The sequence below is a fragment of the Streptomyces sp. NPDC004111 genome (assembly GCF_042874215.1).
In the GTDB taxonomy this organism is placed as follows: domain Bacteria; phylum Actinomycetota; class Actinomycetes; order Streptomycetales; family Streptomycetaceae; genus Streptomyces.
Genome location: NZ_JBIAMU010000003.1, coordinates 56,968 through 172,310, shown reverse-complemented (window position 1 = coordinate 172,310; position 115,343 = coordinate 56,968). Strand labels below are relative to the sequence as shown.

The 115,343-nt window shown below is 71.0% G+C and carries 97 protein-coding genes, 1 pseudogene and 2 riboswitches (2 of these 100 only partly in view); of the genes and pseudogenes, 41 read left to right on the top strand and 57 right to left on the bottom strand.

Features of this window, described 5'->3' with window-relative positions:
• From ACFYVL_RS07790 to ACFYVL_RS07780, 3 genes are all read right to left on the bottom strand, one after another.
• Positions 1-722, bottom strand: partial view of an amino acid ABC transporter permease gene (locus ACFYVL_RS07790; protein WP_389241957.1) — the 5' portion only. The gene continues 64 nt to the left of window position 1, outside the view; the window shows 722 of its 786 coding nt (coding positions 1-722); it begins with the start codon at positions 720-722; its stop codon lies beyond the left edge, outside the window.
• 12 nt (positions 723-734) lie between these two features.
• Positions 735-1,541, bottom strand: coding sequence for an ABC transporter substrate-binding protein (locus ACFYVL_RS07785; RefSeq protein ID WP_389241956.1), 807 nt, complete (start codon positions 1,539-1,541; stop codon positions 735-737).
• 264 nt (positions 1,542-1,805) lie between these two features.
• Positions 1,806-2,663, bottom strand: a complete 858-nt coding sequence (locus ACFYVL_RS07780; protein WP_389241955.1) for a class I SAM-dependent methyltransferase — start codon at positions 2,661-2,663, stop codon at positions 1,806-1,808.
• Positions 2,664-2,779: 116 nt separating this feature from the next.
• Between ACFYVL_RS07780 and ACFYVL_RS07775 the strand changes: the two genes are divergently transcribed.
• Positions 2,780-3,367, top strand: a complete 588-nt coding sequence (locus ACFYVL_RS07775) for a TetR/AcrR family transcriptional regulator (protein ID WP_389241954.1) — start codon at positions 2,780-2,782, stop codon at positions 3,365-3,367.
• A gap of 53 nt (positions 3,368-3,420) precedes the next feature.
• Here the strand turns inward: ACFYVL_RS07775 and ACFYVL_RS07770 are convergent, their stop codons facing one another.
• From ACFYVL_RS07770 to ACFYVL_RS07750, 5 genes are all read right to left on the bottom strand, one after another.
• Positions 3,421-4,299, bottom strand: a complete 879-nt coding sequence (locus ACFYVL_RS07770) for an ECF transporter S component (RefSeq protein ID WP_389241953.1) — start codon at positions 4,297-4,299, stop codon at positions 3,421-3,423.
• Positions 4,296-5,987 carry an ABC transporter ATP-binding protein gene (locus tag ACFYVL_RS07765; RefSeq protein WP_389241952.1) on the bottom strand — a complete coding sequence of 564 codons (1,692 nt, stop codon included), beginning with the start codon at positions 5,985-5,987 and terminating at the stop codon, positions 4,296-4,298. The genes ACFYVL_RS07770 and ACFYVL_RS07765 overlap by 4 nt, the downstream gene beginning before the upstream one ends.
• Positions 5,984-7,249 carry an energy-coupling factor transporter transmembrane component T gene (locus ACFYVL_RS07760; protein WP_389241951.1) on the bottom strand — a complete coding sequence of 422 codons (1,266 nt, stop codon included), beginning with the start codon at positions 7,247-7,249 and terminating at the stop codon, positions 5,984-5,986. The genes ACFYVL_RS07765 and ACFYVL_RS07760 overlap by 4 nt, the downstream gene beginning before the upstream one ends.
• Positions 7,250-7,252: 3 nt before the next feature.
• On the bottom strand, positions 7,253-8,266 hold the full coding sequence (locus ACFYVL_RS07755) for a hypothetical protein (RefSeq protein ID WP_389241950.1): 1,014 nt from the start codon (positions 8,264-8,266) through the stop codon (positions 7,253-7,255).
• A gap of 62 nt (positions 8,267-8,328) precedes the next feature.
• The gene (locus ACFYVL_RS07750) at positions 8,329-11,334 is read right to left on the bottom strand and encodes a prenyltransferase/squalene oxidase repeat-containing protein (RefSeq protein ID WP_389241949.1); all 3,006 of its coding nucleotides are present in this window, start codon (positions 11,332-11,334) and stop codon (positions 8,329-8,331) included.
• A 186-nt stretch (positions 11,335-11,520) separates the two neighbouring features.
• Positions 11,521-11,667, bottom strand: a riboswitch (cobalamin riboswitch).
• Positions 11,668-11,730: 63 nt separating this feature from the next.
• Positions 11,731-11,805: riboswitch (cobalamin riboswitch) on the top strand.
• A 148-nt stretch (positions 11,806-11,953) separates the two neighbouring features.
• Between ACFYVL_RS07750 and ACFYVL_RS07745 the strand changes: the two genes are divergently transcribed.
• Entirely contained in the window at positions 11,954-13,408 is a 1,455-nt protein-coding gene (locus ACFYVL_RS07745; protein ID WP_389242548.1) for a hypothetical protein, read from the top strand.
• 67 nt (positions 13,409-13,475) lie between these two features.
• Here the strand turns inward: ACFYVL_RS07745 and ACFYVL_RS07740 are convergent, their stop codons facing one another.
• The 8 genes from ACFYVL_RS07740 to ACFYVL_RS07705 all read right to left on the bottom strand — a co-directional run bounded on the left by ACFYVL_RS07740 (position 13,476) and on the right by ACFYVL_RS07705 (position 23,036).
• Entirely contained in the window at positions 13,476-14,498 is a 1,023-nt protein-coding gene (locus ACFYVL_RS07740) for a dipeptidase (RefSeq protein ID WP_389241948.1), read from the bottom strand.
• A 23-nt stretch (positions 14,499-14,521) separates the two neighbouring features.
• Positions 14,522-15,214, bottom strand: a complete 693-nt coding sequence (locus ACFYVL_RS07735; RefSeq protein ID WP_389241947.1) for an ABC transporter ATP-binding protein — start codon at positions 15,212-15,214, stop codon at positions 14,522-14,524.
• A complete protein-coding gene (locus ACFYVL_RS07730) occupies positions 15,211-17,031 on the bottom strand; it encodes a dipeptide/oligopeptide/nickel ABC transporter permease/ATP-binding protein (protein ID WP_389241946.1) in 1,821 nt (606 codons plus the stop codon). The genes ACFYVL_RS07735 and ACFYVL_RS07730 overlap by 4 nt, the downstream gene beginning before the upstream one ends.
• Positions 17,031-18,035, bottom strand: a complete 1,005-nt coding sequence (locus ACFYVL_RS07725) for an ABC transporter permease (RefSeq protein WP_389241945.1) — start codon at positions 18,033-18,035, stop codon at positions 17,031-17,033. Before ACFYVL_RS07725 ends, ACFYVL_RS07730 begins: the two co-directional genes overlap by 1 nt.
• Positions 18,032-19,615, bottom strand: coding sequence for an ABC transporter substrate-binding protein (locus ACFYVL_RS07720; protein WP_389241944.1), 1,584 nt, complete (start codon positions 19,613-19,615; stop codon positions 18,032-18,034). Before ACFYVL_RS07720 ends, ACFYVL_RS07725 begins: the two co-directional genes overlap by 4 nt.
• A 245-nt stretch (positions 19,616-19,860) precedes the next feature.
• Entirely contained in the window at positions 19,861-20,754 is an 894-nt protein-coding gene (locus tag ACFYVL_RS07715) for a serine hydrolase (protein WP_389241943.1), read from the bottom strand.
• Positions 20,751-21,683 carry a serine hydrolase gene (locus tag ACFYVL_RS07710; protein WP_389241942.1) on the bottom strand — a complete coding sequence of 311 codons (933 nt, stop codon included), beginning with the start codon at positions 21,681-21,683 and terminating at the stop codon, positions 20,751-20,753. Before ACFYVL_RS07710 ends, ACFYVL_RS07715 begins: the two co-directional genes overlap by 4 nt.
• Positions 21,684-21,710: 27 nt before the next feature.
• Positions 21,711-23,036 (bottom strand): serine hydrolase domain-containing protein, encoded by a 1,326-nt coding sequence (locus ACFYVL_RS07705; protein WP_389241941.1) that lies wholly within the window; start codon positions 23,034-23,036, stop codon positions 21,711-21,713.
• Between the two features lie 172 nt (positions 23,037-23,208).
• Here ACFYVL_RS07705 and ACFYVL_RS07700 point away from each other — a divergent pair, with 172 nt between their 5' ends.
• A complete protein-coding gene (locus ACFYVL_RS07700) occupies positions 23,209-23,796 on the top strand; it encodes an isochorismatase family protein (protein ID WP_389241940.1) in 588 nt (195 codons plus the stop codon).
• A 14-nt stretch (positions 23,797-23,810) separates the two neighbouring features.
• Here the strand turns inward: ACFYVL_RS07700 and ACFYVL_RS07695 are convergent, their stop codons facing one another.
• From ACFYVL_RS07695 to ACFYVL_RS07645, 11 genes are all read right to left on the bottom strand, one after another.
• Positions 23,811-25,481: a PucR family transcriptional regulator gene (locus ACFYVL_RS07695; RefSeq protein WP_389241939.1), complete on the bottom strand. Its 1,671-nt coding sequence runs from the start codon at positions 25,479-25,481 to the stop codon at positions 23,811-23,813.
• Positions 25,482-25,538: 57 nt separating this feature from the next.
• Entirely contained in the window at positions 25,539-26,285 is a 747-nt protein-coding gene (locus tag ACFYVL_RS07690; RefSeq protein WP_389241938.1) for an aspartate/glutamate racemase family protein, read from the bottom strand.
• 255 nt (positions 26,286-26,540) lie between these two features.
• Positions 26,541-27,521 (bottom strand): alpha/beta fold hydrolase, encoded by a 981-nt coding sequence (locus ACFYVL_RS07685; protein ID WP_389241937.1) that lies wholly within the window; start codon positions 27,519-27,521, stop codon positions 26,541-26,543.
• A 157-nt stretch (positions 27,522-27,678) separates the two neighbouring features.
• Entirely contained in the window at positions 27,679-28,176 is a 498-nt protein-coding gene (locus ACFYVL_RS07680) for an FBP domain-containing protein (RefSeq protein ID WP_389241936.1), read from the bottom strand.
• Positions 28,177-28,227: 51 nt separating this feature from the next.
• Positions 28,228-29,787, bottom strand: a complete 1,560-nt coding sequence (locus tag ACFYVL_RS07675) for an MFS transporter (RefSeq protein WP_389241935.1) — start codon at positions 29,785-29,787, stop codon at positions 28,228-28,230.
• Between the two features lie 594 nt (positions 29,788-30,381).
• Positions 30,382-30,603, bottom strand: coding sequence for a helix-turn-helix domain-containing protein (locus ACFYVL_RS07670; protein WP_389241934.1), 222 nt, complete (start codon positions 30,601-30,603; stop codon positions 30,382-30,384).
• Positions 30,603-31,094 (bottom strand): DUF2975 domain-containing protein, encoded by a 492-nt coding sequence (locus ACFYVL_RS07665; RefSeq protein WP_389241933.1) that lies wholly within the window; start codon positions 31,092-31,094, stop codon positions 30,603-30,605. Before ACFYVL_RS07665 ends, ACFYVL_RS07670 begins: the two co-directional genes overlap by 1 nt.
• Before the next feature lie 94 nt (positions 31,095-31,188).
• Positions 31,189-31,599 carry an STAS domain-containing protein gene (locus ACFYVL_RS07660; RefSeq protein WP_389241932.1) on the bottom strand — a complete coding sequence of 137 codons (411 nt, stop codon included), beginning with the start codon at positions 31,597-31,599 and terminating at the stop codon, positions 31,189-31,191.
• A 419-nt stretch (positions 31,600-32,018) separates the two neighbouring features.
• Positions 32,019-32,192: a hypothetical protein gene (locus tag ACFYVL_RS07655; protein ID WP_389241931.1), complete on the bottom strand. Its 174-nt coding sequence runs from the start codon at positions 32,190-32,192 to the stop codon at positions 32,019-32,021.
• Between the two features lie 177 nt (positions 32,193-32,369).
• Entirely contained in the window at positions 32,370-32,690 is a 321-nt protein-coding gene (locus ACFYVL_RS07650) for a hypothetical protein (RefSeq protein WP_389241930.1), read from the bottom strand.
• Positions 32,691-32,808: 118 nt separating this feature from the next.
• Entirely contained in the window at positions 32,809-34,545 is a 1,737-nt protein-coding gene (locus ACFYVL_RS07645; RefSeq protein ID WP_389241929.1) for an amidase, read from the bottom strand.
• A gap of 173 nt (positions 34,546-34,718) precedes the next feature.
• On the opposite strand from ACFYVL_RS07645, the gene ACFYVL_RS07640 reads away from it, so the two are divergent.
• Positions 34,719-35,429 carry a TetR/AcrR family transcriptional regulator gene (locus tag ACFYVL_RS07640; RefSeq protein ID WP_389241928.1) on the top strand — a complete coding sequence of 237 codons (711 nt, stop codon included), beginning with the start codon at positions 34,719-34,721 and terminating at the stop codon, positions 35,427-35,429.
• 32 nt (positions 35,430-35,461) lie between these two features.
• Here the strand turns inward: ACFYVL_RS07640 and ACFYVL_RS07635 are convergent, their stop codons facing one another.
• Positions 35,462-35,833 carry a MerR family transcriptional regulator gene (locus ACFYVL_RS07635; protein WP_389241927.1) on the bottom strand — a complete coding sequence of 124 codons (372 nt, stop codon included), beginning with the start codon at positions 35,831-35,833 and terminating at the stop codon, positions 35,462-35,464.
• Positions 35,834-35,881: 48 nt separating this feature from the next.
• On the opposite strand from ACFYVL_RS07635, the gene ACFYVL_RS07630 reads away from it, so the two are divergent.
• Positions 35,882-36,763, top strand: coding sequence for an NAD(P)H-binding protein (locus ACFYVL_RS07630; RefSeq protein WP_389241926.1), 882 nt, complete (start codon positions 35,882-35,884; stop codon positions 36,761-36,763).
• 64 nt (positions 36,764-36,827) lie between these two features.
• Here the strand turns inward: ACFYVL_RS07630 and ACFYVL_RS07625 are convergent, their stop codons facing one another.
• A complete protein-coding gene (locus ACFYVL_RS07625; protein ID WP_389241925.1) occupies positions 36,828-37,235 on the bottom strand; it encodes a MerR family transcriptional regulator in 408 nt (135 codons plus the stop codon).
• Between the two features lie 49 nt (positions 37,236-37,284).
• Between ACFYVL_RS07625 and ACFYVL_RS07620 the strand changes: the two genes are divergently transcribed.
• From ACFYVL_RS07620 to htpG, 3 genes are all read left to right on the top strand, one after another.
• Positions 37,285-38,169: an NAD(P)-dependent oxidoreductase gene (locus ACFYVL_RS07620; protein WP_389241924.1), complete on the top strand. Its 885-nt coding sequence runs from the start codon at positions 37,285-37,287 to the stop codon at positions 38,167-38,169.
• Between the two features lie 266 nt (positions 38,170-38,435).
• Positions 38,436-39,089, top strand: coding sequence for a type III effector protein (locus ACFYVL_RS07615; protein ID WP_389241923.1), 654 nt, complete (start codon positions 38,436-38,438; stop codon positions 39,087-39,089).
• A 132-nt stretch (positions 39,090-39,221) separates the two neighbouring features.
• A complete protein-coding gene (htpG, locus tag ACFYVL_RS07610; protein ID WP_389241922.1) occupies positions 39,222-41,141 on the top strand; it encodes a molecular chaperone HtpG in 1,920 nt (639 codons plus the stop codon).
• A gap of 110 nt (positions 41,142-41,251) precedes the next feature.
• On the opposite strand, the gene ACFYVL_RS07605 is transcribed toward htpG, so the two are convergent.
• The gene (locus ACFYVL_RS07605) at positions 41,252-41,611 is read right to left on the bottom strand and encodes an ArsR/SmtB family transcription factor (protein WP_389241921.1); all 360 of its coding nucleotides are present in this window, start codon (positions 41,609-41,611) and stop codon (positions 41,252-41,254) included.
• 128 nt (positions 41,612-41,739) lie between these two features.
• Here ACFYVL_RS07605 and ACFYVL_RS07600 point away from each other — a divergent pair, with 128 nt between their 5' ends.
• Positions 41,740-43,083 carry an MFS transporter gene (locus tag ACFYVL_RS07600; protein ID WP_389241920.1) on the top strand — a complete coding sequence of 448 codons (1,344 nt, stop codon included), beginning with the start codon at positions 41,740-41,742 and terminating at the stop codon, positions 43,081-43,083.
• 132 nt (positions 43,084-43,215) lie between these two features.
• The gene (locus tag ACFYVL_RS07595) at positions 43,216-43,734 is read left to right on the top strand and encodes a 2'-5' RNA ligase family protein (protein ID WP_389241919.1); all 519 of its coding nucleotides are present in this window, start codon (positions 43,216-43,218) and stop codon (positions 43,732-43,734) included.
• Positions 43,735-43,797: 63 nt separating this feature from the next.
• Here ACFYVL_RS07595 and ACFYVL_RS07590 read toward each other — a convergent pair whose 3' ends face one another.
• Positions 43,798-45,387, bottom strand: coding sequence for a glycoside hydrolase family 31 protein (locus tag ACFYVL_RS07590; protein WP_389241918.1), 1,590 nt, complete (start codon positions 45,385-45,387; stop codon positions 43,798-43,800).
• A 62-nt stretch (positions 45,388-45,449) separates the two neighbouring features.
• Positions 45,450-47,567, bottom strand: coding sequence for an alpha-galactosidase (locus tag ACFYVL_RS07585; protein ID WP_389241917.1), 2,118 nt, complete (start codon positions 47,565-47,567; stop codon positions 45,450-45,452).
• A 174-nt stretch (positions 47,568-47,741) separates the two neighbouring features.
• Between ACFYVL_RS07585 and ACFYVL_RS07580 the strand changes: the two genes are divergently transcribed.
• From ACFYVL_RS07580 to ACFYVL_RS07530, 11 genes are all read left to right on the top strand, one after another.
• Positions 47,742-48,899 carry an ROK family protein gene (locus ACFYVL_RS07580; protein WP_389241916.1) on the top strand — a complete coding sequence of 386 codons (1,158 nt, stop codon included), beginning with the start codon at positions 47,742-47,744 and terminating at the stop codon, positions 48,897-48,899.
• Positions 48,900-49,079: 180 nt separating this feature from the next.
• Positions 49,080-50,354, top strand: coding sequence for an ABC transporter substrate-binding protein (locus ACFYVL_RS07575; protein ID WP_389241915.1), 1,275 nt, complete (start codon positions 49,080-49,082; stop codon positions 50,352-50,354).
• On the top strand, positions 50,351-51,337 hold the full coding sequence (locus tag ACFYVL_RS07570) for a carbohydrate ABC transporter permease (protein WP_389241914.1): 987 nt from the start codon (positions 50,351-50,353) through the stop codon (positions 51,335-51,337). Before ACFYVL_RS07575 ends, ACFYVL_RS07570 begins: the two co-directional genes overlap by 4 nt.
• A complete protein-coding gene (locus tag ACFYVL_RS07565) occupies positions 51,334-52,188 on the top strand; it encodes a carbohydrate ABC transporter permease (RefSeq protein ID WP_389241913.1) in 855 nt (284 codons plus the stop codon). The genes ACFYVL_RS07570 and ACFYVL_RS07565 overlap by 4 nt, the downstream gene beginning before the upstream one ends.
• A 113-nt stretch (positions 52,189-52,301) precedes the next feature.
• Positions 52,302-54,272: a glycoside hydrolase family 5 protein gene (locus ACFYVL_RS07560; RefSeq protein WP_389241912.1), complete on the top strand. Its 1,971-nt coding sequence runs from the start codon at positions 52,302-52,304 to the stop codon at positions 54,270-54,272.
• A gap of 42 nt (positions 54,273-54,314) precedes the next feature.
• Entirely contained in the window at positions 54,315-56,072 is a 1,758-nt protein-coding gene (locus ACFYVL_RS07555) for a beta-galactosidase family protein (RefSeq protein ID WP_389241911.1), read from the top strand.
• A 52-nt stretch (positions 56,073-56,124) separates the two neighbouring features.
• Positions 56,125-56,910 carry an alpha-amylase family glycosyl hydrolase gene (locus tag ACFYVL_RS07550; protein ID WP_389241910.1) on the top strand — a complete coding sequence of 262 codons (786 nt, stop codon included), beginning with the start codon at positions 56,125-56,127 and terminating at the stop codon, positions 56,908-56,910.
• 75 nt (positions 56,911-56,985) lie between these two features.
• A complete protein-coding gene (locus ACFYVL_RS07545) occupies positions 56,986-60,072 on the top strand; it encodes an alpha-mannosidase (RefSeq protein WP_389241909.1) in 3,087 nt (1,028 codons plus the stop codon).
• 31 nt (positions 60,073-60,103) lie between these two features.
• Positions 60,104-62,176, top strand: a complete 2,073-nt coding sequence (locus ACFYVL_RS07540) for a hypothetical protein (RefSeq protein ID WP_389241908.1) — start codon at positions 60,104-60,106, stop codon at positions 62,174-62,176.
• A gap of 422 nt (positions 62,177-62,598) precedes the next feature.
• A complete protein-coding gene (locus ACFYVL_RS07535; RefSeq protein ID WP_389241907.1) occupies positions 62,599-63,897 on the top strand; it encodes a tetratricopeptide repeat protein in 1,299 nt (432 codons plus the stop codon).
• Between the two features lie 653 nt (positions 63,898-64,550).
• Positions 64,551-65,366 (top strand): M64 family metallopeptidase, encoded by an 816-nt coding sequence (locus ACFYVL_RS07530; protein ID WP_389241906.1) that lies wholly within the window; start codon positions 64,551-64,553, stop codon positions 65,364-65,366.
• Positions 65,367-65,650: 284 nt separating this feature from the next.
• Here ACFYVL_RS07530 and ACFYVL_RS07525 read toward each other — a convergent pair whose 3' ends face one another.
• Entirely contained in the window at positions 65,651-66,070 is a 420-nt protein-coding gene (locus ACFYVL_RS07525; RefSeq protein WP_389241905.1) for a hypothetical protein, read from the bottom strand.
• Between the two features lie 338 nt (positions 66,071-66,408).
• The gene (locus tag ACFYVL_RS07520; protein WP_389241904.1) at positions 66,409-67,395 is read right to left on the bottom strand and encodes an alpha/beta fold hydrolase; all 987 of its coding nucleotides are present in this window, start codon (positions 67,393-67,395) and stop codon (positions 66,409-66,411) included.
• Positions 67,396-67,540: 145 nt separating this feature from the next.
• Between ACFYVL_RS07520 and ACFYVL_RS07515 the strand changes: the two genes are divergently transcribed.
• Complete coding sequence (locus tag ACFYVL_RS07515; protein ID WP_389241903.1) at positions 67,541-68,185, top strand: helix-turn-helix domain-containing protein; 645 nt, start codon at positions 67,541-67,543, stop codon at positions 68,183-68,185.
• Between the two features lie 5 nt (positions 68,186-68,190).
• Here the strand turns inward: ACFYVL_RS07515 and ACFYVL_RS07510 are convergent, their stop codons facing one another.
• From ACFYVL_RS07510 to ACFYVL_RS07495, 4 genes are all read right to left on the bottom strand, one after another.
• A complete protein-coding gene (locus ACFYVL_RS07510; protein ID WP_389241902.1) occupies positions 68,191-68,934 on the bottom strand; it encodes a sulfite exporter TauE/SafE family protein in 744 nt (247 codons plus the stop codon).
• Entirely contained in the window at positions 68,931-69,320 is a 390-nt protein-coding gene (locus ACFYVL_RS07505; RefSeq protein WP_389241901.1) for a rhodanese-like domain-containing protein, read from the bottom strand. The genes ACFYVL_RS07510 and ACFYVL_RS07505 overlap by 4 nt, the downstream gene beginning before the upstream one ends.
• Positions 69,321-69,466: 146 nt before the next feature.
• Entirely contained in the window at positions 69,467-70,051 is a 585-nt protein-coding gene (locus ACFYVL_RS07500; RefSeq protein ID WP_389241900.1) for a rhodanese-like domain-containing protein, read from the bottom strand.
• A 159-nt stretch (positions 70,052-70,210) separates the two neighbouring features.
• Complete coding sequence (locus ACFYVL_RS07495) at positions 70,211-71,596, bottom strand: rhodanese-like domain-containing protein (RefSeq protein ID WP_389241899.1); 1,386 nt, start codon at positions 71,594-71,596, stop codon at positions 70,211-70,213.
• 419 nt (positions 71,597-72,015) lie between these two features.
• On the opposite strand from ACFYVL_RS07495, the gene ACFYVL_RS07490 reads away from it, so the two are divergent.
• From ACFYVL_RS07490 to ACFYVL_RS07480, 3 genes are all read left to right on the top strand, one after another.
• On the top strand, positions 72,016-72,258 hold the full coding sequence (locus ACFYVL_RS07490; protein WP_389242546.1) for a metal-sensitive transcriptional regulator: 243 nt from the start codon (positions 72,016-72,018) through the stop codon (positions 72,256-72,258).
• 224 nt (positions 72,259-72,482) lie between these two features.
• A complete protein-coding gene (locus ACFYVL_RS07485; RefSeq protein WP_389241898.1) occupies positions 72,483-72,956 on the top strand; it encodes a hypothetical protein in 474 nt (157 codons plus the stop codon).
• A 317-nt stretch (positions 72,957-73,273) separates the two neighbouring features.
• On the top strand, positions 73,274-75,412 hold the full coding sequence (locus ACFYVL_RS07480) for a tetratricopeptide repeat protein (RefSeq protein WP_389241897.1): 2,139 nt from the start codon (positions 73,274-73,276) through the stop codon (positions 75,410-75,412).
• A 204-nt stretch (positions 75,413-75,616) separates the two neighbouring features.
• Here the strand turns inward: ACFYVL_RS07480 and ACFYVL_RS07475 are convergent, their stop codons facing one another.
• Complete coding sequence (locus tag ACFYVL_RS07475) at positions 75,617-75,988, bottom strand: hypothetical protein (protein WP_389241896.1); 372 nt, start codon at positions 75,986-75,988, stop codon at positions 75,617-75,619.
• Positions 75,989-77,070: 1,082 nt separating this feature from the next.
• Here ACFYVL_RS07475 and ACFYVL_RS07470 point away from each other — a divergent pair.
• Together ACFYVL_RS07470 and ACFYVL_RS07465 are read left to right on the top strand one after the other, a co-directional pair.
• A complete protein-coding gene (locus ACFYVL_RS07470; protein WP_389241895.1) occupies positions 77,071-78,408 on the top strand; it encodes an FG-GAP-like repeat-containing protein in 1,338 nt (445 codons plus the stop codon).
• Between the two features lie 239 nt (positions 78,409-78,647).
• Positions 78,648-79,382 (top strand): S1 family peptidase, encoded by a 735-nt coding sequence (locus tag ACFYVL_RS07465; protein WP_389241894.1) that lies wholly within the window; start codon positions 78,648-78,650, stop codon positions 79,380-79,382.
• Positions 79,383-79,607: 225 nt separating this feature from the next.
• Here the strand turns inward: ACFYVL_RS07465 and ACFYVL_RS07460 are convergent, their stop codons facing one another.
• Positions 79,608-80,375, bottom strand: coding sequence for a dienelactone hydrolase family protein (locus tag ACFYVL_RS07460; protein WP_389241893.1), 768 nt, complete (start codon positions 80,373-80,375; stop codon positions 79,608-79,610).
• A 294-nt stretch (positions 80,376-80,669) separates the two neighbouring features.
• On the opposite strand from ACFYVL_RS07460, the gene ACFYVL_RS07455 reads away from it, so the two are divergent.
• The 4 genes from ACFYVL_RS07455 to ACFYVL_RS07440 all read left to right on the top strand — a co-directional run bounded on the left by ACFYVL_RS07455 (position 80,670) and on the right by ACFYVL_RS07440 (position 83,513).
• Positions 80,670-81,032: a MarR family winged helix-turn-helix transcriptional regulator gene (locus ACFYVL_RS07455; RefSeq protein ID WP_389242544.1), complete on the top strand. Its 363-nt coding sequence runs from the start codon at positions 80,670-80,672 to the stop codon at positions 81,030-81,032.
• Complete coding sequence (locus ACFYVL_RS07450; protein ID WP_389241892.1) at positions 81,029-82,501, top strand: MFS transporter; 1,473 nt, start codon at positions 81,029-81,031, stop codon at positions 82,499-82,501. The genes ACFYVL_RS07455 and ACFYVL_RS07450 overlap by 4 nt, the downstream gene beginning before the upstream one ends.
• Before the next feature lie 33 nt (positions 82,502-82,534).
• A complete protein-coding gene (locus ACFYVL_RS07445; RefSeq protein ID WP_389241891.1) occupies positions 82,535-82,828 on the top strand; it encodes a DUF1330 domain-containing protein in 294 nt (97 codons plus the stop codon).
• A 424-nt stretch (positions 82,829-83,252) separates the two neighbouring features.
• Positions 83,253-83,513: a hypothetical protein gene (locus ACFYVL_RS07440; RefSeq protein WP_389241890.1), complete on the top strand. Its 261-nt coding sequence runs from the start codon at positions 83,253-83,255 to the stop codon at positions 83,511-83,513.
• Positions 83,514-83,687: 174 nt separating this feature from the next.
• Here ACFYVL_RS07440 and ACFYVL_RS07435 read toward each other — a convergent pair whose 3' ends face one another.
• On the bottom strand, positions 83,688-84,620 hold the full coding sequence (locus ACFYVL_RS07435; protein ID WP_389241889.1) for an aldo/keto reductase: 933 nt from the start codon (positions 84,618-84,620) through the stop codon (positions 83,688-83,690).
• A complete protein-coding gene (locus ACFYVL_RS07430) occupies positions 84,617-86,515 on the bottom strand; it encodes a hypothetical protein (RefSeq protein WP_389241888.1) in 1,899 nt (632 codons plus the stop codon). Before ACFYVL_RS07430 ends, ACFYVL_RS07435 begins: the two co-directional genes overlap by 4 nt.
• Before the next feature lie 190 nt (positions 86,516-86,705).
• Here ACFYVL_RS07430 and ACFYVL_RS07425 point away from each other — a divergent pair, with 190 nt between their 5' ends.
• The 3 genes from ACFYVL_RS07425 to ACFYVL_RS07415 all read left to right on the top strand — a co-directional run bounded on the left by ACFYVL_RS07425 (position 86,706) and on the right by ACFYVL_RS07415 (position 89,451).
• Positions 86,706-87,527 (top strand): amidohydrolase family protein, encoded by an 822-nt coding sequence (locus tag ACFYVL_RS07425; protein ID WP_389241887.1) that lies wholly within the window; start codon positions 86,706-86,708, stop codon positions 87,525-87,527.
• A gap of 96 nt (positions 87,528-87,623) precedes the next feature.
• Positions 87,624-88,610, top strand: coding sequence for an acetylxylan esterase (locus ACFYVL_RS07420; RefSeq protein ID WP_389241886.1), 987 nt, complete (start codon positions 87,624-87,626; stop codon positions 88,608-88,610).
• 106 nt (positions 88,611-88,716) lie between these two features.
• A complete protein-coding gene (locus ACFYVL_RS07415; RefSeq protein WP_389241885.1) occupies positions 88,717-89,451 on the top strand; it encodes a GntR family transcriptional regulator in 735 nt (244 codons plus the stop codon).
• An 84-nt stretch (positions 89,452-89,535) separates the two neighbouring features.
• On the opposite strand, the gene ACFYVL_RS07410 is transcribed toward ACFYVL_RS07415, so the two are convergent.
• From ACFYVL_RS07410 to ACFYVL_RS07390, 5 genes are all read right to left on the bottom strand, one after another.
• Entirely contained in the window at positions 89,536-91,455 is a 1,920-nt protein-coding gene (locus ACFYVL_RS07410) for a right-handed parallel beta-helix repeat-containing protein (protein WP_389241884.1), read from the bottom strand.
• Between the two features lie 128 nt (positions 91,456-91,583).
• Positions 91,584-92,495, bottom strand: a complete 912-nt coding sequence (locus tag ACFYVL_RS07405) for a carbohydrate ABC transporter permease (protein WP_389241883.1) — start codon at positions 92,493-92,495, stop codon at positions 91,584-91,586.
• Positions 92,496-92,504: 9 nt separating this feature from the next.
• A complete protein-coding gene (locus ACFYVL_RS07400; RefSeq protein ID WP_389241882.1) occupies positions 92,505-93,455 on the bottom strand; it encodes a carbohydrate ABC transporter permease in 951 nt (316 codons plus the stop codon).
• Complete coding sequence (locus tag ACFYVL_RS07395) at positions 93,434-94,681, bottom strand: ABC transporter substrate-binding protein (RefSeq protein ID WP_389241881.1); 1,248 nt, start codon at positions 94,679-94,681, stop codon at positions 93,434-93,436. The genes ACFYVL_RS07400 and ACFYVL_RS07395 overlap by 22 nt, the downstream gene beginning before the upstream one ends.
• A gap of 245 nt (positions 94,682-94,926) precedes the next feature.
• On the bottom strand, positions 94,927-96,186 hold the full coding sequence (locus tag ACFYVL_RS07390) for an alpha-L-fucosidase (protein ID WP_389241880.1): 1,260 nt from the start codon (positions 96,184-96,186) through the stop codon (positions 94,927-94,929).
• A 109-nt stretch (positions 96,187-96,295) separates the two neighbouring features.
• On the opposite strand from ACFYVL_RS07390, the gene ACFYVL_RS07385 reads away from it, so the two are divergent.
• Positions 96,296-97,105: a ribonuclease activity regulator RraA gene (locus ACFYVL_RS07385; RefSeq protein WP_389241879.1), complete on the top strand. Its 810-nt coding sequence runs from the start codon at positions 96,296-96,298 to the stop codon at positions 97,103-97,105.
• A 67-nt stretch (positions 97,106-97,172) separates the two neighbouring features.
• Here ACFYVL_RS07385 and ACFYVL_RS07380 read toward each other — a convergent pair whose 3' ends face one another.
• The 4 genes from ACFYVL_RS07380 to ACFYVL_RS07365 all read right to left on the bottom strand — a co-directional run bounded on the left by ACFYVL_RS07380 (position 97,173) and on the right by ACFYVL_RS07365 (position 101,962).
• Positions 97,173-98,489: a BNR-4 repeat-containing protein gene (locus ACFYVL_RS07380; RefSeq protein ID WP_389241878.1), complete on the bottom strand. Its 1,317-nt coding sequence runs from the start codon at positions 98,487-98,489 to the stop codon at positions 97,173-97,175.
• Positions 98,490-98,750: 261 nt separating this feature from the next.
• On the bottom strand, positions 98,751-100,052 hold the full coding sequence (locus tag ACFYVL_RS07375) for an ABC transporter substrate-binding protein (protein WP_389241877.1): 1,302 nt from the start codon (positions 100,050-100,052) through the stop codon (positions 98,751-98,753).
• A 63-nt stretch (positions 100,053-100,115) separates the two neighbouring features.
• Complete coding sequence (locus ACFYVL_RS07370; protein ID WP_389241876.1) at positions 100,116-101,036, bottom strand: carbohydrate ABC transporter permease; 921 nt, start codon at positions 101,034-101,036, stop codon at positions 100,116-100,118.
• Positions 101,033-101,962 carry a carbohydrate ABC transporter permease gene (locus ACFYVL_RS07365; RefSeq protein WP_389241875.1) on the bottom strand — a complete coding sequence of 310 codons (930 nt, stop codon included), beginning with the start codon at positions 101,960-101,962 and terminating at the stop codon, positions 101,033-101,035. Before ACFYVL_RS07365 ends, ACFYVL_RS07370 begins: the two co-directional genes overlap by 4 nt.
• Positions 101,963-102,305: 343 nt before the next feature.
• Here ACFYVL_RS07365 and ACFYVL_RS07360 point away from each other — a divergent pair, with 343 nt between their 5' ends.
• Positions 102,306-104,774: an FAD-dependent oxidoreductase gene (locus tag ACFYVL_RS07360; protein ID WP_389241874.1), complete on the top strand. Its 2,469-nt coding sequence runs from the start codon at positions 102,306-102,308 to the stop codon at positions 104,772-104,774.
• A gap of 162 nt (positions 104,775-104,936) precedes the next feature.
• Complete coding sequence (locus ACFYVL_RS07355) at positions 104,937-105,560, top strand: hypothetical protein (protein WP_389241873.1); 624 nt, start codon at positions 104,937-104,939, stop codon at positions 105,558-105,560.
• 26 nt (positions 105,561-105,586) lie between these two features.
• Here the strand turns inward: ACFYVL_RS07355 and ACFYVL_RS07350 are convergent, their stop codons facing one another.
• From ACFYVL_RS07350 to ACFYVL_RS07340, 3 genes are all read right to left on the bottom strand, one after another.
• Positions 105,587-106,375 (bottom strand): IclR family transcriptional regulator, encoded by a 789-nt coding sequence (locus ACFYVL_RS07350; protein WP_389241872.1) that lies wholly within the window; start codon positions 106,373-106,375, stop codon positions 105,587-105,589.
• A gap of 163 nt (positions 106,376-106,538) precedes the next feature.
• Positions 106,539-107,540, bottom strand: coding sequence for an acetylxylan esterase (locus ACFYVL_RS07345; protein ID WP_389241871.1), 1,002 nt, complete (start codon positions 107,538-107,540; stop codon positions 106,539-106,541).
• A 1,124-nt stretch (positions 107,541-108,664) separates the two neighbouring features.
• A complete protein-coding gene (locus ACFYVL_RS07340; protein WP_389241870.1) occupies positions 108,665-108,940 on the bottom strand; it encodes a hypothetical protein in 276 nt (91 codons plus the stop codon).
• Between the two features lie 521 nt (positions 108,941-109,461).
• Between ACFYVL_RS07340 and ACFYVL_RS07335 the strand changes: the two genes are divergently transcribed.
• Positions 109,462-110,130, top strand: coding sequence for a hypothetical protein (locus ACFYVL_RS07335; RefSeq protein WP_389241869.1), 669 nt, complete (start codon positions 109,462-109,464; stop codon positions 110,128-110,130).
• Positions 110,131-110,425: 295 nt separating this feature from the next.
• Positions 110,426-111,301: a radical SAM/SPASM domain-containing protein gene (locus ACFYVL_RS07330; RefSeq protein WP_389241868.1), complete on the top strand. Its 876-nt coding sequence runs from the start codon at positions 110,426-110,428 to the stop codon at positions 111,299-111,301.
• Positions 111,302-111,321: 20 nt separating this feature from the next.
• On the opposite strand, the gene ACFYVL_RS07325 is transcribed toward ACFYVL_RS07330, so the two are convergent.
• Entirely contained in the window at positions 111,322-112,938 is a 1,617-nt protein-coding gene (locus ACFYVL_RS07325) for a helix-turn-helix domain-containing protein (protein ID WP_389241867.1), read from the bottom strand.
• Between the two features lie 174 nt (positions 112,939-113,112).
• Between ACFYVL_RS07325 and ACFYVL_RS07320 the strand changes: the two genes are divergently transcribed.
• A complete protein-coding gene (locus ACFYVL_RS07320; RefSeq protein WP_389241866.1) occupies positions 113,113-113,250 on the top strand; it encodes a hypothetical protein in 138 nt (45 codons plus the stop codon).
• Positions 113,251-113,848: 598 nt separating this feature from the next.
• Here ACFYVL_RS07320 and ACFYVL_RS07315 read toward each other — a convergent pair.
• Positions 113,849-114,211, bottom strand: coding sequence for a nuclear transport factor 2 family protein (locus ACFYVL_RS07315; protein ID WP_389241865.1), 363 nt, complete (start codon positions 114,209-114,211; stop codon positions 113,849-113,851).
• 70 nt (positions 114,212-114,281) lie between these two features.
• On the opposite strand from ACFYVL_RS07315, the gene ACFYVL_RS07310 reads away from it, so the two are divergent.
• On the top strand, positions 114,282-115,157 hold the full coding sequence (locus ACFYVL_RS07310) for a LysR family transcriptional regulator (protein ID WP_389241864.1): 876 nt from the start codon (positions 114,282-114,284) through the stop codon (positions 115,155-115,157).
• Positions 115,158-115,312: 155 nt separating this feature from the next.
• Here the strand turns inward: ACFYVL_RS07310 and ACFYVL_RS07305 are convergent.
• A pseudogene (locus ACFYVL_RS07305) lies at positions 115,313-115,343 on the bottom strand (MBL fold metallo-hydrolase); its annotated part runs 116 nt beyond the window's last position; the annotation flags it as partial.

Below are 115,343 nucleotides of genomic sequence, written 5' to 3'. Positions count from 1 at the left end.
ACCAGGTAGCAGAGCCCGGCGATCAGGATCGGGGTCAGGCTGCGATTCTGGTTCAGCGCGTCCCTGCCGAACTTGGCCAGTTCGTACTGGGACAGCGACAGACCGAGGAGATAGACCAGGGAGGAGTCCTTGGTCAGCAGGATCAGCTCGTTGGTGAGCGGCGGCAGCACGATGCGCAGCGCCTGCGGGATGACGATGGAGACCATCGCCCGGTTCTGCGACATCCCCAGCGAACGCGCCGCCTCCGTCTGCCCCTTGGGCACCGCGAGGATGCCCGCCCTGATCGTCTCGGCCATGTACGCGGCGCCGACCAGGCCGAGCGCCAGCATGACGGTCACGTACTGGTTGAGCGACAGCTGGAAGGCCAGCGGGACGCCGAAGCCGAGCGCGATGAAGACCAGCAGCGCGGGCACCCCGCGGAAGAACTCGATGTACGCGACCGCCAGCCAGCGGTACGGCGGAACCTTCGACAGCCGCATCAGGGCGAGCAGCAGCCCGAGGGTCAGACCGAATCCGAAGCCCAGGAGGGTGTAGAGGACGGTGTTGACCAGTGCGGTGCTGATGATGTCGGGGAACTGGGCCCTGGCGACCTCCAGGTCGAAGAAGGCGCGCCGGATCTCGCCCCAGTCGGCGGCCAGCGCGACCACCAGTACCACGACGAGCAGGACGGCGTACTGCACGCCCCGCACCGCTCTGGTCCGTTGGCGTCGGGTCATGGACATCGGCAGGGTTCCTCACTTCTTGGGAGCGGCGGGGAACCATTTCTTGTACAGGGCGTCATAACGGCCGTCGGCCCGTGCGGCCTTGACCACCTTGTCGATCTCCTTGCGCAGAGCGGTGTTCCCGGTGCGGACGCCGATGCCGTACTTCTCGCCCGTGTCGAACTCGGCGGTGACCGCCAGGTCCGGGTTCTTGCGCACGTACTCGAAGAGGACGCCGTTGTCGTTGACGGCCGCGTCGACCTGCCCCGTCTTCACTGCGGCGAGCAGCAGTGCCACGTCCTCGAACTGGACCGTCTCGGTGCCCGCGCCGTTCTTCTTGGCGTAGGTCTCACCGGTCGTGCCCTGCTGGACCCCCAGCTTCTTCCCCTTCAGGCTCGCGAGGGAGGTGTAGGGGGAGCCCTTCTTGGCGATCAGCGCCTGCGTGGCGTCGAAATAGGGCCCGGAGAAGTCCAGGTTCTGCTCGCGCACGGGCGTGATGGTCATCCCCGCGGCTGCCAGGTCGCACTTGCCCGCGTTCAGGTCCTCGCCGGTCTGGATGCCCTCGAAGGGCGTGTCGACGATCTCCTGGGTGACCTTGAGGTCCTTGGCGACCAGATCGACGATGTCGACGTCGAAGCCCACCACCTCGCTGCCCTTGCGGAACTGGAAGGGTTCGTACGGCAGATGGGTGCAGGTCTTGAGTTTCCCCTCGGCCACCAGGGTGACCTCGGAGCCACCGGACGCGCCGGACCCGGCGGTCTTGGTGCTGGTGCAGCCGGTGGTCAGGATCGCGAGGGCGGTGACGGCCGTGACGAGGGGCAGCGCGGTGCGAGCGGACAAGACGCCTCCATACGAGAGGTTCGGCTCACGGCCCTGGGGGCGAGCCTCACGGAATCGTGGTGCGGTCGTGGTGCGCGTGCGTTGCGCCGATCTTGCCATCGCTGCTGCTGGATGTCTTCAGGAACGCGGTGACAACCGGGGGCGGAGCAGGCTCGCGCGGGCCGTTTCCGTACGTTCCGGGGCTTCGTGACGGGTATGCCACGGCGCTCCGCTGTCCGCACCGGAGCCGGACGTGCCCGCCGACCGCACCACGCGTGGGACCGCTCAGCCGTGCGCCGAACTGCCGCGCACGGCGGTGACGAGCCAGGCACTGCTCAACAGCCGCACGCCCGTGTCCGTCCGGTGGCGGTGCAGGGCGGCCGTGAGCGCCTGACGTGCGGCCTCCTGCTCGGGTGGGGTCACCTGGTCGAGGAGGTGGCGTCCGGGGCCCGAGTCCAGGAGGAACGCCGCCGCGTCGGCCGCGTCCGCGCCCCACTTTCCGGCCGTCTCGCAGCGCTTCACGTCCACGGCCCCGAATCCGCCCGCGGCGAGCAGGTGCCGGATGCGGTCGGGCTCGGTGAGGGAGAACATGCCGGGACCACCGGCCTTCCCGAACCCGCCCAGCGGCAGGATGTCCTTGAGCGAGGCCAGCGCGGCGAGCCACTCGTTGGCCTCGGCCTCGGCCGCACAGACGAAGGCGAGCCGTCGGCCGGGACGCAGGGCGCGGTGGAGGTTGGCGAACGCGGCCACCGGGTCGGTGAAGAAGGTCATGCCGTACCGGCTGATGACCGCGTCGAACGCCTCGGCGTCCAGGGGGTGGACCTGGGCGTCGCCCTGTACGAACGACACGTTCGCCACCCCTTCGCGTGCGGCGCTCTCCCGGGCCCTGCCCAGCATCGGCCCCCACAGGTCAAGGCCGAGTGCCCGGCCGCGCGCGGCACGCAGCGCGGCGAGGCGGGTGGTGCGGCCGGCCCCGCAGCCGACGTCCAGGACGGTGTCGGTCTCCGTGAGGGCCGCGGCGTCCAGGAGGGGCTGGTTGAAGCCGTCGTTGACGGCGTCCCAGCGCTCCTGGTTCCGGGCCCACTGGGCGCCCTCGTATCCGTTCCATGCCTCGGACTGCACGGTGTTGGCGAACTGCCGCATGTCCGTTCTCCTTCCCGCCGGGGCACGGCGGGGCGCCCCGGCCCTAGTATGGGCAAGTGCCCAAACAGTATGGGCGCTCGCCCAAACTTGCAACGGGCTTAGCGGAAGGGGCTGTTGTGTCACCTCGTGGAGTGGCGATTCCGGATCTGCGCGAGCGGTTGTTCGCGGCTGCGGAACGGGTGGTGGACCGCGACGGCGCCGCGGCCCTGACCAGCCGCGCCGTCACGGCGGAGGCGGACTGCGCCAAGGGCGTCCTGCACACGCACTTCTCCGGCCTGGACGAGTTCGTCGCCGAACTGGTCCTGGACCGCTTCGCCCGCGGCGCCCGCCACGCCGAGGCCCTGCGGGACCAGGTGGGGCGGGCCACGGTCGCGGAGAACCTCCAGGACGTCGTCGCGGCCCTCCTGGACTCCCTGCGTCCGGCGGTGGTCGGCCTGGCGATGACCCGCCCCGGCGCCGCGTCCCACACCCGTCAGGGCCTGCGCTCCGGAGCGCCCGCGTTCGACGCGATCCAGCACGCCGTCACCGCCTACCTCCGTGCGGAACAGCACGCCGGCCGGATCCCCGCCGACAGCGACGCCGAAGCCATCGCCCTCGCGCTCGTCGGCACGACCCACCACCTGCTGATGACCCGCACCCCGGGACAGGCCGCGGACACCGGGGCGACGACGCGGCGGCTGCTGGCCGTACTCCTCGCCGGCTGAGCCCTGCCGGCGCCGTCGCTGCCCGGTGCGGGCCTGCTCCGGGCAACGACGCCTCAGCTCCCGCCGCCGGACCCGGACCTTTCCGGCTTCCGGAAACGGACCGGGGCCTGGAAGCGGGCCTTGCGGGCGGCTCGGCGGAAGGTGGTCAGCACGGCGGGGCCCGCGAGGGTGAGGCAGACGAAGTTCGTGACGGCCCGGCCGGTGTCCCAGCCCAGCGAGGTCGCCAGGTCGAAGGCCAGGTAGCGCTGGAACTGTTCGGTGAACGGCAGCCCCGGCAGGTACGCGATCGAGCTGTTCGGGTCGAGGGAGAACGGCCAGAAGGAGAGGTTGAGGAGGAAGCCGAAGAGATAGCCGGAGAGCGATCCGTACACGGCCAGCATCAGTACCTCCCACCGGCCCCTCGCCCGCGGCAGCAGCCCCGCGAGCATCCCGACGAAGGCGCAGCCGAACATCTGGTACGGCATCCAGGGGCCCACCCCGCCGGTGATCAGCGCGGACGCGAACAGCGAGGTGCAGCCCAGGGTGAAGCCGAAGCCGGGGCCGTACACCCGGCCCGCCAGGACCAGCAGGAAGAACACCGTCTCGATGCCCGCCGTGCCCGCGCCCAGCGGGCGCAACGCGGCGTTGACCGCGGACAGGACACCCAGCATGGCCAGCGCCTTGGAGTTGATGCCTCCCTCGGCGATCTCGGAGAGCACCACGCACAGCACGATGACCAGCAGCACGCCGAAGATGAGCGGCGGCGCGTAGTTCGACCCGAACGTCCCCGGTGCGACCAGGAAGGGCCAGAAGAACGCCACCACGCCCAGGAAACCCGCCAACGCGATGACGGTCGCGGCGCGCGGGGTGATGCGGATGGCCGTGGTGCGCGGGACGACGGCCGCCGTGCTGCCGGAGAGTTCGCGGCCGGTGAAGGGAGGGAGGGCCGTCACGAGGCGGTGTCCCGTCCGCCGTCGGTATGGCCGTCGGTGGGGGCGGGCCGGGCGAGTGCGTGCCTCGCCTGTTCCACCGTGAGGAACTCCAGCGGTGCGAGGATTTTCGCCGTCTGGGGTGCGAAGACCGGAGAGGCGACGATGACCTCCGTCGTGGGGCCGTCCGCGACCACGTCGCCCTGGGCCATCACCACCACCCGGTCCGCCGCGCGTGCCACGAACTCCACGTCGTGCGTCGCGATCACCACCGTGCGGCCCTCCGACGCCAAGTCGTCGACGATGCGCACCAGTTGGCTCTTCGCCCGGTAGTCGAGGCCGCGGGTGGGTTCGTCGAGGAGGAGTACCCGAGGTGCCGCGGAGAGCTGGATGGCGAGGACCAGGGCGAGCTTCTGCCCCTCGGACAGGTCCCTGGGGTGCGTGTCGTCGGGAATGCCGGGGGCGAGGCGATCCAGGAGGGCGCGGGCGCAGGGGCCCGCGCCGTCCGCTCCCGCCCCGGACGTCTCCAGGTCGGCCTGGGCGAGTTCCTGCTCGACGGACTCCAGATAGAGGAGATCGGTCGGGGTCTGCGGCACCAGGCCGACGAGCCTGCGGGCCTCGGCCGCCTTCAGCTTCTTCGGGTCACGCGACCCGTCCGGGCCGGGGTGACGCACCTTGACCGAGCCGGCCCTGCGCGGACCCGAACCCTGAAGGGCCCACAACAGGGAGGACTTGCCGGAGCCGTTGCGGCCCATCAGCGCGGTGATCTCGCCCCCGCGCAGGGTCAGGTCGACCTCGCGGACCGCCGGTACGCCCTGGTACGTGACGGTCACCGAACGGGCGTCGAGGAGTTCGGGACGCCCCGCTGGAGGGGCCGGGCGCACCGGCTGCGGGACCGTACCCGCGAGCTGTCCGCGCAGCGGGGCCGCCGCGCGGCGGGCGTCCCGCACGGACAGGGGGAGCGGGGTCCAGCCTGCGGTCCGGCCGAGTTCCACGATCGGTGGCGCGATGGAGGAGGTGCGGAAGACGTCGGCGGGGGAGCCGGGGACGACGGTGCCGTCACCGGGCAGGTGCAGCACCCGGTCCGCGTACTGGACGACACGCTCCAGACGGTGCTCGGCGAGCAGAACGGTCACGCCCAGGTCGTGCACCAGACGCGTGACGGCTGCCAGTACCTCCTCCGCCGCCGTCGGGTCCAGGGCGGAGGTCGGCTCGTCCAGGACCAGCACGCGCGGCTGCGCGGTCAGGACGGAACCGATCGCCACCCGCTGCTGCTGGCCGCCGGAGAGTTCGTGCAGGGCACGGTGGCGGAGGTCCGCGAGGCCCAGGAGGTCGAGGGTCTCCTCCACGCGCTTGCGCATGGTGGCGGGTGGTACCGCCAACTGCTCCATGGCGTAGGCGAGTTCCTCCTCGACCGTGTCGGTGACGAAGCCGTCCAGCGGGTCCTGCCCCACGACCCCCACGACATCGGCGAGTTCGCGCGGCGGATGCTCGGCGGTGTCCCGGCCGTCGACGAGGACCCGGCCGAAGAGGGTGCCGCCGGTGAAGTGCGGGACGAGGCCGTTGACGGCGCCGAGGAGGGTGGACTTGCCGACACCGGTGTGGCCCACGACGAGGCAGAGTTCGCCCTCCTCGATGCGGAGGTCGACGTTGCGGAGTGTGGGGGCGGAGACGTCGTCGTACTGGACGCTCACGTCGTCGAAGTGGATCACAGAGCTGCCTCGGGGCGCGGGGAGTCGGTTGCGGAGGAGCGGACGGAGGGCGTGGGGACGGAGGAGGTGGCGACGGGTCGGGGTGCTGTCGGTGGTGGGGAGAGGAAGCCGGCCGTGCCGGCCAGCAGGATCGCCGCGGTGGGTACCAGCGGAAGGGGCGGCCAGCTCAACGGGTAGAGGGACGGGTTGAGTTCGGCCGCGTGGAAACCGGCGTTGCTGAAGAGCAGGAGAGCCGACACCACCCCGCAGCCCGCCACCGCCCACTCGGGAAAACGCCACGGGTCCGGCCGGTACGTCGTCCGGGTCACCCGGCGTCCGCCGAGACGCAGCCCCACGAAGCACAGCAGAGCGCCCGCACCCATCGCGGGCAGCCCCAGCAGCTTCGGCGCGGTCGCGTCCAGCAGTCCGTAGGCTCCCGCGCACAGCCCGCACATGCCCAGCAGCATCAGCGCGCCCGTCAGCCTGCGCGAGCGGCGGGTCGCCGTGCCCGCGCGACCGTAACCCCGCGAGTCCATCGCCGAGGCCAGACGCAGGGAGCGCTCCAGGGCGTCCTCCAGCACGGGCACGACGATGCCGCGCAGGGCACGCATCCCCTTCGTGCGGCCCGCGCGCAGCCGTCGCGCCCGGTGCACCCGCTGCACGCTCTGCACCAGTTGGGGCGCCACGCTCAGCGACACCGTCACGGCCGCCCCCAGCTCGTACAGCGCGCCCGGCAGGACGCGCAGCGCGCGCTTCGGGTTGGCGAGGGTGTTGGCCGCGCCGATGCAGCACAGCATGCAGGCCAGCCGGAGCCCGTCCGTGGCGGCCGAGAGCAGGGCCTCCAGCGATACCGGGCCGCCCAGCTCGATGCCCGCGTACCAGTCGGGGGTCGGGATGCGGGGCAGCGAGAACAGGAAGTGGTCGCGCGGGGTGATGCCGGTCGCGAAGACCGCCCGGAAGACGACCCGGATCGTCACGACCGTCAGCGCGAGCCAGAGGTAGTACTTGAAGCCGCGCGCCCAGGGGGCCTCGGTACGGCGCACGGTGACGACGTACCCGAGGACGGCGAGGACGAGGAGGAGCAGCAGCGGGTTGTTGGTGCGGCTCACCGCGGTGGCCAGCGCGAGTGCCCAGACCCACCAGGCGACGGGATGCAGGGTACGGGGCAGCCGTCGGCCGCCCGCACCGGCGGAGAGGTCCGGTGCGGGCGGCTTCGGCCGGGCAGCGGTGCCGGGCGTGCGGGACGTGTCGCCGTCCCGTGCGCCCCGTGCGGTACGCGGCACGCGCTACCCCGATTCGGAGGTACGGCGACGGCGCCTGGTGGTGAACACCGCGCCGCCCACGATCAGCAGCACCAGGGCCCCGGCCCCGACAGCGGGCAGGTAGGAGCCCGTGTCGTGCGGGGCGTCGGCGGCCGGGGGCGCGTCGGCCACCTTCGGCCCGGAGGCCGCCAGGAGACCCGCCTTCGAGTGATCCCCTGCGGGCGTGCCCGTGGGGGTCGGGGCGGGAGGGGAGGTGGTGGGTGCTGTTGCCGTCGGTGTGGCGTGCGCCGACGGGGTGGCCGGGTTCTCCGGTGCGGTTTCCGGTCCTGGCCCGCCCGCCCGCGGGGTCTCCCGGTGCGCCGGGGGAGCGGCCGGCGGCGGTGCGGGGGCGGCCGGTGGGTTCAACGGAGCCGGTCCGGTGTTCACGTTCGGGGGCAGCGGCTTCGCGGTCCTGGTGTCCTTCGGTGCCGGCTTGCTGCCGGTCGGCCGGGTGTTCCTGGCGCGGAGCTGGTCGGGGGTGACCTTGGGGCGGCCCCGGGTGCCCTCGATGTCGGTGCCGCCGAAGATCCACAGGTCGACGCTGCCGGGGCGCGGCCGGTAGAGCATGGCGCCGAGCTGGCTGTACTCCCAGGTGTTCTGGCCGGGGTTGGCGTGCCAGTACGACCAGTAGGCGGAGGCGGGCGGGGTCAGTACGCAGTCGTCCTGCTCCGGTGGCGGGAACTGCTTGCCGCCCCGGTACCCGCTGTACCCGATCCGGCAGATGAAAGCGGGCCCGTCATGGCCGGTGCCTGTGGTGGCCCAGCCGCCCTGGTTGAGCAGCTCGTAGCCCGTGGTGGGGGTGGTGCCGCAGGAACGGTAGATGGGGCCGCCCCAGCGGCTGAAGTCCACGGCCAGCACGGCTCCCGAGGAGGTCGTGCACTGGCTCATGGGCTGCGGGAGCGCGTGCGCGGGGCTCGCGGTGGCGGCGAACGCGGCCACCGTCAGACCCAGTGCCGTCGCCGTGCGGGAGAGGGCGCGGGCGAGTGGACGCAGGCTCATCGCTGGGTTGCTCCTGTGTGCGCGGAGGGTCGTCGCTGGGTTCCTCGTGTGTGTGCGGAGGGTCATCGCTCGGTTCCTCCCGTGCGTGCGGTGCGGCCTCTGCGGGTGGCGAGGGTGAGTGCCCAGCCGCCCGCCACCAGGAGGGCCGCGGCTGCCGACAGCGCGCCGATCCGCGCACCCGTGGACGCGAGGAGGCCACCGCCGGCGGCGCCGGTGCCGGAGGTGTCCCCGGCGCTGACGATGCCGCCCGTGGCGCCGTCGCCGGTCCCGCCCGCGGCGGTGGTGCCGCCACCGGTGGTGGTGTCGACGATGCCGCCCGTGCCGCCCGTGCCGCCCGTGCCGGACGTGTCGCCCGCGTCGCCGGAGGTCTCTCCTGAGCTCTCTCCGGGGGTGACGATGCCGGTGCCTCCGGAGTGGGCGCCGCCGTCCGTCGCCGTACCGGTGGAGGCACTGCCGGTGGTGCCGGTGCCCGTGGTGGCGCCACCGGCAGTCGGGCCACCGGCAGTCGCGCCGCCTGCCGTCGCGCCGCCCACGGAGTTCCCGCCCGCGCTCTCGCCCGGGGGCTGCGGGCCGGTGCCGGTCAGATCGCGGTTGAGCCTGGCGAAGGAGACACCCGTCGTGCCGCCCACGGCCTGCGTCGATGCCCGCAGGTCCGAGCCCTTCTGGCCTTCCTTCGCGACGTTGAAACCGCCGTCCGTGTTCTGCTGTCCGGCGAGGAACGCGCGGGCCTTGGCGATCCGGGTGCTGTACTTGGCCGCGTCCAGGGAGAGTCCCTGCACCGCGAGCGCGGCCGAGTTGACCGAGTTGCCCGCCGCGCCGGGGAAGCCGCCGTCGGGCAGCTGCTGCGCCGCGATCCAGGCAAGTGCCTTGTCGACAGCGGTCCTTGACGCTGTGCCGCCGACCAGATCCAGAGTCATCGCGGCCATCGCGGTGGAGTCCACGTCCGAGTCGCCCGTCGCCGGTACGAGGCTCGGCCACGCACCCGAGGGGTGCTGGAGGCTCGTGAGATAGGCGATCGGCGCCCGCGCCGCCGCACTCTCGCCCGCCCTGAGCTGCGCCATGATGCCCAGCGACTGGGCGAACACGGAAGGGGCGTAGGCGTAGGCGCCCTTGGCCGCGCAACTGCGGTCCGGCAGGGTGCTCGGTGCGGCGCAGACGGATCCGCCGAGTGCGGCGATCAGGTCCTTGCCGCCGAAGGCGCGCGGGTCGCGGCCGACGGACTGTGCCAGCAGTGCCGTCTTGCCGATCGAACCGCCGCCCGCGTACTTCGTGCCGATCGCGGTCCAGTCGTGGACCGTGCGGCCCGCCGCGTCCTTGCCGCCCTTGTCGAGGAAGTCGACGATGCCGCGCAGCTTCGCGTTGTCGAGGCCGGTCGCGGCGAGCGCGTACGCACCGTCGATGGTCAGCCCGAAGTCGGCCCGGCCGCTGACCGGGTCCGCGGCGTAGTACTGGCCGCGGCTGAGGCGGGCGGGGGCGGTGAGGTAGCCGACACCCTTCTTCAGGTCCGGTCCCTCACCCGCGGGCGGGTCGACCGGCGGGACCACCGGCGGTTCGGCCTTCTCCGGCAGGGTCGCCAGACTCGTGCTCCGCGCGGCGAACACGGCGTGCACCGTCGGGTGGATCTCGGAGGTCTCCCCGCCGTCGAAGCCGATGCCGCCGTCGGTGAGCTGCTGCCGCGACAACCAGGCCAGCGCGGCGTCCGCGTACGCCGTGTCGCCCAGCGCGCGCAGGGCCTGCGCCGCGACCGCGGTGGTGAAGGGACTGCCGTCCGTCAGGCCGGTGGCGGCCGGGAAGCCGCCCTCCTTGAGCTGGGTCCGCTTCAGGTACGAGCGGGCCTTCGCCACGGCGCCGTCCTGGCCGCCGACCGCCCGGAGCGCCGGCAGCACCTGGCCGGTGGTCCACGGCTCGGGTTCGCAGTTCTGGCCGGGGCGGATCAGGATGCTGGTGAACCCGCCGCTCTCGCACTGCATGTCCAGGATCCGCTTGACCGCGTCGGTGGGCGGGGCGATACCGGCCCGCTTCACGGCGAGAAGGCCGAGGGCCTGCCCGTCGGTGTACCCGGCGTTCGGGAAGTCGCCCTTGGCGGTGCAGCCGGGCGTGGGGGTACCGGAGTCGGGGCCCGCCGTGCACAGGTGCTTCACCAGGTCGCCGGCCAGGTCGTGGTCCGCGAAGGCGCGTGGGTCGCGCCCGGTGCTCACTGCCAGCAGGGCCAGCCGGGCGGCGGCGTTGGTGTCGGGAGCACGGCCGGTGCCCGCCGGGTAGGCGTAGGCGTCGGTGTTCCTCGCCAGGAACGCGACGACCTTGTCCAGGTCGGTGTCCTTGGGCTGTGCGGAGGCCAGCGCCAGGGCGACCTCCGTGGTGAACCCGGTGTTCGGCTCCTCGGCGCCCTCCTCCACGACGCGCTCGCCGTCGGTGAGCCTGCCCTTGAGCCACTTCACGGCCGGCTCCACGGCGACCCGGCCCGGCGGAACGGTGGGCGCGGGCGGGTCCGCGGGGTCCGGCGGCACCGTACCGCCGCCCTTGGCGCGGACCTCGTCCGGAGTGAACGAGGGCTGCCCCGTCGTCCCCCCGATGTCGGTGCCGCCGAACACCCACGCGTCGACGTCGCCAGGCCGAGGCGTGCGGGCCATGGCCCCGTACTGGCTGTACTTCCAGGTCTTCTCGCCCTGCGAGGCGTGCCAGTACGACCAGTACGCGGTGGCCTGCGGGGTGACCTCGCACGGCTCGTCCCGCGGGGTCGGGAACTGGGTGCCGGACTCGTTCTCCGCGTGACCGAGGCGGCAGATGAAGGCGGGGCCGTCCTTCTTGGTGCCGACGGTGCTGAACCCGGCAGCGTGCAACAGGTCGTACCCGGTGGCCGAGTCGACGCCGCAGCCGCGGACGACCTTCCCCTTCCAGGGGCGGAAGTCCACCACGACGATCGCGCCGGTGGTCGCCGTGCACTTCTCGACCGGGTCGGCGGAAGCGGCCGAGGACGTGCCGGTGACGTACACGGCGCCGCCGACCAGCACGAGGACGGCCGCCAGGAGCGTCGATGCGAAGGCGGACAGGAACGGGCCGCGCGGCACCGGCCCTGACCCGGGCGTGCGCGCCAACCGGCCACGGCGGTACGTGAATCGGCGTCCTGGCTCTGCTGCGGTCCCCACTGCGGCCCCTCGTGTCGGCCGAGCGGGCACATGCGTGGCGAAAGAGGTCCGGGAGGCGAGGAACGCCCAGGAAGGACCAGTCGAACCACGCCGTAGTCCGCGACGGCGTCTCGTTCATGACCCAGGGGCGGGCATTCCGGCTCACCCACGGCATGCCTGCGGCACGGTGGGTCCACGGTTGCGGGTCAGCGCCGGGATTCGACCGGCTTCCCCCGCTCTCCTGAGCGAATAGCAGCCGGAGTGAAGCACGGGCCGCGTGGGCACGTCAAGGTTCCCTGGAAGTTGCGGAGTTCGTGTAACGTCCTGCTCCGCCACGTGGGGGAACCCGGTGCGAATCCGGGGCTGACGCGCAGCGGTGTGGAACGGAAGCAGCCGTTCCGAGCCCGAATGCCCAGGTGGCAGGCCACATCACGTACAGCTGTACCTCGCGAACGGACGGCGGTCAGGACATTCCCGAGGGCCCCGACGGGTGCCGCGGCGGGGACGTGCATGCCCGGCGTCCTCCACCTCAGGAGCAGTCATGTCCCGTTCTCGTACCGCCATGTCCGCCAGCACGTCCGGCAGACCGAACACGCCCTCCTCGCCCGCGCGTCGATCCCGTAGGGCGGCCCTCGTCGTGCCCGTCGCCGCCCTCGGCGCGTTCGCCCTCACCGTGCTGCCGGCCGCCGCGACCGCGACACCCGCGCAGATCGCCACCTCCAAGGCCAACGGCGTCGGCTACCTCAAGTCGCTTCAGGGCGCGGACGGTTCGTACGCCGGCTCCGGGCTCTCCCACGAGTGGGCGTTCAGCGCCTTCGCGGCGGCGGGCACCGCCGCCGTCGACGTCACCCCCGGCGGCGACACCTCCAAGAACGCCCGCACCGTCTACCGCGACCTCCTGGCCACCCCGGGCTGGCCGTCCGCGACCCCCGTCGTCACGGACTACGAACGCGGCGCCCTCAACGCGTACGCGGCGGGCATCGACCCGGCCCGCGTGTCCGCCTCCCGCAACCTGATCGCCGACGTCTACGGCCACTGGCAGACCGCGTCCCCCGGCTACTTCGGCTCACCGAACCTCTACAACGGCACCGTCTTCGCCGCCCTGGCCCTCGGCGGTACCAGGACGCAGGCCGGCGGCCAGCGGACACCCAAGGCACTGCTGGACGCGCTCGTCACCCGTATCCGGGCCAACCAGCACAACGACGGCGGCTGGACCTTCAGCAAGGCCGAGGGAGACCCGGCCGCCCTGAACTCCCCGAGCGACATCGACATGACCGGTGCGTCCATGGCCGCCCTGTGCGTCTCGGGAGTGCCGAACACCGACCCCGACATCGGCCGGGCCAAGACCTTCCTCAAGAGCAAACTGGTCAACAACAGCGGCGCCCTGGACTCGATGTACGGCATCAACACCGACTCCAACGGCTGGGCCGTCTCCGGCCTGAACGCCTGCGGCATCAACGCCCAGACCGGCGACTTCCGCACCCCGCTGGGCAAGACCCCCCTCGACTTCCTGATATCCCAGCAGTTCAACCCGGGCGGCGGCTTCAAGTACCTGCCCACCGACACCGCCCCGCAGGCGTACGCGTCCATCGACGCGCTGCGCGCCGTCGCGGGCGGCGGCTTCACGGCGGCCCCGCCCGCCCCGGTCACGGCGGGCGCCCCCCGGTGGGTGGCCGCCCCGTCCTTCACCGCCGGTACGGCCACGAAACTGGCACTGACCGTCGACGACGGGACGGGCGGCCTGCGGGTCTGCTCCGTCGCCTTCACCCCGACCGGGGCGACGGCCACCCTCGGCGACCTCCTCACCGCGGCCGGCAGCGGCGCGACCCCCGCGGGCTGCGTCACCTCCGCACTCCCGGCCTCCGGCGCGTCCGGCCCGCTGACCAGCGTCAACGGAAAGGCCAACGACGGCTCCCGGACCTGGAAGGCGAGCATCGACGGCTCCGCCTTCACGACGGCCGACCGCGGAACGCAGATCAAGGTGGGCGACACCGTGGCACTGCGCTGGGGCGCCTGACCGGAACACCGGGCGGACCGGGCCGCCCGGCGCGGGCCGCCCGGTCCGCGCCGGGAACGTCGGGCGATCAGCCCATGTGCGCGCTCATCACGCGCCGCGTGTTGCCGCCCAGGATCTTGAGGATGTCCTCCTCCGCGAGACCCCGGCGCAGGAGCGCCTCGGTGACCAGCGGCATGCCCGACGGGCCCTCCAGACCGGGGAAGTCGAACAACGGGTCCTCGGCGTCCGTGTCCTCGCAGCAGGGCGGGGTGACGTCGTGCATGACCTCGCGGACGAAGTCCGAGCCGAGCCCGACGTGGTCGACGCCGGCGACGGCGACGACGTGCTCGATGTGGTCGACGATCCGGTCTGCGCTCACCTTGTCCTGCTGATCGGTGAGGAAGTCCGGTATGAAGTTCACGCACACCACCCCGCCCGTGGCGGCCACGCCGCGGATCTGGTCGTCGGTGAGGTTGCGGTGGTGGTCGCGCAGCGCACGGGCGTTGGAGTGGGTGGCGATCACCGGCCGGGTGGCGAGTTCCAGGACGTGGGCGACGCCGCTCGCCCCCAGGTGGGAGATGTCGAAGAGCATGCCGAGGCGTTCCATCTCGTGCAGGGCCTCGACGCCGGGGGAGGTCAGCCGGCTGCCGGTGGCGTCCTCGCGGCTGCCGTCGGCGAGCGGTGTGCGCCCCCAGTGGGCGAGGGAGGCGATGCGTACGCCGAGCCGGAACAGGGTGGAGAACAGCTCCACGGAGGCGTCGACACCGGGCGCGCTCTCCAGCGCGAGCACGAGGGCGATCCTCCCCTGGGCGAGGGCCGCGTCGATGTCGGCGCCGTTGCGGCACAGCGCGACGTCGGCCGCGTTCTCCTCCGCCAGGACGTGGGCGCATTCGATCATGCGGAGGGTCTGGCGCAGCGCCCCTTCGGGACGGAACTGGTCGTCGATGAACACCGGCAGCACCTGGATGTCGATGCCGCCTTCGCGGAGCTGGGGCAGCCAGCGATCGCGGAAGAAGCCGCCCCAGCGCTTCGGCGGGCGGGCGGTGACGGCCATCAGGAGGTCGTTGTGCGTGTCGGCCACGACGGCGCGGCGGTGCAGGTCCAAGGACATGGGGTGATCCCTTCGGGAACGGGTCAGGAGTGGGTCAGGCGGGGAACGGCGTCGAGCAGCGCCCGGGTGTACGCGTGCTGCGGGGCGGTGGTCACCTCGTCGACCGGCCCGTGTTCGAGGAGGTGGCCGTGGCGCATGACGGCCACGGCGTCGCACACGTACCGCACGACGGCGAGGTTGTGCGAGATGAACAGCATGGTCAGGCCGAGTTCGGCGCGCAGGTCGCGCAGCAGGTTGAGGACCGAGCCCTGGACGGAGACGTCCAGGGCGGAGGTGATCTCGTCGGCGATGAGGACCTCCGGGCGGGCCGCCAACGCCCGCGCGATGGCCACGCGTTGGCGCTGCCCGCCGGACAGCTCGCGCGGGTACCTGCCCGCGCAGGAGGCGGGCAGGGAGACGAGTTCGAGCAGCCGCGCGATCTCCCGCGCCCGCTCGGCGCGCGGGACACGGACGCCCTCCGCGACGGCGTCGCCGATGCTCATGCGCGGGTTGAGGGAGGAGGAGGGGTCCTGGAAGACCATCTGGACCCGGCCGCGGGGGACGCCCGAGATCGTGCCCCGGTACGGGGTGAGACCGGCGGCGGCACGGGCGAGCGTCGACTTGCCCGAACCGGACTCGCCGACCAGGCCGGTGGCCCTTCCGCCCGCCACCTCCAGGCTGACGTCGTTCACGGCGGTGAAGGAGCCGAACCGCACGGTCAGGTTGCTGATCTTCACGGTGCCTCCCAGCAGGCCACCGCGAACCCGTCGGCGGCGGTGCGGAGTTCGGGGCGCTCCGTCGCGCACCGGCCGGTGGCGAGGGCGCAGCGGCCGGCGAAGGCGCAGCCTTCGGGGGCGTCGCCGGGGGCGGGCTGGCGGCCCGGAATGGTGGCCAGCGGGCGGGACCGGTCGGTGCCCATGTCGGGGAGGGAGCCGACCAGTGCCCGTGTGTAGGGATGCCGGGCCCGGTGGAGGGCGTCGGCGGGGAGTTCCTCGACGATGCGGCCCGCGTACATCACGGCGATCCGGTCGCACAGTTCGCTGACGACGGCGATGTCGTGGGAGATGAACAGGGCGCCGGCCCGGGTGTCGTCGACGACTTCGCGCAGCACCTTGATCACCTCGCGCTGGACCGTCACGTCGAGCGCGGTGGTGGGCTCGTCGGCGATGATCAGGCGGGGGGTGCCCATCAGCCCCATGGCGATGACGGCGCGCTGGCGCATGCCGCCGGACAGCTCGTGCGGGTACTGGCGGACGACCTGGGCGGGCCGCTTGATGTGCACCCGGGCGAGGCGTTCGACGGCGCGGTCCCGTGCCTCGGTGCGGGTGGCGCCGTCGTGCAGGACGGCGACCTCGGCGAGCTGGCCGCCCACGCGCAGGGCCGGGTTGAGGGCGGACGTCGGGTCCTGGAAGACCATGGCGAGCGAGGAGCCCAGCAGGCTGCGCCGTTCGGCGTCCCGCAACGTGTCGAGGTCCACCCCGCACAGCCGGGTGCGGGCACTGCCGGCCAGACCGGGGTGGGGCACGATCCGCCCGATGGCGGCGGCGGTCATGCTCTTGCCGCTGCCGGACTCGCCGACCAGGCCCACGATCTCCTGTTCGCGCACGGTCAGCGACACCTGGCGCACCGGAGTGAGGCCGCCGGGGAACGCCACGGTCAGGTCGCGCACTTCCAGGACCGCGTGGGGTACGGGGTCGTCCTCGGCCGGGGGTACGGCCGGGAGCACGGGCTTTCCGGCGGGGGGCCGGGAGTGTGACGCGGCCTGGGCGAAGGTGTCGCCGAGGAGCAGGAAGCCGAGGCCCGCGAGGGCGACCGCGGTGGCGGGCGCGACGACGACGGAGGGGGTGACGTAGACGTGGCCGAAGGCCTCGTTCAGCAGCCGGCCCCAGTCGTAGGACGGTGCCTGGACACCCATGCCGAGGAAGGACATCGCGGACAGGCCGAGCAGCGCGGAACCCATCGCCTGCGCGGCGTTGAGGATGAGCGGTTCCGCGATGTTGGGCAGGATGTGCCGGGTCAGGATGCGGCGGCGCGGCACCCGCAGCATGCGGGCGGCGGCCAGGTAGTCGGCGCCCGCGAGCGACGCGGTCAGGGTGTGGGTGAGCCGGGCGAAGGCCGGCGCGAGTGCGACGCCGATGCCCAGGACGGCGCCGCGCGCCCCCAGACCGGTGACGACAGCGGTGAACATCGCGAGGAGCAGGGCGGGGAAGGCGACCAGGATGTCGACCCCGGCCACGATCACGCGCCCGGCCCGGTGCGGGAGAAGGGCGGGCAGCGCGCCCAGCAGGACGCCGCAGCCGGTGCCGATCAGCGTGGCGAGGAGGGCGAGGCCCAGGGTGAGCCGGGTGGCGGTGAGGGTGCGGGCGAGCAGGTCGCGGCCGAGCGCGTCGGTGCCCAGCAGGTGCGCGGCCGAGGCCCCTTGGTTGATCCGGGCGGGGTCGATGCGGGTCGCGGCCGGTTCCCACAGCGGCGGGCCGACGAGGGCGAGCAGCACCATGACGGCGACCAGGGCGGCGCCGAGCAGGCTCGCGGGGTTTCTCAGCAGGCGGCGCATCAGCCCTCCTGACGGATGGCGGCGGACGAGGGGGCCGGTGCGGACTTCGGGTCGAGGAGGCCCAGCGCCACGTCGACGAGGAAGTTGACGGCCAGGACGAGGGCGCCGTAGACGAGGATCATGGCCTGGGCGACGGGGTAGTCCTTCTGCGTGATCGCTTCGACGGTGCGCTGTCCGAGGCCGGGCCAGGCGAAGACGTTCTCGACCAGGACACTGCCGGTGATCAGCCCGCCGAGGAGCAGGCCGCCCATCGTCAGGGTCGCGGTGAGGGTGTTGGGCAGCAGGTGCACCGCGTACAGCCGCAGGGCGGGCAGCCGTTTCGCGTGCGCCAAACGCATGTAGTCGGTGTCCAGTTCGCGCTGGGTCTCCACCCGGGCGAGGCGGGCGATCATCGCCGCGGGGGCGATCGACAGGGCGGTGACGGGCAGCAGGTAGGAGGCGGGTCCGGTCAGCCCGGCCGGTGGCAGCAGTCCCAGGCCCAGGGCGAACAGGAGCAGCAGCGCCAGGCCGTAGAGGTATTCGGGGATGGCGACGGCGGCGCCGGTGAGCGTGCTGAACGCGGTCTCCGTGCCGCGTCGGCGCCCCTTGTGGGTGCGCACCCCGGCCCACATGCCCAGGGGGATCGCCACGAGGAGGGCGACCAGCGTGGCGAGGACCGCCAGGGCCAGGGTGGGCGGCAGGCCCTGGGCGATGATGTCGCCGACCGGCTGCGAGGAGAAGAACGAGGTTCCCAGGTCGCCGCCCGCCACGTGCTGGACGTAGTGCAGGAACTGGGTGGGCAGTGCCTCGTCGAGGCCGAGTTCCGCGCGGCGGGCGTCCACGAGCTGCTTGGGGGCGGTGGGGCCGAGCATCTGCCGCAGCGGATCGCCCGGGACGAGGTGGATCATCGCGAACGAGGCCACGAGGAGCACCGCCAGCGAGACGGCGAGGCGCAGCAGGTGGCGGGCGAGGAAGCGCGGCGTCAGCCGCCGGGCGCGGCGCGGCAGGGCGGGAGGGGCGCTCACTTCGCCGCTCCCGTCATCCGGATCGACGTCGGGTCGAACAGCCCCGCGGTCATGCGGAACGTCGCCCGGTGGGTCGCGGTGGTGAGGGTCTTGTCGACGACGGGCACCAGGTCGCCGGAGGCGAACAGCGCGCTCTCCGCCTCCGCCCACTGCGCGCACCCCGCCGTGCCGGGAAGCCTGCTCGCCCGTGCGGTGAGGTCCTCGTACTTCTTGTTGCTGAGGTGGGCGAAGTTGCCGCCGTCGGGGGTGAAGGGGCCCGACAGCGTGCCGAGCAGCTGGGTGGGCAGCGTGACGCCGAGCGGCACCCAGTCCACGTCCCAGTCCTGGGTGACCGTCTCGACCTCGCCGTACGCGGCGTCCGAGAGGGCCCGCAGCCGTACGTCCGCGCCGACCTTCTGCCAGGCGTCGGCCAGGTACTCGGCGGCTGCCGCCATCGTCTCGCCGCCCGACGTGGCGTAGATCATGCGGAGGGTGAGGCTCTTGCCGCCCTTGCGGCGGATCCCGTCGCCGGAGCGGTGCCAGCCCGCCGCCTCCAGGGCCCGCTCGGCGGCCTGTGGCGCGTAGGCGGGGAGGTGGCCGTCGACCGTGTCGCCGGGGCAGGGCCGCGGCTGCATCACCAGCCCGGTGGGAGGCTGCCCGGTGCCGCCGGTGGCGATCGCGCCGAGCCCCTTCAGGTCGACCGCCCGGAGCAGGGCGGTGCGGACGGCGGGATCGTGGCCGGGGTGTCCGCTGCCCTGGTGGAAGAAGAACTCCTGGGTGCCGTTGGGCCGGTCCGTGGTGGTGATGCCGGGGACGTTGGTCACCCGGGCACGGTCGGGACCGGCGAACTGCGCGGCGTTCAACTGGTGGGAGAGCAGCAGGTTCGCGGCGGTGGACTCGCTGCTGACGACCTTGAGCACGACGGAGCCCGGCATGGCGGGATCCGCCGTGGTGGCGCCGCCGGGGCCCCACGTGTAGTCCGTGCGCCGGGTGAAGGTGTACTGCTGGTTCGGGCGGGCCGACGTGAGCCGGAAGGGACCCGATCCGGAGGTGCCGCTTTGGAGGAGCGAGCGGTCCTTGAGGCCCTTGCCGCACACCACGAACAGGTAGCGGGTGCTCTGCAGGATGAACGCGAACGGCTTCGGGGTGGACAGGGTCACCGTGCCCGCGGTGTCGTCGGCCTTCGCCCTCAGTCCCTCGGGGACCACGACGCCGGAGGCGGGCGACTTGGTGGCCGGGTCGGTGACGTGGTCGACGTTCGCGGCGATCGTGCCGGCCGTGACCGGGCTGCCGTCGCCGCAGGTGACCCCGCGGCGCAGGGTGAAGGTGACCGAGGACGGCTCGACCTGCCACTTCTCGGCCAGCCCCGGCACGACACGGCCGTCGGGCCCGATGTTCACCAGGGTGTCGTACGCCAGCGACAGCGCGGTGTACGTGGTGGTGTTCTGCACCTGTGCCGGATCGAGCAGACCGGGGTCGCTCTTGATCGCGAAGCTGAAGGCGTCACCACCGGCCGACCCGGCCTGGCCGCTGCCACTGCCGCAGCCGGCCACCAGCAGCGACGCCGCGAGACACGCGGCCGTCGCTCGGGCTCTGTTCATTCGGGCTCCCTTGAGGCGAAAGGTTGCCTCACATTCGCGGCTGCTGGCCGGAATTGATTCGGACCGGACGACAAAGAAGAAGTGCCGTCTTCGGAGCCCGGTCCCAAACGGGCCGCGCCCGGGTGTGCCGCTCCCGGAGCCCGGACACACGAGTGCCCGGACATACCAGTGCCCGGACACACGAGCGCCCCGGACCGCTGGCGAGGTCCGGGGCAGGCTGGGAGGCGGGAGGGCTGCGGGTGCGGTCAGGACCGGACGTGGTCGACGACCGTCCGGGCGGCCCGGCCGATCGCACGGTCCGTGCGCGGCTGCCGGTCGGCCGGGGAGGAGGAGCGCAGGAACACACCGACGGCATAGCGTTTTCCGTCCGGGTACCGCACCACACCGGCCTCGTTGCGGACGGCGAAGTCCGTGCCCGTCTTCCCCGCGATGCGCACCCCGCTCTCGGGAAACCCCGAGACCAGCCGGTGCTGCCACACCTGTTGGCCCATGATGCTCCGGACCTCCGCGCACGCCTGCGCCGGGCCCGCCGCGTCCTGCCAGATCGCTGCCAGCAGCGCCGTCACCTCGCGCGGGGTGCTCGACGGGCTGCGCGCCGGATCGTTCACGCCGAGGGCCAGCAGCCGCGCGTCGGGGAGGCCGGTGAGGTGGTCGTCGATACGGGAGCCCGGGGCGAGGCCCAGTTCGCGGCGGATGCCGTCGTCCAGCGCGCGGCAGGAGGACACCCCGAAGCCCGTGAACCCGAGCCCGTCCAGGAGCGCACGGACCCGGTCGATGCCCACGAGGTCCAGCAGCAGGTCGGTCGCGGCGTTGTCGCTGATCGTCATCATCATGAACGCCAGGTCGCGGGCGCTCATCTCGACGTCGTACCGGCATCCGTCGGTGGCGCTGCCACCGGCCCGGTACGCGGCGGACACGGTGTGCCGCGCCGCGGGATCCAGTACCCCCGCGGCGGCCTGCCGGGCGTACTCCAGGGCGATGGGGATCTTGAAGACCGAGGCGAGCACGACCCGTTCACCGGCCCGGTGACCGAACTCGGCGCCGGAGTCGAGGTCACGTGCATGGACGAATCCTTCCACTCCCGCTTCCTCGAAGATGTCCGCGAGCGCGGCGTCGACGCGGTCCGTGGTGCGGGTCATGTCATCTCCGTGACGGGTGCGGGGTGCAGAGGCGGGGTGGGCGGTGTGCGGCGCAGTGCGTCGACGGCGGTCCTGGCCGCGCGGGCGACGGCTGCGTCAGCGGCGGGGTCGCGCCCGCCGAGCCGGGAGGTGCGCAGGAACACGGCGACGGCGTAGCGTCCGCCGTCGGGGTACTCGACGACTCCGGCCTCGTTCAGGACGCCCCACAGCGAGCCGTTCTTCGCGGCGACCTTCACCTCGTTGCCGAAGCCGGCGATCAGGCGGTGCGTGGACAGCTGGCGGCCCATGAGGTCGCGCACCTCGGCGCAGGCCTCGGCCGGCGCGGCCTCGTCGCGCCAGATCGCCGCCAGCAGGGAGGTGATCTCGCGCGGCGTGCTGGAGGCGGAGCGGCGCGGGTCGAGCATCGCCAGGCCCCGGATCCGTTCCTCGCCGACCCGCGCGAGCTGGGCGTCGATGTCGCCGTACGGGTCGACGCCGAGCTCTTCCCAGACCGGGTCCCACAGGTCGCGGTAGCGGCCGACCGGGATCCGTGGGCAGCCCAGCTCGGCGGCCACCGCGCGGACGTACGCGGTGCCGAGGATCTCCATGAGCTTGTCGGTGGCCGCGTTGTCGCTCATCGAGAGCATGAAGAACGCCAGGTCGCGGGTGCTCATCGTGACGTCGTGCAGGCAGCTGTCGGTGCCGATGCCGTCGCCCTCACGGTTGTCGGCGGTGATGGTGTGCCGTGCGGCCCGGTCCAGCTGGCCGGCCGCTGCCCGGCGGGCGTAGGCGACGGCGACGGGGATCTTGCGCAAGGAGGCTACGACGACCGGTTCGTCGGCCCGCAGCGCGACCTCGTGACCGAGGTCGATGTCGCGGGCGTGGACGAAGCCGGTCACACCGGCCTCCGCGAAGACCGACTCCAGGGCGGCGGCGGGGGGAGAAGTCATGTGCGGGCTCCGATCGATGGCGCGGCGTCAGCCGGTCTTGGGGGTCGCGCGGCCGCTGTGGTGCAGATAGGACGTGCCGCCGGGGCGGTTCTCGAACACCACCGCGTCCCACACCGGGTCGCCGTCGGCGCGGCCAACGAAGGTGGTGGCGTCGACCGCGGTGAGTTCCAGCGTCCGCGGCTGCGCGAGAGAGGCCAGGTGTCCGGTCGGTTCGGTACGCAGACGCAGACCGCCCGCCTGGGCGGTCACCCGGATCCTGCTGCCCGCACGTTCGTAGGTGCCGGTGAACGCTTCCACGTCGACGTGCACCGGCTCGGGCGGCGGACCCAACGGCTCCGGAACCGGCAGCTCGTGCAGGTCCAGCAGGACTTCACTGATGATCCGGTGCTGGAACTCCGCGCTGCGACCCCCGTTGACCAGCACGGCGACGACGGTGTCCAGTCCGGGCAGCACCCACAGCGCGGCGTGCTGGCCGAGGGTGTCCCCGGTGTGGGCCACCACCTCGTGGCCTTCCCACTCCTCCAGGCTCCAGCCGATGCCCCACTGCCGCCCACCGCAGTGCGGATTGGGCACGTCGACCTGCGGTACGCGCAGGGCGGCCGGGTCGGCGAGCAGGGCCCCGGGGGTGAGGTGGGCACGGCCGAACGCGACCACGTCCGCGGCGGTGGCGCAGACGAGCCCGGCCGGGCCGATCGACCGCGGCAGCCCCCACGCGGGCACGACGCTCCCGTCGTCGCCGTGGCCCACGGCGGCGCTGAACCGCAGGACGTCCTCGGGCAGCGTCCAGGTGTGCGTCAGGCCCAGCGGCGCACAGATCTGCTCGCGCAGCGCCCGGTCCCAGACCTGGCCGGTGAGCTGTTCGACGACCCGGCCGGCGATGACGAAGCCCGCGTTGCAGTACGAGTGCGAGTCCCCGACCGGGAACGTCTGCTCCAGGCCGGCGCACGCCTCGACGTAGCGCGCCAGGCAGTCGTCGCCGCGGCCGGTGTCCACGAAGAGGTCACCGTCGATCCCGGAGGTGTGGGTGAGCAGATGCCGCAGGGTGATCATCCCGGTCGCCCGCCGGTCGCCGACCCGGAAGCCGGGCAGCACCTCGGCCACGGCCGTGTCCAGGGTGACGCGGCCCTGTTCGACCAGGAGCATCAGCTGGGTCGCCGTCCAGACCTTGGTGATCGAGCCGATCTGGAACAGCGAGTCGGTGCGCACGGCGGCGCCCGTGGCGGTGTTGAGCACACCGGTGGCGCACTCGTACAGCTTCCCGCCCGACCGGAACGCCAGGCTCGCGCCCGGCACTTCGGACGCGGCTGCCAGCGCCGCCAGACGGTTCGCCCAGTGCTCCGTGTCGCCCTTCACGCACACCCTCCGCAGGTTGGTGGAACTCGGTCCCGCAGCCTAGGCAGGCCCGGACCGGCCACGGTTGGTCCGCCGCTACGAACTCGTGGGGCACGGCTTGGACGCACGGACCACTTGGGGACGCGGCCCGGTTCCTACGGTGGGGTCACCCTGGAACCCCCGAGGAGACAAGATGCCGCTGATCGACCGTGACGACTCCGCACTGGTGATCATCGATGTGCAGAGCAACTTCTACCCGCCCACGCGGCTCGACGTGGACCGGCAGCGGTTCCACGACGTGGTGCGGCGCATCGCCTGGATCGCCCAGGTGGCCGACCGGCTGAACATTCCCGTCGTGGTGACCGAGGAGGACCCCGCCGCCGGCGGACACACGGTTCCGGAGATCCGCGAGGCGCTCCCCGCGAAGGCGGTCACGCTGCCGAAGAACGCCTTCGCCGTGTGGGACAACCCCGACATCGCCGCCGCGCTCGAAGCCACCGGCCGGACCACCACGGTCCTGGTCGGCATCGAGACCGACATCTGCGTCGCCCACTCCGCGATCCAACTGCACGACGCGGGCAAGCGCGTGGTGGTCGTGGACGACGCCGCCTACTCGCCGGGACCGGCACACGAACGCGGCCTGCGACGCCTGACCGGCCAGGGCATCGAGATGCTGTCCGCCAAGGAACTGTTCTACGACTGGACGCGCACCATCGCGTACGCGGACACCTTCCACGACACCCACGCCGAACTGCCCGTACCTCCCGGCGTCCGCCTCTGAGAGCAGCGGACCCCTCATCCGCCCGGCCCCACCCTCTCGGGGCGGGCCGCGCGGTCGCTGTCCATCAGACGCAGCTGAAGCATCGCGGCGAACCGGGCCGAGGCATCCCGCAGATCGATCCCGCCCACCTCCGTCACCCGGCGGATGCGGTACCGGAAGGTGTTGGGATGGACGAACATGCCGGCCGAGGCGGCGACGACATCCCCGAACGCGTCCAGCCAGGCGCGCAGCGTCTCCACCAAGCGGGCGTTGTGCGCGGCGTCGTAGGCGACGAGCCGGGCGAGCGGCCCGGACAGCTCGTCGCGGTTGCCGAGGGCCAGATCCCGCATCTCCAGCAGGAGGGCATCGACGTACACGTCGGAGATCGCCGCGACGCGCTCGCCGCCCCGCCGGCCGGCCAGCACCCGTAGCGCCCGGTCGGCATTGGCCCGGGAGCGGGCGAGCACGGCCGGCTCGGCGGCCACCGAACCGATCCCGACCACGGCCCCCGCCCGGCCGCCGGTGCGCCGGAGGAAGTCCGAGGCGACCTGCACGGCCCGCTCCCGTGCACGGCCCGCGTCGGCAGGCACCGGGAACAACGCGTACGCCACCTCGCCCAGCAGGGCGACGGCGGACCGCGGCTGCACCGCACTGAGATGCACGGCCAGGGCCGTCGCCAGCCGTTGGTGCTCGGCGGTGACATGGGCGTGGTCCGCACCGTCCCCGGTGGGCAGGCCCATGGCCATGACGAGGGTGGGCTCGTCGGTCAGACCCAGGCGGCCGAGCGCGGCGATGGCCCCGGCGCCGCCTTCCAGCGCGGTCGCCACGAGGTCGGCACGCAGCCGGTACTCGGCGTCGGTGCCGGCCCTGAAGCGCAGCATGTGCAGGGCGACCAGCTGGGCCGCCTCCACGAACGCCGCTTCGCGCTCCGCGGTCAGCGGGGTGCGCACCGCCGCCCACACCGAGCCGAGGAACTCGTCCCCGGCGCGCACCGCCACCGCGACCCGCGGCAGCGCCACCTCCTTCCCCAGGGTCGGCGCCGGCACCCGTACGAGTCCCTTGCCGCGGTACAGCTCCTTGAAGACGCCGTGCTCCTCGTGGAGGCGCAGATAGCGGTCGGGCACCTGCCGGGCGAGGATGCTCGCCACCCGGGGCGCGTCGGCCGTGTCCTGCCCGCCGGAGAAGGCCAGAATCCGGGAGCGGCGGTCCTCGATGGTGACGGGCGCGTCCAGCAACGTGGCGACGGCGTTGGCCAGCGCGAACAGGTCCCCGGACGGCACACCGCCCAAGGTGTTCTCCCCGGCTTCGCCGACGTCCCCCTCGGACAGCAACGTGCGCAGCATCGCCGCCAGCTGGGCCCACGAGGCCCCGGGCGTCAGCGCCAGCAGAGCCACACCGGACTCCTCCACCGCCCGCTCCAGACCGGCCGGGTCCGGAACCGGTCCCCTGACGACCAGCGCCGCCGCCGCGTGGGCCCGAAGGCCGTACAGCAGCTCGGCGATGTGCCCGGCCCCCTGGACCCCGTTGCCGAGCACGATCGCGTGCGGCGGGTAGTGCTGCTCGTCGTACGGGTCGTGGATGCCCACGCCGCCGATCTCGACGGCCCCCTCGGCATCGCCGTACAACAGGTCCAGGAGGGTGGGGCCGAGTTCCCCGAGCACACGGCCGAGGCTCCGCGCGGGGTGCGTCGTGAGGTGCCTGATCATCTCCGCAGACTAGGACCGGCAAGGGCCCGCGAAGTCGTACGGGACGACGAGGACACCTCAGGCGATCCGTCGGCCGGTACGAACCTCCCTCGCCGGGGGCGGCTGCCACAGCCGGGACAGCGCGGCGTCGACCAGGGCGTCGGTGGAGTCCACCACCGGGACGATGCGTGCCGCCGCCCCACTGATCAGTGGGATCTCCGTACACGCGGCGATGACGACCTGCGCGCCGTGCTCCTTCAGGGCGGCGGCGGCCGTGGCGATCCGCTGCTGCGCCACGGCAGGATCGGCCCCGCCCTTGACCGCACGGATCGCCGGATCGACACAAGAGCTCTGAAGGCGGGCGGAGACCTGGAGCACGTCGATACCGAGACGGGCACCGGCGCGCTCGTAGAGGGCTGCCGCGCGGGTCCCCGGCGTGGCGAGGACTCCCACCCGGTGCACGCCCGGCGCGGTGTCCGCGGCGGCCCGCAGCGCCGCCCGGATCATGTCCAGCACCTCGACCCCGGCGGCCTTCGACACCTGCTCGACGTAGGCGTGCGCGGTGTTGCACGGGACCACCACGCAGCGGGCGCCCGCCCGCTTCAGCCAGCGCGCGCCCTCCACGAGAGCCGGTACCGGGGAAGGCCCCCGGCCCAGCAGCGCGGCGCTCCGGTCGGGCACGGCCGGGTCGGCCCACATCAGCACCGGCAGGTGCCCCTGGTCGCAGTCGGCCGGTGTACGTGTGACGAGCCTGCGGTAGAAGTCGGCCGTGGCCAACGGGCCCATCCCCCCGAGGATGCCCAGCGCGGGCCGGCTCCGTCTCACAGCCCCTCCCTGCCGCATCGGACGGTAGCCGCACGGCGGAGGACGGGCACGCGGAGAAGTGGCAGCCAGAAGTGGGGATCGCTCAAGGGAAACACCCTTCCAGGGCTCGGCGGAGATCACCTGAATCGTGCTCCGCCGCCGAACCCGAGAGCTCGTCGCACGGGCCAAAACCGGGCGTCGGAATTGGGGTGGTCCACCAGGGAATGGAGCCGGCGCCGGCCGGGCCCCGCCGTGGCCCGGCACTTTCGGCCCTCGCTACGTGGACGCTTCGGGATTCCCCGGCCGGAAGTCCTGCCCCTGGTAGAGACCCTTCTCCGGGCAGGAGCCCTTTTCCGCCTCGACGCCCTTGGCCGGGGCGTCCACCTCCTCGGCGAGGAAATCGGTGATGGCGGCGGCGAGGACCGGGTAGTCGTCGCCGATCCAGATCATGTGGCTGGGCGCGTTGCCCGCGAGCAGGTGGGCGTTGGGGATGGTGTGGGCCAGCGATTCGGCGTGGGCGTAGCTGACCGACCCGTCGTGCGGGGTGGCGATCACCAGGGTGGGCTGGGGGACCCGGGCGGCCAGGGCGGCCAGGTGCACGCTGCGGCCGGGTGCGGCCAGCACGCGCAGGTCGTTGCGGAATCCCGGGCCGGACCGCATGTGCCCGAACAGGTCCAGGAGCCAGGCGCGTTGGGTGGCGCTGAGGCTGCCGAGCAGCTCGGCGACGGGGCGGGACGTCAGTTCCGGCAGGAGCAACCGCAGCGCGAGGCGGGGTGTGCGCCGGGTCATGGCGTGGACCAGTGCCCAGGTCACCGCCTCGGTGCGGGGGGCGAAGAGCAGGCTGCCGCCCAGGCGGGTGCGGCGGTCGGGCCAGGGCACCGGACCGACGGCGCTCTGCAGGACGAGGCGCCGCACCACGCCGGGATGACGTACGGCCATGGCCACCGCGGTCGGCCCTCCCGCCGACTGGCCGACGACGGCGGCGACGGTGGGCAGGCCGAGGGCGGCGCACAGTTCGGCGAGTACGTCGGCGAACCCGTCGGGGGATGTGCCGGTATTCAGCGGAGTGCGGCCGTAGCCGGGGCGCGAGGCTGCCAGGACCGTGCAGTCGGCGCGGGCGAACACGTCCTCGCCCAGGGGCATCCCGGCACGCATGTGCCCGCCGTGCAGCATCAGCACGGCGCGCGGACCGCGTCTGTCCAGCCGGTACTCCACCGGCCCGGCCGCGAGCCGGATCATGCGTGTGGCGCGCTCCACCTCAAGGCCCCCTCCGAGCAGCCCGTACTGATGCCACTCATGGTCCGTGACGGCACCGCGGCGGTTCAAGGAGGGGGCGGGGGCCCGGCGGCGACGGCCGTCGAGCCCCCATGGCTCAGTGGAAGACAGCTCAGGAGAAGACAGCTCAGCGGACAGCTCAGTGGAAGATCCGCTCCACGAACGCGTCGAGGTTGCCGCGCAGGCGCTCGATCTGCTGCTCGACCGTGAGGGACTCCTCCATGCGCGCGCCCGGTGCCGCCTTCTTCCTGCCCCGCACGTACAACGAGCAGTCCAGGTCCGAACAGATGTAGAGGCCCACCGAGTTGCCTTCGCGGCCGGCCCGGCCGGCCTTGGGGGCGGTCATGAGGGAGACGCCGCTGCCGGGATGCGTGGTCAGGCACAGCGTGCACAGACTCCGGCGCAGGAAGCCGCGGTTGCCGGAGACGGAGCGCATGGACAGGCCGACGGTTTCCCCGGCGCGTTCGACGACGAGGTACCTGCGGTCGGGCGCGGACAGGTCGAACCAGCCCAGGAAGTCCAGGTCGTCCCAGTGGTCGAGGTCCGCCAGGTCCTTGGGCAGGGGGAGGCGTTTGGCCTCGCCCTTCGAGCAGTTGACGAACGAGGTGCGGATGTCGTGCTCGGTCAGGGGCTTCATGAAGAGTCCTTCTGGAAGTGAGGTGTACGAGGGTGGGACACGGCTCCGGCTCTAGGCCGCTGCGTCGTGCCCGGTCTGCTTCGGCGTCCCGCGCCGTACGGTGAGGCCCGCCACCAGGGCGGCGAGCAGCAGAACGCCCGCCGAGCACCAGTAGGCGACGGAGAAGCCGTGCACCATGCCTTCGTCGAGGACCGCGCCGCCGTGGGCCGGATCGTGCGGATGCGAGTCGACGTAACGGCTGGTGGCACCGGTGGCGACGGTGTTGAGCAGTACGGTGCCCAGCGAAGCGCCCATCTGCTGAACGGTGTTGACGACCGCCGAGGCCACACCGGCGTCCTGCGCGGGCACGCCCGCGGTGGCCGTCGCGTAGACCGGCATGAAGGTCAATCCCATGCCCAGACCGAGCAGCAGCAGGGCGGGCAGCACGTGCGGGAGGTACTGCGCGTGCACGGTCAGCCTGCTGAGCAGCACCATGCCGACGGCGGCCAGCACCATTCCGGACGACATCAAGGCGCGCGGCCCCGTGCGGGGCAGCAGGCGGGCCGCGATCTGGGTCGAGGCGATGGCGATTCCGGCCGAGATCGGCACGAAGGCCAGTCCCGTCCGCACCGGCGGGTAGCCGAGGACGACCTGCAGGTAGTAGGTGAGGAACAGGAAGACACCGAACATGCCGATGGTGGCCAGGCCCATCGTCGCGAGCGATCCGGCCCGCACGCGGTCCTGGAGGATGCGCAGCGGCAGCAGCGGGCTCTTCGCGCGGCTCTGCCACCACACGAAGCCGGCGAGCAGGACCACACCGGCGCCCAGCAGTGCGAGCACCGACGGGCTGGTCCAGCCGCGCGGTCCGGCCTCGCTGAAGCCGTACACGAGCGCGACGAGCCCGGCGCAGCCCAGCAGGGCGCCCGGCACGTCCAGGCGCCCGCCCGGACGGCCGGAGCGGTCGCGCAGGAAGGCAGGTGCGCCGAGCAGGGCGGCCAGCGCGATGGGCACGTTGACGTACAGGGCCCAGCGCCAGTTCAGGTACTCGGTCAGCAGACCGCCCACGATCAGCCCGACCGCGCTGCCGCCGCCGGCCAGCGCACCGTAGACCCCGAACGCCCTGGCCCGCTCCTTGGGATCGGTGAACGTCGTCGTCAGCAGCGACAGGGCCGAGGGCGCCAGGACCGCCGCGAACGCACCCTGCAGGGCGCGCGCCGCGAACAGCATTCCGGGACCGCCCGCCGCGCCGCCCAGCGCGGAGGCCGCGGCGAACCCGGCCAGGCCGATGACGAAGGTGCGCTTGCGGCCCACCAGATCGGCGATCCGGCCGCCGAGCAGCAGCAGCCCGCCGAAGGCCAGCGTGTAGGCGGTGATCACCCACTGCCGGTCGGCGTCCGACATGCCGAGTGCGCGCTGTGCGGAGGGCAGCGCGATGTTCACGATGGTGCCGTCGAGGATCACCATCAGCTGGGCGAGGGCGATGACGGCCAGCGCCCACCAGCGCTTCGGGTCCGGTGCCGACGCCGGTGCCGGAGTCGGAATCGCGGCGGGATTCGCGTGGACCGGGGAACGACCGGTGGCAGTGGAGGGGTCGGACGGGAGGGATTGTCCTCGGGGACGTTTCTTGCTCATGGCGATCACGCATGTTTCGTGTCGAAGTGCTGCCGGGGCAGCCGGCCAGGGACGGTCGCAGTGGTGACGACGGGCCGGTGTACGCAGCACGGGGACACGGCATGGCGAGAGGGCAGCGGGAACCGCGGACAGCACCCGGGGCCTGCCTCACCAGCCGCGTGACACTCACGCCGGTGCTCCTGCCGACCGTGGGCCGGAGCGTGCCGGGATCACGGTGCACAGCAGGAGAAGGGCCCGTCTTCGGGCGCGCGCCCCCGCGGCCGGCGCGGCGATGAACCGCGCGGGCCAGGACGTCTCGTGACGCGGCAGCTCAGAAAGATGCCGAAGACAAGAAACAGGAAGGGGGAAGAGTTACCGCGCGCCGCAGAGGAGGGAGGGCACACGGCCGGAGGCAACTATGGCCGCAACGCATTTGGCACGGTCCATGTCTCTCGCCTCCTTCCGGGCAGGGCACGCGGTGCGTGTCGACGCCGAGCGCGCCGAGTGGGGCGGCAGAGGACCTGCCGCGTGAAATCCCGGACAGGCTACCCCATCGGCGCCGCCGCGCGACCGGAATTATTTGCGGCTGCCGGTGCGGTCGTCGGCCGGCGCGCTTCATTCGCCCGCGATGTCCTCGGGCTCCCAGCGGAGCAGGTCGCCCGGCTGGCACTTGAGCACCTCGCAGAGCGCGGCGAGCGTGGAGAAGCGCACGGCCTTGGCGCGGCCGTTCTTGAGGACCGCCAGATTGGCGGGTGTGATGCCCACGCGGTCGGCGAGTTCGCCCACGGACATCTTCCGCCTGGCCAGCATGACGTCGATGTCGACGACGATCGGCATCAGATGACCTCGTTCAACTCGGCCCGCATCCGCGACGCTTCGACGTCGCGGGCGACGGCCTGGGCGAGCAGCATCCGCAGCACGAGCACGATGAGCGCGACCCCCAGGACGGCCACACCGATGCCGCCCATGATGAGGGTGACGCCCGGATCCTCCCGCTGGCCGGGTGCGTTCACGGCCGTGACGGCGAACCACACGAGAGCGGCGGCGACGACGGCGCCGATGATGACGTCCACGTACCGGAAGGCGGCATGGGAGAACACGGTCCCGCGCCGCACCATCGTCGCCAGCCGCCACACACAGACCAGGGCCGTCTGGACCGTCCCTATCCCCACGATGGTGATCAGGCGCAGAGGGGTCAGTGGGAGCGACCCGTCCTCCGGATCGTTCCCGCTGACCAGTGCCCACACCATCAGTGCCTGTACGAACACGGTGCCGGTCAGCACCAGCGCGAGCACCGCGTGCAGTGCGCGTACCGTCGCCTTTCCCATGACACGTCCCTCCATCGAACTGCGATAGGAATCTATCGAATTTCGATAAGCGTAGCAGCGTTCGGCCGGAGGGTCGGCGGTGTCGGCGACCGCCTCAGTTCGTTCTCTCGCCGGTACGGACATCCTGGTGCGCTCCCGGCACGGGGCCGGGCCGGCGGAGGGCGGCGTGGAGGGTGGGCGCGGGGCGGAAGTGTTCGGTGAGGTCGAGGATGCCCATGATTTTCAGGATGAGCGGGTGGGGGCAGACCACCAGGAGCTGGCCGCCGCGCTCGTGGACGCGGCGGTGGGTGCGGCAGAGCAGGGCGAGGCCCGAGCAGTCGAAGAAGGTGACCGGGGTGAGATCGACGACGAGCAGCGTCTCGGGGGGTGCGCTCACCACGTCGAGGTGGGGCAGGACGAACTGGGCGGCTGCGATGTCGATGTCGCCGCGGAGTTCGACCACGGTGTGACCGTGGGCCCGGTAGGTGTGCAGGTGCCCGGTGGCGGGCGGAGCGCCGTAGGTCATGGCGGCATCCTTCGTGCGGCGGCCCTCTCCTGGGGCCGGGTCGGGACGGGGCAGGAACCACCGGGGTCTGGGGCGATGACGTAACACGCGCGAGAAGAAGCAGGACCGCGGGCCGGGAGCGAGGGGGGACGCGGTCGTTACGGAACTTGATACCCCAGCCGGGGCCAAGAGCAACACCGGTCGGACGCAAAATACGCTCCAACCAGGCGCGTTCTCACGGCAGTCGGGTGGTGAGGGGGCGCGTTCCGGCTCAGGTGGCCGGCGGGGACGGTCACGGGAGGGAGCAGGGCCGCGGTCCCTTTGCCGCGTAGGCCGCTGCCACCGAGGACCGCGAGTCCGGGGCGGTGCAGCGCGACGATCCCAAGCGCCGCAAGCGCAGCCTCCGCGGCCCCGTCGCCCGCGGCGGACGGGCGGGCGGCTCAAGCTCCGCGTGCCGGCTGAGCCCCGCTCTCGGGTTGCCGTGTCCGTTCGGCCAGCAGCCGAAGCGCTTCTTCCGAGCGGGAGCCCGCCTCGGCGGTGTAGACGCTCAGGCGCTGGTCCGGGTCGGCGGGCAGGGTGAGCGACTCGTAGTGGAGGGTGAGCGGGCCGACCACCGGGTGGCGGAGCGGACATGGTCCGAGCTGTCGGCCTCCACCGACTTCGACGAGGCAGGCCGGACCGTCTGACGACGAGCGAGCGTGCGGCCACCAGAGGACACGAGAGGACCGGTGCGAACAACTCCCAGCAGCCGTCCCTCAGATCACCCCGCACCGCACCGAACGCCCACCTGCCTAGCCGTTCTCCCGCCCCGGCAACGGTGAGCCGTCCAGGAAGGCGTGGTAGTCATCGGCGGCGTCCGGCTCGATCGTGGGGGCCGAGGGGCCGTAGCGGGTGTCGGTACGGTCCCGCTTCGGCCCCGAGACCCAGAACTCCTCGTTGGTCTCCAGGTCGTAGAAGTTCGCATCGGACAACCAGCCCGCACGGCGCAGCGTCCGCCCGTGGAAGTACGCGGTCCCCCAGGTCTTGGAGAAGTCCACCCACCCGATCCAGGAGGGACCACGGTCGGTGTCGTAACCCGTCTTCAGCTGTACGAACATGATCCGTCGAGGCATGCCCCCAGCGTCGCACCGGGACCCCGCCCGCCACCAGCCATTTCACGGGCTGCCCCGCGTCGCGCCTCGTAACCGATGCTTGCGCCGGCCCCCGGTACGGCCCTTCAGTTCACCGGGCTCACTCGGCCGGCAGGCGCGGGGTGCGCGGCGGTTCCGTGCGGCGGTCGCCGGTGTGCTCGAAGGCCGCGGCGAGCGCCAGGAGGGCGTTGTCGTCATAGGCGCGGCCCGCGAAGGTCAGGCCGACGGGCATGCCGGTGTCCGTCATGGTGCCCATGGGGACGGTCACCGTGGGGATGCCGAGGTGGCGGGGGACCAGATTGCCGTTGGCCACCCAGACGCCGTTGCGCCAGCCGAGGTCGGCAGAGGCGGCCCGGACGTCCATGTCGGCGGGGCCGACGTCGGCGACCGCGGGGAAGACCACCGCGTCCAGGCCCAGTCCGTCCATCCACTGCTCCAGGTCGACGCGGCGCGTCTCCTCAAGCCCGCGCAGGCCCTGTGCGAGGTGCGGCATGTCGGTGAGGGAGGCGTACGGGCGCTCGCGCACGATGCGCGGGTAGTCGTCGATGGTGTCGTCGAATCCGTCGTAGCGGTCGGGTAGTTCGCCCTCCCGCTTGGGCCAGATGCGGGCGCCGTCGACGTCGGCCAGGGTGGGCAGGGCCGGGTCGCCGTTCGCACGCAGGAAGTCGTCCCAGGCCCAGGCGGACAGGTCCTCGATCTCGAAGGTGAGGTACTCGCGGGTGACCAGTCCGCGGGTGAACAGCGAGGGCGCTCCGGGGCGGTCGGACTCGTAATTGCTCACCACGGGGAAGTCGACCTCGACCACCTCGGCGCCCGCGGCCTCAAGATCGCGGCGGGCGGCCTCCCACAGGGTGATCACCGAGGGGCGCGTGTCGATGCGCCGGCCGGTCTGGCCGCCGATGCCACCGTCGGGGTTCGTTCCGGCGTCGGGGTCGGCGTTGATGTACATGCGGGGCACGCCGACGCGCCTGCCGGCGAGCGCCGCGGATGCCGCGCCGGGGCCGGCGGGGGCGAGGGCCGGGTAGGAGGCGGGACGTACCTGCGAGGGGGAGGGCAGCGGCAGCCACGGCTGTGCGCGCCACAGGTCCCCGCGCGCCTCCGGGTCGTCGGCGACGATGACGTCGAGGAGTTCCAGCAGGTCGGACATGGTGCGGGTGTGCGGGACGACGACGTCCATGGTCGGTACGAGCGGCCAGTTGCCGCGGACCGAGATCACGCCGCGGCTGGGCGTGTAGGCGCACAGGGCGTTGTTCGAGGCGGGGGCCCGGCCCGAGGACCAGGTCTCCTCGCCGAGGCCGAACGCGCCGAAGGACGCCGCGGTCGCCGTACCGGAGCCGTTGGAGGAGCCGGAGCCGTAGGCGCTGGTGAGCCAGTCGGCGCTGTACGGGCTCTCCGCACGGCCGTACACACCGCGCTGCATGCCGCCGTTCGCCATCGGCGGCATGTTGGTCAGGCCGATGAGGACGGCGCCGACGGCACGCAGCCGCTCGATGGCGAAGGCGTCGCGCTGCGCGACGAGGTGCTCGAACGCGGGGGAGCCGGCCGCGGCCGTCAGGCCCTTCGCGAGGAAGCTGTCCTTGGCGGTGTACGGGATGCCGTCCAGCGGGCCGAGGGTCTCGCCGCGGGCGCGACGGGCGTCGGAGGCCTCCGCCTCCGCGTGGGCGTGGGGGTTCGTCACGACCATGGCGTTGAGGGCGGTGGGCGTGCCGGGCCGGTCGTAGGCCTCGATGCGGGCGAGGTAGGCGTTCAGCAGGCCGACCGCGGTGACCTCGCCCTTCTCCAGCGCGGCGCGCAGGTCGGCGATACAGGTCTCCACGACATCGAATCCGCGCGTCATGTGGGTGTCTCCTGGGTGGTGGGCCGTGCGGACGGGCCGCCGGCCGTCGGGGCGGCGCGCGCACACGGCAGTCACGCCCCCATCGTCCTGACTAGATTTTCAGTCTAGACTAGGGGTCTAGGTTCGCGGAACCTAGACTTGGGGTCTGGATTTCCGGAACCGAAAGTGAGCCCATGCCGACGTCAGAGACCGGACCCGCGCGCCCCGACCGCCCCCTCCCGTCGGGCGGCGTGCTCGGACCGGTGGACGCCGGGACCGCCCCGGCCGCCCGGGTGCCGGTCGACCGGAAGCGCCAGCCCAGCGGGGACGAGGCGCGCGGGCGGGCGATGCGGGCGGCCATCGGCCTCATCGCTGAGAAGGGCACCGCGGGCGTGCGGATGTCGGACATCGCGGCGCGGGCCGGGATGAGTACCGGGCACATCCTGTACCACTTCGGCAAGAAGGACCGGCTCCTGCTGGAGGTCCTGGCCTGGAGCCAGGCGGACCTCTGGAACCGCCTCCAGCAGGCCTGCGAGGGGGCCGCGTCCCCGGCCGAGAAGCTGGACCTGTTCGTCCGCTCCTACCTGCCCCGCCACCAGGGCGACGAACGCTACGCACTGTGGACGCAGGTCCTGGCCCAGCGCCACGACGAAGCGGGCCGACACGTACTCACCGAGCTGCTGGACGGCTGGGACGAGCGCCTGGACGCGATCCTGCGCGAGGGCATGGACCTGGGGCACTTCGCGGACGTGGACCTGCCCGAGTTCACCGTCCGGTCCGTGGCGCTGCTGAGCGGCCTCTCCGAGGACGTGATGTTCGGACGGTCCCGCTGGCAGCACACCTCCGCGCACGCGTTCGCGCTGGCCGCTCTGGAACGTGAACTGATTCCCCCGGCCCGGGGCTGACGCCACGGGGCGGAACCGCAGCCGGCGGAGGTTCAGTTCTCCCGGACGAAGCTCGCGCAGTCCGGACAGTCGTCGAGATAGCGATGGCGGCACTCGGCGGTGTGCCGCAGAAAGGTGATCGCCTGTTGGCTCCGGGCGATCTCCTCCTCAAGCGCCGCGATCTTCGCCCGCACCACCGTCTGCGCCGCGGCCTTCTTCGGTGCCATGGCGGCGACCACCTCGGGAAGCGAGAGCCCCACGCGCCGCAGTTTGAGCACGGTGCGGGCCTGCTCGACCGCGGTGTCGTCGTAGCTGCGGTAGCCGTTGCCGTCACGGCCGACCGCGAGGGCTCCCACCTGTTCCCAGTGACGCAGCACATGGGCTTCGACCCCGAGTTCCGCGGCCACTTCGCCGATCGTCCGCATCACACGCCCCTTGCCTTCATGCCGACATGAACCCCTAGCGTCCCGATCATGCCTGACACCGTCGCCCCCACGGGCCCCCTGAACCGTCCCTCGATCCTTCTCACCGGCGCGACCGGCAACCTCGGCCGTGCGGTCGTCGACCGCCTGGTGGAGCGCGACGTGCACGTGCGCTGCCTCGTGCGCGGACGGCCCGCACCGCGTCCGGGAGTGGACTGGGTGGCCGGTGACCTCACGGATCCCGCCGATGTGCGCGGGGCGCTGCCCGGCGTGGACGCCGTGTTCCTGATCTGGCCCCTCCTCGACTCCGCGCCGGCCCATGAGGTCGTCAAGGAACTCGGTGCTGCGGCGCCCCGGGTGGTTTACCTGTCGTCGACCGCGATCGACGACAGTGCCCCGCGGCAGAGCGACCCCATCGTCCAGGTGCACGCGGACATGGAAGTCCTGCTGCGCGACGCCGGTCTGCGTCCCGTGGTGCTGCGCAGCGACACCCTCGCGTCCAACGCGCGCGGCTGGGCGGCACAACTGCGCGCGGGCGACGAGGTGTCCGGCCCCTACGTCGCGCGGACGGCGGTGGTCGACGAACGGGACGTCGCCGACGCGGTCGTGGCCGCGCTGCTGGCACCGAACGGGCACCTCAACCCCGGGCCGCACCTGCTCACGGGCCCCACCGCCCTCACCCGCGCCGACCAGGTGGCCCAGCTCGGCGCGGCCCTCCGGCGCCCCCTGCGCTACCGCACGCTCCCGGCCGCGTCCGCGCGCGCACGCATGCTGGCGGACGGACGCCCCGCGGCACTCGTGGAAGCACTGGTAACGGCGTCGGAGCGGCGGCCGGAGTCGCACCGGGTCACCGATCACCTGGAGCGCCTCACCGGCCGTCCGGCCGGCCCCTTCAGCCGGTGGGCCGCCGACCACGCGCCGGAGTTCGACTGACCCGACGCGCGGCAGGTCGTACCGGACGACCGTTCCGCACTCCTTACGGCGGAGCGCACGCCGCTCAGGAGGGGACGGGCTCCAGGTCGGCACCGTCAAAGGGCGGATAGTTGTCGCTGCCCGTCCGCTCGGCCGCATCGATGTAGGCGGTGAGCGCGTCGCGGGACTGGGCGAGATCGGAGATCTGATCGTTCAGCCGTTGCAGCCGTGCCCGCATCGCGGTGAGCAACTCGGGACACCCGGGCAGTTCCGGGGCCTCTCCGAGCGCGCACGGCAGCACGTACGCGATGTCCTCGGAGGACAGCCCCGCACCGAGCAGGTGCCGGATCTGCTTCACCCGCAGTACGGCCTTCTCGTCGTACTCGCGATAGCCGTTGGCGCCACGGTCCGCCTCCAGCAGTCCCTGGGCTCCGTAGTAGCGCAATTGATGAGTGCGGACTCCCGTCCGACGGCTCAACTCCCCGATCCGCATCGCAACCTCGCTTGACCTTCACACCGGTATCAACGTTGACGATGCTGCCATGAACAACAACACCGAAACACCCGTGACCGTCATCGGACTCGGCCTGATGGGCCGGGCACTCGCCAGCGCGTTCCTGAAGGCAGGGCATCCCACCACCGTGTGGAACCGTACGGCCTCGAAGTCCGACCAACTGGTGGCCGAGGGGGCTCTGTTGGCGCCGACCGTGGGCGACGCCCTCAAGGCGGGTTCGCTGACGGTCATCTGCGTCTCCGACTACCCGGCCCTGTACGACCTGCTCGGCGCGGACGATGCCGAGCTGGACGGCACGACTCTGATCAATCTGACCTCCGGGAGCTCCGCCCAGGCCAGGGAAGCCGGCCGATGGGCCGAACAGCGCGGTGCCCGCTACCTGGACGGCGCCATCATGGCCATTCCGTCGGCCATCGGCACCACCGACGCGGTCGTTCTGCACAGCGGGCCGCAGGCCGACTTCCAGACGCACGAGTCGACGCTCGGCGCGCTCGGCACCGTCTCCTACCTGGGCGCGGACCATGGGCTGGCATCGCTGTACGACGTGGCCGGACTGGCCATGATGTGGAGCGTGCTGAACGCGTGGCTCCAGGGCACCGCCATGCTCAGGACGGCCGGCGTCGACGCCGCGACGTACGCGCCGTTCGCGCGGCAGATCGCCGCCGGTGTGGCCGAATGGCTGCCGGGATACGCGGAGCAGATCGACAAGGGCGCCTTCCCGGCCGAGGTCTCGGCCCTGGAGACCGATGCGCGGGCGATGGAGCACCTGATCGAGGAGAGCGAGGCAGTGGGGGTGAACGCCGAACTGCCGAAGTTGCTCAAGGCGATGGCCGACCGGGCGATCGCGGCCGGACACGGTGGAGAGCAATATCCGGTGCTGATAGAGGAGTTCGGCAAGCAGCACAACGACTGACCGGTCCCCGGCACCGGTACCCGAGTGACCGCCCGGGGGAGTGGCGGACTCTGCTGCGTGGTTCGGCCCCGCACCGTAGTGGTGCGGGGCCGAACCACGTCGGCGACTACGAAGGTCCCGCGCAGGCGGTGTCTCCGTGGTACGCGTCCATCGGCGTCACCGACGGCTTCGGCCGCATGACACCCTTGTCACCCGTCATCCAGAGGATGACAATGGTGATGTCATCGACCTGATGACAGGGGGAGCCGACAGGGGGAGAGGTGCTCGTGGCCGCAGCCGACCCTTCGTCCACGACCGGTGCCGACGCCCACAGCCCGGCGTCCTTCCTCGCCGCTGCGGCGGCCCTCGCCGCCATCGACGACGCGCTGCGCGACGCCCAGCACGAGATCCCCGACGCCGTCCGTCCCGGACCCGAGCAGGCGCTGGCCTCCCTGATACTGCTGCGGCAGGTGCGCGAGCAACTCGCCGGCTGGGAGGCCGGCCTGATCGAAACCGCCCGTGCCGCGGGCGCCAGCTGGGCCGACCTCGCCGGTCCTCTTGGAGTCGCCAGCCGGCAGGCCGCCGAGCGCCGGTACCTGCGCGGGCGCCCCGGTGCCGCCGGCAGCACCGGCGAGCAGCGCGTGACGGCCACCCGCCAGGCCAGGGCCGCCGAACGCGCCACTGCCACCTGGGCCCGCGCCCACGCCGCCGACCTCCGCCGCGTCGCCGGACAGATCACCGCACTCCGTCACCTCGCGCCCGACGCGCACTCCGCACAGGCCGCCCTGCACGACGCGCTCGGCGCCGCTGACGCCGCCGAACTCATCGCACCTCTGGCGAGCATCCGCCCCTACCTCGACGCCCGCCACACCGACCTCATCGGATGCCTGGACGCGCTCGAAGACCGACGCACGACGACGGAGGCCGCTGATGACGGCTGACCCTCGCCGTGCGGAGTCACACCACGCGGGTGCCGCACGGCCCGAACCGAACCACGCCGACGACGGGCCGCTGCCCGTCCCGGCCCTCCGAGTCCAACTCCGTACATGACGTTCCCACAGAAAGAGACCCTCATGGGCAGCAGCGTCGAGACGCTGGAATTCCAGGCCGAAACCCGCCAGTTGCTCCGGCTGGTGATCCACTCGATCTACTCGAACAAGGACATCTTCCTGCGCGAGCTGATCTCGAACGCCTCCGACGCCCTGGACAAGCTGCGGCTGGCCTCGCTGACCGATGCCGACCTCGCCGAGGTCGATACCGCTGACCTGCACATCTCCCTGGAGGTCGACAAGGAGGCCCGTACCCTGACGGTCCGTGACAACGGGATCGGCATGGACCGGGACGACCTGGTGGAGCTGATCGGCACGATCGCCAAGTCGGGCACCGCCGGCCTGCTGGAGAAACTCAAGGAGTCCCAGGACGCCGCCACCGCCGAGTCCTTGATCGGACAGTTCGGCGTCGGCTTCTACTCGGCGTTCATGGTCGCCGACAAGGTGACCCTGCGCACCCGTCGGGCCGGCACCGACTCCGGCACGCAGTGGGAATCGGACGGCGAGGGCACCTACGAGCTCCAGGCCGTCGACGGCCTGCCCGTGGGCACCTCGGTCATCCTGCACCTCAAGCCCGCCGACAGCGAGGACGGCCTCGCCGACTACCTGGCCGAGTCGAAGATCCGTCAGATCGTCAAGCAGTACTCCGACTTCATCCGCTGGCCCATCCGGATGGAGGGCGATCGCACCGATGCCGACGGCACGACCACCCGCGAGACCGACACGCTCAACTCGATGAAGGCACTGTGGGCCCGGCAGCGCAGCGAGGTGACCGAGGCCGAGTACCACGAGTTCTACCAGCAGATCAGCCACGACTGGCTGCCCCCGGCCGAGACGATCCACATGCGCGCCGAAGGCACCTTCGAGTACGAGGCGCTGTTGTTCATCCCCTCCCAGGCGCCCTTCGACCTGTTCTCCCGCGAGACCAAGCGAGGCGTGCAGCTGTACGTCAAGCGGGTGTTCATCATGGACGACTGCGAAGCGCTCATGCCCAACTACCTGCGCTTCGTCAAGGGTGTCGTGGACGCCCACGACCTGTCGCTGAACGTCTCGCGCGAACTCCTCCAGCACGACCGCCAGATCCGCGGCGTGCGGCGGCGCCTGGTCAAGAAGGTCCTCGGCGCCGTCAAGGACATGCAGTCCAAGGACGCCGACCGCTACACGAAGGTGTGGGAGCAGTTCGGCCGGGCGCTCAAGGAAGGTCTGGTCGAGGACACGGACAACGCCGAGGCCCTGCTGGGGCTGGTGTCGGCGGCCTCCACGCACGACCCGGAGAAGACCACCACGCTGCGCGAGTACGTCGAGCGCATGAAGGACGGTCAGGACACCATCTACTACCTGACCGGCGAGAGCCGCGCCATGGTGGAGAACTCCCCGCACATGGAGGCCTTCGCCGCCAAGGGGTACGAGGTTCTGATCCTCACCGACCCCATCGACGAGGTGTGGGTGGACCAGGTCCCGGCCTTCGACGGCCACCGTCTGCAGTCCATCGCCAAGGGGCAGGTCGACCTCGACGAGTCCGCCGACGACGACAAGGAGGGCGACGCCGCCAAGGCCCAGCGCGAGGAGGACTTCGCGGCCCTGCTGCCGTGGCTGACCACCGCCCTGTCCGAGCAGGTCAAGCAGGTCCGCCTGTCCTCCCGCTTGACGACGTCGGCGGCATGCATCGTCGGTGACGCCCACGACGTGACGCCGACCCTGGAGAAGATGTACCGGGCGATGGGCCAGCAGATTCCCACCGTCAAGCGGATCCTGGAACTCAACCCCACGCACCCGCTGATCACCGCCCTGCGCACGGCGCACGACGCGGGCGCCGACGACCCGGCACTGGTGGAGATCGCCGAGCTGATCTACGGCAGCGCGCTGCTCGCCGAAGGGGGCGAGCTGCCCGACCCGGCCCGCTTCACCCGGCTGCTCACCGACCGTCTGACCCGCGCCCTGTAACCACGGGCACGGCTCGGCACGGATGAACCCGCCTGCCTCGGCTCCCTGTTCGGGACGCCGAGGCAGGCGTTTCGCTCGGGCGGTCTCTCGTGCCTGACCCCAGGGCTCCGTCAGGCGTGCGGGGCCTGTCCGCCGACCCGGTGGTCGGCGTGGCTGAGCGCCTCCATGACCAGGCGCCGCAGGTGGCCGTCGCTGAGGCTGTAGTACACGTGCCGTCCCTGCCGGCGGGTGTTCACCAGGCCCGCCAGGCGCAGCTTGGCGAGGTGCTGGCTCACGGCGGTGCGGGAGGCGGCGACCCGTTCGGTCAGGGAGCCCACGTCCGCCTCCTCCTGCGCGAGCAGCCACAGCAGGTGCAGCCGGGTGGTGTCGGAGAGCAGCGCGAACACCTCGGTGGCCTCGCGAAGACGCGCACTGTCGGGGGGCCGCAGATGCGCACTCGTCGCAGCAGGTGCGGGTTCGCTCTTGGCCATGCCGACAGCTTACGGCCGGTGCGGAACAGCCAGTCCCGGGCATTTGTGTTAGATAGGTGCGCAGCTGTGCACATGATGACTACGGTGGAGGCGTCGCCCCGTTCGCACCGGTCAGGGAGTGCTCCCGCGTGCTCGTCGTGCTGCGCAACCGCGTCTACCGCCGTCTCTTCACCGCTCAGGTCGTCGCTCTGGTGGGCACAGGTCTGGCCACGGTGGCGCTCGGTCTGCTCGCGTACGACATCGCGGGCGACGGCGCCGGTGCGGTGCTCGGCAGCGCACTGGCGATCAAGATGGTGGCCTACGTCGCCATCGCCCCGGCCGTCGGCGCACTCGCCGACCGGCTGCCGCGCCGGACCCTGCTGGTCGGTGCGGACGTCACCCGGGCCGCGGTCGCGCTGCTGCTGCCGTTCGTGACCCAGGTCTGGCAGGTGTACGTCCTGATCTTCCTGCTGCAGGCCGCCTCGGCGGCGTTCACACCGACGTTCCAGGCGGTGATCCCCGATGTGCTGCCTGCCGAGCGTGACTACACCCGGGCGCTGTCCCTGTCCCGTCTGGCCTACGACCTGGAGAGCCTGTTCAGCCCGGCCCTGGCCGCCGCTCTGCTCTCCGTGATCACCTACAACTGGCTTTTCCTGGGCACGGTGTTCGGCTTCGCCGCCTCGGCGGCACTGGTGATCGGCGCCGCACTCCCCAAACCGGCCGCGCCCGCCACCGCGCACCCTGGCAGCGTCCGCACCAGGGCCACCGCGGGCACGCGCCTCTTCCTCGCCACCCCGCAGCTGCGCGCCCTGCTCGCCCTCGACCTGGCGGTCGCCGCGGCGGGTGCCGTGGTCACCGTCAACACCGTCGTCTACGTACGCGACCACCTCGGCCGTGGCGCAGCCGACGTGTCCTGGGCTTTGGGCGCCTACGGAGCGGGCTCGATGGCCGTGGCACTCCTGCTGCCAGGCGTCCTGGACCGGCTGTCCGACCGAGCGGTGATGCTGCGCGGAGCCCTGCTCCTTCCGCTCCTCTTCGCCGGCCTGGGCCTCATCACCGCGGCCGGCGCCGGGAGTTGGCGCTGGCCCGGTCTCCTGACGGCCTGGGCACTGTGCGGCGGGGCCTGCTCGATGGTGCTCACTCCGGCGGGACGGCTGCTGCGCCGGGAAGCCGCACCTGCCGAGCGGACGGCCGTGTTCGCCGCACAGTTCTCCCTCTCGCACAGCTGCTGGCTGCTGACGTATCCGCTGGCAGGCTGGCTCGGCGCGGCGGCCGGGCTGCAGTCGGCGGTGCTGGCGCTGGGCGCCGTCGCGCTGGGCGCATCGCTGCTTGCGGCTCGGCTGTGGCCGTCGCAGCAGCGCACGGGCGTCGAGCACGAACACACCGACCTCCCGGACGGCCACCCCCACCTGGCGGGCGCGACCCGCGTCGCCTCGGGCTGGCGCCACCGCCACACCCCCTTCGCCGACGCTCTGCACACCCGACCTGTATGACGCCGATGGACGCCCCTGACCAGCCGGGTGTCGCCGAGGCCGCGAGGCAGCGGATCACGCGAGGCCGCGAGGCCTCCGCGTGCGGGTTGTTACGGTGGGCCGCGACGTCGAAAGCGGGTGATGACAATACCCATGCCGGGTACCACTGCCGTCCTGGTGATGCTGCCGGACGCCGATCCGTTGCTGGAGATCGCCGGCCGGCTGGACGCACGGACGGTACGACCGGGTGTGCCCGCACACGCGGCGCTGCTCTACCCATGGCTGCCCGCCGATCGAATCGGTGCGGCGGAACTGGACCGGCTGCGGGCCGCGCTGGTGGAAGCCGCAGCGGGAGCCGGGCGGATTCCTCTGCTGCTGGACGAGGTTGAGCTGACCGGTTCGTTCGTCGGCGTCCCGGTGCCCGAACTCCACGCCGCGGCTTCCTCCGTACGCACCGCCTTCCCCGAACAGGTGCCGTACGGCGGACGGTTCGGACCGGACCCACGGGTGCACGTCACCGTGGCAATGGACGCGGACGCCCGTACCGCTGCCGACATCGCGCGACGCGTAACCGGCCGCCTGCCGATCCGTACAGAAGTCTCCGCCGTGCACGTGGTCGCCCTCACGCCCGAGGGCTGGCAGATCGTCGCGGAGCTGCCGCTCACCGCTTGAGCCGCCCTGGCCCCTGCCCCCCCGGGAAGCCTGCCGCCCCCGACGGATTCGGGCCGCCGGAGCTCAGGCGTCGGCGAGGCGCGTGAAGCGTGGGATGCGGGTGAGGCTGCTGCGCACCTTGATGACCGAGGGGCCGGTGACGACCGTGCCGTCGTCGCTGTGCCAGCGTCCCCCGGGTACGGCGACGGTCCGCTCGACGGCGGACTTCTCCGTGACGGGCGCGACGAAGAGGTCAGGTCCCAGGTAGAACTGGTCGGTGACGCGGTCGAGTTCGGGGGAGTGGTAGGCCATCGGGCGCAGGACCGGCTCTCCGGTGACGGCGGCCTCGTCGACGAGGCGGAGGATCAGCGGGAGCAGCGAGGCGCGCACGTCCAGGGCGGCTCGTACCGCGGCGAGATGGACCTCGTCCAGGACCCGCGAGGGTGCGACGGAGAACTGCATCATCGGGCTCAGCGCGGCGATCTGGGCGTAGCGGACGAAGAACTCCTGGTCGACGGTGTCCTGGGCGTTCATGGAGTTGATCTCGCCGCCGCCGATCATGTCGGGGCAGCTGAAGGAGTGGCCGATCATGCTCTGGGCGAGCAACTCGGGTACGAGGGAGGCGATGCCGGCCTCACCCCACAGCGGTGGCTTGTCCCGCAGGCGCTGGGCGAGGGGCTGGCCGCCCATGCGCCAGCAGGCCCGGTACTCGTTGAAGGGGTAGCGCAGACCGAGCGCGGCCCATGCCTCGCAGTGGTCGGCGGGTTCGGCCGGCTCGGCGGTCAGGTCGTCTGCACGGTGGTTCACCGCGTCGCCGCCGTCGAACTTGAAGCCGTCGACTCCGGTCTCGTCGCGCAGGGCGTCGAGTTGGCCGGTGATCCAGTCCACGGCGGCCGGGTTGGTCAGGTCGGGCAGAGCGCTGAATCCGTTCCACCAGCGTCGGACGGCGGTGTCGCCGGTCCGGTCGCGGATCAGCAGGCCCTTCGCCTCCATTTCCCGGAACGTGGCGGAGTCCGGGCTGATGAACGGGACGACCCACAACATCACCGAGAAGCCCTGGTCGTGCAGCTGCCGGACCATGGCCGCCGGGTCGGGGAAGCGGCTCGGGTCGAACCGCCAGGTGCCGTAGTCGGGCGACCAGGCATCGTCGATCATCAGCACGCCGGGCGGCATCCCCGTACGGAGGATGTTGGCGGCGAACCGCAGCACCGACTCCTGCGTGGGCGTGTAGGGCATCTCGATCCAGGTGTTGTACTGCGGGCCGGTGAACAGTTCCCGCGCCGGTGTCCGGCCGGACGGGGGGAAGTAGCGCCGTGATGCCGACAGGTACGCCTCCCGCAGGTTCCCGCCGTCGCGGCGGACCACGACGTCCTGTCCGGACACCCGCAGTGTCCCGTCCCGGAACGAGAAGGAGAACGGCCGCTCCGACCAGACCACGCGCCCCCGGGTCGACACCAGCAGCGGGCTGCTCTGGTTCGCACCGGCCTCCTCCTGCGCGTCGGTGGGTCCGCCGAGGTTCCGGGCGAAGGGGGCGTTGCCGTACGGCATCCGTATGCCGTCGCCCACGGCGCCGCCCCACCAGCGTTCGCCCGCTTCGAGGGTCAGTTCCACCTCGTTCCCCGATGCCTCGACGGGGGACTGGTGAGGTGCACCGGACACGGACTGGGAGAGCATCGGCGGTTCCTTCGGGGACGCGGCGGGTCGCGAGGTGACGCGACGGGGAGGCGGAGCTGTGTTCAGGCGGTGCGGCGCAGCCGGATCAGCCGGCTCGCGTAGTCGCCCGCGGGCAGGGACAGGCCGATGCCGCGTCGGACCAGGACCGTGCCGCTGTGGTCAGTGCCGTCCGCCAGGTCCAGGTAACGGGCTGCGGGGTCCAGGGCCGGCAGGGGGAGCGGTGCGGGCGGGTGGCCGAAGCGGGTCGTGGGACGCCAGACGAGAACGGCGTGCTCGGTGCCGTCGTCGGAGGCGTAGTGCGTGCCCGTCACGCCGTCGGTGCCGGTCAGACGGTACTGCCGGCCGTGCTGGACGAGGGGGCGGATCTCCTTGTAGGCGGCGATCAGCGCCGCCGCCTCGTCGAGTTCCTCCTCCGGCCAGCACGCGAGGTCTCCGCCGATGCCCAGTGCCCCGGCCATCGCCACGTGGAAGCGGAAGCGCAGGGGAACGCTCCGGCCGGTGGTGACGTTGGGGTTGTCGGTCACCCAGGCGGCCATGGTCTGCGCCGGGAAGAGCTGGCTGAAGCCGCGGTGGACGGCGATCCGGTCGACGGGGTCGGTGTTGTCGGAGACCCAGGCCTGGTCGGTACGGGCGAGGATGCCCAGGTCCACCCGGCCGCCCCCGCCCGCGCAGGCCTCGATCCGCAGCCTGGGATGGTCGGCGCGCAGGCGGTCCATGACCCGGTACAGGGCGCGGACGTGGTCGATCCACAGCCGGTCGGGGTCGGGGTGGCCGGGCCACCCCGCTTCGGTGACGACCCGGTTGGCGTCCCACTTGAGCCAGTCCACGGTCGTCTCGCGCACCAGCCGGTCCAGGGTGCGCAGCGCCCATGCCTCGACCTCGGGGCGGGCGAAGTTCAGCATCAGCTGGTGGCGGAGTTCCGTGGCGTCGCGGGTCGGTGTGTGGACGACCCAGTCGGGATGGGCCCGGTAGAGGTCGCTGTCGCGGTTGACCATCTCCGGTTCGACCCACAGCCCGAAGTCCATGCCCAGACGGTGCACCTCGTCCGCGAGCGGCCGCATCCCGCCGGGGAAGGCCGCGGCCCGCGGCGTCCAGTCGCCGAGTCCCGCACGGTCGTCGACGCGTCCGCCGAACCATCCGTCGTCCACGACGAACAGCTCCGTTCCCAGGCGTGCGGCGATCCGGGCCAGCCGCAGCTGCCCGGGGTGGTCGACGTCGAAGCCGGTGGCTTCCCAGGAGTTGTAGAGGACGGGCCGGTCACGTTCGGGGGAGGGCAGCAGACCGGAGCGGATGTACGTGTGCCAGGAACGGCTCGCGGCGCCGAAGCCGGCGGCGGAGTACAGGCCGGCGAAGACCGGGGTGCACAGGGTTTCGCCGGGGCCCAGCGTCCAGCCCACCCCCTCGTGGCCGAAACCGCCCGTCCAGGTGGTGCGGCCGACCGGGTCGCGGTGCACGGTGACGCGCCAGCTTCCGCTCCAGACCAGGGCGGTGCTCCAGACCTCGCCGTCGTCCTCGGTGGCACTGCCGTTGTCGAGGGCAAGCCAGGGGGCGGCGTGGTGGCTGGTGAGGCCGCGGCGGCTGGTGAGGACCGTCTCGGCGACCGGCAGCCGGTCGCGGTGCAGCTGGAACTCGCTGTTCCAGCCGCCCACGAGATGGCTGAGCCGGTAGTCGGGCAGCAGGGGCGCGGTCCACGACGCCGAGTCCAGCCGGTCGACCGCGATCGGCCCCGACTCCTCGCCCCCGGTGTGCGTGAGCTCCGTCCAGCGTTCGACGACGTCGCTGTCGGGCCGCACCCGGTAGCACAGCTCGGCGGTCAGCGGGTAGCGGCGGTCGGCCAGCCGCAGCCGCAGCTCGCCGCCTTCCGCGCGGTGCCCGGCGAAGTGCCACTGGGCGCCCCGCGTGCCGTCGGCGAACCGCACCTGGAGCCCCGCGGGCCCGAAGCGTGCTCCGGTCTGCGGAGCTAGTTCGTCCGGTACGGCGTCGCCCTCGAAGCTGCTCGCCGCGGGCGAGGCCGGCTCGGGAAGCGCCGCGAGGTCCGCGACGTCGAGGGCCGCCCCCCAGTGCAGGTGCCGGGGGCTGCCGTCCGCACCGATGCGTATGGCGTACACGCTGTGCGGGGTCCGCAGGACCGCGAGCCCGAGGGCGCGGTCGAAGGAGACGGTCGAGGACGTTCGAGGCACGAGTGGTCCCAGGTCCAGAAGGGGTCGGGCGAAGGTACGGATCGGCGCGCGGAGGGCGGCGGGCGACCGTGGGCAGAGCCTCCGGAGAGGCACGGAAGTGACCCGAGAGTAGGGGCGGCGGTTTGTGAAAATCAATACTGGACGAACTTATTTATTTGCCGGTACGTTGCCGCCGTGTTTCCAAAGCAATCAGGGCCGTTGGTCTCCGCACCGGCCGAAATAGCCATCCTGGGCCTGCTGTTGGCCGAGAGTCCGCTCAGCCGGGTCGAACTGGCCCGCCGCACCGGGCTGTCGTCGACCGCGGTGACCAAGGCCGCCAGACCGCTGATCGACGACGGCTACCTGCACGAACTCCCGCCGGAGCGCACCGCCCCCGGAGCCGGACGGCCGGTGAACCCGCTGTCCGTCACCCCCGACCGGGAGTTCTTCGTCGGAGTGAAGATCAGCGCCGACACCCTCTACGGCACTGTCTGCGACCTGAAGGCCCGGCCCCGCGTCCACGCGAGCCGCCCGCTGGCGGACCGCAGCCCCCCGGCGGTGTGCGCCCTGATCGCCGACCTGGTCGACGAACTCCTCGACGCGCAACCGGAGTTCAAGGCCCGCACCCGGCACCTGGGCATCGCGGTCTCCGGCGACGTCGACCGGCACCGCGGCACCGTGCGCTACTCGGTGCTGCCCGGCTGGCGCGACGTACCCCTGGCCGGCACCGTGGCCGCGGCGACCGGGCTGAACGTCGTCATCAACAACGACGTCAAGGCACTAACCGTCGCCGAGCACTGGTTCGGCGAGGGCATCGGAACCGAGTACTTCGCCCTGGTCACGATCGGGGCGGGCATCGGCTCCGGCATCGTCGTCAACGGCCAACTGGTCGACGGCGCCTACGGTGTCGCCGGCGAGATGGGCCACATCAGCGTCGACCCGGAAGGACCCCGCTGCCACTGCGGCTCGATCGGCTGCGTCGAGGCGATCGCCTCCAGCGACGCCATCCTCGCCACCGTACGCAGGGCCACCGGCCGCACCGACCTCGACTTCGACGGAACGATCCGCCTCGCCCGCGACCACGACGCCGCAGCACAACACGCGTTCGCACGGGCGGGCCAGGCCATCGGTGTCGGCATCGCCAGCCTCGTGAGCCTCCTGGGCCCCGAACGCGTCGTCGTCACCGGAGAAGGACTCGACACCTACGACCTGTTCGGCGTGCACATCCAGGAGGCGTACGCCGCGCGCTGCTTCAAGGCGGCGGCGAAGTGCCCGCTGACCCTGCGCCCCCTGCCCTGGGAGGAATGGGCCCGCGCGGCCGCCGTCGTCAGCATTCAGGCGCTCTTCCCGTAAGGGCGCCACGGCCCCCACGAAGGGCCGCCCCCCTCGACGCCGGGTGACCGCACCTCAGCCCACCGGCCCGCGTCACCGACGCGACCGATGTCCGTCACCGCCTGCCAGCCGTGAACGTCGGACACCGGTCCCGTCGGGCAACACCACCCGCACACCCGCCTCACCACGTAAGGAAGCGACATGAGCGGACAGAGAACTCAGCTTAGCCGCAGGGGATTCCTCGGCGGATCCCTTCTCCTCGTCGCCGGAACGGCGATCGGCTGCACCACCAGCCCCGTCGGCGGCTCCTCGTCCGGCGCCAAAACCACCCTGAACGTCTGGTCCCACGCCTACGGCGAGGCCGGCACCCAGCAGGCACTGACCCGCTACGCCACCGCGTTCACCAAGGCGCACCCGGACATCGCCGTCAAAATAACCTGGGTGCCCGGCGACTACACCGCCAAGCTCAACGCCTCACTGCTCACCGGCGCCGCGCCCGACGTCTTCGAACACGGCGACTTCACCCAGGGGCTCGCCCGGCGCGGCCAGGTCGCCGCCCTCGACGACGTGTACGGCAGCACCAAGGACGACTTCAACCAGGGCGACCGCGACCTGGTGACCGTCGACGGCAAGCTCTACGGGATCAAGACGCTCGACGACCCCCAGATGCTCTACTACCGCAAGAGCGTCCTGACCAAGGCCGGGATCACCCCGCCCACCACCTTCGACGCACTCGTCGCCGCCGCCAGGGCACTCACCACGAAGAAGAACAAGGGCCTGTTCATCGGCAACGACGGGGTCGGCGAGGCAGCCGCCCTCGCGGTGTTCTCCCGCCACGGCAAGCTGGTCGCCGACGGCAAGGTCGACTTCGCCCTGCCCAGGGCCGTCGAGGCCGTCTCGGCCCTCAAACGCCCCCACGACGACAAGTCCCTCCTGCTCGGCTTCACCACCGACTGGTGGGATCCCTCGGCCTTCACCCAGGACGTCGTACCGATGCAGTGGTGCGGCCTGTGGGCCATGCCCGCCATCCAGGACGCCCTCGGCGACGACTTCGGCATACTGCCCTGGCCCGCCTTCGACACCGCGGGCACCCCGGTCGTACGGGTCGGCGGCTGGACCAACTGCGTCAACGCCAAGGGCAGGAACGTCGACGCGGCCAAGAAGTTCGTCCAGTGGCTCTGGATCGAACAGACCGCACTCCAGCGGGACTGGAACGAGAGCTACGGCTTCCACGTCCCGCCGCGCAAGTCCGTCGCCGCCACGGCGGGCAAGCTTCGCAAGGGCACCGCCAAGGAAGCCGTCGACCTGGCCGCGAAGTACGCCACGAGCAACCCGAACACCTGGGACTCCGCCTCCGGCACCCCGTTCGTCGCCGCCGCCGCGAAGATCGTCACCGGCCAGGGGGACCCCGCCGCACTGCTCGCCGCCGCGGCCGAGCAGGCGCAGGCCGCCGTGGACAAGCAGCTGTCCCGATGACCACCACCACGCACTCCGTGCCACGCGCCGAAACAGCGGGCGGTCCCGCGGACACCCCGCAGGGCCCCGCCCCCGGCCGCCGCCGTACCAACCTGCGCAACTGGGGCGCGTTCGCCCTGCTCACGGCCCCGATGCTGATCGGCCTCGGAGTGTTCAAGTACATCGCCATCGGCTGGAGCTTCCTCCTCAGCCTCAGCGACGCCCAGGGCACCATCGCACTCGGCGACTGGGTGGGACTCGACAACTACCGGCAGCTGTTCGGCGACCCCGCCTTCCGCGGCTCACTGGTCAAGATCCTGCTGTTCACCCTGTTCATCGTGCCGGTCACCTTCGCCGCGTCCCTGGGCCTCGCACTCCTCGTGCACCGCGTCCGGCGGGGTCGGGCCGTCCTGCGGACCGCGTTCCTCCTACCGGCCGCCGTCAGCTACGTCGCCGCCGCCCTGCTGTGGAAGATGTCCCTTTTCAGCGGCATGCCCGCGGGCATCGCCAACACGATCGGCGGCTGGTTCGGGATGGACGCGATCCCCTGGCTCCAGACCGGCTCGCCCCCGCTGTACTGGATCGCCCTGGTGACCCTGCGCCTGTGGCTCCAGGTCGGCTTCTACATGGTGCTCTTCCTCGCGGGCCTCCAGGCGATCCCCGGGGAGCTCTACGAGGCCGCGGCCCTGGACGGAGCCACCGGGCTGCGGCTGCTGCGCCGCATCACCCTGCCGATGCTGCGCAACACCTCCGTCGCCGTACTCATGCTGATGTTCATCGCGGCGTTCCAGGCGTTCGACGAGTTCTACAACCTGTTCGGCGGCGGCATGTCCGGAACGGGCGCCGCGCCCGTGAAGACCCCGCTGATGTACCTCTACGACACCGCGATGAGCACTCAGAACTACGGCCTCGGATCGGCCGGTTCCTTCGTGCTCACGGCCCTGATCGTGGGCGTGACGCTGCTCCAGGGACGGTTCACCGGCTTCGGGAAGAGTGGGGAGTGAGCACGGTGACAACCCTGCGAGAAGGGGCGCGCACCCTGCGGCGTCCCGCCCGCGGCCTGCTGGCCGGAGTCCTGATGGTGGCGTTCCTCGCCCCCTTCTACCTGATGCTGCGCAACGCGCTGATGGACACCCGGACCCTGACGGCCCCGGAGTGGACCTGGTGGCCCTCGACGATGCACTGGGAGAACTTCACCGCGCTGTTCAGCGACCCGACCCTGGACATGGGCAGTGCCCTGGCCAACTCCCTGCTGATCGCCGCGATCACCGCCCCGGCCTCGACGCTGCTGGCCTCGGCCGCCGGATACGCGCTGGCCCGCATCCCGGTGCCCGGCCGCGGAGTCGTACTCGCTCTCGTCCTGGCCACGCTGATGATCCCCGGCTCGGCCACCTTCGTCCCCACGTTCGTCGTCGTGGGCTCGCTCGGCGGCGTCAACACCCTCTGGGGCATTATCGCCCCCGGCCTCTTCAACCCCTTCGCGGTCCTGCTGTTCCGCAACTTCTACCTGCAGTTCCCCCGCGAGATCGAGGAGGCCGGCCGACTGGACGGACTCGGCTGGCTCGGCCTCTACCGCCGGATCGCCCTGCCGTCGTCCGGGGCCATGCTCGCCTCGCTCGGCGCACTCGCCTTCATCGACAGCTGGAACGCCTTCCTGTGGCCCCTGGTCATCGGCCAGGACCCGTCCGCCTGGACGGCCCAGATCGCCCTGTCCACCTTCCTCACCGCGCAGACCATCAACCTGCCCGGCCTGTTCGCCGGCGCCGTCGTGACCATCACCCCGCTGGTGGTCATGTTCCTTCTCGCCCAGCGCCACATCGTCGAAGGTATCGCCCACACCGGCCTCAAGGGCTGACGGCCCCCTTCGGCCCCCGACTCCGGACCACCGGTCCGGTGGCTCACCGACTCCGGACCGCCGGTCCGGCAGGCAGCACCTCCTTCACACCCCACACCTCGGAGGACAGCACCATGAGAGCACTCATGCCCGACGGCCCCCTCACGGCGAGCGCCATACGGGCCCTCACCGCCACCCTCGCCGCAGGAGCCCTGCTCGGCGGCGTACTCCCCGGCACGGCGGTCGCCGTGGAACCCGCCGCCGCGTCCGGCGCCCCCGCCGCCCCGAGCGGCAGGCAACCGGCCGAGTCCTGGACCGGCCCGTTGAGCACCCGGGGACGGTACATCGTCGACGCCGAAGGCAAGCGCTTCAAGCTGAAGGCCAGCAACTGGGCCGGTGCACAGGGCACGTGGGAGGGCAGCGGCAGCGAGAACGACACGAGCAACCACCAGGCGGACCAGAAGTCCCACAACATCCCGCTCGGCCTGGACCGCACCCCCCTCGCCACGATCCTCGCGGACTTCCACGCACTGGGTCTCAACACGATCCGGCTGCCGTACTCCGACGCGATGATCAAGGACACCACCCCGGTGCCGAACCAGGCTGTCGAGGCCAACCCGCAACTGGCGGACAAGACCCCGCTGGAGGTGTTCGACGCGGTGGTCAAGGCCCTCACCGACGACGGCTTCGCGGTCGTCCTCAACAACCACACCACCACCTACCGCTGGTGCTGCGGCCTGGACGGCAACGAGCGCTGGAACACCAGCCAGACCACCGACCAGTGGGTCGACAACTGGCTGTTCCTGGTGAACCGCTACAAGTCGAACAAACGCGTCGTCGGAGCGGACCTGCGCAACGAGGTCCGCCGTGACTTGAACAACGACCCGAACTGGGGCTGGGGCAACGACCACGACCTGTACAACGCGTTCCAGATCGCCGGAAACAAGATCCTCGAAGCCAACCCGGACATGCTCGTCATCATGGAGGGCATCAACTGGCAGGGCATCCCGTCCGGCATGTTCCCCCACGGCCGTCCGACGCTGACCCCGGTCCGCAACCTGTCCAACACCCTGATCAACTCCGGAAAGCTCGTCTACTCGGCCCACTTCTACGGCTTCACCGGCCCCAACCACACCGGAGCCACGGGTGGTTGGCAGAACGGCGAGACCAACGACCCGCGCTACCGCGACCTCAGCCCGGAGGACCTGGTCAAGGTCGTGAACGACCAGGCCCTGTTCGTCACCCAGGAGGGGCAGCACTTCACCGCCCCGGTGTGGGTGAGCGAGTTCGGCACCGGCGGACGCGGCGAGACGAACGAGAAGGAGAAGGACTGGTTCAACCGCTTCACCGACATCCTGGCGAAGAACGACACCGACTTCGCCCAGTGGCCCCTGGTCGGCTGGACCACGAACGGCAGGATCAACGACAACTGGGCGCTTATCTCGTACGACGACGACGGCAAGCGGCAGTCGGTCAACGACCCCGGCGACTGGCGCGCCACCGCCTGGAACAAGCTCGTCAACGCCCCCGGCAAGACCGGCCAGGTCGCCGAGACCGACCACTGGAACATGGTCAACCTCGACTTCGCCGACCAGAACCTCTCCGCCACCATGCGCCGGCAGACGGACTGGAGCGTCGGCAACCGCAAGGGCAACTGCCCCGACAGCCAACGGCTCGTCGCCCTCGCCCGCAGCAACAACCGCGGCCTGTGCACCGACGCGGGCGGGGAACCCGCCAAGGCCGACCGCATGTGGACCACCGTCGTCGACGAGCGCTACGTCAAGAACGGCGACTGGGCGAGCGGCTACAACAAGCTCGAATGCCCCAAGGACACCTTCGCCGTCGGCCACAGCGTCAACGGCAACGCGATGGCCGCCCTGCTCTGCGCACCCTCCGCCAAGTCCCTGCCCACCACCAACCGGCTGCTCTGGTTCGACAAGGGCGACAACCGGCCCACCACCGGAGGCTCCGTGAAGAGCGACTGGGCACCCGGCGCCTACAAGGGCCAGTGCCGGGACGACGAATACCTCGCCGGTGTCGCCTACACCTGGAAGTGGCAGCACGGCGGCGCCCCCGACGCACTCCTGTGCCGCCCGCTGAACTGACCGACACCCCTCACAGCACCGAAAGCTAGGAGCCCCACAGCCATGCCACGACTGGAGATCGCCGCAGACGGCTTCCGTCTCGACGACCGACCGTTCCGCATCATCTCCGGCGGACTGCACTACTTCCGCGTCCACCCGGAGCAGTGGGCCGACCGGCTCCACAAGGCACGGCTGCTGGGACTCAACACGGTCGAGACCTACGTCCCGTGGAACCTGCACGCGCCCCGGCGCGGCGAGTTCCGTACGGACGGAGGTCTCGACCTACCCCGCTTCCTCGACCTCGCCGCCGCCGAAGGACTGCACGTCCTGCTCCGGCCGGGACCGTACATCTGCGCCGAATGGGACGGCGGCGGCCTGCCCGCGTGGCTGCTCGCCGACGCGGACATCGAACTGCGCAGCCGCGACCCCCGCTACCTGGAGGCGGTGGACGACTACCTCGCGTCCCTCCTGGCCGCCGTGGGCCCCCACCTCTCGACACGCGGCGGACCCGTCATCGCCGTACAACTGGAGAACGAGTACGGAGCCTACGGAGACGACTCCGACCACCTCGCAGAACTCGCCGCACTGCTGTACCGGCACGGCGTCGACGTCCCGCTCTTCACCTGCGACCAGCCCTTTGACCTGAAGCGCGGCGGCCTCGACGGCGTTCTGCGCACCGTCAACCTCGGCAGCCGCGTGACGGCCGGACTCGCCGAACTGCGCACCCAACAGCCCGAGGGCCCGCTGATGTGCTCAGAGTTCTGGATCGGCTGGTTCGACCGCTGGGGCGGCACCCACGTCACCCGCGACGCACAGGACGCGGCGGCCGACCTCGACCGGCTGCTCGCCGCCGGCGCCTCGGTCAACCTCTACATGTTCCACGGCGGCACCAACTTCGGCTTCACCAACGGCGCCAACGACAAGGGCACCTACCGGCCCACCGCCACCTCCTACGACTACGACGCCCCGCTCGACGAAGCCGGCGACCCCGGCCCCAAGTACACGGCGTTCCGCGAGGTCATCGCCCGGTACGCGCCCGTACCCGACGAACCGGTCCCCGCGCCCGCACCCAAGCTCTCGGGGGCCGTCGCCGAACTCACCGCCTGCGCCGGCCTCCTGGACCAGGCCGAACTGCTCGGCGGCCCCCCAGTGCACGCCGACCACCCGCTCACCATGGAACAGCTCGGACAGTCCTTCGGGTTCGTCCTGTACGAGACGGCCCTCCCGGAACCCGGCCCGACCGTGCTCCGGGTCGACGAGGTGCACGACCGGGCCCAGGTCTTCGTCGACGGGCAGCCGGTCGGCGTCCTGGAGCGGGAGAACCACGAGCACACCCTCTCCTTCCTCGCCCCCCGGCCCGGCGCCCGCCTGGCCGTGCTCGTGGAGAACCAGGGCCGCGTCAACTACGGCCGGGCCATGCACGACCGCAAGGGGCTGCTCGGTGCCGTCACCGCCAACGGCCGGCCCCTCGTGGACTGGTACAGCCGCCCGTTGCCGATGGACGACCCGGGCGCAGCGTCCCGCACGCCGCTGGACCCCACCGGACCTCCGGTCGGTCCGGCCCTCCACCGCGGACATGTGGACCTCGCCCAAGCGGCCGACGGCTTCCTCGCCCTGGACGGCTGGACCAAGGGCCACGCCTGGATCAACGGCTTCGCCCTCGGCCGCTACTGGTCCAGAGGCCCCCAGACCACGCTCTACGTCCCCGCCCCGGTCCTGCGCCCGGGACGGAACGAGATCACCGTCCTCGAACTGCACGGCTCCACCACCCGCACCGTGGAACTGCGCGGAACACCCGACCTGGGCCCCGTCGAGGACTGAGCCCGCCGCCGACCCTCACCGCACCCCCACCGCCCGCCGAGAGAGACCGACGATGCCTCCGCACCCCTCCGACGCCCCCGCCACCGCGCCTGCGTCCCCGCCGCGATGGTGGCGGGAAGCCGTCGTCTACCAGGTGTACCCGCGCAGCTTCGCCGACGGGAACGGCGACGGCACGGGCGACCTCCCCGGCATCCGCAGCCGACTGCCGTACCTCAAGGAGCTGGGTGTCGACGCCCTGTGGCTGAACCCCTCCTACGCCTCCCCCCAGGCGGACGCGGGCCACGACGTCGCCGACCACCGGGCCGTCGACCCCGTGCTCGGCACCCTCGCGGACGCCGAGGAGCTGATCCGGGACGCCCACGGGCTCGGGATGAGGGTGATACGTGGGCCTCGTCCCCAACCACGGAGCGGGAAGACGGACGGATTCCGCGACGGCTGCCGGGTGCCCCTCCCGTGGACCGTCGCGGGTGCCTCGTACGGCTTCGGAACGGGCGGCAGCCGGCTGCCGCAGCCCGAGGGCTGGGGAACGCTCAGCGTCGAGGCCCAGACGGGCGACCCGGACCCGACGCTGGAGCTCTACCGGGCGGCGCTGGCGCTGCGTCGGCGGCATCCGGGCCTCGGCGCCGGCGACACGGTCGGGTGGGACGACGCGCCCGACGGCGTCCTCGCCCTCCGGCGGCCGGGCTGCGTCTGCACGGCCAACACGACGGTCCGGGCGCTGAGCATCCCCCGGCCCGGGAGCCACCTGCTCTCCAGCTCCCCGGTGGAGGCCGAAACGGACCCACCCGGCCCGACCTTCACCCTGCCCGCCCACACCACCGCGTGGTGGACCCCCTGACACACCGTGGCCCTGCCACTGCACGACCCTGCCACGGTACGGCGCACCCCCGCCCCCATGACCACGGAGACCCCCATGCACAGCAGACAACGCCTCACCGAGCAGCGGCTCGCCCGCGTCCTCTCCGAGCGCATCCGGCCGGCCGTGCACGCCCGTACGGTTCCGCTCGACCTCGCGATCTGGAACGCCCCGGGCGAACCCGTACCCGTCGCCGTGGGCCTGGCCGCGCCGTATGAACCGGTGACGCTCGGCCACCGCTGGGGGCCCGCGTGGACCACGAGCTGGTTCCGGATCAGCGGCAGGGTGCCGAGGGAGTGGGCCGGCTGCCGGGTCGAGGCCGTCGTCGACATCGGCTTCAACCTCACCGGTGCGGGCTTCTCCAGCGAGGGACTGGTACACCGGGCCGACGGCACCGTCGTGAAGGCCCTCAACCCCCGCAACGCCTACATCCCGGTGGCCGCCCCGGCTTCCGGCGGAGAGGAGTTCACGTACTACGTCGAGGCCGCCGCCAACCCGAACCTCAACGACGACCACCTGCCCAGCCGCACCGGCGACCGGCCGCCCTGGCTGACCGGCAACGACGACACCGCCAACGCCACCCCGCTCTACCAGGTGCTCCGCCTGGACCTGGCTGTCTTCGACAGCGAGGTGTGGGAACTCGCCCAGGACCTGGACGTCCTCGGCGAGCTCATGCGCGAGCTTCCCGAGGCCGAACCGCGCCGCTGGCACCTCCTGCAGAGCGTCGAACGGGCCCTGGACACCATCGACCTGCAGGACGTGTCCGCGAGCGCCACCGCCGCCCGTGCCCAGCTCCGTCCCGCGCTCGCGGCTCCCGCGGCCCCCAGCGCCCACCGCATGTCGGCCGTCGGCCACGCCCACATCGACACCGCCTGGCTCTGGCCGCTGCGCGAAACCGTACGCAAGGTCGCCCGGACGCTCTCCAATGTCACCCACCTCATGGACGACCACCCCGGCTTCCGCTTCGCCATGTCCCAGGCACAGCAGCTCGCCTGGCTCAAGGAGCACCGCCCCGAGATCTACGGCCGCGTCCAGGAGAAGGCGAGGACCGGACAGTTCCTGCCCGTCGGCAGCCTCTGGGTGGAACCCGACACCAACCTCATCGGCGGCGAGTCCCTCGCCCGGCAACTGATCCACGGCAAACGCTTCTACCTCGACGAGTTCGGCGTCGAGACGACGGAGATGTGGCTGCCGGACACCTTCGGCTACAACGCGGCCATGCCGCAGCTGATGAAACTCGCCGGCGTGCGCTGGTTCCTCACCCAGAAGATCTCCTGGAACACCACCAACAAGTTCCCGCACCACACCTTCTGGTGGGAAGGCATCGACGGCACCCGCGTCTTCAGCCACTTCCCGCCCGTCGACACCTACAACGCCGAGATCACCGGAGCCGAACTCGCCCACGCCGTGCGCAACTTCCAGGACAAGGAGGCGGCGAACTGCTCACTGCTGCCCTTCGGCTACGGCGACGGCGGTGGCGGACCCACCCGCGAGATGCTGGCCCGCGCGGCCCGGGTCGAGGACCTGGAGGGCTCGCCGCGCGTCGCCGTCGAGAGCCCGGCCGACTTCTTCGAGCGGGCACACGCGGAGTACCCCGACGCCCCGGTGTGGCTCGGCGAGCTCTACCTGGAGTTCCACCGCGGCACGCTCACCAGCCAACTGCGCACCAAGCAGGGCAACCGGCGCGGCGAGCACCTGCTCCGGGAGGCCGAGCTGTGGTCGGCGACCGCGGCCGTCCGCACCGGGTTCAGGTACCCGTACGAGGCCCTCGACCGGCTCTGGAAGACGGTCCTGTTGCACCAGTTCCACGACATCCTGCCTGGCTCCTCGATCGGCTGGGTGCACCGGGAGGCCGAGACGGCCCATACGGCGGCGACCGCCGAACTGGAGACGATCGTCGCCGCCGCGCAGCACGCTCTGGCGGGGGAGGGCGCGGACGAGGTGGTCTTCAACGCTTCCCCGTTCACCCGCGACGGCATCCCCGCCCTCGGCGCGTCGCCCCGCACGGACCCGCCGACCCGACCCATCGTGCCCGTACCGTCCGAGGACGGTCACCTCCTCGACAACGGGCTCGTCCGCGTCCGCGTCGACGACCGGGGCCTGGTGACCTCTGCGTACGACATCGCGGCAGCCCGCGAGGCTCTGGCCCCCGGTACGGCGGCCAACCTGCTCCAGCTCCACCAGGACTTCCCCAACGAGTACGACGCCTGGGACATCGACCCCTTCTACCGCAACACCGTGCACGACCTGCGCGACGCGGATGCGGTGCGCGCGGAGGCGGACGGTGTGCGGGTCGTACGGACCTTCGGCGACTCCCGCATCGAACAGTTCATCTCCCTGCGGGAAGGGAGCCGGCGCCTGGACATCGACACCAGGATCGACTGGAACGAGCAGGAAAAGCTCCTCAAGGCCGCCTTCCCGCTCGACGTACGGGCCGCCCACTCCAGCGCGGAGATCCCCTTCGGACACGTCCAGCGCCCCACACACACGAACACCAGCTGGGACGCCGCCAAGTTCGAGTTCTGCGCCCACCGCTTCCTCCACGTCGGCGAACGGGGCTGGGGCGCGGCTGTGGTCAACGACTCGACGTACGGGCACGAGGTCACCCGCGACGTGCGCGCCGACGGCGGCACGACCACGACCGTCCGCCTGACGCTGCTCCGCGCCCCGCGCTACCCCGACCCGGACGCCGACCGGGGCGGCCACCATCTGCGGTACGGATTCGTGATCGGCGCCGATATCGCGGACGCGGTGCGCGAGGGGTACGGCTTCAACATGCCCGAACGCGCCGTGACCGGCTCCCCGACAGTGCTCGAACCGCTGGTGGCCACGGACGACGACGCGGTCGTCATCGACACGGTCAAGCTCGCCGACGACCGCTCCGGCGACGTCGTCGTACGCCTCTACGAGGCCCACGGCGGACGGTCCGCGACCCTGCTGACCACGGATTTCCCCGTGGAGTCGGCCACCGTGACCGACCTCCTGGAACGCCCGCTCACCCCCGACGCGGACTCCGGTGCCGCCCGGCAAAACGCTGCCGGACAGCTGTTTCTGACGCTCCGTCCGTTCCAAATTCTCACCCTCAGGCTGCGCTGCGCCCACGGCGCAGCCGCACCGCCGGTGACGCGGGCCGGCACCGGGTGACGTTTCGGGGCAGTGCGGCGCTGAGTTGTACATGGAAAAGAAATTCGAACACATGTCCGGTGCGGCGCGTCGCCTGGCACTCGTTCTCGCCGTCGCCTCCCTGCCCGTCCTCGCCGGTATCCCGTCCGCCCACGCCGACGACACCGGGGACGCGGGGATCGTACTGGCCGCCCCCGATCGGTACGCGCCCGTGCAGGACACCCTGTTCGCCGCCGGAGACACCGGCTATCTGCACAGACGGGAGACGAGCGACGGCTCTGCCGCTCCGTACCAGTGGCGTGGTTACGACGGCACCGAGCGGACGGTCGACGGCTTCGCCAGCCCGCTGCCGGGCCAGCAGGGTTACTACGCGGCCGGTACGGACATCCTGCCCGTGCCCCTCGGCGCGAGCGGAGTCGTCCAGCTGCGCGACCCGGCGACCGGGGAGTCGACACAGCTCACCGTCCCCGAAGGGCAGTACACCGTCGGCTCGTTCGGGAGGACCGTGCTGACGGTCTCGTTCGACGAGGCATGGCAGGTGGACAAGGTGCACATCCTCCGCCTCCAGGACGGCGCGACCACGGATACGCCCGTCGACCGTCCTTCGGGGGCGCTGTTCCACCGCTACCCGGTCGCGGCCGGGGACGGGCGAATTGCCGTACTGCGAACCAACAAGGCCCACACGCTCGGTGTCCTCGACCTGAGCACCGGCTCCCTCACCGCCGTCTCCACCAGTCCCGCCGAGTACGAACCCACGAGCATGCAGGTCGCCGTCTCGCCCACGCACATCGCCTGGTACCAGCCGGGCATGAGCCAGGCCCGGGTGGTCCGCCGCGACGACCCCGCAGGACCGCAGACCACCGTCCCGGTGCCCTCGTCCGCCGACGGCACCCCCGTCATCGGGCTCGCGGGCGACTGGCTGCTCACCGCGCACCGGCCGGCGGTGCCCACCGAGCAGAACCCGCCGCTGCGCCGCGGCGGCCCCCTCAGGGCCACCCCCCTCGGGGGCGGTCCGGCGGTCACCCTGCTGGCCGCCGCCCAGAGCGACCTGGCCCAGATACCGGGCGGCGGGGCCACCGTGGTCGGCGGCGCGGGCGCGGGCGACTGGGCGGTGCGCCGGGTGGAGGCCGGGGCGGACGGCGCCCCGACGCTCCGTACCCTCGCCCAGGTTCCCGCCAGAGCTGCCGCGGTCCGGGGGATCTCGCTCGCCGGAGGGCATCTGGTCACCAAGGAGGAGGACAGCGCCCCGCGTCCCGCCTACCAGACGCGGAAGGTGACACTCGGCACGACGCCGACGGCGGGGGAGCGCGCCGAGGTCACCACCGCCCCCCTCGACCCCGACTACGGTCAGCCGACGGGCGCGGGGGACGGCTCTGTCGTGCACGTCCGGCACGACGACACCACCCAGAGGGACCTCCTCGTACGCGCCGCCGCGTCCGGAGAGCGCACCGAGGTCGTGATGTACGACCGCGCCACCCCGCCGTCGTCCGGCCGCAGCCTGCGCGACGCCTCCGGGCGGTACGCCGTGTTCGGGGGCGGTGACGAACGCAGCGTCGTCGACTTCGAGGCGCCCGGCGGCGGGGCGGTCGTCCAGCAGCTGAACACCCCGGCCGCAGCGCTGTCCGGCTCCACACTGTGGACCACGGACCGCACGTGGGGGCAGATCGAGGCGCGGGACCTGGTGTCCGGCAAGGTCACCCCGTACGCGATCGGCGCCTCCTGCCAGATCCGGGACATCCAGACCGTCGGCCGTTGGGTGTACTGGGACTGCCTGGGCCAGGACGTGTCCGGCGACCAGTCCACACCGTTCGGGGTGTACGACCTGCGGACCGGCGCGAACATCGGTCTGCCCAAGCGCGGGAAGCTCGGTGACGGCTTCGTCGTCAACCACGACACGACCGCGGGCGAGCTGCGGCTCACCGACTTCCACACCGGCACCGCAGCCGCGCCGCGCGTGCTCACAAGGCTCTCCACCGTGCCCGGCTGGAAGAACTACGACGTGGACAAGTTCGGCGGCGGCATCGGCTGGGTGGACGCCGCCGGGGCCGCACACGTCGTGCCCAGCGGTGTGCCCACCCAGGCGGCGGCCGTGACCGGGGCTCTGACCGTCACCGACGGCGTCTGACGGGGGTGCCCCAACTCGGTGTTTTCTGCGACGGGTTGGGGCGCCACCACAGCCGTGGCCCTTGCCGCGCCGCTGGCGACCGGGGCATGGGGCTGCGCACCTGGACTCCCTGATTAATTGGTGCAATAAATCCACTAAGGATGACGATTGACGTAGGGTGCGGCTGCTGGCGCAAGCCCTCGTGCCCGGCCGTACGATGGCGGCTCATTGCCGGGCGGCCGGGTGGAAGCGGAACCATGGATCGTCGGAGCGGGGAGCAGCGAGTGCCGAAGAGGCAGGGCGCGAAGGCGGCACCGGCCGCTCGCGCCAGGGCGGGCGTACCGGCCGACAACGCGAGCACTCCTCCGGCCGCCGCGGGGGGTTCTGGTCCTGCCGCCGATTCGTCCGGTCGGGCCGAGGCGCTAGGCCGGCGGATTCACCGGATGCGGACCGAGCGCGGACTCACCCAGCGTGCGCTCGCCGAGCCCCTCTACACGGCGGCGTACATCTCCACGGTGGAGGCGTGCAAGGTCCAGCCTTCGGAGAAGGCGCTGCGGCACATCGCGGAACAGCTCGGTTGCAGCTACGAGGAGTTGGTCAGCGGCCGTCCCGCGCACCTCGTCACGGAGCTGCGCATGCGGCTCGGCGAGGCGCAGCGGCTCCTCGTCGGCGAGGAGCCTGCCGAAGCCGCCGTTCGCTACGCGGACCTCGTACGGGTAGCCGAGGGGTACGGGTTCGGCCTCGAACTCGCGGCGGCCCTCACCGGCCGGGGACAGTGCGCGCTGGAGAACGGCGAACTGGAAAGGGCGCGGGCGGACTTCGAACGGGCCGAAGCTGTCCTGGCCAAGGAGGAAGCGCCCTTCACCCAGCGCGTCCCCGCGATCCGTGGCCGTGCCCTGACCCATCTCCTCGCGGGGGAACTGCGCTACTCCTGCTACCTGCTGGAGTCCGCGCTCGACGAGCTCAACTCCACGGGGATGCGCGATCCCGAAGCGCTGGTCCTCCTCTATACGGCGATCATCGCGCCGTACATGGACATGGGGGCCCACGCGCGCGCGGCCCGAGCCGCCGAGGTCGCGCTCTCCCTCGCGCCGGAAGTCTCCGACCCCGCCCTCGTCGCCCGGCTGCACCGGGGCGTCGCGCGGACACTGATCGCCGAAGGGCGTGCCGCCGAGGCGGACGCCGCCCTCACCAAGGCCGCCGAGTACTACCAGCAACTCCAGATCCGCACCGAACTCGCCCACTGCCACTGGATGCGCGGCTACGTCTTCGCCCAGGCAGGGGACCTGGCAGCCGCGGAATCGGCGCTGCGCACCGCCCGCGAGATGCTCTCCTCCCGACGGGCGGGGCTCTACGCGCACCAGGTGGGAGTGGAACTGGCGGCAGTGCTGCAACGGCAGGGCAGGAGTGCGGAGGCGGAGGCGCTGCTGCAGAGCCTTCTCTCCGGACTGAGCGCGGCGCGCGGCACCGTGCACGAAGGCGGTGCCCATCGGCTCCTCGGTCTGATCGCCGAACGGCGGGGCGACAATGACGAGGCCGAAGAGCGCTACACCACGGCCATGAGCCTCCTTGAGCACGCGGGTGCGGCCGGGGACTTCGCCGATGTGTGCCGCCTCCTCGGCGACCTGCTCTACAGAACGGGCAAGACGGAGGCAGCCGTTGCCGCCTACCGTGCGGGCCTCGGCCGCCAGGGGACACCGGGAGCGACAACCCTCGGACCGGCACCGGGCATGCCCTTCTGAACGGGGTTCCCTCTCTGTGGCCCCGGAGGTCATGGGCCCCGTCGCGGCCGTGCTGAAGTCATTCACGCCTTCTGGCGCTGCCCGTGGCGACGGCTCCCGAAAACGCCGCTGACCGTACAAGTCCACGCCTTCTTCCGACTCTTGTTCGGCCGCGAGTCTTGTCAGGAACCTTTCAGCTCGCTAGCTTAAGTCCCCAAGTGAATCGAGTTAACACCTGATTTACATAGGGGGTTGACTCCGTCTGACGGCAGTGGAGCGACGGTACGTGCTCCGCTCCGTCGGGCCGGCCTGCCCAAGGGTGCTCCGGTTTCACCAACCTCCCCGTGCGGGGCGGCAGTTCAGGTCTCCGTGTGGTGCCCGTGGCTGTTCCGCCCACATATCCACCCCGCGAGCCGGCCGGCGATCCGCGTGCGAATCACCGCCGCGCGAACCGCCTTCCGGCCAACGGTCGCGGTCGGCCGTCGTGGTCGGCCGCCCCCACCGATCGAGACGCAAGGAGGGCGCTGATGCGCCGAAGAAGTTCGATCTTGCTGACCGCAGCGATGCTCTGTGCCACGGGACTTACCGCCCTGGCCGGGGGACCTGCGACCGCGGGCACCCCGGAGCCGACCACGTCCCGGGAAGTGTTCTCGCCCAACGGCACCATCACCCGAGTGGATATACCCCAGCAGGCCGAGGCCCCGGCAGCCCTGGCAGACAGACGGGCAGCCGCGACCGCTACCGTGACCACCCTCCAGAACACCGGCCCGTCCGCCTCACGGTTCGACATGGTGATCGTGGGCGACGGCTACACGGCCTCGCAGATGGGGCTGCTCCGCGAGCACGCCCAGGCGAAGTGGAACGAGATCGCCGCCACGGCGCCGTGGAACAAGTACCGCGGTTCCGTAAACGTGTGGCTGGTCAACGTCGTGTCCAACCAGTCCGGTGTCGACAACGACCCCTACCAGGGCGTCAACCGCGACACCGCCCTCGACATGGGCTTCTTCTGCGGTGGCACCGCACGCCTGCTGTGCTTGAGCGAGTCCAAGGCCCAGGCGTACGCCGCCCAGGCCCCGGGAGTCGACGCGATCGTCGCCGTGGGCAACAGCACCACGTACGGCGGCGCCGGCTACCCGAGCCTGGCCACCGTGGCGGGCGGCAACGCACAGTCGGGCCGCATCGCCATCCACGAACTCGGCCACTCCGTGGGCGGACTCGCCGACGAGTACTTCACAGCGGGCACCACCCACCCCGGAGGAGAGCCTGGCGAGCCCAACGTCACCACGGATCCGCGTGGTTCCAAATGGGCGTCCTACCTCGGACGGAGCACTCCTGACGGCGGCGTCATGGGCGCCTACCAGGGTGGGCGGTACTACGAGCGCGGCATCTACCGGCCTTCGCAGGACTCGTTGATGCGCAACATCAACAAGCCGTTCAACCTGCTGGGCCTCACCGTGATGGACCAGGCCATCAGCTCCCGCATCCACTGAGCGACCGCCCTCACCCACGGACGTGCCCGGCCTTCGGCCGCACTTGCGCCAGAGGTCGGCGCACGCCCGTCCCGGGTTCGGGGGGGCGCGAGCTGCTGTAGTGACCGGTGGGCCGGCCTGGAGGGGGCTGCGTTGCCGGGGGCGTCACGAGCAGTGAGCATCCATTGCGCGGCAGCGATACTGCCGAACACCTCTGGTCGCCCGCGCCACAGCAGTAGTCCGCCGCGTGCCGCCGCGCTGGTAAACCCGCATTCCTGTTGCCGTGAGTTCCGGCAGGCGGCAGGTCAACGGGGCTTGCCGGACGCGGCTTCCTTGATGGCGCGCAGGATGAGCTGCAGTTCCGTCTCGTCGACGGCCCGGATGACCTCTCCCAGGTGTACGGCGCAGCGGGTCACCAGGGAGGCCGCGCATTCCAGTACCGCCAGCTCGTTGCGCGAGCCACCCAGTGCCGGAGGGCGGGCGAGGAGCAGGAACCCGACCGCTTCCCAGTCCAGAGACGGCCCGTCCTCGCCCCGGTCGATGACAGGGTGCCCGGCCTCCTGGGCGAGGGCCCCGCCCTCCTCCCGGAGGAAGCGCCGCAGCCAGTACCCGTTGTGGTGCGCGCCGAGCAGCCGGGTCGCCGCCCGCATGTTCTCGCTGCCGACGTTCTGCAGCAGACTCTCCGCGAGCTGCTCGCCCGTCGTGCCGTCCGTGGTTGTCGTCACCGTCGCCTCCGCTCTCGGGGCGGCCGCCACCGTGCCGGCCGGCCTGGCTTCGCTCTGTGCGGTGCGGGGGAGGGGGCTGCGAGCCGCCCGCCGCGCGGGAAGCCGGACGAGCGGCTTCGCGCGGCGGACGTCCCGCAGGCCCCGCCCACCGCAGGGTGCCGGTGCGGTGTCCTCGTCACACCCCACCGGCGGCCCGTCCGCCCGGAACGCTACGGACTCGCCAGGGGATGCGCCTTTTGGGTGGAGCGCACGGGTGAGTCCCGCCACCGACCGGTGCCCCTTCGGCGGCGCGCCAAGCCTCATGCTCGATCACTTGCGGAAGCAGGATCTCGGGTGGTTCAGCCCGTCAGGGTGTTCAGCCAGCCGGTCAGCAGATGGTTGACCTCCTCGGGCCGCTCCTGCTGGATCCAGTGGCCGCAGCCCTCGATGAGGTGGGAGGCGGTCAGGCCGGGCAGGGTGTCGGGGAAGGAGTCGATGGCGTCGGACATCCAGGTGGTGGAGGCGTCCAGGGCGCCGCCGATGAACAGGGACGGCTGCTTGAGCGGTTCGCCGCGGTGCGGGGCGAGATCTTCCCAGTCGCGGTCCATGTTGCGGTAGCGGTTGAGGGCACCGGTCAGACCCGTGCGCTCGAACTCCCCCACGTAGAAGTCGAGATCGTCCTCGGCCAGCCAGACCGGGAGGGCGCCTGCCGGGAAGCGGTCACGGAGCAGGCCGCCGTGGGCGACGAAGTGCGGGTCGGGTTCGTCCTGGGCTGGCATGGTGTCGGCGGACAGAGCGGCGTAGAAACCCGCCAGCCAGCTCCGCACGTCGGGCTCGATCTCCGCCTCGGCGCGGCCGGGTTCCTGGAAGTAGGAGACGTAGAACTCCTGCTCGGGGCCGCCGATGCGGCCGAAGACGTCGGTGGGGCGGGGGCCGCCGGGCGGCGCGTACGGGACGCTCAGCAGGGCGACGGCCCGGAAGACCCCGGGGTGGAGCAGGGCAGAGGCGGCGGCGATGTTGGAGCCCCAGTCATGGCCGACGACCACCGCGTTGTCCTCCCCGAGGGCACGTACGAGAGCGACGTTGTCCTCCACCAGGTCCAGCATCCGGTAGGCGTCGATCGCCGCAGGACGGGAGGAGCGGCCGTAGCCGCGCACGTCGATCGCCACCGCCCGGTAGCCGGCCGCGGCGAGGGCCGGGAGCTGGTGGCGCCAGGAGTACCAGGACTCGGGGAAGCCGTGCACGAGCAGGACCAGCGGGCCGGTGCCCTGTTCGACCAGGTGCAGGCGCCCGGCGGGGGCCTCGACGGTGCGGTGGCGGAGTGCGGCGGACGGCTCGTGCGGCATGGGGGCTTCTCCTCGGTTCGCGGGTGGAGGCAGGTACGCGACGATCATGCGGCGCAGCGACCGCTCACCGCGATTGACTTTGCCGATCTGGCAAACTCGCAGCACAGGACTGTGCAGCGGCACACCCGGACGGAGGCAGAGGCGAGTGACAGGCGATGACGTGGCCGACATGCTGGCGGCGATGGGCCCCCGGCTGCGGGCCGCGCGCGAACGCCGCGGCTCCACACTCACCGGCGTCGGCCGCGCGACTGGCATCTCCCCGAGCACGCTGTCGCGGATCGAGACCGGTCGGCGCAAGCCCACCCTGGAAGTGGTGCTGCAGTTGGCGACGGAGTACGGCGTCTCCCTGGACGAACTGGCGGGCACCGCACCCGCCGCCGAGACCCGCACCCCCGCGACGCTCCGGCGTTTCGGCCACGACAAAGAGGTGCTGCCGCTGACCCGGTACGTCGGGGGCCTGCACGCCCACAAACACGTCCTGCCCGCCGTCCAGGAGCCGCCCGCGCGGCCCCGGCAGGTCTCCCACGACGGCTGGGAATGGCTGTGCGTGCTGTACGGGCGGCTGTGGCTCGCCCTCGGCGACCAGGACCTCGTCCTGAGCGCCGGGGACGTCGCCGAGTTCGACACCCGCACTCCCCACGGGGTCGCGAACGCCGGACCCGGCGGCCCGGTCGAGTACCTGATCATGTTCGGGCCGCAGGGAGAGCGGCTGCGTCCGCGCACCTCGCCGGCTCCCGACCCCAGGGCCGATTGGCCGGCGGGAAACCGGCACGGTGGAGGGACTGGCTGAACGCGTCAGATGAACGCGTCAGCGAGCATGAATGCCGCGACCGCGAGCAGGGCGTAGGCGAAGAGGCGCTGCAGCGTGTTGCCGCTGAGCCGTTGCGCGTAGCGCTTGCCGTCCCAGGCACCGAGGATCGCGGCGCCGGTGAAGGGCGCGATGACGGCCCAGTCCAGATGCGTTCCGGCACCGGCCCGTGCGCCGAGCGCGGCGATCGCGTTGATGGTGATGACGAGCAGGCTGGTGCCGATGGCCCGGCGCATGGGGAGGTTCAGCACCCGTGCCAGGGCCGGGACGGCGAGGAAGCCGCCGCCCACACCCAGCAGTCCGGTCACGGCGCCGAGACCGGCACCCGCGGCGCCCGCCTTGACGGGGCGCACCGCACCTGCTGCCGGGGCGGGTGCGGGGCGCAGCATGCGCAGTGCGGCGAGCCCCGCTATGACGGCGAAGGCGATGGTCAGTCCCGCCTGGGGCAGATGGCCGGCGGCCGTGCCGGCGAGCATGGCGGGGACGATGCCCGCCGCCGCGAAGAGCAGCCCGGTCCGCCAGACCACGTTGCCGTCCCGGGCGTGCCCGGTGAGCGCTGTGAGGGACGTCAGGGTGACGATGATCAGACTGGTGGTGATCGCCTCCGCCGGTGGCATGCCGATCAGGTAGGTCAGGGCAGGCACGGCCAGGACGCTGCCGCCACCGCCGAGGCCGCCGAGCGCCAGGCCGACGACGGCACCGGCTATGAGCGCGATGATCAGGGCGGTCATGCCACCGGGCCCTCGTCGCTGCTGCGGCCGAGGACCGGGTACCCGGCGGCAGCCCACTTCCGCATGCCGCCCTTGACGTCCACCGCGTCCGCGCCGCGCGCCCGGAGCAGCGCGACGGCCTGCTGCGAACGGTTTCCGCTGCGGCATATCACCACCAGCGACCGCTTCCGGGCGGCCTTCGACAGTGCCGCCCCGGAGGCCAGGGCGGACAGCGGTGCGTGCAGCGCGCCGGGCACCCGCCCGGCGTCCCACTCGCCCCGCTCACGTACGTCCAGCAGGACGGCCGGGGTGTCGGCGTCCTGGGTGCGCCGACGGGCCTCCTCGACGGTGACGCGCTTCTTGTCTCGGGGCTTGTCTCGCGTCTTGTCTCGGGAGAACAGGGACATCAGGACCTCTTGAATGCAGTCGTGCGGGAAGTTCGTGGGGGAGTCGGGGTTCGGCCACCGGTTGCCCGGGTGTGTCCAGGAGGACGACGTCGTCCGCGGACCGTGTCACCAGGGGGCCGTTCAGCTCTCGGGCGAGTACGCGACGGTCACGACCGGTTCCGGAGGGAGGCGATGACGGTCCGTATGTCGGTGCGCGGTCCCCGGTTGTAGGGCAGCTTGGCGAGCATCATGCCCATCGCGCAGGTGTTGCTGAGCGCGGCAAAGGTCAGCCCGGCACCGACCGCGGTGCCGATCAGGTGCACGCCGGGGACGAAGAAGCCCACGACGCCGCTGACGAGCACGATCGAGCCGGCGACGAGACGGACCTGCCGTTCCAGTTCCCAGCGCTGCTCACCACGGTTGACCGGTGCGCCGGAAGCCTCCCAGGCCATCATGCCGCCGTCGAGGACGCGCAGGTTGGGCATCCCCGCCTCGGCGAGCGCCTCCTCGGCCTGCGTGGCGCGGGCCCCGGAGCGGCAGATCAGCACCACGTCCTGGTCCAGGTGCCGCCCCAGCTCCACGCGGTGCTCGCGCAGGGTGTCCAGGGGCACGTTGTAGGCGCCGGGGATGTGACCGGTCCGGAACTCGCCGGGAGTGCGCACATCGAGCAGGCGGGGGCCGTCGCCGGTCTTGAGGAGGTGCTGAAGAGCGGCAGGCGTGAAGGCGGACGCGCGGGAAGCGTCGGTGGTCATGAGAACTGCTCCGTGGAGGGGGAGAGGGACAGAGAACAGGGACGGGACGGGGAAGTCGACTTGTTTGCGCAGGGGACGCCGGGACGCCGGGACGCCTGAGGGCCCCTGGGTGAAGTCGGCGGCCGACGGACGAGGTGAAGTCGCGTCAGGAGTCAGGCGTCAGGCGTCAGACGTGCCGAGCAGGTTCAAGGCGGCCCACCCGCCGAGTACGTCGGAGACGTCCTCGAAGCCCCGCTGGCGCAGCAGGCTTGCGGCGATCGAAGAGCGGTGACCGCCCGCGCAGTGCAAGACCAGCGGCTTGTCGCGCGGGATCTCGTCGAGACGGCCGGGGAGCTCACCCAGCGCGATGTGCAGAGCCCTCTCGATGAACCCGTTCTCGCCGCGCTCGCCGCAGTTGCGAACGTCCAGGACGACCGGCGGGTTCTCACCGGCCAACTCGGCGCGCAGCCGGGCGGCGGTCAGACGGCTGGCAGGGGCGACGACATCAGCCATCGCCTCCAGGGCCTCGTCGGGGGAGGCCAGATACCCGGCGACCTGGTCGAAGCCGATCCGGGCGAGCCGCGTCACGACCTCCTCCTCGCGCTCCTCCGGCGCCACGACCAGCAACTCCGCGCGGAGCGGCAGCACGGTCCCGGCCTGTTCGGCGAACCGGCCGTCGGCAGGGACGTTGACCGCGCCGCGCACATGGCCGGTGGCGAACTCCTGCGGGTCACGCGCGTCCACCACGACCGCGCCCGCCGCACGCCGGGCCAGGAAATCCCCCGTGTCCAGAGCCCGGGGCGCGCTCGCCGGGTCGAACAGCTCACGCTCCCGGCGGTTGAGGTCGGCGTCGTAGGCGAAGTAGCCCGGGGCCGCCGACTGCCCTGCCGTCACGATCGCAACGAAGTCCTTCTCGCTCATCGGCGCGCACGCGTAGTTCATCGCCCGCTGCTCGCCTATCGTCGACTGCCGTTCGGTGGACAGGTTCTTGCCGCACGAGGAACCGGCGCCGTGCGCGGGAAACACTCGTACCTCGTCGGGCAGACCCATCAGCTTGTGCTGGACGCTGTCGTGCAGCATCGCGCCCAGTTCCTCGGCGGTCACCCCGACCGAGGCCAGCAGGTCCGGGCGGCCGACATCGCCGATGAACAGCGCGTCACCGGTCAGCACGCCGTACGGGACGGTGTCCTCGGCGCGCTCGTACACCAGCACACTGATCGACTCCGGCGTGTGGCCCGGTGTCTCGATGATCTTCAGCGTCACGTCGCCGAGGCTGATGGTGTCGCCCTCGGACAGCTTGCGGATCGCGTACTCGGTCTCCGCCCGGCGCCCGTAGCCGATCCACGCGCCGGTGCGGGAGGCCATCTCCAGGTGACCGGCGACGAAGTCCGCGTGGAAGTGCGTGTTGATGACGCCCACCACGGTGAGACCGCGCGCCTCGGCATCGTTCAGGTACTCCGACACGTCCCGGCGCGGGTCCACGACCACGGCCTGCCCGGTGGCCTCGTCGGCGATCATGTACGACGCCTGGGAAAGACACTCAAGGTAGTACTGGGAGAAGAACACGGAAACCTCCGGAACGAGACAGGGTTTATACCCTGGGGGGTATCGATCGGGTCAAGGGGTGGCCCGATGCGGGACGGCGTGCGGGGAGGGTCGGAAACGCGACTCTCGGCCCGCCGTGGCCGCCGTGGTCCGGCGCGGTGACGGCTGTGGGTGCCGGCGTGCGTTCGATACCCCAGGGGGTATTACGCAATCGACCGTACGGAGCCCTTTTCGCATTGTCAAATACCCGCGGGGGTATCCATGAAATGGGGAGGAAGCCCCTTCCGGCGGGCGCAAGCCGGGGGTTGCGCCGACGGGCTCCTTCCGGGGGTGCCCGTCCCGGTGCTGCGGCGCGGACGCGAGCGGCGCCGGAATCAATACCCCGAGGGGTATTGTTGTCAAGGTCGAAGGAGGATGACGTGCAAGTAGACGAAGAAGCGATGCAACCCGTCCTGAACCGCCTGCGGAGGGCGCAGGGGCAGCTGGCCGCGGTGATCGCGATGATCGAGGCCGGCCGCGACTGCAAGGACGTCGTGACACAGTTGGCCGCCGTCTCCCGTGCCCTGGACCGGGCCGGATTCAAGATCGTCGCCAGTGGCATGCGGCAATGCCTCGCAGGAGACACCGACACCCCGCCCATGTCGCAGGACGAGCTGGAGAAGCTCTTCCTCGCTCTGGCGTGACCGGCGGCGGTGCCGTGCGAGTTGCGCCCGGCACGCCGGCGAGACGTACGCCCTGCCGAATCCAGTCCCGGGCACCGTGCCTGGCCGCGTGCCACGGCCGCTCTCGTGGCGGAACCAGGAACACCGGTGACGCGTGTCTGATGGAGTGACGTGTTGAGGGCACCGGTGTGGTGCGTGCCCCGGTTCCGGAGTGATCTCTCAAGGGTTCAAGGGGAGGAGCGAGGATGCTGTCGGAGGCGATGACCGCGCTGGCTGCGGCGGGAGGCACCGCGGTGGTGCAGGCCGCAGGAACCGATGCGTGGGCAGGAGTACGTCAGCAGGTGGCCCGTTGGTTCGGCCGGGGAGATCAGCGGCGCGAGAACGCCGAGCTGGAGCGCCTCGATCAGACAGCGGGAGAGCTGGCGACGGCCGGTCCGTCCGAGGTGGAGCGGGTGCGCGTCCGCCAGGAGGCGGCGTGGCAGGTCCGGATCGAGACCCTGCTGGAAGGCCTGGAGGACAACAAGCGGGAGCAGGTCTCCGACGAGCTGCGCACGGTGCTGGCCCCACGCGTCCCGGACAGCGGTGTGTCGGCCGGCCAGGGTGGGCTGGCCGTTGGCGGGGACGTAAAAGTTCAGGCCGATCACGGGTCCGCCGCAGCTGTGACCATGGGCACCGTACACGTCGGAAACCCTCCCCGGCCGGGCCCGCACCAGGACTGAGCGAGCCCGGCACCGTCGCAGCGTCCCACTCCGCCCCTTCGATCCACGGTACGAACGGCGCGATCGTTGCCGGGAGAATCGACAACCTCCACCAGCACTTCCTTGGCGACAGAAGGACCGCCCGCCTCGACCGGCCGCGCCCGGCCGAGGCGTGGACCGCACAACAACTCGGCGTCCACCCCGCCATCCACGGCACCAACACCTCTTACACCGACGGCGACTTCGAGCTGCCGGAGTACCTCGAACGCGACCACGACCAGCGGCTGCGCAACCACCTGCGCAAGGCAGCCGCCAGCGAGCATGCGCAACTCCTGCTCGTGCGGGGCGCGTCCTGTACGGGCAAGACCCGCACCGCCTACGAGGCCGTTCGCAACTGCCTGGCCGACTGGCAGTTGGTCTTTCCCAAGACCTCCGAGGGACTCCTCGCCCTCCTCGACGCCGGAGTCCTCGTACCGCGTACCGTCCTGTGGCTCAACGAAGCCCAGAACCACCTGAGCCGCCCGGGCGGCGAGAGGGCCGCCGCCGCGCTGCACGGCCGCCTGGAGGAACCCGGACCGTTCGTCGTCCTCGGCACGCTGTGGCCCGAGTACCACCGCGACCTCACCGCCACTCCCCAGCCCGGCGAGCCCTCCCCGAACGGCCACCCCCACTCCCGCGCCCTGCTGGACCTGGCCGTACTGGTCGACGTCCCAGCGTCCTTCGCTGCTGAGGCCCTCAAGGACCCGCGCGTCAACCGCGACGCCTCCCTCGCCGCTGCCGCACGCACCAGCACCGACGGAAGACTCACCCAGACCCTCGCCGCCGGCCCCCAACTGGTCGACCACTACGCACAGCCCACCGAACCCCACGGCCCCTACGGTCACGCCATCATCACCGCAGCCATGGACGCCCGCCGCCTCGGCCACACCTCACCGCTGCCCGCCGCACTCCTCCGAGCAGCCGCCCCCGCCTACCTGACCGCACAGCAGCACGCCGCCGCCGACCCCGACACCTGGTTCGACGGCGCGCTCGACTACGCACGGGAAAAGGTCAGGGGTGTGGCGGCTGCCCTGGAGCCCGTCGCCGACCCCGACGGCATGGGCTCCCTCCCGGACGTCTACCGCCTCAGCGACTACCTCGACCACCACGCCCGCTCATCCCGCTTCCGTACCTTCCCGCCCGTCACCTGGTGGACCGCCGTCCGCGACCACGCGGCCGGCCCGGCGGACATGAACGCTCTGGCGGACGCGGCGCGCCAACGGGGCCGCTACCACATCGCGGCAGACCTCTACCGGCGAGCCGCAGAGCTCGGAAGCGCGGATGCCCTGACGGGGCTGGCGTGGCTGCTCGGGCGTGACGGGGACACCGAAGGAGCGGAGCAGCTGCACCGGCGGGCCGCGGATGCCGGAAGCCCCGAGGCACTGACCGCGCTGGCGTTGCGCATGTCCCCCGACGCTGAAGAAACAGAGCGATTCGCCCTGCGGGCCGCTGATGCCGGGGAACCCCTCGGTCTGCGGGAGCTGGCGCGCTATCGCCTCATGACGCGCGGCAGAACCGACGACACGGAACCACTCCTGCGCCATGTGGAAGATCTCGGAAGCGATGTCCTGATGACATTGGCCCTGCTGCGCGAACGGGCAGGCGATGCCGAAGGCGCAGAACGATTCGCCCACCAGGCAGTACGGGCCGGCGACCCTTGGCCCCTGGCCCAGCTGGCCCGGCAGCGTTGGTCCGCCGGAGACGTCGAGGACGCGGAACGACTCGTTCGGCGGGCCGCCGACGCCGGAAACTGGCGCGTCGTGACGCTGTGGGCGCGGATGCGTGCGGAGTCCGGAGACGGCGGGGGCGGGGAACGGCTGTACCGGCAGGCCGCCGACGCCGGAGACGCACTCGCCGCAGCGGAACTGGCGTGGATGTGTGAGCGGGCCGGGGACGTCGAAGAGGCGGTACGCATCGTTCAGCGGGCCGCCGACGGCGGTGACACGTATGCCTTTCGCAGGCTGGCCGAGCTGCGTGCGGGCGCGGGCAATCGGGAGGGCGCGGAACTGCTCCTGCGGCGGGCCGCCGATGCCCGGGACACAGTGGCCATGGGAACGCTGGCCCGGCTGCGTGAGGAGGCAGGCGACGTCGAAGGCGCCGAGCAGATCGCCCTGCGGGCCGCAGACGCGGGACACCCCCTCGCCCTCACGGAATTGGCACAGCGACGCACGCTGTCCGGTGACCTTGCAGGCGCTGAACGGATGTACCGGAGGGCCGCAGACGCACAATCCACAGCCGCCCTGACCGGCCTGGCCCGGCTGCGGAACCGGGTCGGCGATACGGAGGGCGCCGAACGGCTGTACCAGCAGGCCGTCGACGCCGGGGACACGGCCGCCCTGAGGGAGCTGGCGCAGCTGCGCGCGTCGGCCGGAGACACCGAAGGCGCGCGCCGACTGCGGCCGGACGGGGGACTTCCCTGGCCCCAACCCTGGTCGTAGCCGAGGTTCGCCGGCTGTTCCCGAGGGCCGCCGACCCTGTAGCCACACGTACGAGGTGTACGCCGTCCGCTCGGCGGCCTCGCCACGATCGCCTCCACCCACGTGAGCCCGGATGGCTGCCGTATCCCAGCGCACGCCACCCATGCGGCCCCTGCCGCAGCTGGGTTTCCGCCGTGGCGAGCTGGCGTGTCGCCCGATCCGGGGTCAGGCGATCAGGTGCTCGCCGTTCACCCAGGCGCTGGCGTAGCCGAACATTCCCCCCGTCGCGATGCGGACGGGACCGGCGCAGTACCGGTAGTTGCCGTCGTCCTGCGGGCTGAGCGCACCGTCCTTCCGGGCGATCTGGACGGCCGTGGGCAGGTAGACGCCCCAGTACGCGGGGGTGTGCCAGACCATCGCGCAGTAGTTGTCGCCCTCCATGTAGATCCTCAGTTCGCCCTTGACTCCCGCGGTGTAGCCGGCCGTCTGCCCACCGCAGGTGTCCGCGGCGTAAGCCGTTCCTGCGGCGGCCGTCGTGAACCCTGCGGTCATCAACAGTGCGGCAGCGAGCCCCATCACCCGTCTCAATCTCACCATGCGTCCTCCTGGTTGCCGGTGGAGCCCCTGGTGTAGGGCTCATCGCCGACGAAGCGAATCGTTCCGCCCGCACTTGGCCGGAACCGCACTCAGGAGCGGCCGGGATCCGGCCACGGTGCGGTTCCTCTTGCTCGACTTGCTCGACTTGCTCGACGGCGGGATGCGACGACGCGAAGAGAGGCGTTGCCGGACCGGTCGATGCGGACCCCGGTGGCCGGCGGGGCTTGGTGGTTCGTAAGTGGGTAAACCCTGGTGGTATTTCTGCCCTACCGCGAGGGTTTACGAGTCAGAAAACCGCAGCTCGGAGCACATTCAGAGTTGATGTACTGGCGTGAACCAGTCCGGCCGAAACCTTCTCAGGGCAGACCTTGAGGACTTCTCTCCGCCGCCTTTGTACCGTCCCTTTCGCCAGGCTCGGAGGCTCCGGTGGAGCGTGGTGTGGCGTGAACAGAGTCACCGAACAGAAAGGTGATCATGCGATCCAAAGAGCAGGGACTGTTCGCCGATGCCAGGGTCCAGGCCGCAACGGCTCTCGGCACGGCAGTGCAGGCACCGGTAGCCGTCGCAGCCGGAGGCACGTCAGCGGCCTGCATCCACCGAACGACATCGGTGACCAAGCAGATGATCCAGAACAAGCAGGACAAGTTCTTCCGTAGCTTCGGGGCCCCTGCGAATGCCCCGCGACCTGCTGAATCGCACTCCCTTGTGTCTACGCCTTTTCCTGGGTGGGCGAAGGGCGCAGGCACCAGACCGTCCGACTGGGGGCAGTGCGAGAGCCCATCCCATCGTTCATGACACCTGGCCTCAACTGACTGAGCCGGCAGACGCGTTCACCGTCGGGGCGGAGCTGCATACGAAGGCAACCCCGCGAGCTCAACTCGCCGCGCCGCAAGGCGCCCCCGTCCGGGCCACACTCACTGACCCTCCCCTCACAGAAAGGTCAGGTTATGACCTTCCTCAGACGTATCACCACCACATCGACGTTCCTCGCAGCCCTCACATGCACCGTCGTCACCTGCGCGCCGCAGTCTTTCGGTGCAGATGTTCCGGCTGTGCCGGGTGCGGCGGTGGTACGGCCTGCGATGCCGTACGACTTCAACGGTGACGGCTACCGCGACCTCGCCGCCAGCGGTCCCACCGGCACGGTCGGAGCCGTGAAGGCCGCCGGCTACGTCGCAGTGGTCTACGGTTCGGCGTCGGGCGTGAACACCGCCAAGCGGCAGGTGATCTCGCAGGACAGCCCTGGAGTTCCCGGTGGAGCGGAGACGGGCGACGGTTTCGGCTGGGGAGGGCTTACCTCGGCCGACTTTGACAATGACGGCTACGCGGATCTGGCCGTGGGCGCCCCGTTCGAGAAGCTCGACGTCACCAACGCAGGGCTCGTTGCCGTGATCTTCGGCAGCGCCTCGGGACTGTCCGGCCAGGCCGTCGGACTGAACCTTCCGTCCGGGCAGCAGGCTGAGGACGACCACTTCGGGGAACACATGGCGGCGGGTGACTTCAACCGTGACGGGCGCACGGACCTGGCCGTCGCCTCGGAGAAGAAGCGCGCCTACTTCACGTACTCCTTCACCGCCCAACGGACAGTGGTGGCGGGCCCGACGGCGAAGACGCCGCAGAACCGGTTCATGGACATCGCGACGGGCGACGTCGACGGGGACGGCTGCACGGACCTGGCGACCGTCACCAACAGCTACGACTCTGCGTCCCGCAACACCGTCCGCCTCTTCCGAGGAGGCACCAGCGGGCTCGCAGCCTCTGCCTATTCCACCGTCGACGCAGGTGCCTGGAGCGGTCAGACGTCGCTCGCGGCAGGTGATGTCAACGGAGACGGGCGCTCCGACGTGATCCTGGGCGACCTCTACGAGACGGTCAACGGAGTCAAGTCGGCCGGACAAGTGGTCTCCTACTACGGCGGTGCCGACGGCATCGCCAGTTCCCGCCGCACCAGCATTACCCAGGCCACACCCGGCGTCGCGGGAGCACCCGAGGACTCGGACCTCTTCGGTTCGAGTGTGGCGACCGGGGACATCAACAAGGACGGCTTCGCCGACGTCGCCGTGGGGGTCGAGGGCGAGTCGATCGACGGAACGGCCCACGCGGGCATGGCCACTGTCCTGTACGGAACCCAGACCGGCCTCTCAGGAACCGGCTCCCAGTCGTTCTCCCAGAACGACACCGTTGGCGCACCCGAGAAGGAGGACTACATGGGGTCGGCGGTCACGCTGCTGGACTTCGACAACAACGGCCAGGCCGACCTGGGCGTCGGCGTGCAGGACGAGAATGGCCGCGACGGAGGTGTGCAGGTCCTCAAGGCCACCGGAGGGAGAATCACGGGGACCGGAGCCATCGGCTTCACCGGCTCCGGCGTCGGCGCCAATCCCACCGGCGCTCTGCTGGGCCTCTTCCTCGGCCACTGACCTGACCGAGCGAGTGGGACTGTTCCATGGCGGCGTTCGCCGTCCCAGCCCGCGGGGACCGACGACCGGCCACGCCGGCAGGCAATGCCCTCCAGCCGCACCTGTTCAACGTGCACCTGGTCAACGTACGTGAGGCCAGCTGGCGGCAGCGTTTCCCGCAGCCCCACGTGGAACCAACTCCCCTCAGGAGCTGTCTGACGGTCCGTACAGACTGAGCCCCCATGAGTGGAGTTGTTCCGATGGCGCATCGCGTTCGTGCACTGCTGTTGACCGGTGTCCTGCTGGTGACCGGAATGGTCGTGTCCACGGCCCCGGCATCCGCGGTGATCGGCGGGTCGAAGAGCACGTACGGTCCGTGGGCGGTGCGGATGCTCGTCGACGGCAAGCCGGCCTGTACCGGGACCGCGGTCACCGACCAGTGGATCCTGACCGCCTCGCACTGCTTCTTCGAGCAGGGACAGCCGGTCGCCGACAAGCGGATCTCGTTCAAGGTCGGCAACCTCGACATGCGCAAGGGCGTCACCGTCCGCCCCGTGCCCGGCAAGCGCACGGACAGCGAGAAGGCCGACATGATGCTCATCAAGGTCCCGCCGATGAAGATCCGCACCGCGCGCCTGGCCACCACCGGCGTCCGCGCCGGACAGACCGTCCGGCAGTACGGCTGGGGCGCAACCTGCACGAACGACGAGAGCGCCTGCCAGTCGCCCGTGCTCAAGCAGTCGGACCTGAAGGTGGTCCGTTCCGGCGACCCGCGGTGCGCACTCAGCACCCGACCGGGCGGCACGGACTTCTGCATGCAGAAGGTGACCGGGATTCCCGCCGGGGGCGACTCGGGGGGCCCGGTGATGAGCGTCGCCCCCCAGGGCGAGGAAGTTCTCCTCGGCGTCTTCAACGGCTCCGACCGGGAGCAGTTCGCCGAGGCCGGGGAGATCTCCCGGGAACTCGCCTGGATCCGCCGCGTGACGGGGAAGTAGGCCGAGAGAGAGCCCCGGGCTGGCTGCACTCGGATACGGTCGGTCGGCAGGGCACGAGGGGCTGCCCTGTCGGCCGGGTTGGTCCGGTGCGGGTCGTGGTGATCGCCGTGTGAGGCCATACCGCGGTAAATCCGGTGTGCACTGCGGTGGTTGTGCAGGCGTCCCCGCGATCGACTGGCCGCCCGACTGCCTTGGGTGGTGTGGAGATTTCAGGGAAGTCGACTGTCAGCGCCCGGGGCCGGCATGCACACCCGGGTGCTGCGCCAGATCCTCCGTCAGGGGCAGGCATTCCGCGAGCAGGTCGACGATGTCCCGCCAGGCTCGCTGTGCGTGGCGTGGGTGGTAGCCGACGCCCGGGGGTGTGGCGTGGTTGACCGTCGGGTGGTGGAAGGCATGCAGGGCACCGCCGTAGACCACGCAACGCCAGTCGATGCCCGCGTCGCGCATCTCCGCGGTGAACGCCTCGCGCTGCGCGGGCGGCATGATCGGGTCCTCCGATCCGACCCCGGCCCACACGGGGCAGCGAATGCGTGCCGCTTCGCCCGGCCGGCCCGTGGTCATCGCGTTGACCGTACCGATCGCGCGCAAGTCGACTCCATCGCGCCCGAGTTCCAGCGCGACCGCGCCCCCGGTGCCGTAGCCGATTGCGGCGATGCGGTCAGGGTCCGTCCGCGGTTCTGCGCGCAGCACGTCAAGTGCCGCGTGGCCGATGTCCCGCATCCGGTCGGGTTCTTTGAGCAGCGGCAGGCAACGGGCCAACATGTCCTCGGGGTTGTCCAAGTAGCGTCCGCCATGGAGATCGAAGGCCAGCGCTATGTACCCCAACTCGGCGAGAGCATCGGCCCGACGGCGCTCGACGTCGCTGAGCCCCATGCCCTCTGGTCCGATCAGTACCGCGGGCCGGTGGTCGGCACCGGCCGGGAGTGCGAGGTGTCCGATCATCGTCAAACCGTCGGCGGGGTACGCGACCGTGCGCGTCGTAATCGTCGTCATGAGTGTGGACTGTAGTGATCGTCGAGCTGGTCCGGCCGGTGTTCCGCCGCTGGCAGAACAGGGCAGGTGTCCGGCGCGATGTGCGCTCGGTTCTTGGGGCAAGCCGGTTCCGGCGGGTCAGCCTGCTCAAGTGGTGCGTCGGACACGGCAGTCGACCATTTACATAAGGTGTGAATATAAAAGTGTTATGCTTCGTGCATGAGTCGTCGAGACACCGCTCCTGACACGTCCGCCGCCATCGGGGCCGCCCTCTACGGCCTGGCCACCAGGGCCGCGAGGCGACTGCCCCGGGACATGAGCCTGACGTCGGCCGCGACCCTGGCCACCCTCGACCGGACCGGCCCGCGGCGCATCACCGATCTGGCCGCGGTCGAGGGCGTCACCCAGCCCGCGATGACCGCCCTGGTCCGGGTGATGGAGGAGTCCGGACTCGTCGAGCGGCGGGGCGACGCGTCCGACAAGCGGGTCACACTGGTGTGCCTGACCGAGGCCGGCGCCTCCTACGTCCGGACACGGCGCCAGGCGGGTGTCCACGCGTACGAGCGGTTGATCGGTGAGCTCGCCGGCGACGAGATCGAGGCGCTGGCGGCGGCGCTTCCTGCGCTGAAGCATCTGGCAGAGCTCGAAAGCCAGGACAGGGAAGGGCCGATGCGGTGACCGGGCAGCCGGCCGACGGGGTCGCGGTGACGGCGTTACCGGTGGCGCGTTCCGAAGCGCGGCTGCTTGTTCCGGCCCTGATGTTCATCGCTCTCGTCGCGGCGGCGGTCGCCAGCCTCGGGACGCCGCTCATCACCAGCGTGGCGACCTCGCTCCACGTCTCGCTCGGCAGCGCGCAGTGGACACTGACGGTCGCGCTCCTCAGCGGTGCCATCGCCACACCGGTGCTTGGCCGCCTCGGAGCAGGACCGCACCGACGGGCCACGATCCTCGTCACGCTGGCGGTCGTCGTCGCCGGCAGTTTGCTCACCGTGCTGCCGCTGCCATTCACCTGGCTGCTGGCCGGACGGGCGGCCCAGGGCGTCGGGCTCGGGCTGACGGCGCTGATGATGGGTGTGGCGCGGGACCACCTCCCCGAGGTACGCAGCGCTGCCGTGATCGCCATGATCTCGGTGGTCTCGATCATCGGAGCCGGTGTCGGCTACCCGCTGGCCGCCCTGCTCGCGGAGATCGGCGGAGTACGGGCCGCCTACGGCCTCGGCCTGGTCGTCACCGCCGCCGCACTCCTGACCGCGTGGCGCTCCCTGCCCGAAGCCCCCGAAGGCCGCTCCGCCCACGTGGACGTGACGGGCGCCGTCCTCCTGGCCGCAGCCCTGCTCCTGGTGCTGTTCCTCGCAGGCGAACGAACTCTGTGGAGCCGGCACCTCGCCGTGGCAGCGGGCCTCGCCGTCTTCGCCGTGGTGCTGCTCTGCCTCTGGGTCGTCATCGAGCTGCGCGGCACGACGCCCCTGGTCGATGTGCGGGCCCTGCGGCACCCGGCGGTCGCCGGGGCGAACCTCGCCATGTTCGTCGGCGGGATCGGCATGTACCTCCTGCTCACGCTCATCACCCGGTACGCGCAGACGCCGCACGGCGCCGGCTACGGCTTCGGGCTGACGACCTTCGCCGCCGGGCTGGTCCTCATCCCGTTCTCGGTGCTGGGGTTCGTCGCCGGCAGGCTCACGCCACGGGCACGGGCACGGGCGCGGACCCGGATCACCGACCCGCTGCTCCTGGCCGGCAGCGCCGCCATCGTCGGCGCCGGGTTCGCCCTGTTCGCCACTGCCCGGTCCCACGTGGCCGAACTCTTCGTGGCGATGGGCGTGCTCGGCTTCGGCGTCGGCGGCTTCACGGCCGCGATGCCCGGCGTCATCCTGGCCGTCACCCCGAAGAGCGAGACGTCGAGCGCCATGAGCTTCCACTACGTCGTCCGCAGCGTCGGGTACTCCCTGGGCAGCGCCATCGGCGGTCTGATACTCGCTGCGGGCACCGGCCCCGGCCACCTCCTCCCCGACGAAAGCGCCTTCACCACCGCGGCGCTGGTCGGTATCGGCGCCATGGCGATCACGGCCCTGGCAAGCCTCGCCCTCGCCCGCCGATACCCGTCCGAGAGCAACGGGAGCAACGGGAGCAACAGGACCAACCCGTAAGTCAGATGTACTCATCCCAACACTGGAGGTTCCATGCCCAAGGGCTACTGGGTCAGCGTCTACCGCACCATTGCGGACCCCGAGAAGCTGGCTGCATACAACAAACTGGCCGCTCCCGCCGTCAAGGCAGGAGGTGGTCGGACCCTCGTCCGTGGTGGCCGGGTCGTCGCGCATGACGCCGGAATCGCCGAACGTACTGTCCTGGTCGAGTTCGACAGCTTCGAGCAGGCCGTCGCGGCGCACGAGAGCGCGGCCTACCAGGGTGCGCTGGCCGCCCTCTCCGACGGCGTCGAGCGTGACTTCCGCATCGTCGAAGGCATCGACTGACCGAGGTCCACTCGGGTCATCACTGAAGCGGCGGGATTCTGGCGCGTCCGGACCTTCACCGGGTTGCGGCCGGGCCGGCTCTGGCCGGCCCCCGGCTGGTCACCGGGCCCGACCTCCTGCGCATCGTGGACGGCGCCCTCACCCCGGTCCGCGACCGGGGCGTGGGCGCTTCCGCGCACAGCTGCTGCCGTCCCACGAAGAGCGCCGCACCACTGTCATGCTGATGTGCTCGAACGGAAGGAAGCAGCGGGTGGATGCCGAAAGAGCGCATGCGGGGGTCGATCTCCCTGAGGGGTCCTGGTGGGAGTGGGATGTCGTTGCCTGGGACGGCGGACAGTTCAGGCTCGCTGCCAACTACGACCTCTCGTACTGTCACGGTCTTGAGCTGGTCTTCGGAGATCCGCTGCTCGTCCACTGTCCGACCATGTTTCACGACCCGGTCTTCCGGTCACCGTCGCCCGACGAACTCCTCCGAGTCACTCGCCGGCTCGGCGAGCAGCCGCCCGTCGTGGTCGCCTTCGAGGCCGACGCGGGAGGGCAAGAGCCGACCTCGTGCCTGATCGCCGCTGAGCGACTCGACATCGTCCACGAAACCGTCCTGCGCTACTGGCGTGAGGACGCAGCACCCGGCCAGCGCTTCGCCCCCTGGGTCCGGCCCCCGGACCGCCGAGAGGACCCTGTATAGGCGCGCCCGCTTGGCGGCGAGGACTCCGAAACGGCCGAGGGGAGGCTCCAGGGACTCCGCGCTGCCGGTGGGCGCTGCGTCTGTTGCGCACGAGCTCCGGTCGCTGCCGCCAGGGCGCGTTGCCGGGCGCCGCGTACCTGCCCGACCCCACGCCCCGACCGTCCGGCAACCGCGCTACGCGGGCACCAACTCCCCAGGTACGTATCCCTCGTCGGCCAGTCTGCGCCACAGCGCCGCCGGGACGGGGAAGCGTGATGCCGTCGCGTTCGACGTGACCTCGGCGGCCGAGCGGCAGCCGACGACCACCGATGAGACGGCCGGGTGCAGGTACGGGAACTGGATCGCCGCCGCCGCGAGCGGCACTCCGTACTCCGCGCACAACTCCCCGCACCGCCGTGCGCGAGCCAGTGTCGGTGCGGGGACGGGGCGGTAGTTGAACATCGCGCCGGGGGAGGGGGCGGCGAGGAGCCCGGTGTTGAAGACACCGCCGACGACGACCTCGGTGCCGGTCCTCAGGCACAGCGGCAGCAGCGTGGCGAGCGCGTCGTGGTCCAGCAGGGAGAAGCGGCCCGCGACGAGCACGACGTCCACCTCGAACTCCGCGACGTACGCGGCGAGCGGCGCGCTGTGGTTCATGCCGAATCCGATCGCCCGCACCAGCCCTTCGTCCCGCAGTGCGCGCAGCGCCGGATAGGCCGTGCGCCGGACATCCTCGGGGAAGTTGTCCGCGTCGTGCAGGTAGCAGATGTCGAGGGAGGAGCGGTTCAGACGGTCCAGGCTCGACTCCACGGACGCGCGGATTCCGGACTCCGTCCAGTCCGTGACGACCTCGCCGGGCGAGCCGTCGGGCCGTGGGCGCAGCAGCCAGCCGGTCTTCGTGGAGATCAGCGGAGCCGTGACGCCCGCCGGTGCCAGCAGGCGGCCGAGCCTGTCCTCGGCCTGACCGTGGCCGTAGCGCGGCGCGGTGTCGAAGTACCGGATCCCCTCGCGGGCGGCGGCCCGCAGCGTGGCCGCCGCGTCCGCCTCGGTCACCTCCTCGAACAGGCCGCCCAGCGGGGCGGTGCCGATGCCCAGGCGGGGCAGTTCGAAGGGCAGCCGGCCGGTCATCGGGACACCTCCCAGGCCGGGACCTCGCAGGTGGGGCGGCCCGCGCGCAGCGTCATCGTCAAGGTGAGCCGCAGTGCGGTCCCGCCGGGCAGCTCCACCCGGCAGTACGGGCCGCCCACGCCCTGTGCGGGTCCTTCGTCGGCCCGCGCGGTTTGCACGACGTGTTCGGCGAACGCGCCCGCCTGGACCACGAGGGAACGTGCGGTGGCGGCGAGATTGACCAGTTCCACGACGGTGTGCTCGGGGCGGATGTCGGTGACGAGCGCCGCGACGTCGGCGGGGAGCCCCGGCCGCCGCCCGGCGATGTCGTGGTAGCGCAGGTGCATGTGGGGGAGGCCACCGTTGTACAGGACCTGGGGGGAACCGGTGGTCAGCTGGAGCAGGGCCTCCGTGACGACGGGGTTGAGGTGCTGCCAGTGGTGGATGTCGAGCACGCCGGGGCCGACGGCCGGGTCCACCGGGTCGTTCTCGATGGCCTCGACCCGTGCGGCACAGGTGTCGAGGGCGCTGCGCAGCATGCGCTCCGGGAACTCGGGGTTGCGGCCCTGGAGGAACTCGTACCACGGTTCCTCGTGCCCGGCCTCGTCCTTGATGCGCTGGGTGTGCACCGTCGTCCAGTCCCACCCCGCGCCCGCGCGCAGTCGCTCGATGCGTTCCTGGTCCTGCGGGTCGCGGCTGAAGTGCCAAAGGGAGAGGGGTAGTTGGCCCGGCATGACGGTGAAGTCGAACCAGCCCGAGTCGTTGTGCCGCTGCGGGACCATCAGCGTCCGGTCGGCCTCCATCGCGGCGAGGTGCGGATCCCAGCGCTCGCCCAGGGTGCCCCGGCCGTCGGCACCGCGCTGCTCGGCCCGGCGCAGTACGGCGTCGAGCGGGTTGCGGGCCAGGTCGAGAGGGGAGGTGTCGCCGGTCAGCAGCGCGGCGTTGGTCGCTCCGACGAGGGTGGCGCTGCCGACGGGGGAGAGGCCGTGCGGCCAGGACCAGCCGTAGTGCCCGCCGTACCACCGGCCGTCCAGGTACTCGCCGACCCTGCCGCTGAGCCCCGCGTTGTCGGGGACCACGTCACGGCCGTCGAGCCGTTCGCACCAGGCGCCGACGTACTCGGCCACCCAGTCCGCGTAGCGCTGCTCACCGGTGAGGAGGAAGGCGTTGGCGGCCAGTCCCGTAGCCCCCAGGTTGACGATCGTGTCGCCGCGCCCCATGCGGTCCCACATCGCACGGCCGTAGGAACGGGCGCGCGCCGGGTCGGCCGCGAGCCGGTCGAAGGACGTGACGTCGTCCATGCCGTCGAGCGGCAGCCCGTACGGGCGCAGCGCCAGGCTCCACGGGAAGTACGGTTCCTCGTCGCTGAACCCCGGGCGAGGCCCCGTCGACCCGTTGTGCGGGGCGCGTAGGACACGGTGCTCGGGGTCGTAGTTCGGCCCGCCGGGCAGATAGAAGTCGGCGAACCGGGTGGCCAGTTCGCGCAACTGCCGGTCGCCGGGGTCGGCCAGACACAGCCCGTAGAAGAGCAGCAGGCCCTCACCCTGGTGGAACCAGTCGTAGCCGCGCTCCAGTCCGTCGTGGAGCATGCCCATCTCGGTGAGCTGCGCGGACACCCCGTGCCAGTGCCGGCGCGCCGCCCCGAGGAGGTCCGCGCTGCCGCCGAGGACGTAGAGCGTGGGCCAGTTGAAGAACGGCTCGTAGAAGTCGTCCACGCCGTCGCGCCCGTCCGGGCCCACGCCGAGCGTGTCCCGGAAGACCAGGCGGCCGTCGCCCTCGGTGTAGCGGTCGGTGAAGAGCCGCCAGGCCTTGTCCTGCCGGGCGAGCAACTCCCGTTGCAGCACGGCCCAGCGGGGTGTTTCGGCGGTGTCCCGGGTCGCCCGGAGCAGGGGGCCCGGCACGGCTGCGACCGTCATCGGCCCACTCCCTCACGCGTGTTCGAGCCGCTGGTCCGTCGGTCGCTGGACATCAACAACATCCGCCTCTCACAATCGCCCATCGATAGCCGATGGTTAGACTCACCGGCGCGAGCAGACCTGTCAATACTCGGGAACGGCGCCCAGGCCGCCCCGGGCCCCTGAACGGCACCCCAGGAGGGCCCCGAAAGTGATCGACTGTCATGTGCACCTGTGGGACCCGGCGTCGGGGTTTCCGTGGATCCGGCCGGGAAGCGTCCACCACCGGGCGTTCCGCGTCGACGACCTGGCCGCCTCCCTGCCCGACGGGTCCGTGACCGGGTCGATCCTGGTGGAGGCGTCCCGCGGCGACGCGGGCGAGACACTCGCCCTGCGGGCCCTGCGCGTGAGCCGCCCCGACCTCGTCGCGGGCTACGTGGGAAACCTGCACGTCCACGGCGAGGGCGGCCCCGGACGCTTCCGCGTCCTGCTGCGCGAACTCGGCGACAGCCGCCCGAACGGCATGCGCCTGGGCGGCGCGAGCTGGGTGGACACCCCGGCCGCCGCCCGCGCGCTGATCCCCGAACTCGCCCCGGCGGGGCTGGTACTGGAACTCAACCTGGGGCGTGGAGCACTGAGCGCGGCGGCCCGGACGGCAGACCGGCACCCGGGGCTCACCGTGGTCGTCGACCATCTCGGCAACCCGCCGAACCTCCGGACGGACCCCGGTCAGTGGCACCGGGACCTGGAGCGGGCAGCCTCGGTGCCGAACGTGGTCGTCAAGGTCTCCGGACTGCTCACCCAGCAACACGGAGTGGAGCCCGAGCAGACCGCTGAGCTGGTCGAACGCGTGGTGCACACGCTCGGACCCGACCGCTGCCTCGTCGGCTCCGACTGGCCGATCTGCCTGCCACGCGGCAGCCGCGCCGACTCCCTGGAGCTGTCCTGCCGCGGACTGGGCCGGCTCTCGGACGACGAACGCGCACAGATCCGGCACGGCAACGCGGTCCGGGTGTACGGACTGCGTGGTTGACAGTCGTCGAACCGCCCTGATTCGATTCCCTCGATGATCGATAGGCGATGAAAACTGCCTGGGCCCCACCGGCCCCGACCTCCGCGGAGATGCCACATGGCGCTGTTCGACCTGCCCCTGGAAGAGCTGGAGCGTTACCGGCCGGCCCTGGACGAGCCCGACGACTTCGACGCGTTCTGGCGCGAAACCCTCGACGGGCAGCGGGAGTTCGCCCCCACCGTCACGTTCGAGCAGGTCCACAACGGGCTCGCCACCATCGAGACGTACGACGTGACCTTCGCCGGATACGGCGGCCACCCGGTACGGGGCTGGCTGCACCTGCCCGTCACCCGCACCGGACCGCTGCCCGCCGTCGTGGAGTACCTGGGATACGGCAGCGGACGCGGGGCGCCGCACGAGAAGCGGCTGTGGGCCTGTGCCGGATACGCGCACTTCGTGATGGACACCCGGGGACAGGGCGCCGAGACGCCCGATCCCGACCCGGCCTCCGGAGACATCGCCGCACCGGGCTTCCTGACCCGCGGAGTGCTCGACCCCCGGCGCTACTTCTACCGCCGTGTCTACACCGACGCCGTACGCGCCGTGGCCGCCGTACGCACCCACCCCGCGGTCGACCCCGCGCGGGTCGCGGTCGCCGGCACCAGCCAGGGTGGCGGTATCGCGCTGGCCGCGGCCGGCCTGGTCCCCGACCTCGTCGCCGTCATGCCGGACGTGCCGTTCCTGTGCCACTTCCCGCGCGCCACCACGATCACCGACCGGCCGCCGTACGCCGAGGTCGCCCGGTTCGTACAACGCCACCGGGAGCACGCGAGCACCGTCGCGCGCACGATGGCCTACTTCGACGGCGTCAGCCTGGCCCGCAGGGCGAACGCGCCGGCCCTGTTCTCCGTCGCGCTGATGGACCACGTCTGCCCGCCCTCCACGGGGTACGCGGCGTTCAACCACTACGGCGCCGCGAGCGGGGTGGACCAGGCAGACAAGCACATACGCGCCTATCCGTTCAACGACCACGAAGGCGGCGGCCCAACCCACGAGATCGTGCAACTGGACTGGCTGGCCAAGCGGCTGAACGGCGCTGTCTGACATTTTCGGCCCTCTTTCGTCCTGCGCCCACACCGAGATTCCATCGATAGACGATGAGCGCGTAGCATGGGACAACTGGCTCGCCGCATCGCAGGATTGGGAATTCATGACATCGAACGCGTCGGCTGGATTCGTCTCCACGCTGGCCACCAACAAGGACCGGTTCCGCAAGACCCTGATCTCCGACCAGGTCTACGAACTGCTCCGCCAGGCCGTCGTCGACGGCGACCTCGGGCCGAACGAGCGCGTGGTCGAGTCGGAGATCGCCCGGCGCCTGGGGGTGAGCCAGGCCCCGGTGCGCGAGGCGGTCAAGCGGCTGGCCCGCGAGGGCCTGCTCATGCACGTCCCGCGCCGCGGCCACTTCGTCGTCGAGATCTCCGCGCAGGACGCCGAGTACGCCCGGCAGGTACGCGAACCGCTGGAGCGGCTCGCCGCGCAGCTCGCCACCGCGCACCTCACCGACGACCACCTCCTCGAACTCGACGGGCTCGTCGAGCAGATGCGCGAAGCCGTCGCCGCGAACGACGTGAGCCGGTTCCGCGACGTCGACATCGAGTTCCACACCCGGGTCAGCCAGATCGCGGGCAACCCGTTCCTGGCCCGCATGTGGGAGGTGATCGAGCCGAGCCTGCGGACCCTGCGGGCCATCTCCGACCCCCTCTTCGAGGGGGACTGGAGCGCGATGGCCGAGGAGCACGGCCGACTCGTCGGGCTGCTGCGGTCCGGGGACGCCGAGGCTGCCGCCGCCGCGTTCGCCGACCACGCGGCAGGCCGCGGGCCGGTCCCGGACGCGCGCGAGGCGAAGAAGAGGAAGCCGCGCAAGGCCCCCGCCAAGAAGTAGGCACCGCCCCGGAGGGGCAGCCGCATCACCACAGGCCCGAGCCGGACGTCCGGCTCGGGCCTTCTTGCGGGCGAGGTGCCGTGGCTAACGGGACGCGCCCGCCGTCCACTTCGGCGCCCCGTACTGGTAGGCGCCCAGACTCGGCGCCGGGTCGGTCGAACCGTCGTTGATGCCCGGCAGCGCGATCCCGCTGTTGCGCGCGGGAGAGCCTTCGGCCAGCCGGTAGTCGTGCCCGGCCGCGTCGACGAAACGCGGATCGGTCTCGGCGGGCAGATTGTTCGCGAGGACGAGCCCGCCGTCGGTGGCACCGGCCAGACCGCGGATGGTGCCGATGTTGTTGTAGATCTTCGTGCCGGTCGACTGCCCCGGCTCCTTGACGTAGAACAGCGTCATTCCGCCGGTGTTGTTGTACACACCGTTGTTGTGCGATCCGGTGCCCAGACCGTTGAGCATCACCGTGCCCTCCCGGTTGCCCCAGCCCACGTTGTTCGCGATCACCAGGTCGCTCTGCCCGTTGTCGGCGTAGACACCCGAGATCCCGAACGTGGTGCTCGTCGTGGCCGGCTCCGGGTCGTGCAGCACGTTGTGGTCGATGGACGTGCCCATCATCCAGGCGCTGCAGCAGGTGTAGATCGCGGCGACGTCCAGGCTGAGACGGGCGTACCCGGAGATGTCGTTGTACGCGATGACGTCCTTGCCCGGGGCGAGCCCCTCCACGGTGTTCCACTGGAGGTTGATGCCGCTGCGGCCGACCCGGCGGATCGTGTTGTGCGTGACCGTCTGGCTGTTGCCTTGCACGGCTACGCCCGCCGCGTACGTACCCATGTAGTCGACGTCGTGGATCACGTTGTTCGTGGCGGTGTTGTTCTGGCCGCGCAGTGCGATGCCGTTGCCCGCGCTCAGCGACAGATCGCTGTTCACGACCTTGTTGTGGGTGCCGTCGATGACGATGCCCGTGTCGGCGACGCCGCGCGTCACCGTGCTGCCGCAGTCCGTCGTGCCGCGCGTGATGTCGGTGTAGTGCGACAGGTAGCGGCCGTTGATGCCGTCCAGGGTCACGCCCGTGCTGGTGGGGCCCGTCCTGATGGTGGAGGCGAACAGTCCGACGCCCGCCACGGTGGTGTGGCTCGCGGCCACCAGGTCGAAGGCCAGGGTCCGGGTCTTCGCCTCGACGGTGTGCGCGGCCGGGCTGTCCTCGCTGTAGAGGTAGAGGCGCCTGGCCGCCGGGTCGTAGAACCACTCGCCGGGGCGGGAGAGCTCACCGATCTTTCCGGCCAGCGCGTACCGCGTCTCCTTCGGTACGACCTTGTGCACGCACGGCGGTGCCGCGTCCAGCGTCACCGAACCGACGGCGGAGCTCTTCACCTTCCCCGTGGCCGAGACGTACCAGTAGCCGGTGAGGGCCCGCGCCCCGTCCCAGTAACCGGCGGGCCGGGTCAGCGCCGGGTCCGCGATCGTCGCCTCCGCGCTCCCGGCCGCCGCGTACCGCAGCGTGGGAGCGAGCAGGTCGAGCCCCGGGTAGGGCCACTGCGCCTCGACGCCCGCCTTCTTGTCGGTGAAGACCTGCACGGTCGTCACGTCGGAGCCCAGGTCGACGCCGGTGCTGTAGACGTGCCCGGCCGCCACGGCGTCGCTGAACGCGGAGTTCTGGGCGTACGGGTCACTCTTCGCGATCTCCGTGACGTCAGCGGCGGTGACCGGCGCGAAGCCGCGCACCGGCGCGGTACCGCTCAGCGTCACCTGCGCGCCCGGCGCTGCCCGGTAGGCGATCGGCTGTGCGGCGGTGCCCGACCGGGCCGGCACGACGGTCTCCGGATACGTACCGGACTGGATCAGACAGGTGTCGCCGGGCCGCATGACGTCGGCGCACCGCTGGATGTGCTGGAAGGGCTGACCCGGGGCGGTGCCCTTGTTCGCGTCCTTGCCCGAGGGCGCGACGTGGTAGACCGTACCGGCCCTGGGTTTCTGCGGCTGGGCGGCGGCCGGAACGGCGGCCGCGGCCACCACGGACAGCGAAGCGAGCAGGGCGGCTGCGGACCACGGACCCCTACCGGGGCGTGGCCACCATCTCCTCGACACTGGACGGTCCTTTCTGCTGGAGGGGATTCTCCTGGAGGGATCGGTCCGCCCGCTCATCCCTTCACCGCGCCCACGGTCAGACCGCTGATGATGTGGCGCTGCATGTAGAGGAAGAAGATGATCACGGGCGCGACGGCCAGCAGGAGGTTGGGGAACACCTTCGTCAGGTCGGTGGAGTACTGGCTGATGCCCGCGTAGATCGCGGTCGTCACCGTGTAGTGACCGGACGAGGGACTGAGGAGGATCTGGGGCGAGACGAAGTCGTTCCAGATGCCGATGGAGTTGAGGATCAGCACGGTGACGACCGCCGGACGCATCAGCGGGAAGATGATGGTCCAGAAGGTCCGGTACCGGCCCGCGCCGTCGATCGTCGCCGCGTGGTCGATGTCCACCGGGATCGTGCGGATGAAGCCCACGAACAGGAAGATGCTGACGGGCAGCGTCGAGGCCACGTCGTGTGCGATCAGGCCGGTCACGGTGTTGGCGAGCCCGACCTCGCGCAGGACGTAGATCACCGGGATGATCACGGCCGCGCCGGGGACGAAGGTGCCGGCCAGGAAGTACAGCAGCACCAGCTGCGTCCGCTTCCTCAGGCTGCGGGCTATCGCGTACGCGGCCGGTCCCGCCAGCGCGATGCACAGCACGTCCACGGTGACGACCAGGAACAGCGTGAAGCCGTACCCGCCGATGACGTTGTACTGCGGACTGTCGAGGGCGGCGGACATGTGCGCGAAGGTCAGCCCGTCCAGGGGGAGCGAGAACGGGCTGTCGAGGATGTCCTGCTGCGACTTGAAGGCATTGACGACCAGCAGGTACAGCGGCACGACCATGACGACGAACAGCAGGCCGAGCAGGACCAGGCGCAGCGGCGAGCGGGCCTCGCGTCGCTCGCTCGCGGAGACCTCCGGTACGGCCGTGGTTGCCGGCCGCGGTCTGGGGCGGATCTTTGGTTCGGTGACGGCCACCGTCGGCTCCTATCCGGTCGCGGCTTGGTCTTGGCGGTTGCGCAGCGCGGTCACGACGAGGGCGAGCACGGCGGAGACGACCATCAGGAAGACCGCCTGGGCCGTGGCGTAGCCGACCTTGGTGCCCTCGAAGGACCGGGCGAGGATGAGATACGTGAAGGTCTGCGTCGAGCCCGCCGGTCCGCCGCCGGTGAGGCTGACCACGATGTCGTACGCCCGCAGCAGACCGACCAGGTTCAGCACGGTCGCCACGGTGACCACGGGCGCGATCATCGGGACGACGATGCGCAGATTGATCTGCCGTCTGCTGGCGCCGTCGAGGGCCGCTGCCTCCAGGAGCTCGGCCGGCACGGTCTGCAGGGCGGCCACGAACAGTACGACGTTGAAGCCGAACCCGGCCCACACGATGACGCCGATCAGCGTGTACAGCGCGAACTTCTCGTCGAAGAGGAAGCCGATCGGCTCCAGGCCGAACTTCGCGAGGGTGTTGTTGAGGGCCCCGTTCGTGCCGAGGATCGCCGCCCACAGATAGCCGAGGATCAGCGCGCTGATCACGTGCGGGAAGTAGGCGACGGCGCGGAAGAAGGAGTTGGTGCGCGAGCGGCCCTTGAGTACCAGGGCGTACAGCAGGCCCAGCCCGACCATCAGGACGGTGCCGATCGTGGTGATCAGCGCGGTCACGTACCAGGCGTGCGTCGAGCTGGGGTCGTCGAAGAGGTGCCGGTAGTTCTCCCACCCGATGGGCTGTGCGGGGGAGAAGCCGTCCCAGTCGGTGAAGCTGAGGTAGACCGCCACCCCCACGGGCACCACCATCAGCACCGTGTAGAGGAGCACGGCCGGGCCCATCATGCCGAGCGTGACGGCCGCCTCGCGCAGGCGGACCCGTCCGCGGCCGGATCCGCGGGCCGCGGGAGCGGCGGAGCGCCGCCCCCGCCGCGTCAGTTCTGCGAGTTCCACCACTTGTCCAATCCGTCCGCGGCATCCTTCGCGGAGGTGCCCGTGTACAGCGACTGGACCTGCTTGTTGAGCTCGTCGCCGAACCCGGCGACCGGCTGGTTCTCACCGGACTTCACGAGCACCGACGGCGTCTTGTCGAGGATCTTCTGCACCGCGGTGCCGAGGCTGGACATCGGGTAGCCGAAGCCCGAGCGGAGATTGCCGTCGGCGGCCAGCTGGCTCTTGATCGCTTCCTTGTCGGTGACCAGCCACTTCACGAAGTCGATGGCCTCGGCCTTGTGCCGCGACCGGCTGACCACGGCGTAGGGGTTCGACACGTTGCCGAACTGCCCCGAGGGATAGGCGCCGTCGGTCGGCATGGTGAAGACACCGATCTCGTCGCTCTTCTTAGCCGCGTCCGCCGCGGGCACGAAGAAGGAACCCATCATGTACATCGCCGACTTGCCGTTGAGGAAGGCGGTCTGGCCGTCGGTGTACGTCAGCCCCAGCGCGCTCTTGTCGAGGTATCCCTTGTCGATCCACTGCTGGTAGCGCTTGAGGTAGGGCACGTAGCCGCTGCCGGCGAAGGAGACCTTGCCCTCGTTGCGCTGTTTGATCCACTGGGGGTTCTCGGTGAGCACACCGGCGTCGGCCATCATCGAGAACTGTCCGCCGGTCACCCACTGGCCCGCCGTCTGCAGCGGCTTGAGGCCCGCGGACTTCAGGGCGTCCATGGCGGCGGTGAACTGATCCAGCGTCCGGATCTTCGACGCGTCCACGCCGGCCTTCGCGAAGGCGGCCTTGTTGTAGAAGACCAGCGACTGGATCTGCTCACCGACGCCGACCATGTACGTCTTGCCGCCGACGCCGTACTGGTCGACCAGCGGCGTGTCCTTCGTCCAGGCCTGATCGGACAGGTCGGCGAAGAGCTTGGTGGTGTCGGGGGTCGGGATGATCTGCTGGGTGATGTCGGGCGGGTCCCCGGCGGCGAGGTCCTGCTTGAGCTTGGCGTCGGCCGAGACCGCACCCGTCAGCTCCAGTTCGACCTTCACCCCGGGACGGCTCTTCTCGTACCGGGCGAAGAGGCCCTTCCAGTACTGCTCCGTCAGGTTCGGCGAGATGTTGACGATGATGCGGAGAGTCGTCCCCTCCGCGGCTCCGTCCGACCCGCCGCCCCCGCAGGCGACGGCGGTCGCCATCACGAGCGGGGCCAGGGCGAGTGCGGAGGCTCGGTGCCACATGGTTCTCATCGGACACGCTCCATTGCATAGTCGTGAATAATCGATAGCTGACGTGCAAGCGCGGGCATTCGTTCGGGTACGGCGAGAAGTGCGAGGCCGGCAGGCAGGGGGAGGGGGGGCGCGCCCGGACGGTGCGGCCCGGTCCCGGTAGGCACTCATGAGAATCGCCTATCGATTACTGATGCTATGGGCGGCCCCTCGCATGTTCAAGGGTGCTGCCGAAACCGCTTTCCGCCGTTGCCCCGGTCCCTCCGTCACGTGCTCAACTCCTCGTCATCCAGGAAGAGTTCGACCACGGGGAGCAGCACGTCCGGCCGCGACGTGGGCAGCGTCAGCGTCAGAGTGCCCGGCGGCTGGCCGGGCGGGGCCAGGTTGTTGTGCTCGTGACGGGCGCCGTCGACCTGCTGAAAGGCGATCTCCGAACCGTCGTGCAGCAGTTGGGCATGGCGCACCCGCCCGGCCAGGCCCGGGAGATGGACGTGGCGCGGCGGCCAGGCGAGCAGGTGCAGATACAGCCGACGGCCTGCCTGTGTGTACAGGGCGTTCGCCGGCGGCAGGAAGGAGGAGGGCCCCGCGCCGTGCACCGCGCGGGAGTGCTCGGCGCTCCACTCGCCGAGGTCCCGCAGGATCCCGTGTGCCCGCCGGTCGAGCGAACCGCGCCCGGTGGGGCCGACGTTGAGGATCATGTTGCCGCCGCAGGAGACGGACTGCACCAGCATCCGCACCAACTGGGCCGGGTCCTTGTAGTCGTGGTTGTCGCGGTCGTATCCCCACGAGCCGTTGAGCGTGTGGCACGCCTCCCACCGCGCCGGCTCGCCGTCGCGCTCCAGCGGCCGGTCGGGCTGGTACTGCTCGGGCGTCACGTAGTCGCCCGGTATGCCGAGGCGGTCGTTCACGAGAATGCCGGGCCGCAGCTCGCGCACCGTCTCCATGAGTTCCTTCGCGCCCCACTGCTCCGGCCCCATGCCCGGATACGTGAAGTCGAAGAAGAGCAGGTCGATCTCGCCGTAGCCGGTGAGCAACTCCCTTATCTGACCCCGCATGTACGCCCGGTAGTCGGCCAGGTCCGCCGTCTCCCGGCGGCCCGGCGAGTCGCGCAGCGGGTGGTGCTCGTCGACGGGGAAGCCGGGGTGGTGCCAGTCGAGGAGCGAGTAGTACAGGCCGACCCGCAGGCCCTCGGCGCGCATGGCCTCGGTGAACTCGGCCACCAGGTCCCGGCCGGCCGCGCGCACCGAGGTGTAGTCGGTCAGCGACGAGCCGAAGAGGCAGAACCCGTCGTGGTGCTTCGCGGTGAGCACCGCGTAGCGCATCCCCGCCCGCCGTGCCGCTCGGGCGAGTTCGCGCGCGTCGAAGAGGTCGGGGTCGAACCGCTCCAGGTAACGGTCGTACGAGGCCTGCGACATGGCCTCCCGGCTGCGCACCCACTCGTGTCGCGCGGCGAGGCTGTACAGGCCGAAGTGGACGAACAGTCCGAAGCGCGCGGTCTCGAACCAACCGTCGGATGCAGTGTGCACGGAGGACTCCTGACGGATTGACAGCACTAATCGATAGGAGGTTATCTACCATCGATAGACGATGAAGTCACTGGCGTTGCGTGCGGGGAGCGCGCGGAGAGGCACGTGAATGAACCCCAGCAGGGATCAAGGAACGCCGGCGGAGGGGGAGACCCCGACCTACGCGTCGATGCGGGCGCCGGTCCACACCTCGGACTTCCGGCGGCCGACACGGCGGATGGTGGAGGCACTTGAGGACGTGAGCGCGGCGACCGCCTGCGCGAAGCTGCACCAGATGGGCATCACCCGGACCTTCATCGACGGACCGGTACCGCTGCACCGGGAACCGGACGTCAAGGTCACCGGAGGCGCGGTGACCCTGCAGTTCCTGCCGCAGCGCGAGGACGTCTTCGACGGCGCCGCACAGGAGGACATCGAGCGCAGGACCCCGCTGTGGGGGGTGCTGGAGTCGATCACCCCCGGCGACGTGCTGGTGATCTCCGCGCAGGCCAGCCACTTCACCGGCTGCCTCGGCGACATGCTGGTGCGCTACTTCAAGCTGCGCGGCGGCGCCGGGATCGTCGTGGACGGACGGGTACGGGACGCGGCCCGGATCCGGGCCCTGGGAGTGCCGGTCTGGTGCACCGGGGTCACCCCGCACTACGCCTCGCAGACGGAGCTCTTCCCGGCCGCGTTCAACGTGCCGGTCGGTGTCGGCGGCACCCTGGTCACGCCGGGGGACCTGATCGTGGCCGACGAGGACGGCGCCGTGGTGGTCCCGCAGGACCGGGCGGTCCCGCTGGCCGAGGACTCGCTCCTGCACCAGGACCGCGAGGCGTTCGCACGCCGCCGCCTCGACGAGGGGGGCCTGCTCTCCGACTACTACCCCCTCACCGGTGCGGGGCTGGACGAGTACCTGGCGAGCAGGCCCGCGACCTGACCGCGCGAGGGGGAGTGCGCGGGGGCCACACGACCCCCGCGCACCGCCCGCGCGCGATACGTCCGTCTCAACGGATGCCGTAGTACAGGGAGTTGTGGGCGGTGTCCGGCAGATAGAGCACGTCGCGGCCGTCGGAGTCGCGCCGCACCGCGAGCCGGTCCGCGCTCACGCCCGGCGCGGCGGACCGTGCACCCCAGGCACCGTCCGCCGACCGGGTGGCGACGAAGACCCGGTCGGCGCCCGAGGCTGTCACGTAGTAGATCCGCTCGCCGTCCGTCCCGTCCCGGGTGATCCCGAGGGCCGCCGCCGTCTGCCCGCCCGCGTACACGGTCTGCCGGGTCCACCCGCCGCCGCTCGGAGCGGCGCCGTACACGCGGAAGGCACCGCCGCTGTCGGCGGAGCGGTAGCGGTAGGCGACCTTCGGGACGGAGCCGTCGAGGGTGAGTTTGGCGCTCTGCACCGCGGGACCTGTGTACGCGTTGTCGTTGCTCCACTCCTCACCGGTGGTCAGCGGCTGGATCACGTCGGAGGTGTCCGGCGTCACCGGGATGCCGAGCGCCGCCCCCGTACTGTCGGCGAAGCCGCCCGTCGCCGGGTCGTAGCGCAGGTACGAGAGCTGGTGTCGGAACCCGGTCGCGGGCGCCTTGGCCCACTCGTACAGCAGGTGCACCCGCCCCTGGGCGTCCACGGTGAGGTCGTCGGGATAAACGGAGCGGTTCGGCGCGCCCGCGAAGGTGGCGACGGTGCTCCAGCGCGCCGCCGCGTTGTCCCAGCGGTAGAGCTTGCCGGGGCGCTGGTCGGAGCCCGCACCGACCCGGGCGGCCAGATACAGGTCGCCGCCGGGAGCCGTCGCGACGATCGGATAGGTGATGCCCTGGCCCTGGTCGGGCAGTTCGGACGCGTGGTCGGTGACGGCGCCGCCGGGGGCCTCGGTACGGAAGTAGCGCCAGGCGTCGGCGTGCATGGAGGCGAATACATGCAGCCGTCCGCTGCCGTCCCGCGCGACGGACGGCTGGTTGTGCCCGTTGTCGTCGGGGAACTCCGCCCGCGCCCCGTTCCCGTTCAGCAGCGGCAGCAGGCTCCAGGCACCGTCCGGGTCGCGCCGCGCGATGGCCGGCCGGTGCGTCGCGGCCGTCGAACCCGGTTCGTTGAAGGCGAAGTACGTGTACTGGCCGCGGCCCTTGTACGTGGCGACCGGCGTCCACCAGGCGGCCTGGTTGGACGAGTCCATCGCGTAGGGGACCTTCTCGATCACTGTTTCCGTCGCGGCCGTGTCCGCCGCTGTGCCCGGCGCGGTGTCCGCGGAGACGGCCGGGGCGGGCAGGAGCAGAGCGGCCAGGGCCGCGGCCGATGTGGTGCAGGTGCGTACCGTGGGACGTCGCAAGATGAGCTCCTTCGCGGTTGCGTGCGCGGGTGGGGAGAGGACGTTGCGTGCGTGCGCGGTTGGTTGAGGGAGGGGGAGGGGGACGGGGACCGCTGCGGCCCGGGGGCCGGTCGGCGCGGTCGTCGTGCGGGGTGCGGAGCGGGGCCCGGCGAGGGGCGGGCGGCGTTCGCCGGGCCCGGGGGGAGCGGTGTTCGGACTCGGAGCCTGCGTCTCGACACCGGCCGGGCGGCGGGTGTCCGACCGGGGTCGAGACACCGGCTCTCAGCGCTTGATGAGAGCGGCGGCCTCCTCGCCCGCCTGCTTCATCGCGTCCTTCGGCGACGTCTTGCCGACGAGGACTGCCTGCACCTGCTTGGCCACGGCCTCCTCGATCTGGGCGTTCTGGGCGAACTGCCAGAACGGGCTGCCGGTCGCCGTCCTGGTGATCTTCTCGGTCCACTGCGCGGTGAAGGTGTCCTTGGCGACCTCCGGCGCGGCCAGCCCCGCGGTGGTGGACGGCGGCAGCGCCCGCGCGGCGAAGTACGCGGAGGTGGTGGCCCGGTCGGTGGTGGTGTGCAGCGCGAACCGTGTCGCCGCGTCCTGTCCCTTGCCCTTGACGACCGCGATCACACCGCCCCACAGCAGTGCCTGCGGGGTGTCGCCGGCCTTGAGCACCGGACGCTCCATGGGCTGCATGGCGTCGGCCAGCTTCTTGTCCTTGGACTGGGCGGAGGTCACGCCCTTGCCGATGATCGCGTCGTCGTAGAAGGCGGCCTTGCCCTGCCCGAACAGGGCGCGCGCGTCGAAGCGGTCCACGTCGGCGGCGATCAGCTTCTCGTCGTACAGCTTCTTGTACCAGGTGACCGCGTCGACGGAGGCGTCGTCGCCGATGGTGACCTTCCCGCCCTCCAGCAGCTTGCAGCCGAAGGTCTGCATCCACGGGAAGATGTCCTTGAGCTGCGCGACCTTCGTGGCGGCGGCGTACGGGACGACACCGCCGCCGAGCCCCTTCAGCTCACGCAGCGCGGCCTCGAACTCCTCGACGGTGGTGGGGTGCTTCTTGATCCCGGCCTTCTCCAGGAGCTGGGAGTTGGCGATGACACCGATCGATCCGGTGTTCCACGGCAGCCCGTACTGCTTGCCGTCGTACACCCCGCTCTTCAGCGCCACGTCGGTGTAGCCGGCCTTCCCGGCCACCGGCCCGAGGTCGGCCAGCTTGCCCATCTGCGCCATCGCGGCGAGCCACGCGATGTCGAGGTGCACCGCACCCGTCGTCTCCCCGCCGCCCAGCTTGAGGGTGAGCTGGCTCAGGTACTCGTTGTACGGGTAGGAGACCGCGCGGATCTTCGACTGCTCGGCCTCCTCCCAGGCCGTGATGATCTTCTCGACCGAGGGTTTGGCGGCCTCCTCGTTGAGCGACCAGGAGGTGAAGTCGAAGTCCTTGGACTTGGGGTCGCCGCCGTTGGAGGTGCTGCCGGCGCCGGACGGCGCACAGGCTCCGAGCACGCCGGCGCCGGTCACACCGAGCGCGCCGATGCCGAACATGCGCAGCACGCCGCGCCGGCTGATGCCAGAGGTGGTCATGATCTCTCCATGGGGGAGTAAGGGGGAGGGGAAGCGGGGGAGGCGCGGTGCGGTCCCTCGGGTTCAGCTCTTGACCGAACCGGCGGTCATGCCGCCGACGAGGTAGCGCTGCAGGAACATGAAGGCGACGACCACCGGGACGGACACGATGAGGGACGCGGCCATCAGCTGGGGCCAGGCGGTCTGGAACTCGCCGATGTAGGTGGAGACGAGGCCGGGAGGCAGCGTCTGCTTCTCCTTGTCGGCCAGCGTCAGCGCGAAGATGAAGTCGTTCCAGCCGCGGACGAAGGCGAAGAGCCCGGCGGCGATCATCCCGGGTGCGGCCAGCGGTGCCACGATCGAGTGCAGCGTCCGCCAGCGGGACGCGCCGTCGATGGACGCCGCCTCCAGCAGGGCGTCCGGGATGGTGTCGAAGATGCCCTTCAGCATCCACACGCACAGCGGCATGGTGAACGTGGTGAAGGAGAGCACCAGCGCGGTGTACGTGTTCAGCAGGCCGAAGCTGGAGAACACGGCGTACAGCGTCACCAGCAGGAGCGCCTGGGGGAACATCTGGGAGGCCAGCACCAGGTGCATCAGCGACCGGCGCCCCCGGTAGCGGAACTTGGAGAACGAGTAGCCCATGTACGTGGCGACGACCACGCTCAGCACGGCGGTGATGGACGCCACGACGAGCGAGTTGACCATGTACGAGATCAGCTGCTTGTTCTCGGCGAGTGCCGTGAAGTTGCCGAGGGTGAGGTCGGTGGGTATCAGCTTCGGCGGGAACTGGAAGGTCGACTCGGGTGTGCTCAGCGCGGTGGCGAGCAGCCAGTAGACCGGCAGCAGACCGAACGCGCCGATGACGACCACCGCGCTCCAGGCGGCGATGCGCGAGCGCAGCAGGTCCTTGCGGATGCGGCGCCGGGTGCCGTGCCCCGTCCGGGTGGCCGACCGCCGCGGACGGTCCGTTGCGGACAGCGGGGTGGAGGTGGTGGAGGTCATCGGACGTCGCCCTTCCGATCGGTGGTCCTGAGGTAGACGGCGACGAGGAGGAGCAGGAGCAGCATCCACAGTCCGCCGAGCGCGGTGGCCCCGCCGATGTCGAAGCCCTTGAAGGCGGTCCGGTACACGGCGGTCGCGAAGGTCTCGGTGCTGCCGGCCGGTCCGCCGCCGGTCAGGACGTAGATGGTGTCGAAGTGCTGGAAGTTCCAGATGAACTCCAGCAGGAGCACGATCGAGGCCACCCCGCGGACCTGCGGCCAGGTGACGGCGAAGAAGCGCCGGATCGAGCCCGCACCGTCCATCGAGGCCGCCTCGTGCAGCTCCTTGGGGACGGTCTGCAGACCGGCCAGGAGCATCACCATCATCCAGGGGAAGCTGGCCCAGGTCTTGGTGACGACGACGGCGAGCATCGCGGTGCCCGGTTGGCCGAGCCAGGCGACGGACTCGTCGATGATCCCGGTCTGCATGAGGACGCCGTTGAGCACTCCGTAGTTCGCGTTGAAGATCCACATCCAGAGGAAGGAGACCACCACGCCCGGAATCACCCAGGGGAAGAGGAACAGCCCGCGCAGGAAGCCGCTGCCCTTGAGGCCGGTGTTCAGCGCGAGCGCGAGGGCGAAGCCGAACACGAAGGGGACGAGCGTCGCGCCGACGGTGAAGACCAGCGTCTGCTTGAGGATCGTCAGGAAGTCGCCGTTCAGCCAGTGCGCGAAGTTGTCCAGCCCGACGAACTCCCGGCCTGGCAGCCGCATGTCCTGCTTGAAGAAGCCGGTGAACAGTGCGGACAGCAGCGGATACAGGATGATCGCCGCGAACAGGGCGAGTCCCGGTGCGGTCAGCAGCAGGGCGAACGCACCGTTGGAGAGCCGTCCGCCGGTCCGCCGACGGGGCGGGGGCGCCTGCTGGGGAGGTGCGGCCGTACTCATGGGTGTGTCCTCTCGAACGGGGCGGGAGCGCCGGGGCCCAGTGGGAACGCCGCCCATGCCCCATTGAATGCAAGTTGCAGCATGCGGGATCGTTCTCCATATCGTGCGATGGCGTCAACCCTTTTGGTCAGTGAATCGCCGGTTCCGTGCAGGACCGGCGAACTCGCCCCACCTGCTCTGAACTCGAACTTCGGCTCGTGGCGGCCAGGTTGTCTGCCGTGACGGGAACCTACAACGAATCCCATTGACTGAACAGTAGTTGCACAATGTGGATGTGATGTACGTTCAAGGCCGCTCCGCGATGGCGGGGCCCATCCGAGCTGCACACCAAGGAGGCCGCACCGTGCGGGAAGAAGAGGTCCATTACGACATCGCCGTGATCGGCGGCGGACTGGCGGGGACCTGCGCGGCCATCGCCGCGGCCCGGCTCGGCCGACGCGTCGCCCTGGTCAACAACCGGCCCGTACTCGGAGGCAACGCCAGCAGCGAGATCCGGGTCTGGGTCTGCGGCGCCACCGCACACGGCGTGCACCGCTGGGCCCGCGAGACCGGCATCATGGGCGAGCTGTACACCGAGAACCAGTACCGCAACCCCGAAGGCAACCCCTACTACTGGGACCAGGTCGTCCTCGACGCCGTCCGCGCCGAGCCGAACATCGACCTCTACCTCAACACCGACGTGCGCGAGGTCGACGCGAGCGGCCCCGACGAGGCCCGCGAGGTGCACTCCTGCACCGGCTGGACGATGGGCTCCGAGCGCCGCATCACCTTCCACGCCCGCCAGTTCCTCGACTGCACCGGCGACGGCCTGCTCGGGCACCTCGCCGGCGCCCACTACCGCATAGGCCGCGAGGCACGGTCCGAGTTCGACGAGCCCTGGGCCCCGGACGAGGCGGACCGGGCACTGCTCGGCTCGACGATCCTCTTCCACACCAGGGACACCGGAAAGCCCACGAAGTTCGTCGCGCCCGCCTACGCCAAGGACCTGTCCACCACACCCATCCTGCGCAACCGCATCCTGCGCACCGGGGACAACGGCTGCGACTACTGGTGGATCGAGTGGGGCGGCGAACTCGACACCGTCCACGACAACGAACGCATCCGGGACGAACTCCAGGCCGTGATCATGGGCATCTGGGACCACATCAAGAACTCCGGCCAGTTCCCCGACGCGGCGAACCTCACCCTGGAGTGGGTCGGCAGCCTCCCCGGCAAGCGCGAGTACCGCCGCTTCCTCGGCGACCACGTCCTCACCCAGCAGGACATCCTCCAGCAGCGCCAGTTCGACGACCGGATCGCCTTCGGCGGCTGGTCCGTCGACCTCCACCCCGTCCAGGGCATGTACGCCGACGAACCCGGCGCCCGCCAGCGCTACGCGGACGGCATCTTCCACATCCCGCTGCGCTCCCTGTACTCGGTGAACGTCACCAACCTCCACTTCGCCGGACGCAACATCTCCGCCACCCACATCGCCTTCGGCGCCACCCGCGTCATGGCCACCTGCGCGACACTCGGCGAGGCCGCGGGCACCGCCGCGGCCCTGTGCGTCACCGAGGACCTCACCCCGCGCCGACTCGCCACCGAACGACCGGAACTGGTACGCCGCACTCTCCTGCGCCAAGACGCCTCGGTGATCGGCCTCGTCGACGACGCCCCCGAAAACCTGGCGCTCACGGCCAACGCGACCGCCTCCGGCCACTTGGCCAGACTGGCCGCCGAACCTGCACGGGAAGTCGAGCCTGTATTGGGTGCCGAGTCTGCGTTGGGCACCGAGCCTGCACCGGCCGCCGCGCCCGTATCGGCCGCCGCACCCGTATTGGGCGCCGGGGCCGTACTGGGTCCCGTGTCGGCATCGGCCGCCGATTCCGCACCGGCCGCCGAACCCGCATCCGCCATCGCGCCCGCAGCGGCCGTGTCCGGCACCCCCTACGCCCTCACCCGCGACCTGGCACTCCTGCTGCCCGTCGACCCCGCACTCGACACCGTCGACCTCCTCGTCCACGGCGCCCCCGACGGCTCCTCCCGCGAACTCACCGTGGAACTGTGGGGCACGGGCCTGCCCGAGAACGCCGTCCCCGTCGACCACCTGCGCACGACCACCGTCACCGTCCCGCCCGACGGCCCTCACTGGGTCACGGCCCGCCTCGACCACCGCCCCGACACCCCCGAGAACGCGATCCTCGTCGTCCGGGCCTGCCCGGACACCGCCCTGGTCCTCCTCCCCGAACGCACCGACGGCGTCCTCGCCCTGCGCAGGAAGGCCGAGGGCGACGAGGCCGTCGACCACGACATCCCGGAGGAGGAAGGACAGCTGGTCCTGGAGTGGCAGGCCCGCGGACTGCGCCGCCACACCTTCGCCTTCCGGGCGGCCCCCGACACCGCGGCGTTCCGCCCGGAACGCGCCGTCGACGGACACCAGCGTCCCTACGGCGGCCCGCACATGTGGTCCGCCGAGATGGGTGGCGCGTCCCAGTGGCTCCAACTCGACTGGGACACCCCGCAGGACCTCACCGAGACGCGGCTGGTCTTCGACGACGACGTCGACGAGTACCTCAACAACCTGCACCGCCACCGCACCCCGTACGAGGTCATGCCGGAACTCGTCCGCGACTACCGCATCCAGGTCCGGGACGTCGCCGGTGACTGGCACACGCTCCTGACGGTGACGGAAAACCGCCGCCGCCACCGGGTCCACGCATTGCGGACGGCGGACGGCGGCCCCGTACGCACCGACGCCCTGCGGCTCCTGGTCGACGCGACGCACGGGGCACCGCGCGCGCACGTGATCGCCTTCAAGGCGTACGGCGACTAGGACCTGTGGTGAAAGTGCTGGTCAAAGCCACTCGTTGAGGACTGCGACCAGCACTGTCGCTTCGTATCGCACGGCAGGCCGCATCCGCACGGGCACGGGCACGGACACGGGCCGGCCGGTCCCGGCACCGCTCGCGGAAGCCGGGGCGGGCACAATGGGGCGATGCTGGAGTTGCTGCCGGGGACCGGCGTGGTCCTGCCCGAAGGGGCCGGGACGCTCAGGTTCGGGATGACTCCCGACGAGGCCGAGGTGATGCTGAAGGCGGCGCCCAAGAGCCACCGGGAAAGGCAGTGCATGACGTTGACGCGTGCCGACTACAAGGAACTCCGGCACGTCCACGACGCCTGGCTCACCGGAATTCTCTTCGACCCGGCGTGGAGCACCTGCGCCGTCTTCGGCGACGTGATAGTGACCGTCGTCGGCGGCGGTCCCGGCCGTACGGACCGCCTGACCAGCATCGACATCGGCCCCGCACCGTCCGGTGCAGCGCCGTCGGCGACTTCCGTGGTGTGGGACGGCGTCGACCTCTTCGGGCACCCGGCTCAGGACGTCGTGTCCGTGCTGCCGAAACCCGTCCGCCCGACCCCTCCGGCCGCCACCTCTCCTGCGACGACCCCCGAGGTGACCGTGGAACCCCTCGGGTTGCGCCTCAGCCAGGATCCGTCGGCCGCCGACCGATGGTCTCGGCTGACCCTGGTCGGCACGCCCACGGGCTGGGAGTCGTGCTGCGCGGGCACGTTCGCCTGCACCGAGGGCGGGGACGGGCTGGTTGGGGTCCTCCGCTAATACTCCCCGCCCCATTCATCCATGCATCAGAGCGCGCCGAGCGCCTGACTGATGGCGTCGGCGGCCTCGATGACCTCGCGGACGAGCGCCAGGCGCTGCCCCTCGGTGTCCGAGCGGTCCCCGAGGAGCGAGGTCGGGCCCCACAGGGAGATGGCGGCGACGACGTCGCCCGAGGCGTCGCGTACGGGCGCGGCCAGGGACGCACGGCCGAGGGCCCGCTCCTCGGCCTCGACGGCGTATCCGGTGCGCCGGACCGTGTCGAGTTCGGTGTCGAGGAGGTCGTGACGGGTGGTCGTGTACTCGGTGTGCGCGTCGAGGGGCTCCCCCAGCAGCTTGCGACGCTCCTTGGGGGTGAGACCGGTGAGCAGGCACTTGCCGATGCTGGTGGCGTGCAGCGGGGCGGTGTGTCCGGCCTGTGTGTACGACTTGGGGGCGCGACTGCCCTCGAAGTTGCACAGGAACATCAGCTCGGTGTCCCGGCGCACCGCCACGTTGGCCCCGAGTCCGGTGCGGGTGGCCAGGTCCTGGAGCACCATGCGGGCTGCCCGGTGCACGGGGTGGCGGTTGGCGGCGGTGGCGGCGAGGGGGAGGAGGCCCAGGCTGAGCCGGTACAGGTTGCTGACCGGATCGCGTTCGACCATGTCGAGGCGTTCCAGGGTGGACAGCAGGCGAGAGGTGGTCGACGAGCCCAGTCCGGTGAGCTCGGCGACGTCGGAGACACGGAGTTCGGCCCGGCTGGAATCCAGTGCGCGCAGCACCGAGACCGCCCGTTCGACGCTCTGGTTCGTCCCGACATCGGTCGCCCGCGTAACCATGACCCTCCTAGTTTTGCAAATCGCTTGCACAATCTGCATCAGCATATCGCGAGTGATCGACGCCCGTACCTGAAATGAGCGACAGCGCCGGTCGTACGACCCAACGACTCGACCCCACCGCTCACCCCGCCTCCCCTCCGTTCGCTCCCTCCCCCCTCGCCTCTCAGTCCGCCTCCGACAGGAACCTCCGCTGGGCCTCTTCCAAGGCGGCGGTCTCGGCAGGCTCGTCCGGGTGGTCGAAGTGTCCCGCCCGCAGTACGAGGAGTTCGCGCGGCCCGGCCAGGGCGTTGTGGATCGCGAACTGTCCCGGCGGGGGCACCGAAGGATCGAACAGCGCCGCCCCCACATGCACCGGGATGCGCAGATGACGGGCCGCCGTCGCGGCGTCGAAGTACGCCAGGACGTCCAGCACCGAAGGATCCTCGGCGAGCCGCGTACGCACCGACTCTCCGCTGCCCGTGCACGGCAGGGTCACCCGGAGCGGATGGTTCCCGAAGGTCGGCACCGTGAGACCGGCGGCATGGAAACGGTCGTCCCAGGGCAGCGCCAGCGCCCCGATGCCACCGCCGAAACTCGTGCCCAGATACGTCAGCCGCCCGGCTGCCTCCGGCACCAGCCGGAGCAGCGCGCCCGCCGCACCCCAGACGTCCGCCACGCATCCGCCGATGACGTACGACTCCCGGGAGCCGATGCCGTGCAGCACATGTCCCGCAGAGTTCGAGGCAACACCGGGCAGCAGACTCCGCGTACCGAGCCCACGCAGGCAGGGCCAAATGGTCGCGGTCCCCGGCGGCGGCTGCCGGAGGTCCGGCGCCTCGCGCCCCCCGTACCCGTGTGTCGCCACACAGCCCTGCAGCACACGGCCGTCGGCGGGAACGGTCAGCCAACCGCCGATCCGGACGCCGTCGACGGAGGTGTACGAGACATCGGCCACCCGCAGGCCGTCCACCGTGGTCCAGGGCCCTTCGAGCCGGGGCGCCGGGTCGACGCGCAGCGCACGCGCATACCGCTCCTGCCAGAAGTCCACGAAGTCGTCCGGTCCCGCAGGGGCTCCGACCTCAAGGAGGCGCGGCAGGTCGTAACCGTGCGTGGGATCGAACGGAAAATCGTGGTGAAGCGGCGGACTGAGTTCATTGTCGTGCGAGGTGAGCGGGTGGGTGGGCAAGGTGTCTCCCTGTTCGTGCGGGGCGTTGGGCGTTCGGCGTTGGGTACGACGTGAGCGAGTCTCATCGGCGTACGTCGTACGTCGTACGGCGTTCGAGGTTCGGCGTGTGCGAAGTGGTCGGTGCGGCCTGGTGGGACGGATCCCGTCCCGGTGCGTACCGCCCTGCCGGCGCAGCTTCCGGCGCAGGATCGCCCTGCCGAGCCGAAGGACACGTCCCGCTGGGTGATGCCGACGGCGGCTTCGAGCAGGACAGCACTCGCGGTTCCGGCGCTTGGTGATTCCGTCGACCGGGTCTTCCCGTGGTGACCACCAGGGCGGGCCGTTTGCCGACGACTCGGCCGAAGACCGTGCGGACCGCACAGGAAACCCGGTGCGCCGCAGCTGCGACTCGCTGCCGCCGATCCTTCGGTGCGAAGACCTCGCGGTGCCCGCCGACGGAGTGCTTCTCACCACCATGATCGCCGGGCAGAGAATACGGCGACCCACGCACGCGGTGCAATAGGTCGCGGGCCCCCAGGGACCAACCCTGCGTGAGCCACCACCATCCAAAGGCCTCCCCGACGCGACAGGAGAGGCCCTACCCCTCCGATGCCACTCAGAACACGGAGCGTCCGGGCACTCCAACCGGACACCCCCACCGCCCTGCTGGTGACGTGCCATCAGCGGGGCAAGGCAGTGGCCGGCGAGCACGCTCGCCCCGGGGCCGCCCGCGCTTCCTTTCAAGCACCGTTGAATACATGGTCGAACCCGCACCGGCTCGTCAACGATGTGATCGAAGGGAAAGCGCGCGGTCCGGGGGGACCGCCCGCCGACCGGCGGCCACCCCGAAGGCCGTCCGCGCCTGCCCTCCGACCTGACAGCAATCGGTCCGGAGGGCGGCGCCTTCTACAGCTCTGGGCAATTCTCGGCGAATGGCTGCCCTGCCACGCGGCGACGTACGGCACGGCGTAGGTCTTCTGCTCGCATGCCCCGCTCGTCCCCGGGTTGCTGCCATCGTGGCAACCCTCACCTGCAACCGCAGCCTCTCCTCATGAAGCACCCAAACCCCAAGAAGGCGGTGCCGGGTCGGCATTGCTGCCGACCAAGCACCGCCTTGAGACCAGCGATCCGGTCCCTGCCCCGACTTAGGAGGGCTCGGTGAGAACCCACAACTCCCAGACTCCGGCGGCCCGGCACTCGTAGGCGCGGACGCCGTTCTCCAAGTACCACCGGCCGCGCTCATGACAGCGGCCCTCTTCGGCCGGAGGGAAGTCCGCCACGTGGTGCCAGCCCGGTCCGGCTGCCGGCGTGGACTGAACGGGAGTCGGTGCGGGCGCGGAAGCCGCAGCAGTTGCGCCGTGGCTCGCCACCAGCAGCGACGCGGCAGCAGCCGCGAGGAGAACACGCTTCAGAGTTCGCATGGAACGCATCCTTCCGCAGGTGACGGGCCTACATCGATAGGGGCCGTTCAGTGTTCCCCCGATTGGTCTAACGGGTAACGGATGCCGCCTGACTGTTGGGCCTGAAGCGGTTCTTGGGCCCCGGCGACCTGGGCGGCGTCCTGGCAATCACGAGCGGAGCCGGATGACGATCGCGGATGCGGCGACGGTGCCGCGTTGGATGTAGCCGCGCTTGTCGCAACTCAGGTGAATCCCGGTAATGACCCCGCCGCGCAGCGGCCGAGCGCCTTACCTCTCGTTACCACCTCCGCCACCCGGTCGATCGGTTCCGCCCGGACCTGAGCGGCTTCGACTGTCCGGGCGGAGCGCCCTTGGGGGCGGAGCATGTCGGGCGCCAACGGCGTGATGGTGCGCGCACGGACATCCTCCCTTCCTACTCTCTGCCAACCACCCGGCGAAGACAAGACTGCAATTTTTACCGTCAAACCAGGACACTCTTTCCCGAGCGGAGGCCTGTACCGCTCGCCAACGGGAGGACTCTCATGTCAGACGTATGGGATCCGCACGGCAGCCTGCAACGCGCGCTGTGGATCGGCGGCGCACAGTGGTCCGGCAAGACCACGGTTGCCGAACTCATCGCCGAAGAATACGGATTGACGGTGTACCACTACGACTACCACGACGCCCGCGGCCACCAGGATCGCCGCATCGCGCGTCGGGTCGCCCTGGGCGAGCCGCTGGGAGACGCCACCCCCGACCATGTCTGGGTGGACCAAGGCCCGGAGGCGATGGCTGCCGAGACGCTGGCCGGCTTCCCGGTCCGCTTCGAGTGGGCGCTGGACGACCTGCGCGCACTGTTCACCGGACGGCCGGCGATCGCTGAGGGGTGGGGGCTGCGACCGGAGCTGGTCGCGCCGCTGCTCGACTCACTCCGGCGGATGGTCGTCCTCGTCCCCACCGAGGACTTCCGTCAGCACCAACTCCGGACGCTCCCGCGCGCGGGGACCCTCAACGTGCCTGTCAGCAGCCCGGCCCGCTCCCAGGCGAACCGTGTCGCCCGTGACCGGCTGGTCGCCGATGACGTGGCACACCACGCCCGCCGCCTCGGGATCCGCGTTATCGAAGTCGACGGCACACGTGACGCGATGGCGGTGGCGGCAGAGGTTGCCGAGCAATTCGCCCCCTACCTTGGTGCGACGACGGCTGCGTGACTGCTCCACCCAGGAAGATTCCGCTGTTGACTGCCAGGCCACTGCCCAGCTCAGACGGCAGCGCGACAGTTGGGGCCGTAACCAAAGGGCGCCCCCAGCTGTCGCACTGCTCAACGACGTCGCCTCCTGTACGGCTGAAGGCCCGGCAGCGGCGCCGGTCGGGGGCGTCTCGCGCGGCCGATGTCCGGAATCGGCCTGCCTCAACTCGTGGCCGAAAGCTACGTTCGTAAGTATCTCCCCTCACGTATGAACCGGTTCGCGGGGCGTGGGAAGCAGCTTGCAAGAGGAGAGGCCCATGCACGAATTGGTGCGCCACCAGAATGTGATACCGGACCGTCTGTCGTTTCTCTGGTTGGAACTCACCGCCAAGTGCCAGCTGGAATGTACTCATTGCTATGCCGACAGTGGCCCTCGGGGTACGCACGGTTCCATGACCCGGGAGGACTGGACCCGTGTAATCGACGAAGCACATGAGCTCGGTGTTCGAACCATTCTGTTCATCGGCGGCGAACCCATGCTTCATCCCCACCTCAAGGAACTGATTGAGCGGGCAGCCAGGCCGGGTATCGAGGTGCGGGTCCTCAGTAATCTGGTACACGTTCCCGATGCGCTCTGGGAGGCGCTGGAGATGCCGGGCGTGCGCCTTTCCGTGAGTTACTACTCGCATGACGCCGCCGCGCACGACAACATGACACGGCGCCGAGGAAGCCATCTGCGTACTACGGAGAACCTGCGGAAGGCGGTGCAGCGGGGCGTCCAGGTGCGGGCGATGATCGTGAAGGAGAGCTTCGGGGAGAGCGGTGTCACCGCAAGTGGCGAGATCGCGGCGCTCGAAGCCATGGGTGTCAGCAGGCACTCCGTCGATCGCGTGCGCCACTTGGGGAGGGCTGCAAGCGGCTCGGCGCCCCGTTCGTCGGAGCTGTGCGGGCAGTGCTCGGGGGAGCTTCTCGCCGTAGGCCCGGACGGCACAGCCTTCCCGTGCCCCATGTCACGGTGGTTGCGTGTCGGCAACGTACGAGAGGGCTCACTTGCGACCCTTGTCGCCTCGTCCCGCCTCGGCGCTGCACGGCGGCAGATCGCCGAAGCAATTGACCCCGCGGTTACCGGACTGCCCCCGGTGATGCGAAACGAGTGCTTCGGCAGCGAGAGCGGCGGGGGATGCGGTCCGTGAGGTTACGCGGCCGGCATGCCTCACAGCATGCTGCCGGGAAGCGGCGGGACGCGGAACTCCTCGATCTCGGCCTGGAGACCGGCAACCCGCGTGAACGCGCGCCGGGCATACGGGCGCAGGTGGAGGCTGAATTCGCGAAGCTTGAACACCACAAGGTCGGAGCGCATCTGAGGTGGCAGTTCCAGTACCGGGCGCAGGTCGTTCAGGGCCGTTTCGATGTCGCCGCCCAGTAGCGCGGAGGTTGCCAGCGTGACCCGAGCGCTGGGCTCAAGGGCCGCGTCACGCTGCTCCAGTGGTTCCTGGGCGTAGAGATCGATGGCGGAGCGGGCGCACCGGGCCGCATCGTCCGCCCGGCCCAGGACGATCATTCCATTGGCCTCGTTCTGGTACTGCTTGGCCGCGTCCGCGACGAAAACCCCGCCGACCTCGTCGAAGAAGTCGTCGCGAGAACAGATGCGGGCGCGGTCGTCCGTGGCGGCGCCGAAGGCACTGATGGCCGTCGCCTCGTCGCCCATGAGTGCGAGGGCCGTTCCTTCCATGCTGTGCAGACGCTGTTGTGCGGCGGGATTGCCGCGTGCGTAGCGCTGCCCGGACCGCGCGAGCATCACCGCCTCGTAAGGCCGTCCGTCGCGGTACGCATGCCATGACTGAGCAGACCTGCACCATGCGCGGATGGAGTCATGGCCCGCGAGCTCCGCATACGCCCAGGCCGCCCGAGTCTGCTCCAGGGCGGCGACCCGTAGCCCGAAACTCTGACTGGCTTCGGCCAGCAGGCAGCAGACCACAGCGGCGAGGAAGTACAACTCTCTTGTCTGACGTGGCTGTTGGTGCCCGCCCAGGATCCGGTAGATGCGATCCCGTGCGCGGATCATCTCCGGGAACAACAGGAGTGCGTCGATGCTCATCAGCTGCCGGGCCAAACGTCGAACCTGGTCGTGCAGCCCTTCGAGGACCACGGGGCCCACATTGCTCGTCTCGGCCCTGCCCGCGTGCTCGCTCGACTCGTACGCGGCCGCCAAGATGGCCGCCTCCTCGACAGGCACGGAAGGCTTGGTCCGGATCCCGAGGTGGCCGTGCGCGCCCGGCCGCTCGCGTGTTGGCGGGTCCGTCGACGTGCGGTATGCCGGCGAAGGGGGATCGCTGCTCCGTTGCGGTGCGGTGCGGCGCAGGTCAAAGAGGTCACCACGGTCATGGGCCTCGGTCAGAAAGCCGGCGGGTAGGTTCTGCCGGTCCAATCCGTCCAGGAGGTCGTCCGGGCGTACGCCGTAGACCTGCCCCAGGAGCGAAAGATTCCGCAGGCTTGGACGCACGCCGCCCAGCGGCCACCGTTCGTACTCGCTGATGCGCTTGCCACTGACCGGGGCGCTCTCGTCACCGAGAAGTTCGCAGCACCGGCCCGCTGCCTCCTCCTGGGTCATGCCACTGGCGAATCGCCACGCCTGCCGGGGCCGGAACTGCCAGCGGCGCATCATCTCGTCGGCGATCTGCCGTTTAGTGCAGCCGAGTTGGCGCATCTGCCGGCACAGCCGATCGCGCTCGGGTTTGCTGCCAGGGCTGCCTTTCAACGGACTCCTCCGCTCCTCGAAGCAGGACTCCTCCGCTCCTCGAAGCAACGGTATCCGCCAAAGAAGATCCACGGAGCTCCGCTCCACGGCCGACGGACTTTTCGCCGGGGTTTTCGCTGGAGTCGCTGGTCAGACGGATTCCGGGAGCGGAATTTCCTTGCCGAGCGGATGGGTCCAGAAGATGCGTGAACCGGGCCAGCCTGAGAAGTGACAAAAGCAGCCGACCCATGTGGAAAGAAGGCGCACATGATCTCTCGCAGGCGAACCGACGAGAAGTCGCGGAGCCTGGCCCAACTGCTGGGCCTGGCCGCGATCCGGGGCTGGTGCGCAGGGATGGGCCGCTCGGCTGCGGACTGCCTTCTGCGACTTCTGCTGGACCGCTGACCAATGCCAGGGGAGCAAGATGTTGCCGGCGGTGCTGCCGACGCGATCAGTTCGCCTCCACAGCGATCACTGTCCTGAAGCGACAGCCCGCCCCGAATCTCTTTCAGCAGGCCGGGGTACACCGCCTCCGCTTCGAGGCCCGGTAGGCGAAGCGGCTGAGGCACTGGCCGCTACCGTCGAGGAGAAGCGGGATCATCCGTACCCCAGCTCCCTTTTGCCTATCTGCTGGACACCCGCGAGGGCGGAGGAGGCCGTCATGACCGAGTGGGCGGCCAGGAACAGCGAAGCGGTGCGGTCAGCCCCGCCGGCCGTGTGCGGAACGGTCGGCGAAGCTCGACCGGTGGGTGCAGCTGGCTCCCTTCGCGCCAGACCCGGTGGATACACCAGCTCAGCACCCCCATACCTGCCAGTTCAGGCACACCGCGAGCGCCATCCCGAGCCCGTCGGCCGCCACTACCTGGGTATCGGGGCGGACGGCGACGAGGCCGAGCCAGTGGACGGGACTGCCGTGCGGCTGCGGCCAGCCGGAAGCTCGGCCACGCTGCGATCCTTGATCAACTTCGCGCCTTGACCAACGTGGCAACCAGTGCCTTTTCGTTCAGTTCTGCACCTCGAATCCCGCCAGGAGCGCCCGGGGGTCGAAGGTCACCCGGATCCGCGTGATCTTCCCGTCCTCCACATGCATCCAGTTCACCGTCGGGGTAGGTGACGCAACACTTGTGTGCAGGTCAAACCAGGTGATCACGTCCCTGTCTTCCGCCACCCGCACCTTCACGTCGATCTTCTCCAGCACCTGGCCAAGCCCCTTCAGCCCGGCGAGCGCCTCATCCACACCGGACGCCGTTCCCAGCGTTCCCACGAAGTCGACGTTCTCGGCCAGCACCCCTCGCAAGGCGTCGAAGTCGCCCGCCTCCCAGGCGGTGAAGTAGGTCTCGGCAAGTTCCCGCGGAGTCGTCGTCATGCCTCCATCCTCCAAGCGTCGGGCCCATCCGTCCAACAGATGGATCAGATGGCATCTATCGTTGTGGGATATGGAGATGCATCAGCTGCGCTACTTCGCCGCGATCGTGGACGAGGGCACGTTCACCGCTGCCGCCCATCGTCTGCACGTCAGCCAGTCCGGCGTCAGCACTCAGATGGCCAAGCTGGAGAGGGAGCTGGGCCAACAACTGCTCGACCGCTCCGGCCCCCACATCCGCCTCACCCCGGCTGGCGAGGCCGTTCTTCCCCTTGCGAAAAGCGTTCTCGCCACTGCCGAGGCCATCAAGCACACTGCCGCCGCATTCGCCGACGCCGTCCGAGGCCGGGTCCGTCTCGGCATGATCATGGGCTGCTCGATTCCGGCCTTCCTCGACACCATCGCCGACCTCGGCCACACCCACCCCGGCATCGAAGTCAGCCTTCACGAGGGCTACTCCGACGACCTCCAGGCCCAAGTCCTTGCCGGCTCTCTCGACCTCGCCCTCATCGGTTACGCGAACGGCGTCGCCCCCGGCCTGGAGGAGAGCATCGTCATCGACGAGCCCATCACCGCGGCCGTTCCCGCCGGGCACTCCCTCGACCGGCCGGAACTGAACCTTGGCGACCTTCAAGGCGAGAGGATTCTCTGTCTCCCCGAGGGCACCGGCATTCGCGCCGCGTACGAGGACTCCTGCCGCAGGATCGGCCTCGGCCCACGCGTGGACGTCGCCGCCAGTTCTCCGGTCACCCTGCTCCGCCTCGCTGAGCGCGGCGCGGGCATTGCTGTCCTCAGCGCGTCGTCCACACAAGGCGCCGGTCTGCGGACCGTCCCGCTCGCCGACGCCAGCACGCACGCCCGGCTCGGACTCATCAACCGCCAAGGCCAGCACTCCCCAGCCGTGCAGCTCCTGCGATCCAGACTGCTTCCCGCTCTGCAAGCCGACTAGGTACGCCCTGAGGCATACAGAGAGGTCGACGCTGTCCCTGCTGGCGAAGGACGGAGCGGCCAGGGAGATGTGCCGGGCCGTCGGCAAGGGGCGCGGCGACGAACGTCTCACGGCTTGCGGCAGGGGGTGGTGACCGGTGCCGGGGAATTCGCCCGTCAATAGGCGCGGGCGATCCATTGGTCCAGG

Excerpts from the sequence above, each read along its gene's own strand:
- ACFYVL_RS07465 (WP_389241894.1), top strand. The coding sequence starts at position 78,648 with ATGGCGCATCGCGTTCGTGCACTGCTGTTGACCGGTGTCCTGCTGGTG.
- ACFYVL_RS07485 (WP_389241898.1), top strand. The coding sequence starts at position 72,483 with ATGCTGTCGGAGGCGATGACCGCGCTGGCTGCGGCGGGAGGCACCGCG.
- ACFYVL_RS07350 (WP_389241872.1), bottom strand. The coding sequence starts at position 106,375 with ATGGTTACGCGGGCGACCGATGTCGGGACGAACCAGAGCGTCGAACGG.
- ACFYVL_RS07330 (WP_389241868.1), top strand. The coding sequence starts at position 110,426 with ATGCACGAATTGGTGCGCCACCAGAATGTGATACCGGACCGTCTGTCG.
- ACFYVL_RS07680 (WP_389241936.1), bottom strand. The coding sequence starts at position 28,176 with ATGAAGCCCCTGACCGAGCACGACATCCGCACCTCGTTCGTCAACTGC.
- ACFYVL_RS07720 (WP_389241944.1), bottom strand. The coding sequence starts at position 19,615 with ATGAACAGAGCCCGAGCGACGGCCGCGTGTCTCGCGGCGTCGCTGCTG.
- ACFYVL_RS07415 (WP_389241885.1), top strand. The coding sequence starts at position 88,717 with ATGACATCGAACGCGTCGGCTGGATTCGTCTCCACGCTGGCCACCAAC.
- ACFYVL_RS07675 (WP_389241935.1), bottom strand. The coding sequence starts at position 29,787 with ATGAGCAAGAAACGTCCCCGAGGACAATCCCTCCCGTCCGACCCCTCC.
- ACFYVL_RS07645 (WP_389241929.1), bottom strand. The coding sequence starts at position 34,545 with ATGACGCGCGGATTCGATGTCGTGGAGACCTGTATCGCCGACCTGCGC.
- ACFYVL_RS07660 (WP_389241932.1), bottom strand. The coding sequence starts at position 31,599 with ATGACCTACGGCGCTCCGCCCGCCACCGGGCACCTGCACACCTACCGG.
- ACFYVL_RS07715 (WP_389241943.1), bottom strand. The coding sequence starts at position 20,754 with ATGACCCGCACCACGGACCGCGTCGACGCCGCGCTCGCGGACATCTTC.
- htpG (WP_389241922.1), top strand. The coding sequence starts at position 39,222 with ATGGGCAGCAGCGTCGAGACGCTGGAATTCCAGGCCGAAACCCGCCAG.
- ACFYVL_RS07335 (WP_389241869.1), top strand. The coding sequence starts at position 109,462 with ATGTCAGACGTATGGGATCCGCACGGCAGCCTGCAACGCGCGCTGTGG.
- ACFYVL_RS07535 (WP_389241907.1), top strand. The coding sequence starts at position 62,599 with ATGCGGACCGAGCGCGGACTCACCCAGCGTGCGCTCGCCGAGCCCCTC.
- ACFYVL_RS07340 (WP_389241870.1), bottom strand. The coding sequence starts at position 108,940 with ATGCGAACTCTGAAGCGTGTTCTCCTCGCGGCTGCTGCCGCGTCGCTG.
- ACFYVL_RS07420 (WP_389241886.1), top strand. The coding sequence starts at position 87,624 with ATGGCGCTGTTCGACCTGCCCCTGGAAGAGCTGGAGCGTTACCGGCCG.
- ACFYVL_RS07470 (WP_389241895.1), top strand. The coding sequence starts at position 77,071 with ATGCCGTACGACTTCAACGGTGACGGCTACCGCGACCTCGCCGCCAGC.
- ACFYVL_RS07365 (WP_389241875.1), bottom strand. The coding sequence starts at position 101,962 with ATGAGTACGGCCGCACCTCCCCAGCAGGCGCCCCCGCCCCGTCGGCGG.
- ACFYVL_RS07540 (WP_389241908.1), top strand. The coding sequence starts at position 60,104 with ATGGAAAAGAAATTCGAACACATGTCCGGTGCGGCGCGTCGCCTGGCA.
- ACFYVL_RS07755 (WP_389241950.1), bottom strand. The coding sequence starts at position 8,266 with ATGAGCCTGCGTCCACTCGCCCGCGCCCTCTCCCGCACGGCGACGGCA.
- ACFYVL_RS07640 (WP_389241928.1), top strand. The coding sequence starts at position 34,719 with ATGCCGACGTCAGAGACCGGACCCGCGCGCCCCGACCGCCCCCTCCCG.
- ACFYVL_RS07575 (WP_389241915.1), top strand. The coding sequence starts at position 49,080 with ATGAGCGGACAGAGAACTCAGCTTAGCCGCAGGGGATTCCTCGGCGGA.
- ACFYVL_RS07430 (WP_389241888.1), bottom strand. The coding sequence starts at position 86,515 with ATGACGGTCGCAGCCGTGCCGGGCCCCCTGCTCCGGGCGACCCGGGAC.
- ACFYVL_RS07460 (WP_389241893.1), bottom strand. The coding sequence starts at position 80,375 with ATGACGACGATTACGACGCGCACGGTCGCGTACCCCGCCGACGGTTTG.
- ACFYVL_RS07510 (WP_389241902.1), bottom strand. The coding sequence starts at position 68,934 with ATGACCGCCCTGATCATCGCGCTCATAGCCGGTGCCGTCGTCGGCCTG.
- ACFYVL_RS07555 (WP_389241911.1), top strand. The coding sequence starts at position 54,315 with ATGCCACGACTGGAGATCGCCGCAGACGGCTTCCGTCTCGACGACCGA.
- ACFYVL_RS07550 (WP_389241910.1), top strand. The coding sequence starts at position 56,125 with ATGCCTCCGCACCCCTCCGACGCCCCCGCCACCGCGCCTGCGTCCCCG.
- ACFYVL_RS07695 (WP_389241939.1), bottom strand. The coding sequence starts at position 25,481 with ATGATCAGGCACCTCACGACGCACCCCGCGCGGAGCCTCGGCCGTGTG.
- ACFYVL_RS07780 (WP_389241955.1), bottom strand. The coding sequence starts at position 2,663 with ATGCGGCAGTTCGCCAACACCGTGCAGTCCGAGGCATGGAACGGATAC.
- ACFYVL_RS07355 (WP_389241873.1), top strand. The coding sequence starts at position 104,937 with ATGCTGGAGTTGCTGCCGGGGACCGGCGTGGTCCTGCCCGAAGGGGCC.
- ACFYVL_RS07455 (WP_389242544.1), top strand. The coding sequence starts at position 80,670 with ATGAGCCTGACGTCGGCCGCGACCCTGGCCACCCTCGACCGGACCGGC.
- ACFYVL_RS07320 (WP_389241866.1), top strand. The coding sequence starts at position 113,113 with ATGATCTCTCGCAGGCGAACCGACGAGAAGTCGCGGAGCCTGGCCCAA.
- ACFYVL_RS07570 (WP_389241914.1), top strand. The coding sequence starts at position 50,351 with ATGACCACCACCACGCACTCCGTGCCACGCGCCGAAACAGCGGGCGGT.
- ACFYVL_RS07435 (WP_389241889.1), bottom strand. The coding sequence starts at position 84,620 with ATGACCGGCCGGCTGCCCTTCGAACTGCCCCGCCTGGGCATCGGCACC.
- ACFYVL_RS07520 (WP_389241904.1), bottom strand. The coding sequence starts at position 67,395 with ATGCCGCACGAGCCGTCCGCCGCACTCCGCCACCGCACCGTCGAGGCC.
- ACFYVL_RS07700 (WP_389241940.1), top strand. The coding sequence starts at position 23,209 with ATGCCGCTGATCGACCGTGACGACTCCGCACTGGTGATCATCGATGTG.
- ACFYVL_RS07635 (WP_389241927.1), bottom strand. The coding sequence starts at position 35,833 with ATGCGGACGATCGGCGAAGTGGCCGCGGAACTCGGGGTCGAAGCCCAT.
- ACFYVL_RS07375 (WP_389241877.1), bottom strand. The coding sequence starts at position 100,052 with ATGACCACCTCTGGCATCAGCCGGCGCGGCGTGCTGCGCATGTTCGGC.
- ACFYVL_RS07440 (WP_389241890.1), top strand. The coding sequence starts at position 83,253 with ATGTTTCACGACCCGGTCTTCCGGTCACCGTCGCCCGACGAACTCCTC.
- ACFYVL_RS07445 (WP_389241891.1), top strand. The coding sequence starts at position 82,535 with ATGCCCAAGGGCTACTGGGTCAGCGTCTACCGCACCATTGCGGACCCC.
- ACFYVL_RS07370 (WP_389241876.1), bottom strand. The coding sequence starts at position 101,036 with ATGACCTCCACCACCTCCACCCCGCTGTCCGCAACGGACCGTCCGCGG.
- ACFYVL_RS07710 (WP_389241942.1), bottom strand. The coding sequence starts at position 21,683 with ATGACTTCTCCCCCCGCCGCCGCCCTGGAGTCGGTCTTCGCGGAGGCC.
- ACFYVL_RS07475 (WP_389241896.1), bottom strand. The coding sequence starts at position 75,988 with ATGGTGAGATTGAGACGGGTGATGGGGCTCGCTGCCGCACTGTTGATG.
- ACFYVL_RS07650 (WP_389241930.1), bottom strand. The coding sequence starts at position 32,690 with ATGCCTCGACGGATCATGTTCGTACAGCTGAAGACGGGTTACGACACC.
- ACFYVL_RS07670 (WP_389241934.1), bottom strand. The coding sequence starts at position 30,603 with ATGCCGATCGTCGTCGACATCGACGTCATGCTGGCCAGGCGGAAGATG.
- ACFYVL_RS07310 (WP_389241864.1), top strand. The coding sequence starts at position 114,282 with ATGGAGATGCATCAGCTGCGCTACTTCGCCGCGATCGTGGACGAGGGC.
- ACFYVL_RS07490 (WP_389242546.1), top strand. The coding sequence starts at position 72,016 with ATGCAACCCGTCCTGAACCGCCTGCGGAGGGCGCAGGGGCAGCTGGCC.
- ACFYVL_RS07740 (WP_389241948.1), bottom strand. The coding sequence starts at position 14,498 with ATGTCCTTGGACCTGCACCGCCGCGCCGTCGTGGCCGACACGCACAAC.
- ACFYVL_RS07545 (WP_389241909.1), top strand. The coding sequence starts at position 56,986 with ATGCACAGCAGACAACGCCTCACCGAGCAGCGGCTCGCCCGCGTCCTC.
- ACFYVL_RS07665 (WP_389241933.1), bottom strand. The coding sequence starts at position 31,094 with ATGGGAAAGGCGACGGTACGCGCACTGCACGCGGTGCTCGCGCTGGTG.
- ACFYVL_RS07625 (WP_389241925.1), bottom strand. The coding sequence starts at position 37,235 with ATGCGGATCGGGGAGTTGAGCCGTCGGACGGGAGTCCGCACTCATCAA.
- ACFYVL_RS07595 (WP_389241919.1), top strand. The coding sequence starts at position 43,216 with ATGCCGGGTACCACTGCCGTCCTGGTGATGCTGCCGGACGCCGATCCG.
- ACFYVL_RS07620 (WP_389241924.1), top strand. The coding sequence starts at position 37,285 with ATGAACAACAACACCGAAACACCCGTGACCGTCATCGGACTCGGCCTG.
- ACFYVL_RS07500 (WP_389241900.1), bottom strand. The coding sequence starts at position 70,051 with ATGACCACCGACGCTTCCCGCGCGTCCGCCTTCACGCCTGCCGCTCTT.
- ACFYVL_RS07605 (WP_389241921.1), bottom strand. The coding sequence starts at position 41,611 with ATGGCCAAGAGCGAACCCGCACCTGCTGCGACGAGTGCGCATCTGCGG.
- ACFYVL_RS07385 (WP_389241879.1), top strand. The coding sequence starts at position 96,296 with ATGAACCCCAGCAGGGATCAAGGAACGCCGGCGGAGGGGGAGACCCCG.
- ACFYVL_RS07630 (WP_389241926.1), top strand. The coding sequence starts at position 35,882 with ATGCCTGACACCGTCGCCCCCACGGGCCCCCTGAACCGTCCCTCGATC.
- ACFYVL_RS07315 (WP_389241865.1), bottom strand. The coding sequence starts at position 114,211 with ATGACGACGACTCCGCGGGAACTTGCCGAGACCTACTTCACCGCCTGG.
- ACFYVL_RS07730 (WP_389241946.1), bottom strand. The coding sequence starts at position 17,031 with ATGCGCCGCCTGCTGAGAAACCCCGCGAGCCTGCTCGGCGCCGCCCTG.
- ACFYVL_RS07505 (WP_389241901.1), bottom strand. The coding sequence starts at position 69,320 with ATGTCCCTGTTCTCCCGAGACAAGACGCGAGACAAGCCCCGAGACAAG.
- ACFYVL_RS07395 (WP_389241881.1), bottom strand. The coding sequence starts at position 94,681 with ATGAGAACCATGTGGCACCGAGCCTCCGCACTCGCCCTGGCCCCGCTC.
- ACFYVL_RS07745 (WP_389242548.1), top strand. The coding sequence starts at position 11,954 with ATGTCCGCCAGCACGTCCGGCAGACCGAACACGCCCTCCTCGCCCGCG.
- ACFYVL_RS07590 (WP_389241918.1), bottom strand. The coding sequence starts at position 45,387 with ATGCTCTCCCAGTCCGTGTCCGGTGCACCTCACCAGTCCCCCGTCGAG.
- ACFYVL_RS07560 (WP_389241912.1), top strand. The coding sequence starts at position 52,302 with ATGAGAGCACTCATGCCCGACGGCCCCCTCACGGCGAGCGCCATACGG.